At 57.7% G+C, this 110,137-nt stretch carries 118 protein-coding genes and 2 pseudogenes (2 of these 120 only partly in view); 70 read left to right on the top strand and 50 right to left on the bottom strand.

Features of this window, described 5'->3' with window-relative positions; translation table 11 throughout:
- A protein-coding gene (locus ACR3EP_RS07690; RefSeq protein ID WP_254429489.1) for an MATE family efflux transporter crosses the window boundary here: on the top strand, positions 1–561 show its end. The gene continues 792 nt to the left of window position 1, outside the view; only the last 561 of its 1,353 coding nucleotides appear in the window; the start codon falls outside the window, past its left edge; it ends in the stop codon at positions 559–561.
- An 8-nt stretch (positions 562–569) separates the two neighbouring features.
- Here the strand turns inward: ACR3EP_RS07690 and ACR3EP_RS07685 are convergent, their stop codons facing one another.
- Together ACR3EP_RS07685 and ACR3EP_RS07680 are read right to left on the bottom strand one after the other, a co-directional pair.
- Positions 570–971: a hypothetical protein gene (locus ACR3EP_RS07685; protein ID WP_170549590.1), complete on the bottom strand. Its 402-nt coding sequence runs from the start codon at positions 969–971 to the stop codon at positions 570–572.
- Positions 972–985: 14 nt separating this feature from the next.
- Positions 986–2,188 (bottom strand): pyridoxal phosphate-dependent aminotransferase, encoded by a 1,203-nt coding sequence (locus tag ACR3EP_RS07680; protein ID WP_480637127.1) that lies wholly within the window; start codon positions 2,186–2,188, stop codon positions 986–988.
- Between the two features lie 90 nt (positions 2,189–2,278).
- On the opposite strand from ACR3EP_RS07680, the gene ACR3EP_RS07675 reads away from it, so the two are divergent.
- The 3 genes from ACR3EP_RS07675 (at position 2,279) to ACR3EP_RS07665 (ending at position 3,500) form a co-directional block, all read left to right on the top strand.
- Positions 2,279–2,671 carry a helix-turn-helix domain-containing protein gene (locus ACR3EP_RS07675; protein ID WP_170359165.1) on the top strand — a complete coding sequence of 131 codons (393 nt, stop codon included), beginning with the start codon at positions 2,279–2,281 and terminating at the stop codon, positions 2,669–2,671.
- A 29-nt stretch (positions 2,672–2,700) separates the two neighbouring features.
- The gene (locus tag ACR3EP_RS07670; protein WP_170359163.1) at positions 2,701–2,925 is read left to right on the top strand and encodes a succinate dehydrogenase assembly factor 2; all 225 of its coding nucleotides are present in this window, start codon (positions 2,701–2,703) and stop codon (positions 2,923–2,925) included.
- Between the two features lie 77 nt (positions 2,926–3,002).
- Positions 3,003–3,500 (top strand): MarR family winged helix-turn-helix transcriptional regulator, encoded by a 498-nt coding sequence (locus ACR3EP_RS07665; RefSeq protein WP_480637125.1) that lies wholly within the window; start codon positions 3,003–3,005, stop codon positions 3,498–3,500.
- Here the strand turns inward: ACR3EP_RS07665 and ACR3EP_RS07660 are convergent, their stop codons facing one another.
- From ACR3EP_RS07660 to ACR3EP_RS07650, 3 genes are read right to left on the bottom strand one after another with little or no spacing between them, the layout of a single operon-like run.
- Positions 3,501–4,211, bottom strand: a complete 711-nt coding sequence (locus ACR3EP_RS07660; RefSeq protein WP_480637123.1) for a DUF1194 domain-containing protein — start codon at positions 4,209–4,211, stop codon at positions 3,501–3,503.
- Positions 4,208–4,912: a DUF1194 domain-containing protein gene (locus ACR3EP_RS07655; RefSeq protein WP_170549583.1), complete on the bottom strand. Its 705-nt coding sequence runs from the start codon at positions 4,910–4,912 to the stop codon at positions 4,208–4,210. Before ACR3EP_RS07655 ends, ACR3EP_RS07660 begins: the two co-directional genes overlap by 4 nt.
- The gene (locus ACR3EP_RS07650) at positions 4,909–5,337 is read right to left on the bottom strand and encodes a VOC family protein (protein WP_170349169.1); all 429 of its coding nucleotides are present in this window, start codon (positions 5,335–5,337) and stop codon (positions 4,909–4,911) included. Before ACR3EP_RS07650 ends, ACR3EP_RS07655 begins: the two co-directional genes overlap by 4 nt.
- A gap of 175 nt (positions 5,338–5,512) precedes the next feature.
- On the opposite strand from ACR3EP_RS07650, the gene thyX reads away from it, so the two are divergent.
- Entirely contained in the window at positions 5,513–6,424 is a 912-nt protein-coding gene (thyX, locus tag ACR3EP_RS07645; RefSeq protein ID WP_480637121.1) for an FAD-dependent thymidylate synthase, read from the top strand.
- Between the two features lie 156 nt (positions 6,425–6,580).
- Here thyX and ACR3EP_RS07640 read toward each other — a convergent pair whose 3' ends face one another.
- Positions 6,581–6,787 (bottom strand): cold-shock protein, encoded by a 207-nt coding sequence (locus tag ACR3EP_RS07640; RefSeq protein ID WP_010439113.1) that lies wholly within the window; start codon positions 6,785–6,787, stop codon positions 6,581–6,583.
- Between the two features lie 51 nt (positions 6,788–6,838).
- Between ACR3EP_RS07640 and ACR3EP_RS07635 the strand changes: the two genes are divergently transcribed.
- From ACR3EP_RS07635 to ACR3EP_RS07625, 3 genes are read left to right on the top strand one after another with little or no spacing between them, the layout of a single operon-like run.
- Positions 6,839–6,979 carry a hypothetical protein gene (locus ACR3EP_RS07635; protein ID WP_170410402.1) on the top strand — a complete coding sequence of 47 codons (141 nt, stop codon included), beginning with the start codon at positions 6,839–6,841 and terminating at the stop codon, positions 6,977–6,979.
- 23 nt (positions 6,980–7,002) lie between these two features.
- Positions 7,003–7,320, top strand: coding sequence for an ArsC/Spx/MgsR family protein (locus ACR3EP_RS07630; RefSeq protein ID WP_170410399.1), 318 nt, complete (start codon positions 7,003–7,005; stop codon positions 7,318–7,320).
- Between the two features lie 41 nt (positions 7,321–7,361).
- Positions 7,362–7,730, top strand: coding sequence for a hypothetical protein (locus ACR3EP_RS07625; protein ID WP_170349165.1), 369 nt, complete (start codon positions 7,362–7,364; stop codon positions 7,728–7,730).
- 1 nt (position 7,731) lies between these two features.
- On the opposite strand, the gene ACR3EP_RS07620 is transcribed toward ACR3EP_RS07625, so the two are convergent.
- From ACR3EP_RS07620 to thrS, 5 genes are all read right to left on the bottom strand, one after another.
- A complete protein-coding gene (locus ACR3EP_RS07620; RefSeq protein ID WP_170349164.1) occupies positions 7,732–8,259 on the bottom strand; it encodes a DoxX family protein in 528 nt (175 codons plus the stop codon).
- Positions 8,256–9,017 (bottom strand): HvfC/BufC N-terminal domain-containing protein, encoded by a 762-nt coding sequence (locus ACR3EP_RS07615; protein ID WP_170349163.1) that lies wholly within the window; start codon positions 9,015–9,017, stop codon positions 8,256–8,258. The genes ACR3EP_RS07620 and ACR3EP_RS07615 overlap by 4 nt, the downstream gene beginning before the upstream one ends.
- Positions 9,014–9,871 carry an MNIO family bufferin maturase gene (gene bufB / locus ACR3EP_RS07610; RefSeq protein WP_170349162.1) on the bottom strand — a complete coding sequence of 286 codons (858 nt, stop codon included), beginning with the start codon at positions 9,869–9,871 and terminating at the stop codon, positions 9,014–9,016. The genes ACR3EP_RS07615 and bufB overlap by 4 nt, the downstream gene beginning before the upstream one ends.
- A 70-nt stretch (positions 9,872–9,941) precedes the next feature.
- A complete protein-coding gene (locus tag ACR3EP_RS07605) occupies positions 9,942–10,244 on the bottom strand; it encodes a BufA1 family periplasmic bufferin-type metallophore (RefSeq protein WP_170349161.1) in 303 nt (100 codons plus the stop codon).
- A 222-nt stretch (positions 10,245–10,466) separates the two neighbouring features.
- Entirely contained in the window at positions 10,467–12,425 is a 1,959-nt protein-coding gene (gene thrS, locus ACR3EP_RS07600) for a threonine--tRNA ligase (protein WP_170349160.1), read from the bottom strand.
- A gap of 194 nt (positions 12,426–12,619) precedes the next feature.
- Here thrS and ACR3EP_RS07595 point away from each other — a divergent pair, with 194 nt between their 5' ends.
- The 5 genes from ACR3EP_RS07595 to ACR3EP_RS07575 all read left to right on the top strand — a co-directional run bounded on the left by ACR3EP_RS07595 (position 12,620) and on the right by ACR3EP_RS07575 (position 16,223).
- On the top strand, positions 12,620–13,369 hold the full coding sequence (locus ACR3EP_RS07595) for an alpha/beta hydrolase (RefSeq protein ID WP_480637117.1): 750 nt from the start codon (positions 12,620–12,622) through the stop codon (positions 13,367–13,369).
- Complete coding sequence (locus ACR3EP_RS07590; protein WP_480637115.1) at positions 13,369–14,361, top strand: alpha/beta hydrolase; 993 nt, start codon at positions 13,369–13,371, stop codon at positions 14,359–14,361. Before ACR3EP_RS07595 ends, ACR3EP_RS07590 begins: the two co-directional genes overlap by 1 nt.
- Complete coding sequence (locus ACR3EP_RS07585; protein WP_480637113.1) at positions 14,361–14,789, top strand: VOC family protein; 429 nt, start codon at positions 14,361–14,363, stop codon at positions 14,787–14,789. Before ACR3EP_RS07590 ends, ACR3EP_RS07585 begins: the two co-directional genes overlap by 1 nt.
- A gap of 17 nt (positions 14,790–14,806) precedes the next feature.
- The gene (locus ACR3EP_RS07580; protein WP_480639001.1) at positions 14,807–15,421 is read left to right on the top strand and encodes a hypothetical protein; all 615 of its coding nucleotides are present in this window, start codon (positions 14,807–14,809) and stop codon (positions 15,419–15,421) included.
- 85 nt (positions 15,422–15,506) lie between these two features.
- Complete coding sequence (locus ACR3EP_RS07575; RefSeq protein ID WP_170349156.1) at positions 15,507–16,223, top strand: alpha/beta fold hydrolase; 717 nt, start codon at positions 15,507–15,509, stop codon at positions 16,221–16,223.
- Here the strand turns inward: ACR3EP_RS07575 and ACR3EP_RS07570 are convergent.
- Positions 16,214–16,774 carry a DUF6151 family protein gene (locus ACR3EP_RS07570; RefSeq protein WP_480637111.1) on the bottom strand — a complete coding sequence of 187 codons (561 nt, stop codon included), beginning with the start codon at positions 16,772–16,774 and terminating at the stop codon, positions 16,214–16,216. The two genes, ACR3EP_RS07575 and ACR3EP_RS07570, sit on opposite strands and share 10 nt — an antisense overlap.
- A gap of 29 nt (positions 16,775–16,803) precedes the next feature.
- Entirely contained in the window at positions 16,804–18,075 is a 1,272-nt protein-coding gene (gene phaZ, locus ACR3EP_RS07565; protein WP_480637109.1) for a polyhydroxyalkanoate depolymerase, read from the bottom strand.
- 114 nt (positions 18,076–18,189) lie between these two features.
- On the opposite strand from phaZ, the gene ACR3EP_RS07560 reads away from it, so the two are divergent.
- From ACR3EP_RS07560 to ACR3EP_RS07545, 4 genes are all read left to right on the top strand, one after another.
- The gene (locus ACR3EP_RS07560; protein ID WP_480637107.1) at positions 18,190–19,992 is read left to right on the top strand and encodes a PHA/PHB synthase family protein; all 1,803 of its coding nucleotides are present in this window, start codon (positions 18,190–18,192) and stop codon (positions 19,990–19,992) included.
- A gap of 130 nt (positions 19,993–20,122) precedes the next feature.
- Positions 20,123–20,569 (top strand): phasin family protein, encoded by a 447-nt coding sequence (locus ACR3EP_RS07555; protein WP_170349152.1) that lies wholly within the window; start codon positions 20,123–20,125, stop codon positions 20,567–20,569.
- Between the two features lie 135 nt (positions 20,570–20,704).
- Positions 20,705–21,259 (top strand): polyhydroxyalkanoate synthesis repressor PhaR, encoded by a 555-nt coding sequence (phaR, locus tag ACR3EP_RS07550; RefSeq protein ID WP_425080402.1) that lies wholly within the window; start codon positions 20,705–20,707, stop codon positions 21,257–21,259.
- A 104-nt stretch (positions 21,260–21,363) separates the two neighbouring features.
- Complete coding sequence (locus ACR3EP_RS07545) at positions 21,364–22,029, top strand: trypsin-like serine peptidase (protein ID WP_480637104.1); 666 nt, start codon at positions 21,364–21,366, stop codon at positions 22,027–22,029.
- Positions 22,030–22,035: 6 nt separating this feature from the next.
- Here ACR3EP_RS07545 and ACR3EP_RS07540 read toward each other — a convergent pair whose 3' ends face one another.
- Positions 22,036–23,250: a DegT/DnrJ/EryC1/StrS family aminotransferase gene (locus ACR3EP_RS07540; RefSeq protein ID WP_480637103.1), complete on the bottom strand. Its 1,215-nt coding sequence runs from the start codon at positions 23,248–23,250 to the stop codon at positions 22,036–22,038.
- Between the two features lie 363 nt (positions 23,251–23,613).
- Between ACR3EP_RS07540 and ACR3EP_RS07535 the strand changes: the two are divergent.
- Positions 23,614–24,024, top strand: a pseudogene (locus ACR3EP_RS07535) (formylglycine-generating enzyme family protein); the annotation flags it as partial.
- Positions 23,984–24,424 carry a formylglycine-generating enzyme family protein gene (locus tag ACR3EP_RS07530; protein WP_480637101.1) on the top strand — a complete coding sequence of 147 codons (441 nt, stop codon included), beginning with the start codon at positions 23,984–23,986 and terminating at the stop codon, positions 24,422–24,424. The pseudogene ACR3EP_RS07535 and the gene ACR3EP_RS07530, both read left to right, overlap by 41 nt.
- A 29-nt stretch (positions 24,425–24,453) precedes the next feature.
- Here ACR3EP_RS07530 and ACR3EP_RS07525 read toward each other — a convergent pair whose 3' ends face one another.
- From ACR3EP_RS07525 to ACR3EP_RS07500, 6 genes are all read right to left on the bottom strand, one after another.
- On the bottom strand, positions 24,454–25,758 hold the full coding sequence (locus tag ACR3EP_RS07525; protein WP_480637099.1) for an NAD(P)/FAD-dependent oxidoreductase: 1,305 nt from the start codon (positions 25,756–25,758) through the stop codon (positions 24,454–24,456).
- A gap of 8 nt (positions 25,759–25,766) precedes the next feature.
- Positions 25,767–27,125 carry a glutamine synthetase family protein gene (locus ACR3EP_RS07520; protein ID WP_170349147.1) on the bottom strand — a complete coding sequence of 453 codons (1,359 nt, stop codon included), beginning with the start codon at positions 27,123–27,125 and terminating at the stop codon, positions 25,767–25,769.
- On the bottom strand, positions 27,125–27,805 hold the full coding sequence (locus tag ACR3EP_RS07515; RefSeq protein WP_480637097.1) for a type 1 glutamine amidotransferase: 681 nt from the start codon (positions 27,803–27,805) through the stop codon (positions 27,125–27,127). The genes ACR3EP_RS07520 and ACR3EP_RS07515 overlap by 1 nt, the downstream gene beginning before the upstream one ends.
- 58 nt (positions 27,806–27,863) lie before the next feature.
- Complete coding sequence (locus ACR3EP_RS07510; protein ID WP_480637095.1) at positions 27,864–29,183, bottom strand: glutamine synthetase family protein; 1,320 nt, start codon at positions 29,181–29,183, stop codon at positions 27,864–27,866.
- Between the two features lie 137 nt (positions 29,184–29,320).
- A complete protein-coding gene (locus ACR3EP_RS07505; RefSeq protein WP_480637094.1) occupies positions 29,321–31,507 on the bottom strand; it encodes a xanthine dehydrogenase family protein molybdopterin-binding subunit in 2,187 nt (728 codons plus the stop codon).
- A gap of 3 nt (positions 31,508–31,510) precedes the next feature.
- Complete coding sequence (locus ACR3EP_RS07500; RefSeq protein WP_480637092.1) at positions 31,511–31,975, bottom strand: (2Fe-2S)-binding protein; 465 nt, start codon at positions 31,973–31,975, stop codon at positions 31,511–31,513.
- Between the two features lie 139 nt (positions 31,976–32,114).
- Here ACR3EP_RS07500 and ACR3EP_RS07495 point away from each other — a divergent pair, with 139 nt between their 5' ends.
- From ACR3EP_RS07495 to ACR3EP_RS07475, 5 genes are all read left to right on the top strand, one after another.
- Positions 32,115–32,717 (top strand): TetR/AcrR family transcriptional regulator, encoded by a 603-nt coding sequence (locus ACR3EP_RS07495; protein ID WP_170349142.1) that lies wholly within the window; start codon positions 32,115–32,117, stop codon positions 32,715–32,717.
- A 154-nt stretch (positions 32,718–32,871) separates the two neighbouring features.
- Positions 32,872–33,897 (top strand): tRNA dihydrouridine(20/20a) synthase DusA, encoded by a 1,026-nt coding sequence (dusA, locus tag ACR3EP_RS07490; RefSeq protein ID WP_480637090.1) that lies wholly within the window; start codon positions 32,872–32,874, stop codon positions 33,895–33,897.
- Between the two features lie 39 nt (positions 33,898–33,936).
- Positions 33,937–34,761: a sulfite exporter TauE/SafE family protein gene (locus ACR3EP_RS07485; RefSeq protein WP_480637088.1), complete on the top strand. Its 825-nt coding sequence runs from the start codon at positions 33,937–33,939 to the stop codon at positions 34,759–34,761.
- Positions 34,758–35,540, top strand: a complete 783-nt coding sequence (locus tag ACR3EP_RS07480) for a hypothetical protein (RefSeq protein ID WP_170359120.1) — start codon at positions 34,758–34,760, stop codon at positions 35,538–35,540. Before ACR3EP_RS07485 ends, ACR3EP_RS07480 begins: the two co-directional genes overlap by 4 nt.
- Before the next feature lie 34 nt (positions 35,541–35,574).
- Positions 35,575–36,303 (top strand): SpoIIAA family protein, encoded by a 729-nt coding sequence (locus ACR3EP_RS07475; protein WP_480637085.1) that lies wholly within the window; start codon positions 35,575–35,577, stop codon positions 36,301–36,303.
- Between the two features lie 250 nt (positions 36,304–36,553).
- Here ACR3EP_RS07475 and ACR3EP_RS07470 read toward each other — a convergent pair whose 3' ends face one another.
- Genes ACR3EP_RS07470 through ACR3EP_RS07455 form a run of 4 tightly spaced genes read right to left on the bottom strand, consistent with a single transcriptional unit; the run spans position 36,554 to position 38,684 of the window.
- Positions 36,554–36,787, bottom strand: a complete 234-nt coding sequence (locus tag ACR3EP_RS07470; protein ID WP_170359116.1) for a DUF1289 domain-containing protein — start codon at positions 36,785–36,787, stop codon at positions 36,554–36,556.
- An 18-nt stretch (positions 36,788–36,805) separates the two neighbouring features.
- A complete protein-coding gene (gene ruvX / locus ACR3EP_RS07465) occupies positions 36,806–37,270 on the bottom strand; it encodes a Holliday junction resolvase RuvX (RefSeq protein WP_170349136.1) in 465 nt (154 codons plus the stop codon).
- Positions 37,267–38,487 carry a c-type cytochrome biogenesis protein CcmI gene (gene ccmI, locus ACR3EP_RS07460; protein ID WP_480637083.1) on the bottom strand — a complete coding sequence of 407 codons (1,221 nt, stop codon included), beginning with the start codon at positions 38,485–38,487 and terminating at the stop codon, positions 37,267–37,269. Before ccmI ends, ruvX begins: the two co-directional genes overlap by 4 nt.
- 26 nt (positions 38,488–38,513) lie before the next feature.
- The gene (locus ACR3EP_RS07455) at positions 38,514–38,684 is read right to left on the bottom strand and encodes a hypothetical protein (RefSeq protein WP_170349134.1); all 171 of its coding nucleotides are present in this window, start codon (positions 38,682–38,684) and stop codon (positions 38,514–38,516) included.
- Here ACR3EP_RS07455 and ACR3EP_RS07450 point away from each other — a divergent pair.
- The 5 genes from ACR3EP_RS07450 to ACR3EP_RS07430 all read left to right on the top strand — a co-directional run bounded on the left by ACR3EP_RS07450 (position 38,683) and on the right by ACR3EP_RS07430 (position 44,583).
- Complete coding sequence (locus ACR3EP_RS07450; protein WP_170375896.1) at positions 38,683–39,927, top strand: sarcosine oxidase subunit beta family protein; 1,245 nt, start codon at positions 38,683–38,685, stop codon at positions 39,925–39,927. The two genes, ACR3EP_RS07455 and ACR3EP_RS07450, sit on opposite strands and share 2 nt — an antisense overlap.
- 76 nt (positions 39,928–40,003) lie before the next feature.
- On the top strand, positions 40,004–40,333 hold the full coding sequence (locus tag ACR3EP_RS07445) for a sarcosine oxidase subunit delta (protein ID WP_480637081.1): 330 nt from the start codon (positions 40,004–40,006) through the stop codon (positions 40,331–40,333).
- A 43-nt stretch (positions 40,334–40,376) separates the two neighbouring features.
- Entirely contained in the window at positions 40,377–43,391 is a 3,015-nt protein-coding gene (locus ACR3EP_RS07440) for a sarcosine oxidase subunit alpha family protein (RefSeq protein ID WP_480637079.1), read from the top strand.
- A complete protein-coding gene (locus tag ACR3EP_RS07435; protein WP_480637077.1) occupies positions 43,384–43,950 on the top strand; it encodes a sarcosine oxidase subunit gamma in 567 nt (188 codons plus the stop codon). The genes ACR3EP_RS07440 and ACR3EP_RS07435 overlap by 8 nt, the downstream gene beginning before the upstream one ends.
- A gap of 225 nt (positions 43,951–44,175) precedes the next feature.
- Positions 44,176–44,583 (top strand): hypothetical protein, encoded by a 408-nt coding sequence (locus tag ACR3EP_RS07430; RefSeq protein WP_480637075.1) that lies wholly within the window; start codon positions 44,176–44,178, stop codon positions 44,581–44,583.
- 68 nt (positions 44,584–44,651) lie between these two features.
- Here the strand turns inward: ACR3EP_RS07430 and ACR3EP_RS07425 are convergent, their stop codons facing one another.
- Entirely contained in the window at positions 44,652–45,041 is a 390-nt protein-coding gene (locus tag ACR3EP_RS07425) for a hypothetical protein (RefSeq protein ID WP_170375886.1), read from the bottom strand.
- A gap of 100 nt (positions 45,042–45,141) precedes the next feature.
- Entirely contained in the window at positions 45,142–45,903 is a 762-nt protein-coding gene (locus ACR3EP_RS07420) for an FkbM family methyltransferase (protein WP_170349127.1), read from the bottom strand.
- 101 nt (positions 45,904–46,004) lie between these two features.
- On the opposite strand from ACR3EP_RS07420, the gene ACR3EP_RS07415 reads away from it, so the two are divergent.
- The 3 genes from ACR3EP_RS07415 (at position 46,005) to ACR3EP_RS07405 (ending at position 48,143) form a co-directional block, all read left to right on the top strand.
- Positions 46,005–46,604, top strand: coding sequence for a superoxide dismutase (locus ACR3EP_RS07415; protein WP_480637073.1), 600 nt, complete (start codon positions 46,005–46,007; stop codon positions 46,602–46,604).
- Positions 46,605–46,607: 3 nt separating this feature from the next.
- Complete coding sequence (locus tag ACR3EP_RS07410) at positions 46,608–47,486, top strand: metallophosphoesterase (RefSeq protein ID WP_170359101.1); 879 nt, start codon at positions 46,608–46,610, stop codon at positions 47,484–47,486.
- A 207-nt stretch (positions 47,487–47,693) separates the two neighbouring features.
- A complete protein-coding gene (locus tag ACR3EP_RS07405) occupies positions 47,694–48,143 on the top strand; it encodes a host attachment family protein (protein ID WP_170349125.1) in 450 nt (149 codons plus the stop codon).
- 44 nt (positions 48,144–48,187) lie between these two features.
- Here the strand turns inward: ACR3EP_RS07405 and ACR3EP_RS07400 are convergent, their stop codons facing one another.
- Complete coding sequence (locus ACR3EP_RS07400) at positions 48,188–48,739, bottom strand: LOG family protein (protein WP_480637071.1); 552 nt, start codon at positions 48,737–48,739, stop codon at positions 48,188–48,190.
- A 126-nt stretch (positions 48,740–48,865) separates the two neighbouring features.
- On the opposite strand from ACR3EP_RS07400, the gene ACR3EP_RS07395 reads away from it, so the two are divergent.
- The 4 genes from ACR3EP_RS07395 to ACR3EP_RS07380 all read left to right on the top strand — a co-directional run bounded on the left by ACR3EP_RS07395 (position 48,866) and on the right by ACR3EP_RS07380 (position 53,043).
- Complete coding sequence (locus ACR3EP_RS07395) at positions 48,866–50,212, top strand: LysM peptidoglycan-binding domain-containing protein (protein WP_480637070.1); 1,347 nt, start codon at positions 48,866–48,868, stop codon at positions 50,210–50,212.
- 79 nt (positions 50,213–50,291) lie between these two features.
- Complete coding sequence (locus ACR3EP_RS07390) at positions 50,292–52,097, top strand: ABCB family ABC transporter ATP-binding protein/permease (protein ID WP_480639000.1); 1,806 nt, start codon at positions 50,292–50,294, stop codon at positions 52,095–52,097.
- Positions 52,098–52,161: 64 nt separating this feature from the next.
- Positions 52,162–52,566: a DUF2147 domain-containing protein gene (locus tag ACR3EP_RS07385; RefSeq protein ID WP_480637068.1), complete on the top strand. Its 405-nt coding sequence runs from the start codon at positions 52,162–52,164 to the stop codon at positions 52,564–52,566.
- A gap of 153 nt (positions 52,567–52,719) precedes the next feature.
- Positions 52,720–53,043 (top strand): hypothetical protein, encoded by a 324-nt coding sequence (locus ACR3EP_RS07380; RefSeq protein WP_170505489.1) that lies wholly within the window; start codon positions 52,720–52,722, stop codon positions 53,041–53,043.
- Between the two features lie 46 nt (positions 53,044–53,089).
- Here ACR3EP_RS07380 and ACR3EP_RS07375 read toward each other — a convergent pair whose 3' ends face one another.
- Together ACR3EP_RS07375 and ACR3EP_RS07370 are read right to left on the bottom strand one after the other, a co-directional pair.
- The gene (locus tag ACR3EP_RS07375; RefSeq protein ID WP_480637066.1) at positions 53,090–56,863 is read right to left on the bottom strand and encodes an efflux RND transporter permease subunit; all 3,774 of its coding nucleotides are present in this window, start codon (positions 56,861–56,863) and stop codon (positions 53,090–53,092) included.
- A complete protein-coding gene (locus ACR3EP_RS07370; RefSeq protein WP_480637064.1) occupies positions 56,860–58,092 on the bottom strand; it encodes an efflux RND transporter periplasmic adaptor subunit in 1,233 nt (410 codons plus the stop codon). The genes ACR3EP_RS07375 and ACR3EP_RS07370 overlap by 4 nt, the downstream gene beginning before the upstream one ends.
- Before the next feature lie 224 nt (positions 58,093–58,316).
- Here ACR3EP_RS07370 and ACR3EP_RS07365 point away from each other — a divergent pair, with 224 nt between their 5' ends.
- From ACR3EP_RS07365 to ACR3EP_RS07345, 5 genes are all read left to right on the top strand, one after another.
- A complete protein-coding gene (locus ACR3EP_RS07365) occupies positions 58,317–58,988 on the top strand; it encodes a hypothetical protein (RefSeq protein ID WP_170349117.1) in 672 nt (223 codons plus the stop codon).
- A 39-nt stretch (positions 58,989–59,027) separates the two neighbouring features.
- Complete coding sequence (locus tag ACR3EP_RS07360; RefSeq protein ID WP_480637062.1) at positions 59,028–60,350, top strand: PQQ-like beta-propeller repeat protein; 1,323 nt, start codon at positions 59,028–59,030, stop codon at positions 60,348–60,350.
- A gap of 48 nt (positions 60,351–60,398) precedes the next feature.
- On the top strand, positions 60,399–61,862 hold the full coding sequence (der, locus tag ACR3EP_RS07355) for a ribosome biogenesis GTPase Der (protein ID WP_170396259.1): 1,464 nt from the start codon (positions 60,399–60,401) through the stop codon (positions 61,860–61,862).
- A 165-nt stretch (positions 61,863–62,027) separates the two neighbouring features.
- Positions 62,028–63,014: a fatty acid desaturase gene (locus ACR3EP_RS07350; RefSeq protein WP_170375865.1), complete on the top strand. Its 987-nt coding sequence runs from the start codon at positions 62,028–62,030 to the stop codon at positions 63,012–63,014.
- A gap of 96 nt (positions 63,015–63,110) precedes the next feature.
- Entirely contained in the window at positions 63,111–63,725 is a 615-nt protein-coding gene (locus ACR3EP_RS07345; RefSeq protein WP_480637059.1) for a helix-hairpin-helix domain-containing protein, read from the top strand.
- A gap of 58 nt (positions 63,726–63,783) precedes the next feature.
- Here ACR3EP_RS07345 and serS read toward each other — a convergent pair whose 3' ends face one another.
- On the bottom strand, positions 63,784–65,076 hold the full coding sequence (gene serS / locus ACR3EP_RS07340) for a serine--tRNA ligase (protein WP_480637057.1): 1,293 nt from the start codon (positions 65,074–65,076) through the stop codon (positions 63,784–63,786).
- Positions 65,077–65,147: 71 nt separating this feature from the next.
- Positions 65,148–66,812, bottom strand: coding sequence for a mechanosensitive ion channel family protein (locus tag ACR3EP_RS07335; protein WP_425080422.1), 1,665 nt, complete (start codon positions 66,810–66,812; stop codon positions 65,148–65,150).
- 201 nt (positions 66,813–67,013) lie between these two features.
- Here ACR3EP_RS07335 and yajC point away from each other — a divergent pair, with 201 nt between their 5' ends.
- The 10 genes from yajC to ACR3EP_RS07285 all read left to right on the top strand — a co-directional run bounded on the left by yajC (position 67,014) and on the right by ACR3EP_RS07285 (position 73,924).
- Positions 67,014–67,301 carry a preprotein translocase subunit YajC gene (gene yajC, locus ACR3EP_RS07330; RefSeq protein ID WP_058280646.1) on the top strand — a complete coding sequence of 96 codons (288 nt, stop codon included), beginning with the start codon at positions 67,014–67,016 and terminating at the stop codon, positions 67,299–67,301.
- Positions 67,302–67,334: 33 nt separating this feature from the next.
- Positions 67,335–68,996 (top strand): protein translocase subunit SecD, encoded by a 1,662-nt coding sequence (gene secD, locus ACR3EP_RS07325; protein WP_425080423.1) that lies wholly within the window; start codon positions 67,335–67,337, stop codon positions 68,994–68,996.
- 1 nt (position 68,997) lies between these two features.
- A complete protein-coding gene (secF, locus tag ACR3EP_RS07320) occupies positions 68,998–69,966 on the top strand; it encodes a protein translocase subunit SecF (RefSeq protein ID WP_170349109.1) in 969 nt (322 codons plus the stop codon).
- Positions 69,947–70,705 (top strand): TSUP family transporter, encoded by a 759-nt coding sequence (locus tag ACR3EP_RS07315; protein ID WP_480637056.1) that lies wholly within the window; start codon positions 69,947–69,949, stop codon positions 70,703–70,705. The genes secF and ACR3EP_RS07315 overlap by 20 nt, the downstream gene beginning before the upstream one ends.
- A gap of 9 nt (positions 70,706–70,714) precedes the next feature.
- Entirely contained in the window at positions 70,715–71,068 is a 354-nt protein-coding gene (locus ACR3EP_RS07310; protein ID WP_170549508.1) for an Mth938-like domain-containing protein, read from the top strand.
- 66 nt (positions 71,069–71,134) lie between these two features.
- Positions 71,135–71,749, top strand: a complete 615-nt coding sequence (gene ccmA / locus ACR3EP_RS07305) for a heme ABC exporter ATP-binding protein CcmA (protein WP_480637054.1) — start codon at positions 71,135–71,137, stop codon at positions 71,747–71,749.
- A complete protein-coding gene (ccmB, locus tag ACR3EP_RS07300) occupies positions 71,746–72,402 on the top strand; it encodes a heme exporter protein CcmB (RefSeq protein ID WP_170349106.1) in 657 nt (218 codons plus the stop codon). Before ccmA ends, ccmB begins: the two co-directional genes overlap by 4 nt.
- A gap of 61 nt (positions 72,403–72,463) precedes the next feature.
- Positions 72,464–73,237, top strand: a complete 774-nt coding sequence (locus tag ACR3EP_RS07295; protein WP_170359058.1) for a heme ABC transporter permease — start codon at positions 72,464–72,466, stop codon at positions 73,235–73,237.
- Entirely contained in the window at positions 73,234–73,392 is a 159-nt protein-coding gene (gene ccmD / locus ACR3EP_RS07290; RefSeq protein ID WP_170349104.1) for a heme exporter protein CcmD, read from the top strand. Before ACR3EP_RS07295 ends, ccmD begins: the two co-directional genes overlap by 4 nt.
- Complete coding sequence (locus tag ACR3EP_RS07285; protein WP_170349103.1) at positions 73,385–73,924, top strand: DsbE family thiol:disulfide interchange protein; 540 nt, start codon at positions 73,385–73,387, stop codon at positions 73,922–73,924. Before ccmD ends, ACR3EP_RS07285 begins: the two co-directional genes overlap by 8 nt.
- 76 nt (positions 73,925–74,000) lie before the next feature.
- Here ACR3EP_RS07285 and acnA read toward each other — a convergent pair whose 3' ends face one another.
- On the bottom strand, positions 74,001–76,691 hold the full coding sequence (acnA, locus tag ACR3EP_RS07280; RefSeq protein WP_480637052.1) for an aconitate hydratase AcnA: 2,691 nt from the start codon (positions 76,689–76,691) through the stop codon (positions 74,001–74,003).
- A 219-nt stretch (positions 76,692–76,910) separates the two neighbouring features.
- Here acnA and ACR3EP_RS07275 point away from each other — a divergent pair, with 219 nt between their 5' ends.
- On the top strand, positions 76,911–77,612 hold the full coding sequence (locus ACR3EP_RS07275; RefSeq protein ID WP_480637051.1) for a DUF1223 domain-containing protein: 702 nt from the start codon (positions 76,911–76,913) through the stop codon (positions 77,610–77,612).
- Here the strand turns inward: ACR3EP_RS07275 and ACR3EP_RS07270 are convergent, their stop codons facing one another.
- The 4 genes from ACR3EP_RS07270 to purB form a co-directional block, all read right to left on the bottom strand.
- The gene (locus ACR3EP_RS07270) at positions 77,613–78,536 is read right to left on the bottom strand and encodes a lysophospholipid acyltransferase family protein (protein ID WP_170349100.1); all 924 of its coding nucleotides are present in this window, start codon (positions 78,534–78,536) and stop codon (positions 77,613–77,615) included.
- Between the two features lie 97 nt (positions 78,537–78,633).
- Positions 78,634–79,725 carry a flagellar motor switch protein FliG gene (locus ACR3EP_RS07265; RefSeq protein WP_480637049.1) on the bottom strand — a complete coding sequence of 364 codons (1,092 nt, stop codon included), beginning with the start codon at positions 79,723–79,725 and terminating at the stop codon, positions 78,634–78,636.
- Between the two features lie 68 nt (positions 79,726–79,793).
- Positions 79,794–80,336 carry a tetratricopeptide repeat protein gene (locus ACR3EP_RS07260; RefSeq protein ID WP_170410300.1) on the bottom strand — a complete coding sequence of 181 codons (543 nt, stop codon included), beginning with the start codon at positions 80,334–80,336 and terminating at the stop codon, positions 79,794–79,796.
- Positions 80,337–80,715: 379 nt separating this feature from the next.
- Positions 80,716–82,020 (bottom strand): adenylosuccinate lyase, encoded by a 1,305-nt coding sequence (gene purB, locus ACR3EP_RS07255; protein WP_170349097.1) that lies wholly within the window; start codon positions 82,018–82,020, stop codon positions 80,716–80,718.
- Positions 82,021–82,108: 88 nt separating this feature from the next.
- On the opposite strand from purB, the gene ACR3EP_RS07250 reads away from it, so the two are divergent.
- The 4 genes from ACR3EP_RS07250 (at position 82,109) to ACR3EP_RS07235 (ending at position 84,224) form a co-directional block, all read left to right on the top strand.
- A complete protein-coding gene (locus ACR3EP_RS07250; protein WP_480637047.1) occupies positions 82,109–82,441 on the top strand; it encodes a hypothetical protein in 333 nt (110 codons plus the stop codon).
- Positions 82,438–82,860, top strand: a complete 423-nt coding sequence (locus ACR3EP_RS07245; RefSeq protein ID WP_425080433.1) for a DUF6314 family protein — start codon at positions 82,438–82,440, stop codon at positions 82,858–82,860. The genes ACR3EP_RS07250 and ACR3EP_RS07245 overlap by 4 nt, the downstream gene beginning before the upstream one ends.
- A 76-nt stretch (positions 82,861–82,936) precedes the next feature.
- A complete protein-coding gene (locus ACR3EP_RS07240) occupies positions 82,937–83,524 on the top strand; it encodes a biotin transporter BioY (protein WP_170359042.1) in 588 nt (195 codons plus the stop codon).
- Positions 83,525–83,663: 139 nt separating this feature from the next.
- A complete protein-coding gene (locus ACR3EP_RS07235) occupies positions 83,664–84,224 on the top strand; it encodes a hypothetical protein (RefSeq protein ID WP_170359040.1) in 561 nt (186 codons plus the stop codon).
- A gap of 361 nt (positions 84,225–84,585) precedes the next feature.
- Here ACR3EP_RS07235 and ACR3EP_RS07230 read toward each other — a convergent pair whose 3' ends face one another.
- Positions 84,586–85,800, bottom strand: a complete 1,215-nt coding sequence (locus ACR3EP_RS07230; protein ID WP_170359036.1) for a bifunctional alpha/beta hydrolase/OsmC family protein — start codon at positions 85,798–85,800, stop codon at positions 84,586–84,588.
- A 235-nt stretch (positions 85,801–86,035) separates the two neighbouring features.
- Here ACR3EP_RS07230 and ACR3EP_RS07225 point away from each other — a divergent pair, with 235 nt between their 5' ends.
- A complete protein-coding gene (locus ACR3EP_RS07225) occupies positions 86,036–86,227 on the top strand; it encodes a hypothetical protein (RefSeq protein WP_170505504.1) in 192 nt (63 codons plus the stop codon).
- Between the two features lie 4 nt (positions 86,228–86,231).
- Here ACR3EP_RS07225 and dddP read toward each other — a convergent pair whose 3' ends face one another.
- Positions 86,232–87,575 (bottom strand): dimethylsulfonioproprionate lyase DddP, encoded by a 1,344-nt coding sequence (dddP, locus tag ACR3EP_RS07220; RefSeq protein WP_480637044.1) that lies wholly within the window; start codon positions 87,573–87,575, stop codon positions 86,232–86,234.
- A 122-nt stretch (positions 87,576–87,697) separates the two neighbouring features.
- On the opposite strand from dddP, the gene ACR3EP_RS07215 reads away from it, so the two are divergent.
- Positions 87,698–88,438, top strand: a complete 741-nt coding sequence (locus ACR3EP_RS07215) for a heme-dependent oxidative N-demethylase family protein (RefSeq protein ID WP_480637042.1) — start codon at positions 87,698–87,700, stop codon at positions 88,436–88,438.
- Between the two features lie 36 nt (positions 88,439–88,474).
- On the opposite strand, the gene ACR3EP_RS07210 is transcribed toward ACR3EP_RS07215, so the two are convergent.
- The 5 genes from ACR3EP_RS07210 to ACR3EP_RS07190 form a co-directional block, all read right to left on the bottom strand.
- Positions 88,475–89,386, bottom strand: a complete 912-nt coding sequence (locus tag ACR3EP_RS07210; RefSeq protein WP_480637040.1) for a hypothetical protein — start codon at positions 89,384–89,386, stop codon at positions 88,475–88,477.
- A gap of 199 nt (positions 89,387–89,585) precedes the next feature.
- On the bottom strand, positions 89,586–90,380 hold the full coding sequence (locus ACR3EP_RS07205) for a lytic murein transglycosylase (RefSeq protein ID WP_170349087.1): 795 nt from the start codon (positions 90,378–90,380) through the stop codon (positions 89,586–89,588).
- 54 nt (positions 90,381–90,434) lie between these two features.
- Positions 90,435–90,713, bottom strand: a complete 279-nt coding sequence (locus ACR3EP_RS07200; RefSeq protein ID WP_170349086.1) for a hypothetical protein — start codon at positions 90,711–90,713, stop codon at positions 90,435–90,437.
- 139 nt (positions 90,714–90,852) lie between these two features.
- Positions 90,853–92,259, bottom strand: a complete 1,407-nt coding sequence (glnA, locus tag ACR3EP_RS07195) for a type I glutamate--ammonia ligase (RefSeq protein ID WP_170359023.1) — start codon at positions 92,257–92,259, stop codon at positions 90,853–90,855.
- Between the two features lie 27 nt (positions 92,260–92,286).
- Positions 92,287–92,625 carry a P-II family nitrogen regulator gene (locus ACR3EP_RS07190; protein ID WP_058280621.1) on the bottom strand — a complete coding sequence of 113 codons (339 nt, stop codon included), beginning with the start codon at positions 92,623–92,625 and terminating at the stop codon, positions 92,287–92,289.
- Positions 92,626–92,794: 169 nt separating this feature from the next.
- Between ACR3EP_RS07190 and ACR3EP_RS07185 the strand changes: the two are divergent.
- The 3 genes and pseudogenes from ACR3EP_RS07185 (at position 92,795) to tig (ending at position 97,339) form a co-directional block, all read left to right on the top strand.
- A pseudogene (locus tag ACR3EP_RS07185) lies at positions 92,795–94,395 on the top strand (NAD(P)H-hydrate dehydratase).
- A gap of 303 nt (positions 94,396–94,698) precedes the next feature.
- Complete coding sequence (locus ACR3EP_RS07180; RefSeq protein WP_480637038.1) at positions 94,699–95,823, top strand: porin; 1,125 nt, start codon at positions 94,699–94,701, stop codon at positions 95,821–95,823.
- A 184-nt stretch (positions 95,824–96,007) separates the two neighbouring features.
- On the top strand, positions 96,008–97,339 hold the full coding sequence (gene tig, locus ACR3EP_RS07175; protein ID WP_170349082.1) for a trigger factor: 1,332 nt from the start codon (positions 96,008–96,010) through the stop codon (positions 97,337–97,339).
- A 97-nt stretch (positions 97,340–97,436) separates the two neighbouring features.
- Here the strand turns inward: tig and ACR3EP_RS07170 are convergent, their stop codons facing one another.
- From ACR3EP_RS07170 to rpsF, 6 genes are all read right to left on the bottom strand, one after another.
- The gene (locus ACR3EP_RS07170) at positions 97,437–98,285 is read right to left on the bottom strand and encodes an acyl-homoserine-lactone synthase (protein ID WP_170349081.1); all 849 of its coding nucleotides are present in this window, start codon (positions 98,283–98,285) and stop codon (positions 97,437–97,439) included.
- 96 nt (positions 98,286–98,381) lie between these two features.
- The gene (locus ACR3EP_RS07165; RefSeq protein WP_170349080.1) at positions 98,382–99,083 is read right to left on the bottom strand and encodes a helix-turn-helix transcriptional regulator; all 702 of its coding nucleotides are present in this window, start codon (positions 99,081–99,083) and stop codon (positions 98,382–98,384) included.
- 239 nt (positions 99,084–99,322) lie between these two features.
- Entirely contained in the window at positions 99,323–99,763 is a 441-nt protein-coding gene (locus ACR3EP_RS07160; RefSeq protein ID WP_170349429.1) for a lytic transglycosylase domain-containing protein, read from the bottom strand.
- 190 nt (positions 99,764–99,953) lie between these two features.
- A complete protein-coding gene (rplI, locus tag ACR3EP_RS07155; RefSeq protein WP_170349079.1) occupies positions 99,954–100,574 on the bottom strand; it encodes a 50S ribosomal protein L9 in 621 nt (206 codons plus the stop codon).
- Positions 100,575–100,586: 12 nt separating this feature from the next.
- Entirely contained in the window at positions 100,587–100,814 is a 228-nt protein-coding gene (gene rpsR, locus ACR3EP_RS07150) for a 30S ribosomal protein S18 (protein ID WP_005982441.1), read from the bottom strand.
- 27 nt (positions 100,815–100,841) lie between these two features.
- The gene (gene rpsF, locus ACR3EP_RS07145) at positions 100,842–101,195 is read right to left on the bottom strand and encodes a 30S ribosomal protein S6 (RefSeq protein WP_170349078.1); all 354 of its coding nucleotides are present in this window, start codon (positions 101,193–101,195) and stop codon (positions 100,842–100,844) included.
- A gap of 305 nt (positions 101,196–101,500) precedes the next feature.
- Here rpsF and ACR3EP_RS07140 point away from each other — a divergent pair, with 305 nt between their 5' ends.
- Both ACR3EP_RS07140 and ACR3EP_RS07135 read left to right on the top strand, forming a co-directional pair.
- On the top strand, positions 101,501–102,010 hold the full coding sequence (locus ACR3EP_RS07140) for a hypothetical protein (RefSeq protein WP_480637035.1): 510 nt from the start codon (positions 101,501–101,503) through the stop codon (positions 102,008–102,010).
- 126 nt (positions 102,011–102,136) lie between these two features.
- Positions 102,137–102,709: a YceI family protein gene (locus ACR3EP_RS07135; RefSeq protein ID WP_170349076.1), complete on the top strand. Its 573-nt coding sequence runs from the start codon at positions 102,137–102,139 to the stop codon at positions 102,707–102,709.
- A gap of 54 nt (positions 102,710–102,763) precedes the next feature.
- Here ACR3EP_RS07135 and ACR3EP_RS07130 read toward each other — a convergent pair whose 3' ends face one another.
- On the bottom strand, positions 102,764–103,990 hold the full coding sequence (locus tag ACR3EP_RS07130; RefSeq protein WP_480637034.1) for a cytochrome b/b6 domain-containing protein: 1,227 nt from the start codon (positions 103,988–103,990) through the stop codon (positions 102,764–102,766).
- A 170-nt stretch (positions 103,991–104,160) separates the two neighbouring features.
- On the opposite strand from ACR3EP_RS07130, the gene fabD reads away from it, so the two are divergent.
- From fabD to mltG, 7 genes are all read left to right on the top strand, one after another.
- Complete coding sequence (gene fabD / locus ACR3EP_RS07125; protein ID WP_480637032.1) at positions 104,161–105,099, top strand: ACP S-malonyltransferase; 939 nt, start codon at positions 104,161–104,163, stop codon at positions 105,097–105,099.
- 40 nt (positions 105,100–105,139) lie between these two features.
- A complete protein-coding gene (gene fabG, locus ACR3EP_RS07120; RefSeq protein ID WP_170549462.1) occupies positions 105,140–105,877 on the top strand; it encodes a 3-oxoacyl-[acyl-carrier-protein] reductase in 738 nt (245 codons plus the stop codon).
- Between the two features lie 209 nt (positions 105,878–106,086).
- Positions 106,087–106,320, top strand: coding sequence for an acyl carrier protein (locus ACR3EP_RS07115; protein ID WP_008756330.1), 234 nt, complete (start codon positions 106,087–106,089; stop codon positions 106,318–106,320).
- A gap of 138 nt (positions 106,321–106,458) precedes the next feature.
- The gene (locus ACR3EP_RS07110) at positions 106,459–106,998 is read left to right on the top strand and encodes a GNAT family N-acetyltransferase (protein WP_170375817.1); all 540 of its coding nucleotides are present in this window, start codon (positions 106,459–106,461) and stop codon (positions 106,996–106,998) included.
- 119 nt (positions 106,999–107,117) lie between these two features.
- The gene (locus ACR3EP_RS07105) at positions 107,118–107,861 is read left to right on the top strand and encodes a 1-(5-phosphoribosyl)-5-[(5-phosphoribosylamino)methylideneamino]imidazole-4-carboxamide isomerase (RefSeq protein ID WP_170349071.1); all 744 of its coding nucleotides are present in this window, start codon (positions 107,118–107,120) and stop codon (positions 107,859–107,861) included.
- A gap of 204 nt (positions 107,862–108,065) precedes the next feature.
- Positions 108,066–109,331, top strand: coding sequence for a beta-ketoacyl-ACP synthase II (fabF, locus tag ACR3EP_RS07100; protein ID WP_170349070.1), 1,266 nt, complete (start codon positions 108,066–108,068; stop codon positions 109,329–109,331).
- A protein-coding gene (mltG, locus tag ACR3EP_RS07095) for an endolytic transglycosylase MltG (RefSeq protein WP_480637029.1) crosses the window boundary here: on the top strand, positions 109,332–110,137 show its 5' portion. The gene runs 355 nt beyond the window's last position; 806 of the gene's 1,161 nt are visible here — the first part of the coding sequence; it begins with the start codon at positions 109,332–109,334; the stop codon falls past the right edge of the window.

Genomic DNA, 110,137 nt, shown 5'->3' with positions numbered 1-110,137 from the left:
GTGCCGCTGGCGGCGCATGGGATTGCGCTGAATCTGGCCTCGGCCACGTTCATGGTGCATCTGGGGTTGTCTAACGCGGCCACGATCCGTGCGGGGAACGCCCTTGGGCGCAAGGATCGACCACATCTGGAAAAAGGTGCGAAGGCGGTGACCGTGATGTCTCTGCTGGTGTCTGTTCTGACGATTATCTTGTTTGTGACCTGCGCCGAGCCGCTGATTTCTGTGTTTGTCGAACCCGACGATCCGCAGCGCCCGCAAATCCTGGCCATCGGAACGGGCCTGCTGGCCATGGCCGCTTTGTTCCAGTTGGTCGACGGGGCACAGGTGATTGCACTGGGCCTGTTGCGCGGATTGCAAGATGCCAAGGTGCCGATGGTAATGGCCGGGCTCAGCTATTGGGTGATTGGGATTCCGGCGTCGTACTACTTTGGCTTTATACAGGGGATGGAGGGTATCGGCATCTGGCTGGGCCTTGTGCTGGGGCTTGCCTGTGCGGCTGTCCTGCTGATGGCCCGTTTCTGGATGCGCTCGGTTCAGACCGTAGGGGTGCCTGCGGAATAGCCGCGCCTTCAGCCTTTGCTTAGCCGATCCGCTTTTTTGCGCACCAGTACGGAGCGTAAGTCGTGCATCGCCAGCAACAACCGGTCGGTGACATCCTCAAGCTGTTCGTCCGACGCCTTGGATTGTGCCCATTGCGTGGTCAGATTCAGATAGTCGACCGCGCGGTGAATGTCGTCGATATCCCGTTGCGCCAGCAGGGCTTTGCGCGCGTCCATCCAACGTACGATTTCCGCCTGATCCGCCGCTGTCAGGGTGCGCTGGCCCTGTGGCTTGACCTCTCCATTGCGGATGTTGATGACCGCGATCTGATCCATCTCGATCCGCCGTTGACGGTTTTCGGTATCGATCCGAAAAACCGCTGCGCCATTCTCGCGGACACGAAAGTAGTATTCAGGCAGTTCTGCGGTCATCAGGAGCCTCCGGATCAGGTCAGGGACGCGCAAAAGCGCTGGATGCGGGTGCAGGCCTCGGTCAGCGCCTCGTCCGAGGTCGCATAGCTGACCCGGAAATTCGGTGACAGGCCAAAGGCCGCGCCAAATACAACGGCCACGTCGGCCTCTTCCAGCAGAGCGGTGGCGAAGGCCTCATCCGAGTCAATTCTGGTGCCGGCCGGAGTGGACTTGCCGATCAGTCCTGCGATCGACGGGTAGACATAGAACGCGCCCTCGGGCGTGGGGCAGGTGATACCGTCGATCAGGTTCAGCATGTCAACCACCAGATTGCGGCGACGTTTGAACGTCTCGTTGTTCGGGGCCAGGAACGCTTGCGTTCCGTTCAGCGCCTCGACCGCCGCCCATTGGCTGACCGAGCATGGGTTCGAGGTCGACTGTGATTGAATCTTGCGCATGGCGGCGATGATCTCGACCGGTCCCGCCGCATAGCCAATGCGCCAGCCGGTCATAGCATAGGCTTTCGATACGCCGTTGCAGGTCAAGGTACGGTCATAGAGGCCCGGTTCGATCTCGGCCGGAGTGCAGAATTCGAACCCGTCATAGGCCAGATGCTCGTACATGTCGTCGGACATGATCCACACATGCGGGTGGCGCATCAGTACATCTGTCAGGGCCTTCAATTCCAAACGGCTATAGCCCGCCCCCGTAGGGTTTGACGGCGAGTTGAAGATGAACCACTTGGTCTTGGGCGTGATCGCCGCCTCAAGCTGTTCGGGGGTCAGTTTGAAGCTGTTTTCCAGCGTCGTCTCGACCACGACTGGCGTACCTCCGGCCAGCAGAACCATGTCCGGGTAGCTGACCCAATATGGCGCGGGGATAACAACCTCGTCCCCGTCGTTCATTGTCGCCATCAACGCGTTATACAACGTCTGCTTGCCGCCAGTCCCGACCGAGATCTGTGCGGGCGTGTAATCCAGCCCGTGATCACGCTTCATCTTGGCGCAGGCGGCCTGCTTCAGTTCGGGGATGCCGTCGGGCGCGGTGTATTTGGTCTTGCCGGCGGCAATGGCTGCAACAGCCGCGTCCTTGATGTTCTGGGGGGTGTCGAAGTCAGGTTCACCCGCGCTCAGGCCGATCACATCACGCCCCGCCGCCTTCAACTCGGCTGCTTTGGCGGTCATCGCGATGGTTGGTGATGGTTTTACGCGTGACAGTGTCGCAGACAGGAAAGTCATGATGGCCTCAGTTTGTATGTTCAACCTGTCTGTCATAGGGTGCGCCCGAATGACGATCAAGCGATATGAGGCCGAGACATGGAGACCCTGATGACCGACGAAAATGACTGGTATAGCCCAGAGGCAGCGACATTCGGGGACCGGCTGGCAGGCGCGCGCGAGGCTGCTGGTATGACCCAGACCCAACTGGCGCGTCGGCTGGGTGTCAAAAAAGCGACTATTGTGGCCTGGGAAAACGATCTGTCCGAACCGCGTGCCAACCGATTGTCGATGATGGCGGGTATGATCAACGTTTCGATCATGTGGTTGCTGACCGGCGAAGGCGAAGGTATGGACGCCCCCGTCGAAGACGGCGAGGCCAATATCGAACTGGCGGATGCGGTGGCCGAGCTACGCGCAATCCGGGGCGAGATGCGCGCCAGTGCCGAACGGGCCGCGCGGCTTGAGAAGAAGCTGCGCTTGATGTCGGAGCAGGGAAAGTGACCGAAACACGGGAAGTCAGGATCAAACGCATGAAAATGCGGTCCATGCGACGCGGGATCAAAGAGATGGATTTGATCCTTTCGGCCTATGCCGAACGTAATCTCGACGCGATGGATACAGCGGGTCTGGATCAGTTCGACGCGCTGCTACACGAAAATGATCAGGATCTGTATCAGTGGGTCACCGGGCAGGCCCAGCCGCCCGAGGGGTTTGTCCATCTGGTTTCGGATATCGCGCAGACCTTTCAAAAATAAAGAAAATCCAGCTTAACCGATTCTTGGGGATTTCGATTCATGCTGCCTGAAACAGCGCGACTGAATCGGAGGATCGGATGAGTATGGAAATGCAGGTCTCCGCGCCGGAAACCAAGGGTTTCATTACCAGCTATCTTGAAGCGCTCGCTTTGGTCGAGCGGCTGCACCGTCTGCTACTGGACGTTATCAAGGATGAGTTCGAGCGGGTGGGCGTGTTGGAAATCAACGCCGTTCAGGCCCTGCTTCTGTTCAATATCGGCGATCATGAGGTGACGGCGGGTGAGTTGAAAAGCCGTGGCTATTATCAGGGCAGCAACGTCAGTTACAACCTCAAGAAGTTGGTCGAAATGGGCTATATGCACCACCAAAGGTGTGAGATCGACAGACGCTCGGTCCGGGTTCGGTTAACGCCACGAGGACGCGAGATTCGGGATATCGTGACCGAGCTGTTCTCGCGCCATGCCGAGGGGCTGCAAACCCGTGGTGTGCTTGGACTGGAGGGGATAGACGACATCACAACCTCTCTGCGCCGGGTGGAACGGTATTGGACGGACCAGATCCGGTATATCTACTGATCAGGGGCGCGCATCGGACAGGATCAGCCCTTCAAGCTCTCGGATCAGCTTTCGGGTCATGGCGTCCTCATAAGCGTCAAACCCCAGGGCAACCTCGACAAAGGCATCTGGCCCCAGGATGATCCAGGCGGTGTAATAGGCAGACAGCTCTCCAACCTGCACATAGCGTTTGTCGCCGTGGCTGGGATCATCCGCGCCGATGACCAGGCCGTTGATGGTGATGCCCGAAGCTTCAAGCGCGCTTTTGGCTTCCCGCGGGTGAGTGCCCAGATTGTGTTTGCCGTCGCCGGACAGATCGAGTGTTCGTTTCCAGCAACTTGTTTGGTTGGACAGCAGGTCAGCCCCAAACAGCATCGCTGAGCCAACAGCCGTACCTTGCGGGGCGGCACTGCGCTTGGTTCGGTTCAGTAAAAAGGCGATCCGGTCAAGATCGTTGCCCGAACGTATGGCGATCCAGTCTTGCAACAGACGTTGATGGCCCGGCTCGCTCCACTCGAAAATCGCCAACCGCACAGGGGCAGCAGGGTTTGACAGCAATAGCTGCACCACTTCAGGACGCTGCAAAGCGGCTGCCACACCGTCAAGTTGCAGTCGGTATTCGTGACTGTCCACCGAACCAGAAACATCCAGCCCCAGCGCCAGAGCTTGTCGGCACTCTGCCGTGGCCGAACCAGCGATCAAACTAATGACAAATGCCAATAGCCGCGTCATCTGGGCGAGAAGTCCTGCAGCACGCCGATTTGCAAGCTTGTCAGTTCACGTTCCAGCTTCCGCCGCATGGCGCGTTCGAAATCCTCGAACCCCTGTGCGACTTCTAGAAATGCGCCAGGCCCGTACAGAACATTGTTTTCGAAGTAGGGAATCAGATGAACTTCGCCCTCGAAATCGGCAGCATTGATAACCAGCCCGTTGACCACAATGCCCTCGAACGGAAAGTGGCGATAAGCGGATGCAGGTTGGAAACCGTCATTATTTGCGCCGTCCCCAGACAGGTCGATGGTCTGAAACAAACATGGTGGTGCTTGCTGCATCAGGGTCGCACCAAAAGCCAAAGCTTGCCCCATGGCAGTGGCCGAGTCACCGTCAGATCGGACTGAACGCTGTATGGTCTCTGCCGCCGTTAGCAAATCAGCTTGCGTGTTGATCATCGTCCAGTTCAGGATCATGCGCTGGGTCGAGCGGCTGCCCCACTCATACACAGCCAATGCCACGGGCAAAGGAGAGGAAAAGAACGCCTCGGTCACCTCAGGGGCGATCAGGGCAGCGGCCAGGCCCTGCCGCTGCAGGGTATCCTCGGTTGCATCCACCGAGCTTGAGATATCCATAGCCAACGCCAGGGCCAGGCGACAGGTTTCGGCCCGAAGCGGGCTGGCCAGTCCGGCCAGTCCCAGTGCTGTCAGCCAGCGGATCACCAGTGTCCGGTGCTTTCCATGCTGACCCAGGGTTCGGCGGCTTCCAGCGCGTCACCGTTCTGTAGCAACTCGACCGAGATATTGTCGGGCGACCGTACAAACGCCATACGGCCGTCGCGGGGCGGGCGGTTGATCACCACACCATTGTCCTGCAAGTGCTGGCAGACCTCGTAAATATTGTCGACGCCATAGGCCAAATGCCCGAAATGCCGACTGTCGCTGGGCAGCGCATCGTCACCATCCCAATTGTGGGTCAGCTCAATTGGGCGATCCTCTTGCCCCGGGGGCGCCATGAAGATCAGCGAAAACCGCCCCGCCTCGCTGTCATAGCGGCGGGTTTCCTTCAGGCCCAGCAACTCAAAAAACGCCATCGACTTTTCCAGATCCTTCACGCGGATCATGGTGTGAAGATATCTCAGCCCCATTTTGGCTTCCTTTCCGTTCAGGTGATGGGCTGCAGCTTAGCGCGCGGAAAATGCGTGTCGAGGGGCAGGGCGGACACAATTTTGAAAATGCGCCGCTGGGTGTACATGTCGCGGTTCCGGTCGGGGAATTGCCGATATATAGTGGTGGGCGACTCATTGCTGGAAAGGAACTTTTATGCCGCTGTCCTCTGACCAACTGGCCGAGATCGAAGCGCAACGGGCGCAATCGCATCCAACACGCCGCGTTGTGGCTGCGGGTATGGAAGATCACCTTTATACCGCTCATCAGGTGCTGGACCACGGCTTTGTGCGCGTGATCGACTATATGGGTGACGACGCGGCGATCTGTCAGGCGGCGCGGGTGTCTTATGGCAAAGGCACAAAATCGGTGCAGAACGATGAGGGTCTGATCCGCTATCTGATGCGTCACTGGCATTCGACCCCGTTCGAGATGTGCGAGATCAAGCTGCACGTCAAGCTACCTGTCTTTGTCGCCCGGCAGTGGATTCGTCACCGCACGGCAAATGTGAACGAGTATTCCGCGCGCTATTCGATTCTGGACCGCGAGTTCTATATCCCCGCACCCGATCACGTTGCCGCGCAGTCCGAGGTAAACAACCAAGGCCGGGGTGATGCGCTGCAAGGGGAAGAGGCCGCGCGAGTTCTGGATATCCTCAAGGCCGATAGCGCCCGATGCTATGACAACTATGAATCGATGATCAACCAAGACGGCCAACAGGGTCTGGCGCGTGAACTGGCGCGGATGAACCTGCCCGCGAATATCTATACGCAGTGGTATTGGAAGGTTGATCTGCACAACCTGTTCCACTTCTTGCGCCTGCGTGCCGACCAGCATGCGCAGTACGAGATCCGGGTCTATGCGGATACCATGTGCAAGATCGTCGCCGACTGGGTGCCCTTCGCCTACAAAGCGTTCGAGGATTACCGGCTGGGTGCGGTGAACCTTTCGGCTCAGATGGTCGACAGCCTGCGCCGGATGCTGGCCGGGGAAAATGTCACGCAGGAAAACTCGGGCATGACCGCTCGGGAATGGCGCGAGTTCGAAGCGGTCATTCGCAAAAGCTGATCTCGCGTATTGCGCATTATTGTGACGGAAAAAGCTAATACTCTCGCGCCTAAGCCGACCCGGCGCGAGGGTAAGGTTTCTAACCTTTGAATATTGGTCAACGGCCGGAAATTGGCCGTTGGCCTGTTTTGATCACCCGCAGCATGCGGGACTGTTTTACAGTGGCTTTAAATCAGATGCCATTTGTCGGCCGTCGCGTCCGTCTTCCAACTCATACGAGACTTTCTGATTGTCAGCGAGCCCGGTCAGACCGGACCGTTCAACGGCCGAGATATGAACAAATACGTCCTTGCCGCCCTCATCAGGGGCAATAAACCCGTAGCCTTTCGTGGTATTAAACCATTTCACGGTGCCAGTTGGCATTTCCCGTGTCTCCTTCTACTTACGCGTTGTCCCACATAATTGGTGGGGGCAGTGATTGACGTCGCCGCAATTGATTACCGTATCGCCGTAACGATACAGCGCGAATTGCGAGTTTCGTCTTTTTCAACATTGCATGGTGAAGTAAAAAATCAAGAATTTCTGAAACGTGCAGGCAAATTTGCTGAAAATTGAACCAGATACAGGAGACACCCGAAATGCGCCTTTATGGTCTGAAAAACTGTGACACGTGCCGCAAGGCTTTGAAATCACTTCCAGATACTGAGTTTGTCGACGTTCGGACCGATGGCGTACCCAAAGCGATGCTGACGCAGGCGCTGGATCGCTTCGGCGAGGCTTTGCTCAATACCCGTTCGACAACCTGGCGTGGATTAGACGATGCACAACGCGCGCGGCCTCCGCTGGAACTGCTGACAGATCACCCGACCCTGATGAAGCGCCCCCTGATCGAGCAAGACGGAACCCTGTATCTGGGATGGACGGCGGAAACGAAGGCAGGGCTTGGCGTTGCGTGACCTGATGACTATCTGAATTGACGCAAGTTAGAGGATTTTGAATGCGTAACGCTGCTATGATTTTGGGTGTCATCGCCGGTTTGATCGGGATGATCGTGGGCTTTTTCGGCTATGGCTATGTCGAACTGATTGATCGGTTTGGTGAGATCGACGGGCTGGCCGAGCAGGTGGACAACGCGCAACTCATACAGTTCGCGTCGATCATTGCGCCGCTATTGGCGATTGCTGGCGGTGCAATGGCCCATGCACGGGCCCTGATCGGAGGGGTCTTGTTGCTGATCTCAGCGGCCGGGATGTATTACGCCTTTGGTTTTAACGTGTTCACTATGTTCCCGGTGGCATTTGCGGGTGTTGCGGGCCTCCTTGGACTGGCCGCGGGTAAACCGGACGAGCCCAAGGCGCATTTCTAGATCACTTGATGTGCAGGATGCGATCAACGGACAGCGGCCCTGCGCCGTTGATCACGATCACTGCCAGCAGAAAGGACCAGAGTGTCCGATCATCCAGCAGGCTTACGGCGTTGGTGAAGTAGCTGCCCAATTCCGTGCCGTGGCCCGTGACATCTACGATCGTCTGAACCCAGACAAATGCCAGCATACCCAATGCTGCGAACCGCGACAGAAGGCCGATCACGATCAGCGTAGGTAGAAGAAACTCAGCCCAGGTCCCCGCAACAGCAATGGCCCAATGCATGATCCCCAATTGCGAGCTGTCATAGCTGACGGCTTCCATGGCTTTGGGGAAAATCTGCACATAGGCACCGTCGGACGGGAACAGGAACCCAAAGAATCCGCTACCCAGTTTGGTGGTCGCCGAATTCCAATAATACACCAGCAATGTTGCCGCAAAGACCAGCCTGGCCAAGGTCGGTGTCAACCAGCCAGAGGTCATCTCTAACCGTCCCAGGGTGTTGTTGTGCAATGAGATCAGGGCAGTCATGTTGCCAGCCTTTCGATAGTCACAGAGGTTATTGCGCCGCCTTGTAAAAGCAGCGCCAGAGTGGCCCCAAGGTCAAATTCGGGGAAATGGTTTACAGTATCTTCAAACGCGCCACCAATGGTTTGCCCGGCCTGAAGGCCCGCAATCCAGTGCGCGCCGCCTTCGGGCAGCAGATGTGGAACCGGGTCATACTCGGCCCGGGTGATCAGAACGTCTTGGGCGGTGGGATCGGGTTTGGGGGCGTCGACTTCGGTGTTGAAACGCCAGATCGAATAAATCGGCCAGTCCGAGTGCAGAACCCGCATCGACGGGGCAAATCCCAGCTGTGCCCGCATGATGTCTTCGGGCGGAACAGCCAGTGCGTCCGCCGGGGCTGGTTCGCTGTCAGCGGCGTGGTAGGAACGGCGCAAGGCAAGCTCCAATTGCGCCACGTCAGGCAGGTATCCAATATGCGAGAGCTGCTCCATTCCGGCAAGAAATTCGGGGAATTCTTCGCCGTAAAACATCATCAACGGCGATGAGGGGGGATGTTTGCGCAGGAAAATACCCGACAGCCCATCCATGTTCTGAGCCCCCAGCAATTTGGTGATGACCGGAAATGCCTGATGCATCGCTTCGGTCAGCGACACCGCCACGTTGTTGCGATACACACTGAACCGCCGCCCGGCAGGTTGTGCGACCGCGTCCAGCAGTCCTTTGGGGATGGCGGCTGACGGGTTCATCAGCGCGGCGTGAAAACTCTCTTGCGAAACGCTCATGCCGGGACGCGGTCCAAGGCCGCCTGCGCACGGTCTGCTTCGGCCCGCAGCACGGGCCATTCTGGAACGTCCGTGTCCCATTCGACCAACACGGGTTTGGGACCAGATCGCTCTAGAACGTAGTCCAGCAGCGCCCAAACCGGATCAACGACTTCGCGCCCATGGCTGTCAATCAGCAGGGGGCGACCATGGTCGTCCTCATCCTCATCATGCCCGCCTAGATGGATTTCCCCCACCTTCTCAAGAGGGTAGGCATCGATATAGCCCTGCGGAGAGAATTCCAGATTGGTGGCTGAGACAAAGACGTTGTTCACATCCAGCAGCAGGCCGCACCCAGTGCGACGTGCAACTTCGCGCAGAAAATCGGGCTCGGACCAGGTGCTTTCTTCGAACGCCAGATAGCTGGACGGATTCTCCAACAACATTTGGCGACCGACGGTTTCCTGTACCTGGTCGATATGCTCGCAAATGCGTGCAAGCGAGGCATTGGTATAGGGCAGAGGCAGTAGGTCGTTCAGAAAATGGCTGTCATGGGTCGACCATGCCAGATGTTCCGAGAAACTGGCCGGTTTCAGCCAGCCAACCAGGTGTTTCAATCGTGCCAGATGGTCGGCATCCAATGGGCCTTCGCTGCCGATGGACAGGCCAACCCCATGGACCGAGATCGGAAACTTTTCCGAGAGATGGCGCAATTGCGCCAGCGGACGACCACCGTCACCCATGTAGTTCTCGGCGTGAATTTCCAGCCAGGCAACTGGCTGTGCGTGTTCAAGGATCTGTGCGAAATGCTGCGGCTTGTATCCGACGCCGGGTGCCAGAGGCAGGCGGTTCGAACGGAGTGTGTCATCCAACATTTGGCAGCTCCTTGTTCTAGAAGTAAGGGGCGGGCGAAGTCGCCCGCCCCCTGACTAGCTTAGGCCAGACTTATGCCGGCAGATCGCGGTCCTGAGCTTCCAGCGAGCCTTTGCGCGGTGTGCCGTCAGCCTCGGCCGGCAGTTCGATATCGGCGCAGGTACCTGCATCGACCAGAGTCCAGGCATTGCCCTGATAGTCTACGGTCGAGGTGCCCGCGCAGGTTGTGCCAGGGCCCGCGGCGCAGTCGTTCTGACCGGCCAGCGAAATGCCATAGCATTTCTCTTTGGCTTGTGCGGTGGCAGTTGTGGCTGCGCCCGAAACGGCGGCTGCGACTGCGGTTGCGATAACCAGTGATTTTGCGGTGTTCGACATCTCGGTAATCCCTTTTGATGACTGCGTATGTCTGCTTGTGACAATGACAAAGGTAGTGGCTTGCGGCCCAGAGTTGAATTCACGAGCCCGTGTCTCACAAGCCCGTCAGGGCGCACAACGCCCCCTTGTAAGTTAATATACTGTTTTTGAATAAGAAAAGAGGAAATATTTCAATTCGGCCCCAAAAGCGGGGCCGAATTCATGGCAATTCCATGCCGAATGTTACAACAGATCCGGCGGTGTCGCGGCCTGTGAAAGCTCATTTGTTACAGCTTCAAGCGATTGAACCTGCGTTTGTTTTTCGCCTAGCCGGCGAACGCTGACGGTGCGTTCGTCAACTTCGCGATGACCGACGGCCAGAATGACCGGAACCTTGCCGACCGAATGTTCGCGAACCTTGTAGTTGATCTTTTCGTTGCGGATGTCTGCCTCGGCGCGGACACCGGCGGCCTTGAGCGTCTCAACCACTTCGGCCACATAATCATCGGCTTCTGACGTGATCGAGGCGACGACGACCTGACGCGGGGCCAGCCAGAACGGCAGCTTGCCTGCGTGTTCTTCGATAAGAATGCCGATGAAGCGTTCGAACGAGCCCAGCGTAGCCCTGTGCAGCATGAACGGGCGGTGCTTGGCGCCGTCGGCACCGATAAAGCTGGCATCCAGCCGCTCGGGCAGGTTGGGGTCCACCTGCAGGGTCCCGCATTGCCATGTCCTGCCGATCGCGTCGGTCAGAGTGAACTCCAGCTTGGGTCCATAAAACGCGCCTTCGCCTTCTAGCAGCTCGTACTCATATCCGGCGGCCTTGCAGGCATCGCCCAGCGCCTTTTCGACCAGATCCCAGCTTTCATCCGACCCGATCCGTTTTTCCGGACGAGTAGACAGTTTGATCGTCCAGTCATGGAAGCCCAGATCGGCATAGACCTTAGACAGAAAGGCAATGAACTTGGCGGTCTCGGATTCGATCTGATCCTCGGCACAGAAGATGTGACCATCATCCTGTGTGAATCCACGCACGCGCATGATTCCGTGCAGCGCGCCCGAAGGTTCATAACGGGCACAAGACCCGAATTCAGCCATCCGCAAGGGCAGATCACGATAGGATTTCAGGCCCTGATTGAACACCTGCACGTGACAGGGGCAGTTCATCGGTTTCAGCGCGTTGATTGCCTTTTCGCGGGCATGTTCCTCGTCGACTTCGACGATGAACATGTTTTCCTGATACTTGTCCCAGTGGCCCGAGGCCTCCCACAGTTTGCGGTCGACAACCTGAGGGGTGTTCACCTCGACATATCCATCGCGCTCCTGCATCCGGCGCATATAGTCCTGCAGGGTGGTGTAGATTTTCCAGCCGTTCGGATGCCAGAAGATTTGGCCGGGGGCCTCTTCCTGCATGTGGAACAGGTTCATCTCGCGGCCCAGCTTGCGGTGGTCGCGCTTGGCGGCCTCTTCCAGCATGTGTAGGTGAGCTTTCAGCTTTTCCTTGCCGGTGAAGGCCACGCCATAGATACGCTGCAGCATCGCGCGGTCGCTGTCACCGCGCCAATAGGCTCCGGCGATGGACATCAGCTTGAACGCATCGCCTGGAACCTGACCGGTATGCTGCAGATGCGGGCCGCGGCACAGGTCCTGCCAGTCGCCATGCCAATACATGCGCAGTGGCTCGTCGCCCGGAATGGCGTCGATCAGTTCGACCTTATAGGGCTCGTCATTGGCGGTGTAGAAATCGATCGCACGCTGACGGTCCCAGACTTCGGTGGTCACGGGGTCGCGCTTGTTGATGATTTCCTTCATCTTTTTTTCGATCAGGCCAAGGTCTTCGGGCGTGAAAGGTTCCGCCCGATCAAAGTCATAATACCAGCCATTTTCGATGACGGGGCCGATGGTGACCTTGGTATCGGGCCAGATTTCCTGCACCGCGCGAGCCATGATGTGCGCCAGGTCGTGGCGGATCAGTTCATTAGCCTGAACCTCATCCTTCATGGTGTGAATGGCGATATCGGAATCGGATTCGATGGGCCATTGCAGGTCCCAGTGCTGGCCATTCACCGTGGCCGAGATGGCCTTTTTCGCCAGCGAGGTCGAGATATCGGCAGCCACCTGCGCGGGCGTTACGCCTGCGTCATAAGAACGTGCATTGCCATCGGGAAAGGTGAGTGAGACGGATTTTGCATCCAGGGCCATATCGGCTCTCCTCGTCGGTTTGGCGCCCACTGAACGCCCGGTTGCGGGTTATGTGTGTGCGGCTCATGTGGCAGGTGCAGCAAAACCTGTCAAGTGTCGATGGAAGCAGGACTGACGCTGCGAGACTGCGAAAATCGGGAATTGCGACCACTGGTCTGCCGTGCATGATGTGATGCAAATGGAAAGAGGGTTTCATGGCAGCTACGGAATTTCTGATCACCGCAAAAGACCGGCGGTTGGCCTATCACAAAAGTGAGGGCCATGGCCCGACCATCGTTTTTCTGGGCGGGCTCAAATCTGACATGGAAGGCACCAAAGCGGTGCATCTGGAAGACTGGGCACAGGCGCGCGGGCAGGCGTTTTTGCGGTTCGACTATTCCGGTCATGGTGAAAGTTCCGAGAAATTCACCGATGGCTGTATCGGCGATTGGCACGAAGATACGATTGAGGCTGTGGCAGCCTTGACCGAAGGGCCGTTAATCGTTGTCGGATCATCCATGGGCGGGTGGCAGGCGCTGTTGCTTGCCAGAACGATACCCGAACGGATCGCTGGTATGGTGACCATTGCCGCCGCGCCTGATTTCACTGAGGACGGCTATTGGGCGTCGTTCAGCGCCGAACAAAAGGCTGCGCTAGATAGTGTTGGGCATGTGGAACTGCCCTCGGATTATATGGAACCCTACATCATCACCAAGCGGATGATCGAAGACGGGCGTCAACGGTTGGTGCTGCGCGACGCGCTAGACCTGCCTTTCCCGGTGCGCTTTCTGCAGGGCACGGCGGATACGGCGGTGTCCACCGAAACGGCTGTGCGGTTGCTGGAACACGCCAGTGGGCCAGATATGCGTTTATTGCTGGTCAAAGACGCAGATCACCGGTTCTCGGACGGCCCCTGTCTGGGGTTGATCGAAAATGCGGTGCTTGAGGTGATGGAGGCCAACTGATGCAGCGCTTTGGGTGGTTTCTTGGGCGTCTGCTGCTGGCACTGATTGTTGTCGGTGGCCTGATCTATTGGTTCGGGCCGCGTGAACAGGTCGACCTGCATCCCCGCTTTGATCCGCGCAAATTCGGCGAAGGGGTTCAGGTCTACTTTGAAAGCACAGAATCCGCCTATGACGACATCGTGCCCGGAGTGGAAAAGCGCGTGGTCTGGCAGGACGGGTTCAAAGAACAACGCACGCCTGTTTCGGTTCTCTATGTGCATGGCTTTTCGGCCTCGTCCGAGGAAATCCGTCCGGTGCCGGATAAGGTGGCCGACGCGCTGGGGGCCAATCTGGTCTATACGCGCCTGAAGGGACATGGTCGCGATGGCCCGGCAATGGCCGGAGGGACGGCTACGGGCTGGATGCAGGATATGGCCGAGGGGTTGGCCGCGGCGCGGGCCGTTGGCGACAAGGTTGTTGTCATCTCAACCTCGACCGGCGGAACGCTGGCCGCAGCAGCAGCGTTAGATGAAGAACTGAGCCAAGACGTGGCGGCTTTGGTCTTTGTGTCTCCGAATTTCGGGGTGAACACACCGGGCGCGTGGATTCCCGGCTTGCCCTGGGCGCGGAAGTGGCTGCCCTTGGTGATGGGGGAGGAACGGAATGTCTCTGGCCCGGACCCGGAGGTAAACACCTATTGGACCTCGGTTTACCCGTGGGAGGCTGTGGTGCCGATGACCCTGTTGGTCGAGGCTGTCTATGCCTTGGACTTCTCGAGCGCGCAGATTCCGGCGCTGTTCTGGTTTTCGGATGACGATCAAGTCGTGCGTCCTGACCTGACGCATAAAGTGGCCGAAAGATGGGGTGGACCGAAGACGGTCAATCTGGCGACAATGGGGTCAGGGGATGATCCGGCGTCGCATGTGATCGCGGGTCGGCTGATGTCCCCGGGGCAGACGGACGCGACTGTTGCAGGTATTCTGGACTGGCTGAGTGAGCAGGGGACCGAATAGTGGACCAGCGAGTGAGCTTGATCACAGTTGGGGTGGATGACCCCGAGCTTGCCGCCGGGTTCTATGAGGACATGGGTTGGAAACGGGTCAGCAGCCCCGACGGGGTAATTGCCTTTGACCTTATCGGCCAGACTTTAGGTTTGTACCCGTTGTCTGCATTGGCTGAAGAGATCGGAGTTGACGTTGACACTCTGGGCCATGGTGCGCTGACGCTCAGCTACAATTGCCGGTCAAAGGACGAGGTTGCGCAGGTGTTGGACAAGGCCGGAGAAGCCGGAGCCGAGATATTGAAACCGGCATCTGATGTTTTCTGGGGCGGGCATCATGGGTATTTCCGCGCCCCCGATGGGACGATCTGGGAAGTGGCCTTCAATCCTTTCTCTGCGCTTGCACCGGACGGTGCCTTTTGCTGGAACGGGTATGGTTAATGCGCAAGCCGGGCAGCATGTGGAGCCTTGAAACGCTTGGGCGTGTACGTCTGTCCCGGCATTTCTTCATGCGGGAATTCCTGTATTCTGAGATTGGAAATTTCCATGAAAAGCAAAACCTTCCAGACAATCCTGACCTTGCCATCGAAACGGGGCGCGCCTTTTGCCAGACCCTGCTGGACCCGCTTGAGGAAACCTTTGGACGTATCGCGGTCCGGTCCGGGTATCGGTCACCCTCTTTGAATCAATTCGGGAATGAGAACCGGTTGAACTGCGCCCGCAACGACAACCCGTTGGAATGCCATATCTGGGATCGGGGCGAAGGGGATGCTCGGATCGCCGGGGCGTCAATCGTCATCCCTTGGTTCGCCGATCAATACGATACGGGACGTGATTGGCGTGATTTGGCGTGGTGGATGCACGATCATCTGGACTATTCCGAAATCTGGTTCTTTCCCAAGCTCTGCGCCTTTAATCTGGTGTGGAGGCCACACCCCCATCGCCGGATCGACAGCTATATTGCACCGCGCGGGTGTTTGCTGCGCCCCGGGGCTGAGCCGGGCGAAGACCTGAAAACCCGACGCAACCGATATGCAGATTTCCCGCCTTTCCGGGACATCAAATATCCCTGAAGTTTAACTTGCCCGAACCTGCAAAACCCCTCATCCTGAGTGCAAAGAGCATTGCTTATAAAGTTGAAGTGTTGCGAGGCCCCGCGTGATCGAGCCGCTGGTTTTACTGCCTGAAATGATGTGCGACGCACGGTTGTTTGAACCCCAGATCAACAGCTTGTCGCGGCAGCGCGCGGTTACGGTTGCACCGATTTCACTGGGCGAACGTATCGAAGAGATTGCGTCGTCCCTTCTGGACCAACTGCCGCGACGATTTGCGCTGGCTGGGTCGGGTATGGGGGGCGTGGTTGCGCTGGAGTTGGTTCGGCGCGCGCCGGATCGGGTGTCGCGTCTTTGCCTGATGGCGACGGATGCGCAGGCCGATACACCTCAGACCGCGGCGGCGCGCGAAGAGTTGTTGGTCGCCACGAAAATGGGTCGGCTGGAAGAGGTGATGCGTCGGATAATCAGCTCGAACACGTTGGCACCGGGACCGCGGCGCATACCCATTCTGAACGATTTGGTCGCAATGGCGCTGGATCTGGGGCCCGAGGTGTTCGAACGTCAGATTCGCGCTTTGCAACGGCGTCCCGATCAGCAAGGTGAGCTGCGGCGCATCAAGGTGCCAACACTGGTTCTGTCCGGCGCGCATGACATCCTTACACCGCTGCGCAAACATACCTTTATGTCCGAACTGATACCGGGTGCCGATTTGAAAGTTATTGACGAGGCCGGACACCTGCCGACGCTCGAAGCGCCCGATTTCGTGAATGACGCGCTGACACAATGGCTAAGCGCACCCGCTCGCGCAGCTTACGTGTAGAATTTCGCGCGCTCAGTCTTGCTGAGTATCGTCGGTGCGACCACAGGTTTGCCGTCGCCTAGGTCAAAAAACGGCGTGTTTCTCCAGCTTCCGGACAGCCACGATTTGCTGAGGCGCGTCAGCATCCCAACCACTGCATAGCGCAGTTTTTCATGCGATTGCTTGCCGTTCGGCTGCGGAACAAAGCCACGGGTTGTGATCGGACCAAGGCCGCTTGGATCGGAGATGCGCTTGACGTCGAACCCCGCAAAAGGAAACTTCGCGGTCCGCGCGGTAGTCGCCAGCGGCGCATTGCAGCAACTGGAATACCACCGCAACATCCCTTTGGGGCTTAGCTGCATCAGCGCAAGTTTTTTCGAGCCCCCTTCGAAGCAGATCTCCTCTGGGCTCATCTGTAGGATGTTGACAGGGCCGGGGGCTGGATCGGGTTGACCGAAGTACAGCTGTGCTGCGCGGCAGTCGCGGCAAAAGCAACCGACATGGGTGCCCGAATGCACTCCTTCAGCGGTGATATGCCCGTGCAAAGTACCGCATTCGCAGGAGAAGGGCATTGGGTGGGCTGCTCTCCTGTGCATTTTTGTCAGGCGATCTTGTTCTTATTGGCGGCCCGGCGTTGTGGTTTGCGGGCGTTGGCGGTCATGAAGTCGATCACCAGTGGCCGGATATTGTCACGCCAGCTGCGTCCGGCGAAAATGCCATAGTGCCCGGCTGCTGGTTCAACATGACTGGCCTTCTTCGATGCGGGCAAACCGGTGCAAAGGTCCAACGCAGCGATACACTGGCCGGGGGCCGAGATATCGTCATTTGCGCCTTCAACCGTCTTGACCGCAACATTGGTGATTTTGCCGATGTCCACCTTGTGGCCCGCGACGACGAATTCGTTCCGGGCAATTTCGCGGTTCTTGAACACACGCTCAACCGTCGACAGATAGAATTCGGCGGTCATGTCCATAACGGCCAGATATTCATCGTAGAAACGGTTATGCGCATCATGGTCCGAAGCTTCGTCTTGCATAACGCGCTGAATCTGCTCGGAGAACGCTTTGGAATGACGCTCTGCGTTCATCGACATAAAGGACGCCAGCTGCAACAGGCCGGGGTAGACCATGCGGCCAACGCCTTTGTACTTGAAGCCGACACGCTGGATCATGGTCTCTTCCAGCTGCCCCATGGTGACGCGGCGGCCAAAATCGGTCACATCGGTCGGGGTGGCATCGGGGTCTACCGGTCCACCTATCAGGGTCAGCGTGCTGGGTTGCGCTTTGGGCTCAACCTCGGCCAGATAGGCCGTGGCGGCCAGAGTCAGCGGTGCAGGTTGACAAATCGCCACCACATGAGTGTTGGGACCAAGTTCTTTCATGAAATCGACAAGATAGAGTGTATAGTCCTCTACATCGAACTTGCCTTCGGAAACAGGAATGTCGCGCGCGTTATGCCAATCAGTGATATAGACTTCGCAATTCACCAGCAGGCTTTTCACCGTCGAGCGCAACAACGTCGCATAATGCCCGGACATCGGCGCCACCAGCAACACCTTGAGGGGCTGTTCCTCGCGCCCATTGACCCGGAAATGCACCAGGTCACCAAAGGGACGTTCGACAACGGTCGTGATATCGACCAGATGGTCTTTGCCATCCTCGCATGTAAAAGTGCGGATGCCCCAGTCCGGTTTGACGATCATCCGTTGGAAAGTACGTTCGGTGACATCACCCCAGGCAGCCATCATACTAATTGCGGGGTTGGGAATCATGGAAAACGCGGGGTAGGATGCGATTGCGCTGGCAGTTGCGCCCATCCATTGGTTGGTGTTGCGCATCGTTTCCATCAGGTCGTATGTCATCATGTAGCGCATGGAAAAAGGGGCCTCCTAGATGTCAGCCAATAAGATTGGACCATTCGCCGCTTTGCCCCCCGACACCCACGACGTTATTCTGCGTAGCAGCGAGGTTAGGGGGGAATTGTTAAAATGACAACAAGTGAAGATCAGATGCCAGAACTGACCGAAGAAAACGTTGAACGCCTTAAAGAAAATATGGAAAAGGTCGAGGCGCTTTCGAAGCGGCTGATCGAAGTCATGTCGGCCAAAAAGCCTCATACCCCCGCTTTGGATGGCCCGAATCAAGAGCTTTTCGCACGAGCAGCAACAGCTTATTGGGCCGAAGCTTGGCAAAATCCGGCAAAACTGCTGGAACAACAGATAGAATACTGGGGCAAGTCGGTTCTGAACTTCGCCGAAGCCCAAAAAGCAATGACCACGGGCGAGGCTGACGATGACCAGCCCAAACCCCAGGACAAGCGTTTTTCCAACCCCTTATGGGAAACCAACCCCTATTTCCGTCTGATCCGGCAGCAATACCAGACCAACGCAGAAGCCATCGCGCAGGCCGTGGCCTCGGTTGAGGATCTGGATGCCAAGGACAAACGCCGCCTCAAATACTTCTCGCAGCAGATTGTCGACATGATGTCCCCCACGAATTTCCTGGCGACCAATCCAGACGCTCTGCAAAAGGCGGTTGAGACCGAAGGGCAGTCATTGATCAAAGGGCTGGAAAACCTTGTCTCGGATCTTGAGGCCAATGACGGCGAGCTGGTTGTCAAACTGGCCGATGAAAGCGCGTTTGAGGTCGGCGGCAATCTGGCGACCACTCCGGGCGATGTGGTCTATCGCAATCGTATGATGGAACTGATCCAGTACAAACCCGCGACTGAAACTGTGTATGAAACACCGATCGTGCTGTTCCCGCCCTGGATCAACAAGTTCTATATCCTTGACCTTAAGGCCCAGAACAGCCTGATCAAATGGATCACTGAAAAAGGCTATACACTGTTTGTGGTCAGTTGGATCAATCCTGATGAAAGCTATGCGGATGTTGGGATGGAAGATTATATCGAAGATGGCTTTCTGACCGCGATCGAAGAAACTAAGAAAATCTGCAAGGTCAAGCAGGTGAACGCGATTGGCTATTGCATTGCTGGTACTACTCTAAGTTTGACCCTGGCGTTGCAGAAGCAGCGCGGCGACAAGTCGATCAAATCGGCCACCATGTTTACTGCGCTGACGGATTTTTCCGAACAGGGCGAGTTTACGCCATTTCTGCAGAACGACTTCATTGACGGGGTTGAGGCAGAGGTAAACAAAGAAGGCATTCTGCGCTCATGGATCATGGGGCGCACCATGTCCTTTCTGCGCTCGCGCGATCTGGTCTACGGTCCAGCCATCCGCAGCTATATGCTGGGCGAGATGCCGCCAGCCTTTGACTTGCTGTACTGGAATGGGGACGGGGCCAACCTGCCTGCCAAGATGACGGTGCAATACCTGCGCGGGCTATGCCAGCGCAATGAGTTCGCCGAAGGCGGTTTCGAACTTCTCGGGCACAAGCTGCATGTCAGTGACGTGGACGTGCCGTTGATGGCGATCACCTGTCAGACGGATCACATTGCTGCTTGGAAAGACTGCTATCGTGGTGTGCAAAAGATGGGGTCACGTTCCAAGACTTTTGTCGTCTCGGAATCCGGTCACATCGCAGGCATCATCAACCCGCCCAGCAAGAAGAAATACGGCCACTACACCAACCCCGATCTGAAGGTGGCCGCGGACACATGGATGAAAGAGGCCGACTTCCACGAAGGTTCGTGGTGGCCCCTGTGGGAGGCCTGGTTGAAGAAGCGATCCGGCAAGCAGGTTCCTGCCCGCGATACCGGCGATTCGGATCACCCACGGCTTGCACCAGCACCCGGGACCTATGTGGTGGCCGATCCAAACAACTGATTTCATTTTGAAACTTAAGAATTTCTGCAATGCAGCAAAAAAAACTTGCAATGCTGCATTGCAGCAATCATATTGTCCTCAAGCTGATGAAAGCCGGGGTGGGCCCGGTTCGGCAAAAAGGATTAGGACAATGGCAAAGACTCAAGACTTTACCGCGACCCTGAAAGACATGATGGGTGCATTCCCCGTTGACACCACCGCTCTGGAAGGTGCCTTCAAATCGACCGCTTCGCTGAACGAAAAGCTGTCGGGTGTTGCTCTGGAAGCAGCAGAAAAGTCGGCTGAAATCTCGAACAAATGGACCAAAGACACACTGTCCAAGCTGACCGAGATGTCGAAAGCAAAGGCCGAGCCTGCTGAATACGCAAAAGCCGCAACCGACTTCGCAAGCGCGTCGGCTGAAGTTGCTGCTGAAAACATGGCTGCTTTCGCTGAAATCGCGAAAAAACTGCAGACCGAAACCGTCGAGCTGCTGATGGCCGCTGGTAAAGACGCTGCTGAAGAAGCAACCGTTGCTGTTCAGAAAGCCACCAACGACGTGACTGCCGCTGCCAAAAAAGCTGCAGCCACCAAGTAAAATTTGGGCGCGAGGCGCACCCACTCCTCCCATTTGGTGCAATCGCGCAGGGCAGGTCTTAGGACCTGCCCTTTCTTTTTGTTCTGCGGTCGCATAATCTCTGCTGCAACGCATCATCCTTGGGGAGGGCAAACGGTGCCAGAACAAGAAAAACCGCTGTTGATCAAGCGCTATGCAAGCCGCAGGCTGTATAACACCGAGACCAGCGACTATGTTACGCTCGAAGATATCGCGACCTTCATCCGCGATGGGCGTGAAGTGCAGATCATTGACCTGAAATCCGGCGACGATCTGACCCGGCAATATCTACTGCAAATCATCGCCGAACACGAAAGCCGGGGTGAAAATGTGCTGCCGGTCAACGTGCTGAACGATCTGGTGCGCAGCTACATGATTCCAGGCGGCGGGATGATGCCGCAATTCCTGCAAAGTTCGTTTGAGATGCTGCGCGAAAGCCAAAGCAAGATGATGGAGAATATGAATGCCATGAACCCGATGTCGCAGATACCGGGTTTCGAAGCCATGCAGGCGCAGCAACAGGCATTTCTCAAGGCGATGACCGGAGGGCTGTCAGGCAATTGGTCAGGCCCTGAAGATGGTGAAGATGCCAATCCGGAAGCGAAAGAAGATCTGGATGACATCAAAAAGCAGCTGGCTGAGTTGCAGAAAAAGCTCTCCAAGTTGAACTGACGTCTGTTGTGTTGCGCTGGCTGGTCCTGAGTGTTGCGGTGCTTTGGGCCCACCCGGTGTCATCACAGGGCGTTTTTTCAGAAGGCTGGTCTGCGGTTTGCACGATGGGCACCCAATCCGAAGAAGGGTGCGATGCCATTCGTGCGCGCGAAATCCTGGATGCCGATCAGCCCCCATGGCGTGCCATTGGGCGCCTCAATTTCGCCAGCAGGGATCGGCGGTCACATTGTACTGGTGTATTGGTGTCTGACCGGCTGGTCCTGACTGCTGCGCATTGCCTGTACAGTTCCCCACGCAAACGCTGGATACCGCCCTCTAGCATCCGGTTTGCCGCTGGCTATCAACGCGGAGAGGCCGCGGCCGTTGCGGGCATCGATGGGTATAAGATGCATCCCGAACAAGGCGCTGACGGGGCGTTCGACGACCGTACCGAATTGGACTGGGCGGTTCTGGAATTGACCGAGCCTATTGGTCAAACGGTTGGTTATCTGCCGTTGGCATCTGCGTTGACGCCTTCGTCGTTTGTTGCGGGGTATCCCGGTCTTCGGCCTCATGTCCTCAGCCGGACTTTGACCTGTGCGCCGCGTCCCCTTGAGGGTGGAATGGTCTTGTCGCTGTGCCCGGTCATGATGGGAGATTCCGGTGCGCCGCTTTTAGTGTATACGCCGACCGGCCCCCAAGTCGCGGCGATCCTGTCGCGTGTGGGTGTAACCCCCGAGGGGATTACAGCCCTGTTTCTGTCGACCGAGGTGTTTGACCTCGATCCGTAAGCCTTATCAAGTTCCGTAGACGGGAACCGGACCGGTCACCTCGCCGACCGAAGCCAGTAGAATATCGGCGATCACGTCCAGTTCTTCCTTGGTCAGCCGTACAGGCAGACGGACGTCGCACGCTTTCATCAGCATGTCCCGTGTCTGCGGCAAGTCGAACTTTTCGGGCAGGAATTGCCAGTTCCAGAAGGCGCGGGCGTTGTCTTCGCTCAGGCCGAAAACCTGAACTTTGACACCGCGTGCCTCTGAAGCCGCCGCAAAGGCGCGGATTTCGGCCTCATTCATTTCGACCAGATTGAACTGGATCGAATCCGGTGCCCGGCGTTCGGGTGTCAGGGGGGCAGGGACGTCGATATGGGACGAGGTGTTCAGCCGTTCGGCCACGTAGTCGTGGTTAGACAGGCCATCCCGCACACGCCGCGCCAGTTCGGGGATTTGGGGGCGGATCACGGCGGCGCTCAGGTTGCTCATCCGCAGATTATACAGCGGCAACTGGTTCTGCCAGCGGGCAAAGGCTTGCTCCAACTCGGGCGAGTTGTCGCCATGCGGGGTTTTGTGCTTCTTCCAGTTGTGCTCATAAGCGCCCGACATGATCACGGCCTGGGCCACCAGGTCGGCATCGTCGGTGATCAGGATGCCGCCTTCCCCCGCGTTGATCATCTTGTAGGACTGGAATGAAAAGCACCCCACCTTGCCGATGGTGCCAATGTTCTGCCCATGCCAGGTTGTGCCCAGCGAATGAGCCGCATCCTCGATCACCGGGATGTCGCGTTCGTTGCACAGTGCCATGATGGCATCCATGTCGGACGTGTGGCCGCGCATATGGCTGATGATTACGGCCTGTACGCCGTCCAGCTTGGTGGCGAAATCTTCCATGTCGATGCGATAATTCTCGCCGACCTCACACAGCACCGGAATGCAATCCGCATGCACGACAGACGAGGGCACGGCAGCAAAGGTAAAGCCGGGGATCAGAACCCGTGCATCCCGAGGCAAGCCCAACGCTTTGAGAGACAGGAACAATGCGGCCGAGCACGATGACACGGCCAACGCGTATTTTGTTCCCAGCAAAGCGGCAAATTCCGCCTCGAGCAGAGCCACCGGCGCATCCTGTGGCGCGGTATAGCGAAACAGGTCTCCCGACTGCATCAGGGCGTCGATGGCTTCTTTTGCGGCTTCGGGGATGGGTTCGGCGTCATGAACGTTTGGAGGAAGCGTCATATTTGATTTTCCCAAATTCTAACTTTGGGAAAGATAAAGCTAAATGGGGGGCAATAAAACCCCTCAATCGCCATGTTGGCGAAATTTCACCAATCCGTCACAATCAAAGGGTCACTGGTTGGCTTGCAATACGCCCAGGTAATTGTTTTGAGCTTGCAACTTTGAGAAAGTAAGGTGCCAATTACCCAACTTTTGCGTTGCTCTAGGTTGCAAGGTGGGATCACTATTTTGATTATCGGACGGTTCATATTTCTCTTGGCGCTACTAACGTACGCGCCAGTGGCAAATGCTCAGTTTGTTCTGTCAGACGGCGTGGAAGTGGCTCCGCTTGAGATATTTCAGGAATGCTATGTTTGCCCTGAAATGATTGCCTTGCCTTTGGGTGAATTTCTGATGGGTGGCCCTCCGGGTGAATCGAAACTGCATTATAATTTCGATAAAGAGGGCAACTGGATACGTACCACCCCAGAATTGTCCTACAGCTCGATTCACGAAGGGCCGGTTCACAAGGTCACGATAGACTTGCCCGTGGCGATGGGCCGAAACGAAATCACCTACGATCAATGGATGGCTTGCGTGGATGATGGTGGTTGCGGAGGGTATGAGCCGGAGGACTTTATTCGGTTACCCAAATCGCAGCGCGCAAAGGTCATTGGAAACCATCCAGTTATCATGATTTCTTATCTGGACGCTGTTTCCTACACCGATTGGCTAAACAGTAAAGTGGGGAAGGATGTCTATCGCTTACCGACAGAGGCTGAATGGGAATACGCCGCGCGCGCCGGGACGCAGACCCTTTGCACAAGGCGAGGAAGTCACAACCGATCAGGTGAACTTTCTGGGAAGCGCAACAGAGATCATGCTGGGGGAAGAGCGCCCAGACCTCGTGTCCCGCGGAGTCCCAGTACCGGTGGATTTGCTGGACGCGGCCAATGCCTGGGGCCTGCGCCATATGTCCGGCAATGTTGTGGAAGTAACGATGTCCTGCAGGACGGATCAATATGCCGGTTGGGAGACGTCCAGCCTTTACCTGGAAAAGGCACTTGAACCCAATTGTGAAAGACGCGTCACACGGGGTGGTGCGTACTATGCCGCAATGGACGCCTCACGTGTCGCTGGACGAGGAGTGGTTTGGAAAGCTCTCGGACAGCCGGGGCAGGGTTCCGTGTCCTGAGAGAATTTAAGTAATCAGGTTTGCCTGGATCACACCCCTAACCGATCCCGCAGCGCAAACCACGTCATTGCCAGAACCAGCAACGGGCTGCGCAGGGCGGAGCCACCGGGAAAGGGCAGGGCGGGGACGCGGGCCATGGTGTCAAAGCCTTCGGCTTGTCCCTGTATGGCCAGTGCCATCAATTGACCAGCATGGGTAGCGGTACCCACTCCGTGGCCTGAATAGCCCGAGGCCGACAGGATATTCGGCGCAACCCGCGTCAGGTAGGGCATGCGGCGCATGGTGATGGCCAGCGTGCCACCCCAAGCATAGTCGATCTTCACATCATGCAGATGCGGAAAGATCTCCGTCATAGGTTTGCGCACCTTGGCGGCTATGTCGGCGGGGAAACGGTAGCCGTAGCTTTCTCCGCCACCAAACAACAGACGACCATCCGCGCTGAGGCGGAAGTAATTAACCACGAATTTCGTGTCGGCGACCGCAACGTCCTGCGTCAGGACGCGGGCGGCGTCGGCCCCCAATGGCTCGGTCGCCGCAATGAAGTTATTGATCGGCATGACCCTTGAGGCCACCTTGCGATTCAGATCGCCAAGGTAGCCGTTGCAGGCCAGAACAACGTGGTCGGCTCTGACCGTTCCGTTCGCCGTCTGCACCTTGGCGGGTTGGCCTTCGTCGATACCGGTGACCTCAGTGCCCTCAAAGATACGCACCCCGGCCATTACCGCGGCCTGCGCCAGACCCAAGGCAAAGTTCAACGGATGCAGATGTGCCGCACCCATGTCCAGATACCCGCCTCTGTAAGAGGGCGATGGGCACAGCGCGTGGCCGGCGGTTTCATCCAACAATTCGATCTGATCGTAACTGTAACGGCCGGATAGATGTGCGGCATGTTCGTGCAGGTCTTGCTGCTCGCCTGCGCTGAGGCCCAGAACGGCAACGCCCGGTTTCAGGTCGCAGTCGATCTGGTGCTTAGCGATCAGCGATTTGACCAGATCTTTTGCGTCCTCTGCCAGATCCCATAGCTTGGCCGCATCATCGTTTCCAACCAACCGCTCGAGGTCTTCCTGGTCCATGCGCTGGGCGCTTCCCAACTGGCCACCGTTGCGACCGGACGCGCCGAACCCCACACGGTGCGCCTCAAGTAGCACCACGTTGAGCCCGGCTTCGGCCAAATGCAGCGCGGCGGACAGGCCGGTGTAGCCTGCACCGACGACACAGACATCGGCTGTCTCGTCTTTGCAGAGTGCCGGAAACCGATCCACCGGGTTGGCCGTCGCCGCATACCAACTGGCCGGATACTCGGCCTTGCGGTCGTTGGAATAGAGCAGGTTCATCGCGCACCTCAGACGTTCAGCAGCAGATGCTCACGCTCCCACGGAGAGATCACCTGCAGGAATTCCTCGTATTCTGCGCGTTTGACGATGCTGTAGACGCGGGCGAATTCTGGGCCAAGGACCTCATGCAGGGCGTCGGCCTCATCAAACAGGTCAAGCGCGCTGCCCATAACCTGCGGGATATCGCCTTCGCCTTCATAGGCGTCGCCATAGAATTGACGGCGGGGACGTTCCTGTTGAGTCAGCCCCAGATAGCCACAGGCCAGCGACAGCGCGATGCCCAGATAAGGGTTGCAGTCCATCCCGGCGATACGGTTTTCGACCCGCCGCGCCTCAGGCCCGGACAGGGGCACGCGGATACCGGTGGTGCGATTATCACGCGCCCATTCCAGATTGATCGGTGCGGCGTGGTCTTTCACGTAGCGACGGTAGGAGTTCACGTAAGGCGCCATCACGGCCAGCCCGGCGGGCAGGTGGTTCTGCAGCCCGGCAATGAAGTTATAGAACGCATCTGTCTCACCGCCCTGTGGACCAGAGAATATGTTTTGCCCGGTCTCAGTATCGATGATCGAGTGGTGGATATGCATGGCCGAGCCCGGCTCATCCTCGATCGGCTTGGCCATGAAGGTGGCAAAGCAATCGTGACGCAAAGCGGCCTCGCGGATCAGGCGTTTGAAGTAGAACACCTCATCCGCCAGCTTGACCGGATCGCCATGGCGTAGATTGATTTCCAGCTGACCCGCGCCGCCTTCTTGCGTGATGCCGTCGATCTCGAACCCTTGGTGTTCGGCGAAATCGTAGATGTCGTCGATCACTGGGCCGAACTCGTCCACTGCCGTCATTGAATAGGCCTGACGAGCCGCCGCCGGACGCCCCGAACGCCCCATCATCGGCTTGATCCCCTGCGCCGGATCGACATTGCGGGCGACCAGAAAGAACTCCATTTCAGGCGCGACAATCGGCTTCCAACCCTTGTCGTGATACATCTGCACCACCCGTTTCAGCACGTTGCGAGGACTGAAGGGGATCGGCTCTCCATCCCGGTCATAGGCGTCGTGGATCACTTGCAGTGTCCAGTCGCCCGTCCAGGGCGCGGCCGAGGCGGTCGAAAAGTCAGGCTTGAGGATCATGTCCCGTTCGATAAACCCATCCTCGCCGGCGGCCTCACCCCAATCACCTGTGATGGTCTGGTAGAAAACGCTGTCGGGCAGATGGAAATAAGCCTGCTTTGCAAATTTCGAGGCGGGCACAGCCTTACCACGGGCGATACCGGGTAAGTCCGAGATGATGCATTCAACCTCATCCAGCCGTTGGCCGTCGATATAAGTTCGGGCTGCCTGTGGCAGTTGATCTTTCCAGTCGGCCATCAGGCCCTCTCTTTCTTCAGAAACTCGGCCATCAACTGCCCGATCTTCGGATTGTCGTTCTGGGTGGGCAGGCGGTTGGCTGCCGCCTCCATCAGTGCATCGGGCACAACGCCTTTTCCGCGCGTGTTCATGAGGCCCTGAATGAAAGCATCGCCGTATTCCGGATGCGCCTGCACCGTCCAGACGTTGTCGCCATAGGCCACCATCGCGTTACGGCAGAAAGTGTTTGTGCCCAACACGCGCGCGTCTTCGGGCAATTCAATCACCTGATCCTGATGCCAGGCGTTCAGCGTTATGGTCTGGCCGTCATATTCATAGTCCGTGCGTCCAACGGCCCAGCCGCCTTGGAATTTCTCGACTTTCCCGCCAAGCGCCTGCGCAATGATCTGGTGGCCGAAACAGACGCCGATCAAGGGGCGTCCGCTTTGGCGAATGGCGCGGATCAGATCTTCAAGAGGCGGTATCCACGGGTGGTTCTCATACGCGCCGTGGCGCGAGCCAGTGATGACCCAGCCATCGGCCTGAAGCTCATCTTTTGGGAACTGCCCGTCCACGACAGCGAAGGTTTCATAGGTAAAGCCATTGCCGTCCAGAAGCGCGCGAAACATCGCGTCATATTCGTCGAACTGGTCCTGCAATACGTCAGGAGGGTGGCCGGTCAGTAGGATGCCGATTTTCATGGGTCACCAAATTTGATCAAATTTATTCTAGCCCACCGGGTTTACGCGGGCAAGAGGGTCATACCGCTTCCAGATAGCTTAGCCAGTGTTCTTCCGCCGGGCGGTCGGCAAAGCGGCGCATTTCCTGCCGCTTGGTCATGGCAAAAAAGCGGATCAGATCGGCGGGGAAGATGCGCGCTACGTTCGGGTCGGTTTCGAACGCGGTAATGGCTGCACCCCAATCTGCCGCCAGTTGCGGCAAGCCATCGATCTCATATGCATTGCCCGAGATTGGGGCGGGGGGTTCGGTCTCGTCCTCGATCCCGTTCAGCGCGGCACCCAGCACGGCCGCCAGCATCAGATAAGGGTTGATGTCGCCGCCCGCGACGCGATGTTCGATCCGCCGTGCGGCAGAGGCACCGCCGGGAATGCGAAGGGCGGCGGTGCGGTTTTCATAGGCCCAACTGGCACCGGTCGGGGCGTGCGCGCCGGGTATAAGGCGCGTGTAGGAATTGCCGTGGGGCGCAAATATCAGCGTACAGCCCGGCATCGCCGACAGACATCCGGCAACGGCCCAGCGCAGCAGATCAGTCCCCTCAGGCCCACCATTGTCGAATACGTTCCGGCCTTTCTCGTCAACGACCGAAAAATGCACGTGCATCCCGTTGCCTGCGTCATCGGCGTACGGTTTCGACATGAATGTGGCCGTAAACCCATGTTTGCGGGCAAGGCCACGCGTCAAGGTCTTGAAAAGCCACGTATCATCGGCGCAGCGCATGGCGTCCTGGTGGTTCAGGTTGATCTCGAACTGGCCAATGCCGCTTTCGGATATCGCTGTCTGGGCTGGTATGCCCATGGCTGCGCATCCGTCGTAGAGATCGGTGAAAAACGCGTCGAACGCGTCCATCTCGGCCATGGACAAAACTGCCTCATCCGCCAGCCGCCGATCTGTGACCGGGTTGATTGGAGGCTGCGGCTGGGGGCCGGATGCGTCCAGCAGAGTGAACTCCAGTTCGGTCGCTGCGATGACAGACCAACCGCGCTGGGCATAGCGTCCCAGCACAGCGGCCAGCGCGTGCCGGGGATCCCCAGCAAAGGGCACACCTGCGTCATCATGCAAACACATCGGGACCAGCGCGGTGTCTGCTTCCAGCCAAGGCATCGGCACCGGTCCGCGGTCCGTCGGCAGCAGCATTCCATCGGCGTCACCGGATTCAAAGACCAGCGGGCTGCCGTCGATATCCGCGCCCCATAGATCCACGTTCAACGCGGAAAAGGGCATCCGCACCGCGCCTTTAGTCAGCTTGTCGGCATATGAGGGCGGCACTCGCTTGCCGCGCATCTGACCGTTTAGGTCACATGCAGCAACGCGAAAACTGTGCAGGGCGCTCAGGTCCATCGGGGTCTCCATCCTTCGAGTTACCCGAGATGTAATGGGTTAAACGCGCCTTGTCACTAAATTTGATCAAATTATTGCCGCAGTGGTTTTGCAGCAAGTTGCTCCGCGCCAGAGGGGGACGGCGCGGAGCAGGGGCTTTAAACGAAGCTGACGCCGTTTTCAGCCATTGGCAGTTCGGCTACATGCGTGCCTGACAATGCGTTGATTGCATTGGCCAACGCCGGGGCCGAGGGTGGGGTGCCTGGTTCGCCAACACCTGTGGGTGCCTCGGCTGATGGAACGATATGTACGTCAATCGCGGCGATGTCGCCAATCCGCAGCGGCTCATAATCCGGGAAGTTGAATTGATCCACAGTGCCATCTGTCAGCGTGATCTGATCCCGCATGACATGCCCGATGCCGTAACCGATGCCGCCTTCCATCTGCGCGCGCACCACATCGGGGTTCACCGCAATGCCACAATCGACTGCACAAGTGACCTTTTCGATCTTGATGCCGTTTTCCGGATCGCCCGATACCTCGACAACCTGAGCGGCATAGGAACCAAAGGACTTGTGAACTGCGATACCCTGCGCGCGACCTGCAGGCGCGTTGCCCCAGTTGCCTTTTTCAGCCGCCAGTTTCAGAACCGTAGCTTTGCGTGCCTGATCCGGGTTGCTGGCGTCGGCAAGGTGCGACAGTCGGAACTTCACCGGATCGCGCCCTGCAGCCTCGGCAACTGCATCCATCATCGTCTCCATGACATAGCCGGTGTGGGTGTGGCCCACAGAGCGCCACCACAGTACAGTCGTTGCCTTCGGCGTGTCGGTCAGCCCAAGCGCCATTCCGGGGATGGCATAAGGACTGTCGGCGATACCTTCGATCGAGCTGTGATCGATCCCGTCATGCACCAGAACGGATTCAAACGGAGTGCCCTTGATGACCGATTGGCCAGCTACCTGATGTTGCCAGCCAACGATGTCGCCATTGGCATTCAGGCCCACACGGACCTTGTGACCAAAGGCAGGGCGGTAATAGCCGCTGCGGATGTCATCCTCACGCGTCCAGACTAGCTTAACCGGGCGCGAGCGGTCGGTGACCACAAAGGCCAGCGCTGCCTCGACTTGGTAATCCGCATCTGGTGTCGCGCGACGCCCGAACGACCCGCCTGCCAGCATCGTCTTGATGTGAATCTTTTCGGGCGGCAGTTGGAAGATTTGCTGATACGCCATGTGCGGGCCGGTCGGCATTTGCGCACCGTCATGCAAGACGATGTCGCCCTCGGCGGTTTGTTCGATGGTGCAGTTCAGAGGCTCCATCGGAGCATGCGCCAGCAGCGGGAAGTAAAAGGTCTTTTCGATGACCTTGTCTGCCCCGTCGATTGCAGCTGCGACTGCTGCGAAGTCCGCCTTGTTCACGTTATAAGTTGGTTCGGCATCCAGTGCGGCCATGATCTCGGCCTTGATCTGATCCGAATGGCGGGTTTCCGCGCCCGACATATCCCAATCAACCTCAAGCGCGTCACGCGCCTGGATCGCGGCCCAGGTGTTTTCGGCGTAAACCGCGACCCCTGCCTGATTGGGCAGAACGGCGGCTGAGATATAGCCTTTGACTTCTTTCGACGCGCTGTCGTCAAAGCCGTTGGCGATACCGCCTTTTGACTCAGGGCGCTTGATCATGGCGACCATCTGGTTTGGCAGGTGAACGTCCATGGCATACATGGCCTGACCGTTGCCTTTGATGGCGGAATCCTTGCGGCGCACGGATTCGTTGCCGATCAGACGGAATTCCGATGGGTCTTTCAGGCGCGGCTCGGCGGGCGCGTCTAGCTGAGAGGCCGCAGCCACAAACTCGGCAATCGGGGCGGATTGGTCGCCCGCTTTGACGATGCCTTCGTCGATGGTGATACCCGCGGCATCCACGCCCCAGCTTTGGGCGGCGGCGGCGATCAGCATTTCGCGCGCGGCGGCACCAGCCTGACGATATTGCATCCACGAATTCGCCATCGCGGTCGACCCGCCGGTGCCCTGAAAGGGGCCGAACAGAAGGTTGTTGTAAACCTGCGCGTTAGATGGCGCGAATTCGTAGTCGATCTGATCCATGCGAAGACCGATTTCTTCGGCGATCAACGTCGGCAGGCCGGTTGCGGGCCCCTGACCTTTTTCAAAGTGTTTAACGATGGCCGTCACTGTGCCATTCGCATCAATCTTGACGAAGGGGTTGAATTGCGCAGTCTCGGATGAGGTCGCAGCCAGCACGCCATCGGCACGCGCACCAACCAGCAGAACAGCACCGGCAGCGGCGGCCCCTTTCAGAAACCCGCGGCGAGAGGTGTTGATGGTCATAGATCAGGCCTCCAGAATTTCGGACGCGCGCTGAATGCCGGCGCGAATGCGTTGATAGGTGGCGCAGCGGCAGGCATTGCCGTGCATGTAATCGTCAATCTCTTCGACGGATGGGGTGGGATTTTCGGACAACAGCCCAACGGCCGACATCACCTGACCCGATTGGCAATAGCCGCACTGAACGACGTCCAACTCAACCCAGGCCTGCTGAATGGCGACGCCGATCTTGTCATTGCCGACGGCCTCGATTGTGGTGATCTCGGCATCTTCGACGTCTTCGATATAGGTCTGGCACGAGCGTACGGGCTCGCCATTCAGGTGTACGGTGCAGGCACCGCACGAGGCGACGCCGCAGCCGAATTTGGTTCCAGTTAGTTTTAATTCATCCCGGATTACCCACAGCAAGGGCGTGCCGGGTTCGGCGTCAACCGTGTGGGTTTCGCCATTCAGTTTCAATGTCAGTGCCATGAGGGGACCTTCCGTGTTGGGCTGGTTACCTGAGTCGGTAAACTGGCGCGTTTACTAGTGGTACAGAATTTCACTCTTGTAAACTCTTGCGTTTACCTAGGATTTGACCGCCCCCTGTCAATAGGTCTATAGCTCTGACATGACCGAATGCAGCGCACCGAATGCGACCAAATACGCGCAGATCATCGAAGCTGCTGTGGCCGAGTTCCAGGACAAGGGCTTTGCCGCAGCCAGCATGGATCGCATCTCGGCGCAGGCCGAGGTGTCTAAGCGTACGCTGTATAAGTATTTCGAAAGCAAGGAAAACCTGTTTCGCTCGATTGTGATCGAGCTGTCCAGCCGCTTTGCCGAAGTGGTCGAAATCCGGTACAAAAAAGGCCGTGATATTCGCGAACAACTGACCGAACTGGCCTGGGCCGAAGGGCGCATCCTGATGATGCCGGATGTGATGGCGATGTCCCGGATGGTGATCAGCGAAACCTTGCGCAGCCCGGCCCTTGCTGCCGAGGCGACAGGCAAACTAGACAAAACTGCCGCCTTCATCGGCATGATGCGGGATGCAGCCGAGGACGGGCAATTGCGGATCGACGATCCGGAACAAGCGGGGCGCGAATTCATCGGCCTGATCAAAGCGCGCGCATTTTGGCCCCTTTTGTTCACCGGGTCTGTGCTGAGCGAGGCCGAAATGGCCGAAACCATCGAAAACAGCGTCGAAATGATGATCAGCCGTTATGCGGTGTAAGGGTCAAAACCCGTCACATATCATCCGCCCTGGCTGAGATTCGTCACGAAACTGACAATTTGGCATTCCGAGTGGCACTCGATCCCGAAATAGTGCTACAGGGCTGTTCTGAAATGATCCCCTGAGGAACAAGGCCAAGACGGGCGCGGAAAGTATGTCGAATTTAGCAGAAAACACAGCCCTGAAAGGGGGTGGACTTAGGCGCGCGGCCCGTCTGTCCGTTGCCCCCATGATGGACTGGACGGATCGGCACTGTCGCTATCTGCACCGGCTGCTCAGTGGGCAGGCGTTGCTTTACACGGAAATGGTGACGGCCCCAGCGCTGGTGCGCGGTGGGGCGATGCATTTGCTGAGATACAGCCCTCAGGAACACCCCGTAGCGCTGCAACTGGGCGGGTCCGACCCAAAGGAATTGGCGCAGGCAGCGCGGCTTGGGACCGAGGCGGGTTATGATGAGGTCAACCTGAACTGCGGCTGCCCTTCGGATCGGGTGCAGTCCGGCACGTTTGGGGCGGTTTTGATGAAGGACCCGGGCCGGGTTGCCGAATGCGTATCTGCTATGCGTGAGGTTGTGGATGTTGACGTGACGGTCAAATGCCGGATCGGCGTGGATGAACAAAACCCCGAAGAGGTTCTGCCAACATTTCTGGACCAAATCCGCGCGGCCGGTTGCGAACGGGTGACAATCCACGCGCGTAAGGCTTGGTTGCAGGGTCTCAGCCCCAAGGAAAACCGCGATATTCCGCCTTTGGATTATGATCTGGTTCACCGGATGAAGGCGGCATTTCCCGATCTGCATATCTCGATCAATGGGGGTATTACCTCTCTGGATCAAGCGCGAACGCATCTTGAGGCAGGGCTGGACGGCGTCATGATCGGGCGCGCGGCCTATCATCAGCCGACCGACATTTTGGCGGAAGCCGACCCGCTGATCTACGGCACCGGGCAGGCCGCTGATCCTGTCGAAGTTGTGCAGGAAATGGTTTCCTATGTTGAGGCTCACCTTGTCGAAGGGGGCCGGTTGCACCAGATCACTCGTCATATGCTGGGCTTGTTTGCCGGTCGCCCCGGTGCGCGGGCCTGGCGGCGGGCCTTGTCCGAAGGCGCGGTGCATGAGGGCGCGGGCCCCGAGGTAATGTTGCAGGCACTGGAGCACGTGGCGCCTCTGGTCGAGGTTTGAGCGGATCAAGATACGGCCATAGGCCGTTATGGGGGGAAGATGCCCGAGACGATGTTGCTGGCCCAGATGCTGGGCCTTTTGCTTGTAATCGGGGCGCTGGCCGGTGTGCTGGCCGGATTGCTGGGCGTTGGCGGGGGCATCGTGCTGGTTCCGGCCTTTTTCTATGCGTTTCAGACGCTTGGCTATGGCGGCCCGCAGTTGATGCAGCTGTGTCTGGCGACCTCTCTGGCGACGATCATCGTGACCTCTGTACGATCGGTGCTGTCGCACAACAAGAAAGGCGCAGTGGACTGGGATATCCTGCGCGGCTGGGGGCCTGGGATTGCGGTCGGGGCGATCATCGGCGTTCTGGTGGCCTCGGCGCTGCGGACCGAGGTTCTGCAGATTTTGTTTGGCGTGCTGGGGATGGTCATCGGGGCCTATCTTGGGCTAGGCAAATCTGAATGGCGGTTGGGTGACGCCATGCCCAAAGGGATCAAACGTGCCGTACTGTCGCCCCCCGTGGGCTTTCTTTCGGTGTTGATGGGGATCGGAGGCGGCAGTTTCGGCGTGCCACTGATGAGCCTTTACAACACGCCCATTCACCGCGCCGTGGCAACTGCTGCCGGTTTTGGCGTGATCATCGCGGTGCCTTCGGTTCTGGGCTTTCTGTTTCTGGACGTTCCGCCGGAACACCGCCCGCCTCTGACCATCGGGGCGGTCAATCTGGTCGCATTTGGTATCGTTGTCGCCATGACGACAATCACCGCACCGTTGGGGGTAAAGCTGGCTCATGCGATGAACCCCAAACCCCTCAGACGCGTGTTTGCGGTGTTCCTGACGCTGGTCGCCCTGAACATGCTGCGTAAGGCACTGGGGTTATGAGCGATTTTCACGAAAATGGCTGGATCAGGTTCCCCTTCGATCCGGTGCTGGCCGAGTGGGTAGGGCACGCGCTGCCCGCTGCCCGTGCATCTGTCACTGACCCAGCCCATGCCCAATGGCTGGATTGTGAGGGGACATGGTTTATTGGCGTCGACGCGTTGGACAATGACCCGCGGGGCAGGGTTGGGCAATCGGGGGTGTTGTCCGGCCAGGCCATGGATTTCATCACCGATCAGTACGGAGAACTGCCGCTACACAAGGGGCAGGTCTCGGTCATCTACCCCGGCTATCCACGCCCGCGACAGGGCGAAAGCGCCAGCGCCGGGCAGTATCGGTTGAAGCGGGACGCGGCACATGTGGACGGGTTGCGGCCCGCGGGACCGGATCGGCGGCGGCGCGTGGATGAGCCGCATGCGTGGATATTGGGCATTCCTCTGAACGATGCCAGTATTGATGCCGCCCCCATGGTGCTGTGGGAAGGCAGTCATAAAATCCTGCGCGCCGCGTTCAAACACGCGCTGGACGGGCACCCACGCAATAGTCTGCATCAGGTGGATATAACCGAGGCATATCAGGCTGCGCGCCGCGAAGTTTTCGACACTTGTCCACGCATCGAATTGCCCGCCAAACCCGGTGAGGCCTACCTGTTGCACCGTCATTGCCTGCATGGGGTGGCCCCATGGGGCGCCAATGCCTCGGCCGGGGCGGATGGACGCATGATCGCCTATTTCCGCCCCGAGTGCGCCGGGGGAGTAGCCGAATGGATCGAATCCGCCTAACCTCCTGCCATTATTCGGATTTGGAGGTTTTTTGATGATTACGGTCCACAGGAATTCGGACGGAGCATTGCTGGAAGTCGAACTGTCCGGCGAGGTGACCAGTACTGATTACAGCGAGGTTCTGGTGCCCGCTATCGAGGCCGCATTGACCGAACATGACAACGTGCGTCTGCTGGCCGTCGTTCAGCCGGAATTCAAGGGTTACGATCTGAATGCCGCTTGGGCCGATACAAAGCTGGGGCTGAGCCACTGGCGCGGATTTGATCGCATTGGCGTGGCGGCGGATCAGGGTTGGGTAAAGACCAGTATCCGCCTGGCTGCCCCGATCATGCCATGCCCGGTGCAAGTCTTTGCCCTTTCCGATCTAGAAGCCGCCAGACGCTGGATGCGCGAATCTTTGGGGTCGATTCACGTGGTTGATCTGGGTGGGCCGTGCATTCAGATCAGCCTCTTGGGAAAGCTGGACCCCGACGAATTCAGCCGGGCGGAACGGGACCTCGATAACCTGTTGCAAGCCAAGGAGGGGTTCCGGTTGTTGATCGACTTGCGGGAATTTGACGGCTGGCAGGGTCTGTCAGCGCTGGCATCGCATTTCAAACTGGTTCGGAATCATGCCGGGATGCTGGATCGCGCGGCCATCGTTGGGGACAAAACGTGGCAACATATGGCGCAACGGGCGGCCAGTCATGTTCTGGGCACGAGAACTCAGTTCTTTGCATCTGAGGATATCGAAAATGCCAAATCCTGGCTGGCTGCCGGGTAGGCCAAGACTAAACCTGACGCTTACGTCAGGTCATGCTAGGTCAGGCTTTGTTTTTCTTGATTGAATGGTCAAAAAACGATTAGCAATGTCTTGTTCTTCCGCGTAACCACTTCGGAGGAACCTGAAAACTGAAGCGCGTCGCTGTGGGTTGCCACTCACTCACCACAAGTGTTCGAACTTGATCCCCCTCGAAGTTCAGACCAACCTGCAGCGGCGCAGATTCAGTCCATGTCCTCGATCTGGATAGAATTTAAGACTTTTTCAGGCGTGCGGCACGACCACCCCGGCGTTTGGTCAGCTGGGGTTTGCGTGAGGGCAGGTTTTCCATGATCTCAGCACGCTCGTTGCTGTCCATTTTAGACCAGCGCGAGATTTCGTCGATCGTGCGGTAGCAACCGGTACAGATACGTTCGGTCGGGTGAACGACGCAGATCTGGATACAGGGGCTTTCGACCTCGTTCCTTTTCCAAACCATGTTCGTCATTGCCGTATCCCGTTGCAACTAAAGAAAGCGCAGCCTGTCCAGCGCCCCTTGCAGAATATAGCCAGCGGCGACGTGATCGATAACCTGTCCGCGACGTTTTCGTGTCGTATCCGCCTCAAGCAGTGCCTTTTCGGCCGCAACCGTGCTGAGCCGTTCGTCCCAGAACCCGATGGAAACTTCGGTCAGCCGCGACAGGTTTCGGGCAAAGGCGCGGGTGGATTGGCAGCGGGGGCCTTCGGTTCCGTCCATGTTTTTCGGCAGACCCAGAATGACACCGCCAATCTCGCGGTCAGCGATCAGTTCAAGCAATCGCGCAGAATCCAGGGTGAATTTTTTGCGCCGCACGGTCTCCAACGGGCTGGCCACACCGCGCATCCGGTCCGAGACGGCGACCCCGATGGTTTTTTCGCCCAGATCCAGACCCATCAGCGCAGTCATCGGCGGCAGGGCGGCAGCAAATTCTTCGAATGCATCGTGAATCATTGTGCAATTCCGGCCTGCAAAGCGGCGGCGTCGATCAGTTCGATGGCATCGGCATTTCCGGCAAAGACTTCCATAGCCTCGTTTTTGATGTCGATGGCCCGCTGACCTTCGCCCAACACGCCAAGGGCTGCAATCAGACGCGCCCATTCCTCGGGTGAACCGCCCTCAGAGGCCAGACGTTCAGACAGTTGGTTGACCATGCCCTTGATCATTTCTTGCCGTTCTTCCGGTGTCAGTTCGGCTGCGGCGTCGACGTCACCCTGACTGGGGCCGGGGGCAGCAGGTATTTCAGGCGCGTTGAATACTCCGGCGCGGAAAGCCAGCTCGTCCAATTGGGCCCGAATGGCATCGGCCCATGGCGCGCCGGCAGGGGCATCGCGGAGGGCATCGACCCAGACCCGGTATCCAACGTCGGGGCGTCCGATCTGCACCATCATCTGCCCTAGATAGTATTGCGCCGGCCCATGGCGCGGGTCGCGTTTCAGCGCCTGCCTCAATGCCTCTTCGGCCTCGGGCGAGACATAGCCGCCCACGGACAGGATCATCATCTCGGCCAGATGTGAAAAGGCATCGGCGGGGATATCGTCGCCAGACAGCTCGATCACACGTTGCTGGGCTGCGTAAGCGGCGGGAAAATTGCCTGCATTCGCCTCGTGTTGAGCCAGCAGGATATGGCCCTGCAGATCATCGGGGCGTGCTGCAACAGTCTCGCGCAACTGATTCAGAAGATCGGCATAACTCTCATCCAGCTGCGGCAATTGTGCGGGCGGGGCGGCTGCTTCGGCTTCGGCCTGGCTGGGGCGTTCGGCACGCAGAGTTTCGGCTTGCTCCAGCCGCAGCGACAAGGGTTGATCCGGCAGCCCTGCGGCACCCATCTGGCGATACATCCAGATCGCACCGCCCACGACGACAAGCGCGATGACAGCAAAGGCGGTAACGCTTGCCCAGCGAGGAGGTCCGGCGCGATCAACCCCAGCCTGCATCTGCGCGTCGGCGGCCAGAATGCGGCGTGAGATTTCCGTGCGGACCCGGTCTGCGTCGGCCTCGCCGATAACGCCACGGGCCAGATCCTTGTCCACGCCCGCCAGCTGCTCGCGATAGACACGCAGATCATATGCCGCCGCAGGCTCACGTGTTTTGCGGCTGCGGAGCAGGGAAAAGCCCAGGAACAGGGCAATCAGCAGTGCGGTTAGAATGGTGACGACCAGGAACGACATGGTTTCTCCGATATGGCTGCCCTGACTTAGACCTCTCGGCGGGGCGACAAAAGGGACAAATGGCCGCGAGAGGACGTCATGTCGCAATAAAAGGGCGGATGTCGCAATAGTTCGATATTGTGGCGCTGTGCGGCAGGGGTAAAGTGTTCGCGCACGGCATATCTGCGCCAATCACCGAACCGGATGGATTCGCTCATGAAACACTACTCAGCCTTTGCTGTGGCGCGGGAGGCCCTGCGCTATCACACCGGATGGGAGCGCGCGTGGCGCTCGCCCGAACCGAAAAAGCGGTACGACGTGATAATCGTCGGCGCAGGGGGGCATGGTCTGGCGACCGCCTATTATCTTGGCAAGAATTACGGCATCCAGAACGTCGCCGTGATCGAAAAAGGCTGGCTGGGCGGTGGCAACACCGGGCGCAACACGACCATCATCCGGTCGAATTACCTGCAGGATCCGTCGGCGGCGATCTATGAAAAGGCGCGTGGTCTGTACGAGGACCTGAGCCAGGACCTGAACTATAACATCATGTTCAGCCCCCGCGGTGTGATGATGCTGGCGCAGACACAGCACGAAATCCGCGGTTATCAGCGCACCGCCCATGCCAATGCGCTGCAGGGCGTTCAGACGGAGTGGATTGAGCCCGAACGTGTCAAACAGCTGGTTCCGATCATCAATATCGACGGTCCGCGCTATCCGGTTCTGGGGGCTCTGTGGCAGGAACGCGGCGGCACAGCGCGGCACGATGCTGTGGCGTGGGGCTATGCCCGCGCGTGTTCGGCCATGGGCATGGACATCATCCAGCAATGCGAAGTCACAGGTGTGCGTTCTCAGGACGGCCGTGTCGTTGGCGTAGATACCACCAAAGGCGCGATTGACTGCGAAAAGCTGGGCATCGTGGTCGCAGGCCATTCAGGTCAGCTGGCCGAGATGGCAGGCTTCCGTCTTCCGCTTGAGGCGATCGCCCTGCAAGCGCTGGTATCTGAACCGATCAAGCCTTGCATGGACGTGGTCGTGATGGCCAACACCGTGCACGGTTACATGTCTCAGTCCGACAAGGGTGAGATGGTGATTGGTGGCGGTACTGATGCCTATAACAACTTCACTCAGCGCGGGTCCTTCCACCATATCGAGGAAACCGTCCGCGCGTTGGTCGAGACCTTCCCGATGATTTCGCGTCTGAAGATGCTACGCCAGTGGGGTGGTATCGTGGACATGACCGGTGACCGCTCGCCCATCCTGTCGAAGACGCCGCTACAAGGCTGCTTCATCAACGGTGGTTGGGGCACAGGTGGCTTCAAGGCAATCCCGGGATCCGGCTGGGGGATGGCGCAGTTGATGGCCACCGGCCATTCGCCGCTGACCGAAGCGTTCTCGTTGGATCGTTTCAAAGAGGGCCGCTTCATCGACGAAAGCGTTGCCGCCGGAGTGGCGCACTAAGGGCGCGGCTCGAGGTTGCCCACAAACAGAATTCAGGTCGGCCATTGTGCCGACCGACCGCCAAAAGGATGAACACATGCTGATCCTGAATTGCCCGTATTGCGGCATCGACGCCGAAGAAACCGAACTGGCCGCTGGTGGCGAGGCGCATCTGAAGCGTTTCGGTCCGGGCTCGTCGGATGACGAGTTCCACGACTACCTGTTCATGCGCGAAAACCCCAAAGGCGTCCATTTGGAACGCTGGCGCCACGCAAATGGCTGTGGCAAGTGGTTCCACGCCGCGCGCTGTACCCAGACGCTTGAGGTGTTTGGCACGTATTCCGCACAGGTCACCGAACCTCCGAAAGAGATTAAGGATGCCATCTCGGCCAAGCGCCCCGGCTGGACTTGGAGAGAGTTCGAATGACCCGCGTCACCACCCGTAATTCCGCCTGCGAAAGGTCCGCAACATGAGCACCCGTCTCGCAAAACAAGGCCGGCTGATTGACCGGTCGAAACAGGTCACCTTTACCTTCAACGGCACCTCGATGCAGGGTTACGAGGGCGATACGCTCGCCTCGGCCCTGCTGGCCAATGATCAGATGATGATGGGCCGGTCGTTCAAGTATCACCGCCCGCGCGGCGTTGTCGCCAGCGGCGCGGAAGAGCCGAACGCACTGGTCGGTCTGGGGCAGGGCAACCGGTTCGAGCCGAACCAGCGCGCCACCACGACCGAGTTGTTCAACGGTCTGACCGCGATTTCACAGAACCACTGGCCGAACCTTGAATTCGACATCGGGGCGGTGAACACGCATCTGTCTCGCTTTCTGCCGGCTGGCTTCTACTACAAGATGTTCATCCACCCCAAGCCGTTCTGGAAACACGTTTATGAGCCGTTCATCCGCCAGTCGGCCGGTTTGGGCAAAGCGCCCGACAAAGACAACCGTGACGCGGACACCTATGAGCATTTTTATGCCTTCACCGATGTTCTGGTAATCGGCGGCGGTGTGGCCGGTCTGCAGGCCGCAAAGGCGGCAGCTGCGTCCGGCGCCAAGGTGATGCTGATCGAACAGACAGCCCATTGGGGAGGGCGCGCTCCGGTCGATGGTGGCACCGTTGATGGCGCACCTGTGGATAAGTTCGTGGATCAATTGGTTTCCGAACTGGAAACAATGGACAACGTTACCATGCGATTGCGCTGCATGGGCGCGGGTGTCTATGACCACGGATATGTGCTGGGATATGAGCGTCTGACTGACCATACTCCGGGCATTCAGGGCCCACGCCACCGCCTGTGGCGCATCCGTGCCAAGCAGGTTGTGACCGCAACCGGTGCAATTGAACGTCCGCTGTCTTTCGCGGGCAACGATGTCCCGGGTGTGATGCTCGCTTCGGCCATGCGCGACTATGTGGTGAACTGGGGTGTCACCCCGGGCGAGCGCGTGATCGTTGCCACCAACAATGACGATGGGTATCGCACCGCGATCATCCTGAAACAGGCCGGAGTGGACGTCCTGCGCGTGATAGATGCACGCGCCGCTGCGGGCCCGATGGCCGAAGAGGCGCGTCAGCTCGGTATCCGGGTTGACCCCGGAAAAGCCGTCGCCAAAGTCAAAGGTGGCAAGCGCGTCAAAAAGGTCGCGATCTGCAATCAGGAAGGTATCGGTGGCGCTCGCGAAGAAGTTGAGTGCGATGCCGTTGCCATGTCGGGTGGCTGGTCTCCGGTCGTTCATTTGTGGTCGCATTGCGGTGGCAAACTGATCTGGGACGACGCGAACGCCCATTTCCGTCCTGACCCCGAACGTCCACCGCTGGGCGCGAACGGCGAGGGCTTTGTCGTAGCTGCCGGTTCCGCCAACGGCCCGCTGGCGCTGGGCGATGTTCTGGGTGACGCACAAACCGCAGGTGAGGCCGCAGCCAATGGCGCGGGTTTCAAACCCAAGACATCCGACGCGCCGAAGGGTGAAACCACGGCCGAGGCCGCGATGGAGCCGGTCTGGCTGATGCCCGCCAATGCCGAGGTTCAACTGCGCATGAAGTCCTGGCTGGATTTCCAGAACGACGTCAAAGTGTCCGACGTCCAACTGGCGGCGCGTGAAGGCTATGAAAGCGTTGAACACACCAAGCGCTACACGACGCTGGGTATGGCGACGGATCAGGGTAAGTTGAGCAATATCAACGGTCTGGCGATCCTAGCTGATGCGTTGGACTCCGAGATTCCGAAAGTCGGTACCACCACATTCCGTCCACCGTATACTCCGATTTCGATGGGGTCGATTGGCGGCGAAGCGCGGGGCGACGTGTTCCAACCGATCCGTCAAACCCCGATGCACGACTGGCACGACAAAAACGGTGCCGATTGGGAGCCGGTCGGCCACTGGCGCCGGACCTATGCTTATGTCCGCCCCGGTGAATCCGTACATGACGCGGTGAATCGCGAGGTCAAGAACACGCGCGAAAACCTCGGCCTGCTGGACGCATCGACGCTGGGCAAGCTGATCGTCAAAGGCCCGGACGCAGGCAAGTTCCTGGACATGATGTACACTAACATGATGTCCACGCTGAAGGTCGGCAAATGCCGCTATGGCCTGATGTGCTCGGAAAACGGCTTTCTGATCGACGACGGCGTTGTTGCCCGCATCGATGAGGACACATGGCTGTGCCACACAACCACCGGCGGAGCGGAACGTATCCACGGCCATATGGAAGAATGGCTGCAGACCGAATGGTGGGACTGGAAAGTTTATGTCGCCAACGTGACGGAGCAATACGCTCAGGTGGCCGTTGTCGGCCCCAACGCCCGCAAGGTATTGGAGAAGCTGGGCGGCATGGATGTGTCCAAAGAGGCGCTGCCGTTCATGGAGTGGCGCGATGGCAAGATCGGCGACTTCGACTGCCGTGCCTATCGCATCTCGTTCTCGGGCGAGCTGTCCTATGAGATCGCCGTTCCTGCGTCTCAGGGGCAGGCGTTCTGGGATGCTCTGGTCGTGGCAGGACAGGAGTTCGGAGTGATGCCTTATGGCACCGAATGTCTGCACATCCTGCGGGCCGAGAAGGGCTTTATCATGATCGGGGATGAGACCGACGGCACCGTGATCCCGCAGGATCTGGGGCTGCATTGGGCCCTGTCCAAGAAGAAAGAGGACTACCTCGGCAAACGCGCCCATTCGCGCACCCATATGGCCGATCCGGACCGCTGGAAACTGGTGGGGCTTGAGACTGTGGATGGTTCCGTTATTCCTGACGGTGCTTACGCAGTAGGCGACGGCGTCAACGCCAACGGCCAGCGTAATATGATCGGTCGCGTTACCTCGACCTATTACTCGGCCAATCTGGGCAAAGGCATCGCCATGGGCCTGATCAAGCACGGACCCGACCGGATGGGTGAGATCGTCGAGTTCCCGGGTACCGACGGCAAAACCTATAAAGCCAAGATCGTGGACCCGATCTTCTATGACAAAGACGGGGAGAAGCAGAATGTCTGAACCCATCAGCGCACTGAATCACGCCGGCTATGACGGTATTGTCAAAGTCGAGGAATGTGGCCTGCAGGGTATGATCACCCTGCGGGGCGACCTGTCCGATAAGTTGCTGGTCAAAGCGGTCAAGGATGCCACAGGCCAGAAAGTACCCGGCCAGCGTGAATCTCTGGTCAATGGTGACACCGGCGTTTGCTGGATGTCCACGGACGAATTGCTGGTGCTAGTGCCGTATGCCGAAGTGGAGGCCAAGTTGGCCGCAATGGCAAACGCGCTCAGCGGCACACACGCGTTGGCGGTCAATGTCTCGGACGCGCGGGCCGTATTCCGCATCTCGGGCGCCAGCGCGCGCGAGGTGGTTGGCAAATTGGCCCCGGTCGATCTGTCGGTCGAGGCGTTCCAACCTGGCCAAATCCGCCGCTCGCGCTTGGCGCAAGTGGCAGGGGCGTTCTGGATGGACGACGCCGAGACCTTCCGTGTTGTCTGTTTCCGGTCGGCCGCGGATTACGTGTTCAAACTGCTCAAGGTTGCGGCGCAGCCAGGCAGTGAGGTTGGATTTTATTGACCTCATAAACCCCGCAGAAAAGTTACAAATAACAGCCGCCTTTCCCCAAAAAGGCGGCTGTTTTCTTTTTCATCTTGCGCAACAATTCGATGCCCTTTTATGAGAGAGGTGCAAAGGCAGTCTCCCCTTAAGATTGTATTGAGTTTTAAGTGGGATAAGGCTGCAAGCTATAGTGTTATTGGTAAAACTTGAAAGCGTAAGAAGATGAAGAAAGCGATAGCCGCCTTGGCTTTGACCTTGGCTGCAACCACAGCGAAAGCTGAAGTCGTCACCTATGACTGCAACTTGCACCGGATGGAAGAAGGATGGATCGCCGAGCGTGTGATCCTGAGTGTTGATGCGGAAAACAAGCGTGCGCGGGCTTATGACGCCTACATTCATCACTATGATGACAAGCAGCCCAAAGATGTGAAATTCAAAACAACCCGCACGGGCGAATTCAGGCTCATGTGGAAAATGAAGATCCCCGCCAGAAATAGCGGGCTTGTGTATGTAAGTTATACAGCCACACTGAACCCGGAAAAACAGCGTCTGGACATGATCGCAAGATTTCCTCAAGCCAATGTGCTTAACCGGCCATCGGGTTTCGGAGAGTGTTCAATAAACACGATCGAGTCGCTTTACGCTTCCTGAGTTCTGCAAGCTCGCTGGTTTTGTATACTCGAAAAAAGAAAATCCCCGGGAATTCCGGGGATTTTTTTTTAACTTTCAACGCTGCAAGTGCCAAGACCGTAAGGCTTGTTAGAGGCGTTTGTACTGACGAAAGACATACGAACTTTGAGGCTGTTATCAGCGGGATTTAGGTTTGCCTGATACTTGACACGCAAATTACCACCGGCAGAAGCGCGTCGTGTTTCGGTCCAGACCATCCGAACACCCTTGTTGCCACGGCTTTTGTATTTAGTGTCGATCCATTCAGGTCTGCTCGCTACCTTTGCCCAGCCGTCTTCGGCGTCCACTTGAAAGGCATAGCTCCGCGCGATCCAGCCGTGGCTGTCCTGTTTGGTCATTTTGCAATTGTAGGTAACTGTTTCCGCCATGGCGCCGTGTGCAAAAAATGCGGCCAAAGCAACAATGCTGAGATATTTCATATTTTCCCGATTTCCTTGTATCCGGGTACAGGAAATTTCAAAAACGGGCAGAAAGAACAAGAAGTTCCAGGCAGTTATTCAGAACGTTTTTGGGATACTGTCAATTGCGCAACAACAGTGTTTTGTATTGCGCAAGAGCGTTCGGATTCAATAGTTGTTCCGCTGTAATTGGTTGGGAGTTTTCGTCAGCGACCGCGGAATAGAAACCCAAAAGATCCAACAGGTTTTTCGTCTTCTCCAATCGATTATCCGTTGCCAACAGCGGGGCGTGCAGTGATAGCAGCAGGGCGGGGCGCTGTTTCTTCAACCAGGCAATCAGAGTGGGCAGTACGAAATATTCGGCCCCTTCGATATCCATTTTGACCAGAGATACGCCGGACAGGTCATTTGCGGCCTCAAACTGATCCCATGCAATTGTCAGGGCGTCGCTGCCATGCTTGCCGTCATGCAATAAGGAACTGGTAGAATCGCCCGGCTCGCCGCGTACCGAGGCCATGCGGGCCACGCCGAACTGGTTGGACAGCGCCACCCCAAAGGCCGACACGTTGTGGATGTCGTTCAGGTCCAGATTCCACGCCAGATACCTAAATGCAGTCGGATCGGGCTCAAAACACCACACGTGCCGGGCGCGGCGGGCACCGTAAAGCACGGTGGGGCCGATCCAGGCGCCGATATCCAGATAGTCGCTGTCGGACGAGAGATATTCGTCGAGAATGGCGAAAGTTTCGGGCTCCCACGCACCGGCTGAGGCTTTGCGCCAGAATTTCGAATGATAGGGGTCCAGATGAAACGGCTCGCCATTCAGGCTGCCTGCATAGTACCCGCGGGCGCGGTAAAACATCTTGCGCGCCTGTGTCAGCATCGCGGACCTCCGGGTTTTATTGTCACGGGCCTTGACCTATGGCGACTGTCAAAGCATTTAACCTTGGGAACCGCAACTTACATTTATAACAGGGGGCCGACATGGCTTTTGAACTTCCTGATCTTCCTTATGCACATGACGCGCTGGCAGCCAAGGGAATGTCCGCAGAAACGCTGGAATATCACCACGATCTGCACCACAAGGCATATGTCGACAACGGCAACAAGCTGATCGCCGGAACCGAGTGGGACGGCAAATCGCTGGAAGAGATCATCGTTGGCACCTACGACGCAAACACAGTCGCGCAGAACGGCATCTTCAACAACATCAGCCAACTGTGGAACCACAACCAGTTCTGGGAAATGATGGGCCCCGGAGGCAACGCCATGCCGGGTGAGTTGGAAAAAGCCCTGACCGAGAGCTTTGGCTCGGTTGACGAATTCAAGTCGCAGTTCAGCGCTGCTGGTGCTGGTCAGTTCGGTTCGGGCTGGGCGTGGCTGGTCAAGAACTCGGACGGTTCGCTGGCTGTAACCAAGACCGAAAACGGCGTGAACCCGCTGTGCTTTGGTCAGACAGCGCTGCTGGGTTGTGACGTCTGGGAGCACTCGTATTACATCGATTTCCGCAACAAACGCCCGGCTTACCTGTCGAACTTCCTCGACAATCTGGTGAACTGGGAAAACGTTGCATCGCGGATGTAATCCTTGAACCGCAGAAGGTTCATAAAGGGCCTGCTGGCGACCACGCTGGCAGGCCTGTTTGTTGCAGCCTATGGGTTTTTTATCGAGCCCTCGCTGCGATTGCGCGTGCGCAAGTGGCGCGTGCGGCGCAAGGATTGGACAGCGCAGCCGCTACGGATCGCGGTTTTGTCCGATCTGCACGTTGGTGAGCCTTATGTCGGCCTTGATCGTGTCCGGCAGGTAGTGCGGCGTACCAATGCACTGGCCCCCGATCTGATCTTGCTGTTGGGGGATTATGCGGGCCACTACGACGGCATCACCGCTAAAGTCGAAGCTGAAGATCTGGCTCCGGTTCTTGGACAGCTTGAGGCGCGCAGCGGAGTTTATGCTGTTCTCGGAAACCACGACTGGTGGGATGATGAGGATGCCCAACGGCGTGGCGGTGGGCCGAACAAATTCGCCACCGCGTTTCAGGGGCAGGGCATCAAAGTGCTGTCCAACGAGGCAATGCGCCTGGACGATTTGGGCATCTGGCTGGCTGGGCTTGAGGATCAGCTTGCCTTCAGACGCAATGGCAAGCTTGTGGGTCTGGATGATCTGCCGGGAACCATGGCGCAAGTGACCGACGACGCGCCCGTGGTAATGATGGCGCATGAGCCTGATATCTTTCCCGACATCCCGGAAAATGTAGCGCTGACTTTGTCCGGCCACACGCATGGTGGGCAGGTGCGGCTGTTTGGTTGGTCGCCGGTGGTGCCGTCCAAGTACGGAAATCGTTATGCCTATGGGCATGTACACGAAGACGGACGCGATTTGGTCGTGTCTGGTGGGATCGGGTGTTCGATCCTGCCCGTTCGTTTTGGTGTAACGCCCGAAATCACGGTGATCGAACTGTCAGCCTGACAGGAGAAAACCCGCCTATGAACAAAGTTTCATACTGAGACGGGTTTGCACGCAACCTCGCAGTGCCTACCTTGGGTGTGGCGGAGGGAGAGAACCGCTAACCATATGAAAATGTACAGGCAACGCGCCGGAAACCTATGGTTGCGTCGGGGTAAACCTATGCCTGTTAATTGAGGGATGGCCGTAGAAACATGACAGGAGATCACGATGGTCGCACTTGAACAGGGAACCTGGGTTGTTATTGCCGATGGGGAAAAGGCGTTGTTCGTCGAGAACATCACCGATGCCGAAGACCCCAATCTGGTGGTTGTTTCGGTGGAAGAACAGGATGGGGTTAGCCGACCCACCGACCGAGCCGGGCGGCGCTTTGATACCGGGCCGAACCAGAAATCGTCGGTTGAAGAGCCAAACTGGAAGACCCACGCCAAATCCCTTTTCGTGCAGGATGTTGCCAATCTTCTAAACCGTAAGGGATTGAAAGGGGCCTTCAATCGGTTGGTTCTGGTTGCCAGCCCGCATGTGCTGGGCCTGTTGCGCCGTCGCCTGCACAGCGAGGTACTTGCCAAGGTCGTGGCCGAGGTGGACAAGACCCTGACCAACCACCCAATGCACAAGGTCGAAAAGCTTCTGACCAGCCGCCTGAACCCGGCAGTTTAGCCGATTTATTCCCCGGTGGGTGGTCTCAGCCGTCCGTCTACCGGTCAGGTCAGGAACCCGCGCAGTGTCGACATCGCCGAGGCCGGATCATCAACCCAAGTGATGTAATCCGCCAACGACTCATCCGCGAACCCCTGACCGATGACGCGCTGCACCAGCTCGTGCAGCGCGTCCCAGTAACCATCCACGTTCATGACCAGAATGGGTTTGTCATGCAGGCCCAGCTGCCGCCATGTCAGCGCCTCGAACAGCTCATCCAGCGACCCCGGGCCGCCCGGAAGCACGACCACAGCATCTGCATTCATGATCATGACCTTTTTGCGCTCGTGCATCGTTTCGGTGACCACAAAGCGGGTCAGGTCGGTTTTGCCGACCTCGCGTTTCAGCAGGTGAACGGGGATCACTCCGAATGTGTCGCCGCCAGCGGATTGCGCAGCACGGGCAACTTCGCCCATCAGGCCGACATCCCCGGCGCCATAGACCAAACGCCAGCCTTCTTGTGCCAGCATCGTTCCGAAGGCCCTTGCGGCTTCGGAATAGGCGGAATTTGCGCCAATGCGTGACCCGCAATACACACAAACAGATTTCTGAGACATCGTGAACGCTCTCCGGGGTTGTGCCTGGGCTTTTGACCCCTGATAGCGGGATTGATAGATTGGCTCAACCGCCGCGCAGAATGTGTTGAAGGCACGGCACTTGCGCTGCGGAGTGAAAGGAAAAGAATGAACGCCGAGTCGGGAAGCGGAAGCTCTGGCACCTTCACCTGGGGGGTGATCGCCGGTATCGCAGTTTTAATCGGAGCGGGTGGATTGTACTGGTCCGGTATGGTCGGGGGGGACTCGGAAGAACCGGCACCAGAGGTCGAAGTCGCAGTTCAAACCCAGGAGGACAGCGCTGAGCCCGCTGAGCAACCTGCCGAAAGTTCCACACCACCTGCCGCAGAAGATGAGCAAAGCGTCGAGGCTGCGACCCCACCTGCTGCCGAAGAGGCGGTGCCTGAAACATCGGCTGAGGAAGAGACAGCCCAAGCTGAGCCGCCTGTGAAACCGCTGTTGGATCAAATTTTTGTTGAATCGGACGGCAATACGGTTCTGTCAGGTTCTGCCGAACCGGGTTCCGAGGTCAACGTGCTGCTGGACGGAGAAGCGGTGCATAGTTTCACGGTCGATCCTAGCGGTCAGTTTGCCGAATTCGTTTCGATTCCATTCGCCGATACAGCGCGCGGTTTGACGTTGGAGACGCAGGGCGATCAACCGGTGCGCTCGGACGACTACGTGATTGCTGCACTGCCCAAACCTGAAGCTGCGGATGACGCTGTTTCTGTCGCGGATACGGCTGAGGATGCAACGCAAGAACCCGAAGTGGCGCAGGCAACGGAAACGGATCAGGCGGCGTCGACCGACACGGTTGTCACTGACACGCCCTCTTCCGACACGGCTGAAACTGGCGCGCCGTCGACCGAAGATCAAACGGAACAGGTTGCCGAGGCTCCGGCTGAGGACACGCCGGACCAACAGGTCGCTATCCTGCGGTCTGGGGAGGACGGGGTTGAACTGGTGCAAGGTCCAACAAGCCAACCGCAGGAACCGGAACAGATCGCACTCGACACCATTGGGTATTCCGATGCTGGCGAGGTTGAACTGACAGGCCGGGTACCGGATGGATCGGCTGTGCGCCTTTATTTGGACAACCGGCTGGTCGATGATCTGTCCCCGGCCAATGACGGCAAATGGCGCAGCGAGCTGAACGGGGTCGAACCCGGCGTCTACACCCTGCGCGCTGACGAGATTGCACCGGATGGTACCGTCGTTAGCCGTATTGAAACGCCATTCAAACGTGAGGCCACCGAAGTGCTGCGCGCCGCCGAGGCGACGGATAGCCCCGAGACAGCAGAGGATGCCCCGCCGATCCGGTCGGTCACTGTGCAGAAGGGTGACACGCTCTGGGCCATTTCCCGCGAACGGTTTGGCGACGGTGTTCTTTTTGTGAAGCTGTTCGAGGCCAACCGGGCTGCTATTCGTGACCCGGACCTGATCTATCCCGGGCAGATCTTCACGATCCCCGAATAAGCTTTAGCCTCTGGCCCCTGCGGGGGCGGGGGGCTATCTCTGACCGCAGACCAGGAACGTGATGAGACGATCAGCCCCGATGCATTCAGACGATACGCCAGAAACGAACGAGCGCCGCTCAGGTTGGCGCACGATCCGCAAGGTATCACCATACCTCTGGCCCGAGGACGAACCTTGGGTCAAACGCCGTGTTGTGTTGGCAATGGGAATGTTGGTTCTGGCCAAGCTAATCGCGGTGTACACGCCAATTTTGTACAAGGGCGCGGTCGACGGTCTAGCCGGTGAGGGCGTGCCGCCCCTGGCACTGGGTGCGGTAGGATTAACCGTAGCCTACGGTGTTGCACGGATGATGACCGTGGGATTTCAGCAGTTGCGCGATGCGGCTTTTGCCCCGGTCGGGCAGCGGGCCTTGCGGGCGCTGGCGCTGGAAACCTTCCGGCACATTCACCAATTGTCGATGCGCTATCACGTGACGCGCCGAACCGGCGGTCTCAGCCGGATTATCGAGCGCGGCGTGAAGGGCGTGGAATTCCTGTTGCGGTTCCTGTTGTTTTCCATCGGACCGCTGATCCTGGAATTGCTGCTGGTCGCGATCATTCTGATGTGGCTGTTCGATGTGTGGTATCTGGTCGTCGTGGCGGTGACCATTGCGCTTTATATCTGGTTCACCTTCGCAGTCACCGAGTGGCGCGTGAAGTTGCGGCGCGAGATGAACGATCAGGATACCGAGGCCAACCAGCGCGCCATAGATAGTCTACTGAACTTTGAAACCGTCAAATATTTCAACGCTGAACAGCGCGAAGCTGAACGCTATGATGTCTCGATGAAAGCCTATGCTGGCGCGGCGCTGAAAACGGCTTATTCGCTGGCCTTCCTGAATTTCGGGCAGTCTTTTTTGATCACCTGCGGACTGATCGGTGTGATGGTTCTGGCCGCCATCGGTGTGCAGAATGGTACGCTGACCGTGGGTGATTTTGTCATGGTCAACGCCTACATGATCCAGATCACCGTGCCGTTGAACTTTTTGGGCACGGTGTATCGTGAAATCCGTCAATCGCTGGTCGATATGGGGCAGATGTTTGATCTGCTGGAACAACCTACCGAGGTAACAGACAAGCCCTGCGCGCCGAACCTTGCGATCAAGGGCGGTGAGGTGACGCTGGACAACGTACGGTTTGGTTATGATGCGGATCGTGAAATCCTCAAAGGCATCTCACTGACCGTTCCGGCGGGGCAGACCGTGGCTATTGTCGGGGCTACCGGTTCGGGTAAATCCACCATCGGGCGGCTGCTGTTCCGGTTCTATGATGTGACTGGCGGAGCGCTGAGGATCGACGGGCAGGATGTGCGCGACGTGACCCTGAACAGTCTGCATGCCGCCATCGGTGTGGTGCCACAGGATACGGTGCTGTTCAACGACACGATCCGCTACAACATCGCCTATGGCCGCGATGGCGCCACTCAGGAAGAGGTCGAAGCCGCAGCCAAGGCAGCCCAGATTCACGAATTCATTGTAACGCTGCCCGAAGGGTATGACACCAAGGTTGGTGAGCGTGGGCTGAAACTGTCCGGCGGTGAAAAACAGCGTGTCGGCATTGCGCGCACGCTGTTGAAGAATCCCCCGATCCTGTTGCTGGACGAGGCGACCTCGGCACTGGATACAGACACCGAGCAGGACATCAAGGATGCATTGGCGCGGGCCGGAGAGGGGCGTACGGTTCTGACCATCGCGCATCGTCTTAGCACCATCGCCGAGGCCGACCGTATCGTTGTTTTGGAGCAAGGCGAGATATTGGAGCAGGGCACCCATGATGAGCTTCTGCAACGCGAAGGTCGTTATGCGCAACTGTGGAGCCGTCAGCAATCGGATGCGCAGGCTGCCTGAACCGAAACCGGCCTCCGACTGGACTATGTGATATACTGAATGGGTTTTTGGAGGAGTTGGTTTGATGCGCAGATTGAAAAGAACCTCTGTTGTTCCGGTCTTTATTGCCGTGCTGATGCCAGTGATGGCGGCGGCTGATCCCATTGTCGGTGTCTGGAAAACCGAACCGGATCGCAAGAACCTGATTTCGCATATCCAGATATCTGCCTGCGGAGACAAGTTCTGTGGTCAGATTCAATCGGCCTATGACAAATCTGGGAAAGAGGTGCAGACCCCCAATATCGGCAAAAAACTATTCTGGGATGTGGCCAGCGAAGGGGGCGGCAAATATGGCGGCGGTGATTTCTGGATTCCCATGGTCAATGTGGATGTGGTGCCGCAAATGACGCTGAGCGGAGACACTCTGACCGTGCGCGGATGCGAGCATGTTGTGTGCGGGCACCAGAAATGGACACGTCTGTCCAAGTGACCCGCTCCTTCTGACAAGATTTTTTTGCAACTAAGTCTTGCGCTACGACCAGCGCTCTGACTGTGGGTGATTGCCGATTGACCGATGATATTGCTCCGTTATGACGGGCAGTACCAACCGAGTGGTGTTGGGCAATAAATCAGGGAAACACTAATGAAGAAGTTCTTTGCTGCGCCGATCGTTCTGGCGTCGCTTTTCGCGTCGACCGCCTTCGCCGAGGATCTGGTATTTTTGCTGGGTAATGAAAGCAGCGTCGATCTGGTCGAATTCAATGTCTCGGCAAGTGCGTCCAATGAATGGGAAGCAAACTTGCTGCAAGGCGATTACATCGCGCCGGGATACGAAGCAGACGTGTTGATTGCTGACGGTCTGACCACCTGCGTCTATGATATTCGCGGCGCGTTTTCCGATGGTTCTAGCGCCGAAGATTACGGCGTAGACCTGTGCGATCTGGGTGAATACGTCTTTACTGACTAAGCCTGTCTGAAACGAAAAATGGCGAACCGTTGGGCTCGCCATTCTTTTATTCTGCCGCTTTTAGGGGTGATCCCGGCGGAAGTTCGGGCGCCTGGGCATCTTTGGACGCAGGGGGCGTTTCGTCGCCCCAGACCACCTCGGTCGCTTGTGCCTGACGGACGGCTTTGCCAATCGCCATATCCTGCGCCAATTGGCTGGATCGACCGGATGTCGCGCGCGCCAGTGCCCGGCCCAGCCATATCGTGTAGGTCGAAACCCAAACGCGCAACGCCAACAGTGAAGGCGTCACGATCAGCGTCAGAACCGTCGCAATGCCCAATCCGAAGACCACCGCCGTTGCCAGCTGCTTCCACCACAACGCGGTGGGGCTGTTGATCGAATAACCACCATTGATGAAGTCCAGCGACAGGCCGAACATCATGGGTGTCAGACCAGCCATCGTGGTCAATGTGGTCAGCAGAACCGGACGGATACGCGCCTCAGCCGTGCGGATGATGGCTTCGATCCGGGGCATGTAGCGGCTATATTCCTGATAGGTGTCGATCAGAACGATGTTGTTGTTCACCACGATCCCTGCCAGCGCCACGATGCCCGTGCCGGTCATGATGATCGAGAACGGTTGCCCCATAACGATCATTCCGATCAGAACCCCGGTGGTCGACAGAACAACCGCCAGCAGCACCAGTACCGAGTTGTAGAACGAGTTGAACTGCGCCAGCAGGATCACGAACATCAGGCCCAAAGCACCTAGGAAAGCGCTTTGCAGGAAGGCCCCGGATTCCTCTTGATCCTCCTGATCGCCGGTCCACTCCCAGGCAATCGCGTTCGAGAAGGGGCTGGTGTTCAGCCATTCCGTCAGCACTGCGATCCGTTCATTCGGGTTGACCAGCGCGAACCGCGCCCCTTCTTCCGCAATAGCTGTGCGCAGGTCCTCGACGGTTTCGGCACCGGTTAGTTGGAACAGCTCAAATACCGTGCCATCGGAGCTGGTGATGGTTGTCCCGTTGGCGTCCGCGCCTTCTTCGACCGCACGCACAACGGCCAGTCTCTGTTCGGTTCCGTCAGGGCCGTCAACTACCACCTTGGACAGGCCCGGCTCGACATCTGCTTTGACGTCATAGTAACGCTGCTGGTCGATCCGGTTGATCTCGGCCAGCTTGGCCACCGGTTGGCGGGTGACAAAGTTGGACAGCGGCACTAGCCCGTCAGGGGTGCGGACCTTGAGCGAATCCAATGTGGACAAAACTCGGTCCTGTTCAGGCAGGCGCACGCGAATCTCGACTTCTTCATCGGTGTTGTCCGGACGCATCTCGCCGAGAAGAATGCCACGGGTGACCAACTGTACCATTGCGCCAACCGTGGCGACATCAGCCCCGAAACGTCCGGCCTTGGCGACGTCCACGTCGATCTGCCAGTCGATGCCGGGCAGGGGCATGGTGTCTTCGATCTTGATCAGACCGGGCGTTTCGTCAAACACAGCCCGCGCGGCTTCGGTCGCTGTGGTCAATTCCTCCCAACCGTCGCCTTTGATACGCAGATGCACAGGTTTAGCTGAGGCCGGACCCTGTTCCAGCGGCAGGATTTCCACGATGAAACCAGGCAGTTTGGCAAGTTCTGCATTCAACTCGTCTAGAACGAAATCACCGTCGTACTCCGGGGCGATGATTTCGCGATCGAACAGACCGAAAAACGCGGGTTCTGTCAGCGTTGGGCGGTCCTCCCACGGAGTGATTTCGAACTGCACACGACCGACGGTATCCGCCGGAGCTTCGGCACCGCCGTTGTTCTGGTTCAGGCCGCCTTCACCGGCAAAAGCGAACACGTTGGTTACGGCTGGGTGTGCGCCTATTACCTCTTCGGCGGCCAACACCATCGCGTCTTTTTCCTGCAATGACAGGTTGCCCCGTGCGCGGACATAGGCCGTGGCCTGTTCCGGTTCGGTTTCGACAAAGAACTCAACGCCGCGGTTGTTTTCTCCGTAGTACGACATCACCTGCCAGACGCAAAAACCGACTGCCATGATTGATACGAGCGGCATGACCGGGTTGCCGACCAGGAACTTTATCAGATAACCGAACACAGAGTGTTCACGCGCTGTGTGGACGCGTTCTTCCTTTTGCCGCTCGATTTTGGCGGCGCTCAGGGTCACCGACCCTGCAAAGCCACCGAAGACGAACAGCAAGGCACCCGACAGCACGCCCCCGGGCAGCAGATAGTCAGGGTTCAGCATCTGCATCGCGCCCAAGAAGATCATGTACAGCGATGGGGGGACCATAATTGCGCGAACCCACCACGGGGCCACACTGCGCAGCCAATTCGAAGTTCGATCGAACGTGCGGCTCATTCGTCCGGATACGCCGCCGACGACCGGCAGGTAGATCAGCGCCACGATCAGCGAAGAGGACAGAACGAAGATCAACGTGATCGGCAGCATCTTCATGAATTCGCCGGGCACGCCGGGCCAGAACAGCATCGGCAGGAAGGCACACAGTGTCGTCGCGGTCGAGGACACAATGGGCCAGAACATCCGCTGCGCCGCCTCGACATAGGCGTGCATCGGGCCGATGCCTTCTTTGATGCGCTTATCGGCGTATTCAACCACAACAATGGCACCGTCGACCAGCATCCCCACCGCAAGGATCAGCCCGAACATCACCATGTTCGAGATGGTGACGCCCATGACCGCAAGAAAAGCAAAGCTCAGCAGAAACGAGGTTGGGATTGCAAACCCGACCAACAGCGCAGCGCGCGTACCCAGCGAGGCCAGAACGACGATCATCACCAGCGCGATCGCGGTTAGGACCGAACCTTCAAGCTGACGCACCATCGAATCGACAATGCGGCTTTGGTCGTTCGAGGTGCCAACATCTACGGCGGCCTGCAATTCGGCGGGCCATTTCTCTTGTGCTGCTGCAAGAGTCGCTTTGACGTCGTCCACAGTGTCGATCAGGTTGTAGCCTTTGCGTTTGACAACCTGCAGGGCCACCGTGGACTGGTTGTCAAACCGCGCGGTGCCTTCGCGGTCTTCGAAAGTATAGTTGATCTGCGCCAGCTCACCCATCGTCACGACGCGGTCGCCATTGACCTTGACGGGCAGGCTGTAGACATCTTCTGCGGTTTTGAATGAAGACGGGATTTTGACCGAGAAAGTGCCTTGTGCTGAATCCACCTCACCAGCAGCGATCAGCTGGTTGTTGTTTTGGACAACTGTGATCAATTCGTCGGCCGAGACGTTGTAAGCCTCTAGCCGGAGCGGATCGATAATCACCTCGAGCAATTCGTCTCGGTTGCCCGCAATCCCGGCTTCCAGAACGGAATCCAGCGATTCAAGATCGTCCTGCAAGTCTTTGGCAATACGCGCCATTGTTCGCTCGGGGACTGCGCCAGTTAGGTTGACGATGACGATAGGGAATTCCGAAAAGTTAATCTCGAAAAGCGAATACTGCTCAGCCCCTTCAGGGAAATCGGCCTGAGCGCTGTTCATCGCGTCGCGCACATCCGCCATGATCGCGGTCTTATCCCAGCCGAATTCGAACTCCAGCGCGATACCGGCATAGCCTTCGGCAGCAGTGGCGGTCATTTCCTTGAGACCGTCCAGATCCGCCAGTTCAGTCTCCATCGGCTTGATCAGAAGGTTCTCAGAATCCTCGGCGGAAATGCCGGGAAATTGGACCGAGACGAAAAGCGCCGGGATTTCGATATCCGGTTCACCCTCTTTGGGCAGGCTGACATATGCAAACCCGCCGACAATCAGCGAGATCGCGATGAAGGCCAACACCATACGGGCCCTGTGGGCGGCCCAAGCAACCAATCCTGTCATTGTGCAGCTTCCTGGTAGGTTGGTTCGACCTTAACGCCTTGCGTCACGAATTCCTGGCCGATCACAATGACATCAGAGGTTTCCGGTAGCCCATCAACCCAGACGCCTTTTGCGGTGTCGCGCAATAGCAGAATCGGCATGAATTCCACGATCTGGTCAGCGCCGACCGTGCGCACACCGATCTGCCCTTCGTTGTTCAAGGTCAGGGCGGATTGCGGCAGCAGATGGGCCTTTGCCCCGTCGGCGGCAATACGGATATTGGCCGTCTGACCATCGCGAATGGCCAGTTCCGGGTTTGGAACGGTGATTTCAACTTCGAAGGTGCGGGTCGTTTCATCCGCCGACCTGCTCAGAAAAGTCACGCGGCCTTTGACCTCAAGACCCGTGATCAGGCGAGCCGATGCTTCCGAACCGACGATGATCTTGTTTACATCCGTTTCGGGCACGAACCCCACCAGCTTGATCGGGTCCAATTGAATCACGGTCGCACACAGCGATCCGGGCTGCATCAGGCTGCCCAGTTCGGCGGTATCGCTTTCCAGCAGGCCCTTGAATGGGGCTTCGATGGTCTGACGGTCAATCTCGCGCTGGGCGGCTTTAACCTCGGCAGTGGCGGCTTCGATCCCGGCGCGAGTGGCCTCCAATCCGGCCTCGGCGGTTTTGACGCCCGCTTCGGCAGAGCGCATCGCGGCTTCGCTGGAAATCCGTCGCGTTTCCGACCCGAACCCGGTTTCCGACAGTTTCTGTGCGGCCGTCAGGTTGATTTGCGCCTCAGCAACCAGGGCATGCGCCTCTTCCAGGCGAGCTTCGGCCTCGGGGATGCGGCTTTCGGCTTCAAGTTTGGCGGCCATAGCCTCGGCCAGGCTGGCGGGGCGGGTGCCTGGGTCAAGCTCGCACAGCAGGTCGCCCGCTTCGACGAACGCACCCTTGCGCTTGGGTTCCGAAATCACGGTCGACGTTGTTTCGGCCAGAACTTCGACCTGGCGATTGGCTCTGGTCTGGCCGCGCAACAACACGGCGCTGTCAATTTCCCGTGCGGAAGAGCGCAAGACGACCACACCGATTGCATTCTGCGCCGTCTGGGGATCGGATACAGATTCTACTTCGGATGACGTATCTGTTTCAGAGTCGCCGCGACCGGCAAATGCAAACAATGCGTCGCGTTCAAAGACCAAAAGGAATAACGCGGCAATCACCAGAATCGCATTCACGAATGAAATCAATCGCATACGGGGCCTCTCTAAAAATTCTTTGCCGATTGTCCTTCGGCGTGCATGTTTAAAAGTGGGGGCAGGCACGCGCGTTTTCTACACTAAACTGAATAGTTCGGTTCACTTTTTTTCGCAAGGGCAGCGTGACGCCGCGAAAATGTGCGAATTCCGGCCCTTGGCTTGGCAAGGTCGCCGGGGTATGACATGGCGCCATAGAAAATGTGACAGCCCAGGGAGCAGGGATGAGCGACGTCGACAGTTTTATTGATGAGGTGACCGAAGAGGTTCGCCGTGATCGCCTGTATCTGCTGCTGCGTCGTTGGGGCTGGATCGGCGTTCTGGCCGTGGTTCTCATCGTTGGCGGGGCCGCATTTAACGAGGTTCGCAAGGCCCGTACCACCGGTCAGGCTGAAAAGCTGGGTGACGAGATTCTCAGCGCGCTCGCGCAGAATGACTCGGCCGAACGTGCAAGCAGCCTGGCCAGCATTGATGCGGTAACACCCGGCGGTGATGCGGTTCTGAACATGTTGCTGTCTTCGTCGCAGGTTGAGGCCGGGTCGCGGCAAGAGGCTGTGGACAGCCTGAACGCCATCGCTGTTCAGGGTGATCTGCCGGAAATTTATCGTGCGATTGCTACATTCAAGGCGCTGCTGCTGCAAAGTGACACTTTGCCCGTGGCGGATCGCCGTCAGCAGTTCGAGGCGCTGTCTGCGCCGGGCGCACCGCTGCGCTTGTTGGCCGAAGAACAACTGGCACTGATTGATGTCGCCGAGGGGAATGCGGACGCAGCAATCGAGCGTCTACAGGCGATGCGGCAGGACGCCGAGATTGGCGTGGACCTTCAGCAACGCGCCGCGCAATTGATTGTCGCGCTTGGCGGCGAACCGGAACCACTGGTGGCCCAGCAGGGCTGAACCGGCGGCAATTAGAATGACAGGCGAGTTCGGAGTATCATGGTGACAAGTCTTTTCTCCCGCATTGGATTGACGGCTGCGGCCCTATCGCTGAGTGTTCTTGCCGCATGTGAGGAACCCGAAGTCATCCTGCCAGGTGCCCGTGAAGACATTCGGCCCACCTCTGACAACGTGACTTTGGTAACCCAGGGTTCGAAACCGATCAGCCTGCCTGCGCAAAAAGCCAACGCCAATTGGTCGCAAAGCGCCGGTACGCCCGCATTTCGCACCGGCAACGCGGCACTGCGCGCGACGCCTCAGCGTGTGTGGTCGACCTCGATCGGGGATGGGGATTCGCGCAAGCGTCGCATCACCGCAGAACCTATTGTGGCCGGTGGCCTGATTTATACGCTGGATGCAGGCGCGACCGTTTCCGCGGTTACACCGCAGGGACAGGTGGCCTGGAGCAAGAGTCTTATCCCGGCCAATGATGGCGACGCGGACGCGACCGGCGGCGGATTGGCCTATGCCAATGGTGTGCTTTACGTGTCGTCCGGGTTTGGGCGTCTGACGGCGTTGGATGCGAAAACTGGGGCGATCAAATGGCAAAAACGCCTGAATGCCCCAGGAAACGGCGCACCTTTGGTCAATGATGGTTTGTTGTATCTGGTAGCAGGTGATGAAACCGGCTGGGCCGTGAACACCAAGGACGGCCGCATCGCGTGGCAAGTTCAGGGTACGCCAAGCGTGGGCAATGTTCTGGGGGCTCCGGCCCCTGTGATTGCACAGGAGTTTGCCGTCTTTGCCTTTGGTTCGGGCGATATTTCCGCGTCTTTCCGCAAGGGGGGGATCGGGCGCTGGAACGCTTCGGTCGCGGGTGGGCGCCGGGGACGTGCGGCCGCACAGATCGTGGATGTGACCGGCGGACCAATGGTGGTGGGCGATACGATCTATATCGGCAATCACTCGGGCCGCACCGTGGCGTTTAACGCCACGTCGGGTGAGCGGATCTGGACAGCGGATGAGGGGGCTGTGGATACGGCCTGGCCTGCCGGTGACAGCCTGTTTTTGATCAGTGACCGCAGTCAGTTGGTCCGGTTGAACAGGGCAGATGGTTCGATCATCTGGGCGCAGGATTTGCCCGGTTTTGTCAAGGACAAGCCCAAACGCCGTGGTCCAATCGTTGCACACTATGGCCCGATCCTGGCCGGTGGGCGCATCATTGTCGCGTCGAATGACGGTTTCCTGCGGTTCTTTAACCCGGTCGACGGCACGCTGGTCAACAGCGTCGAGGTTCCCGGCGGCGCCACCACGGCCCCGGTAGTGGCCGGGCAGACGTTGTATGTCGTTTCGACCAAAGGTGATCTACACGCTTTCCGTTGATCGCAAGATGCGCTAAAGGGCGCGTCTGAGTCTTGAAAGTTGAGTATCATGTCGCTGACCCTCGCCATCGTGGGGCGCCCGAATGTGGGCAAATCCACTCTGTTCAACCGCCTTGTGGGCAAACGCTTGGCCCTGGTCGACGACCAGCCCGGCGTGACGCGCGACCTGCGCGAGGGCGAAGGGCGTCTGGGCGATCTGCGCTTTACCGTAATCGACACAGCGGGTCTTGAGGACGCGACCGATGACAGCCTGCAGGGACGGATGCGTCGCCTGACCGAGCGCGCGGTGGATATGGCCGATGTCTGCCTGTTTATGATCGACGCGCGGGTGGGGTTAACCCCAACGGACGAGATGTTCGCCGAGATCCTGCGCAAACGCTCGAAACATGTGATCCTTGCCGCCAACAAGGCCGAAGGAAGTGCGGCGGATGCGGGTGTGCTTGAGGCGTATAATCTGGGTCTGGGTGAGCCCGTGCGCTTGTCGGGCGAACATGGCGAGGGGATGACAGACCTTTATGCGCAACTCATGCCGCTGGCAGATGCCGCGGCTGAGAAGGCCGAGGATGATGCCCCGCAAACCGATATCGAACTGGACGAAGACGGCGAGGGCGAGGCGCCGCTGATCACAGCCGCCAAGCCGCTGCAGGTTGCGGTAGTCGGGCGGCCAAATGCCGGAAAGTCCACACTGATCAACAAGATCATCGGCGAAGACCGCCTGTTGACCGGCCCCGAGGCTGGTATCACCCGCGATGCGATCAGCCTGCGGATTGACTGGGCCGATCCCGATGGCGACAGCACCCCGATGCGGATTTTCGACACGGCGGGCATGCGCAAGAAGGCTAAGGTGCAGGAAAAGCTGGAAAAGCTTTCTGTGTCCGACGGTCTGCGCGCCGTAAAATTTGCCGAGGTCGTGGTGGTGTTGTTGGACGCAGCCATTCCGTTTGAACAGCAGGACCTGCGCATCGCTGATTTGGCCGAGCGCGAAGGCCGCGCCGTCGTTGTCGCCGTTAACAAATGGGATATCGAAGAGAACAAGCAGGAAAAGCTGCGCGATCTGAAAGAGTCCTTTGATCGTCTGTTGCCGCAATTGCGTGGCGCACCGCTGATCACCGTATCTGCCAAGACTGGTCGGGGGCTGGAACGTCTGCGCGCTGCCATCCTGCGTGCGCATGACGTTTGGAACCGTCGTGTACCCACAGCAGCACTGAACCGCTGGCTGACGGCCATGCTGGAGCAGCACCCGCCGCCAGCGCCGCAGGGCCGCCGGATCAAGCTGCGCTATATGACTCAGGCCAAGACCCGTCCCCCTGGGTTTGTGGTGATGTGTTCACATCCCGACAAGATGCCAGACAGCTACACCCGCTATTTGGTGAATGGCCTGCGCGAGGATTTCGATATGCCCGGGTCGCCTATCCGCCTGACATTGCGTGGGCAGGGTGACAAAAATCCCTATAAGGGGCGACGCAAGAAAAACGCGGGCGCTCTGGCCAAACATCTCAAAGGTCGCGCGTAACTGCGCCAATTTTCAGCACTTTCGGCTGAAAGGCGTGACAGTCCCGCTGCCGCAGGCTAGCATTCGCCTGTGTGCATCTGTTTTTTGTGCGCGCTGCTTGATTACAAGCAAAACGCAAATAGTTTCGTGGTGATATTAATTGGGCCAAACGTGGGGACAGGCTGAATGAATTTGCGGGAATATACGCGACAATATGCGGTACAGGACAATCGGCTGGCCGCGCTAAGCTATTTTGGGACCTTCGCCGTTTATTTCGCGTCGCTGACGCTGGCAATTATCTATGTCGACCGCTGGTACATCATGATCCCTGCCGGGATCGTCTTTGCCTTTTCAGCTGTGCGTCTTTACGTTTTGCAACATGATTGCGGCCACCATTCCCTGTTTGAGACCCGCGAACAGAATGAATGGGCCGGGCACGGTTTGTCGCCCTTCACCTTTGCGCCATTCGAAGTGATGAAGCAGAACCACAACCTGCACCATTCGGGGATCGGTAATTTGGAACACCGCGAAACGGGTGAGATTCACACGATGACCCTGCGGGAATGGAACGCTGCAGACTGGAAAAAGCGTTTGTTCTACCGGCTTTACCGCAACCCGTTCATTCTGGTTCCGGTTGGTGCGCTTTTCACCTATTTCATTCGCTACCGCTGGCCCAAAAACACGGTACGGTTTGGTGTGACCGGAGTTCTGCTGCACAATCTGTCGATCGTGATCTTCCTGGGGTTGCTTTATCTGATCGCGGGCACGACCGGTATTCTGGTCTGGCTGGTGTTCTCGTTGCTGGGGGGCATGCTGGGTGTATTCCTGGTCTACCTGCAACATAATTTCGAAGATACGTATTGGGACCGCCGCCCGGACCTTGATCCGCAACTGGCTGCCCTTCAGGGGTCTTCTGCATTGGATTTCGGCTGGTGGTTCGACAATGCTGTTGCCTGCATCACACTGCACGACATCCACCATTTCAACGCCCGTATTCCCTCCTATCGACTGCGGGCGTGCCACTATAACTTGCCGCCTGAATTCACCCCGCGTCGGATCAAGTTCCCCGAGGCGGTGGCGGCGCTGAATTTGAAACTCTGGGACGAAGATGCCAAGCGTCTCGTGCCATTCCCCAAAGAGGATAGAACCGGCACTCTGGCTCATGGCAGTTGACGCAATGACGTCGCCGAAAATGCTTGCCGATTAGCAGGCATCTGTGTCCAGTGTGCATTCAATTGAAAATGTAGGGAGAGAAAGGAAGGCTTAGTTATGACCGCAGTGACCGACGTTAAGGGTGTAGGCAAGGCGCTTGGACAGGCGCTGATCGCCAATGGGTACAAAACCGCTGAAGCCCTTGCCAAAGCCAGCCCTGCCGACTTGGTCAAGGTTCCCCGAATTGGTGCCTCTAGCGCGCCTCTGCTAATCGCCGCGGCGAAAGAGGCGATTGCAACCCAGCCCGCAGCGAAAGCGGCTGCGGCAAAACCTGCAGCCAAAAAGCCAACTGCGGCCAAGACAGCCAGACGCGCGCCCGCGCGCAAACCTGTGACGCGCAGGCCCGCCGCCCGGAAAACCGTTGCAGCCGCCGCCGCCGAGAAACGTGCCGAAGAGGCCGCGCGCAAAGCTGCCGAGGAAAAAGCCGCCGCAGAAGCCAAGGCGCGCAAGAAGGCCAAAGCCAAGGCCAAGGCTGAAAAGGCCGCCAAAAAGCTGCAAGAGATGGAAGCCGCGATCTCAAAGGCCAAGGACAAGGTGAAGGCCAAGGCCAAGAAGGACAAAAAGTCTAAGAAGGACGGTAAGAAAAAAGATCAGTCCAAGAAGGGCGGTAAGAAAAAAGACCAGCCCAAGAAAGACAAAAAGAAGACGGGTAAGAAAAAGACGAAGAAGTAATCCTCCTTCGCCTTACGTTCTGCAAGACCGGCACTACGCAATGCGGGTGCCGGTTTTTTTATGCCAGTGTGCCGTCCAGCTGCAGTGTTCGTTTACCGCCCAGGTATGGCGCCAGCACTTCGGGCAGGGTCACGGTGCCATCCGCGTTCTGTCCATTTTCCAGAACCGCAATCAGGCAGCGGCCGACCGCCAGCCCTGAACCGTTCAGGGTGTGGACATACTCCGGTTTGCCGCCACCTTCGGGGCGGAAACGTGCGTTCATGCGGCGGGCTTGGAAAGCTCCGGTTGTCGAGACCGAGCTGATCTCACGGTACGTGTCCTGCCCGGGCAGCCAAGCCTCGATATCAAAGGTGCGGCGCGCGCCAAAACCCATGTCGCCCGTACACAGAACGACGGTGCGGTAGGGGATGCCCATCTGCTCCAACAGGTCCTCGGCACAGCGCAGCATGCGTTTCTGTTCCTCATCCGACTTGTCGGGATGTGTGATCGAGACCATTTCGACCTTTTCAAACTGGTGCTGGCGTAGCATGCCTGCGGTGTCCTTGCCCGCGCTGCCCGCCTCGGACCGGAAACAGGCCGTGTGGGCGGTCATGCGGATGGGCAGGGCGGCTTCGTCCAGAATGTCACCGGCCACTGAATAGGTCAGCGTCACTTCGGATGTGGGGATCAGCCACCAGCCATTGGTGGTCTGATAGCTGTCATCGCCGAATTTCGGCAGTTTATCAGTGCCGTACATCGCCTCATCGCGGACCAGAACCGGAGTCTGCATCTCGGTCAGACCGTTCTTGTCGATATGGGTGTCCAGCATGAATTGGGCCAACGCACGGTGGATACGCGCGACACCCTTCGACAGGTTTACAAAACGGCTGCCGCTGGTCTTGGCGGCGGTTTCAAAGTCCATCGCAGCGGCAACGGCGGGAATGTCGAAGTGTTCTTTCGGAGCAAAATCGAGTTCGCGCGGGGTGCCCCAACGGTTCACCTCGACATTGTCGTTCTCATCCACACCTTGCGGCACATCCTCGGCGGGCAGGTTGGCGATGCGTGCCAGTTGGTCGGTTAGCAGCGCGTCCAGATCCTTGGCCTCGTTCTGCATGCGGGCGATTTCGGTCTTTTTCTCAGACACCAATGCGCGCAGACGCTGGAATTCATCCTCGTCCCCGCGCGCTTTGGCGGCACCGACCTCCTTGCTGGCCTTGTTCTGCTCCGCCTGAGCGGTTTCGGCGGCCAGAATCTTGGCCCGGCGGCTTTCATCCAGCCGCAGCACATCTGACGACACCGGCGCATCCCCACGGCGCGCCAGCGCGGCGTCGAAGGCGTCAGGGTTTTCGCGAATGGCGCGGATGTCGTGCATGGTTCAGATCCTTAATGCGTGAATCACTAGGATCGCTTATGCACTATCTGAAAGGCAGGGTGTAGCACCGGTTACGACTTATCGGTGTCCTCGTGTGTTTCATGCGCCAGATGCCCGTCCCATTCTTCGGCGGGTATCTTCGGTTCGGGCGGATCGGCCATGTAAGACGGTGTCATGATCTGCACGTTGTTTTCGTTGAACACTGCCACGATGTTGCGGTGCAGATCCGAGCGGATTTTGGGGATGATACTGCCCCGCGTCGTATAGCCATTGATCTGATAATTTATCGCGTAGTCGGCCAGTGCAGTCCACAACACGAACGGCTCGGGCTTGGTTTTGATCCCCTTGGTGCGCTTGGCGGCTTCGATCAGCATAGCCTCGACCTTCTCAGGTGGCTCCTCGTATCCGATGCCGACTGTGGTGTGCAGTAAAAGCCCACTACCATCTGTTTTCTTTGAAAAATTCACGACATCCGAATTCATCAATTGCGCATTGGGGATCGATATCAGCTCATTCTTGATGGATTTCAGGTGGGTTTCCATTAGCTTGATCTGCACCACATCGCCAATGTGGTCCCCGATCTGAATACGGTCCCCGATCGAGGTTGAGCGGCGGTAGATAACGAATAATCCAGCCAGCATGTTGGACACGACCGAATTCGCCCCCAGCGATAGCATAGCGCCAACCAATATGGTCAGGCCCTGAAACGCGGCCGAGTCCGACCCCGGAATGTAAGGAACGGCGAAAACCAGCGCGATGAGGATGACGACGACGCGGGCGATATTGAAGGTCGGGTTGACCCAATGCTTCTCGAAATCGCCCATATCGAACGACCCGGCCTCAACGGCATCAAAGAACACGCGCATGCCCTTGATGATGTACATCGTGACCCAGGTGATCAGGGCCAGCATGATCATGTTGGGGATGTAAGAGAGAATGCCTTTGAAGATCAGCAGAACCGGTTCGGTCAGGTAGGTCAGTAGCAATTGCGCAAAATAGCGGGTTTCGGCAAAGGCGAGCAGAACAAAGGACAGGTAGTAGTAGAAGCCCAGGAAGAAGATAATGAGCAGAACGAAATTCAGACCATACCTGACCAGTGCGGCAATCGCCTCGGCCTGAACACTTTTGGCAGTGGCGGTTTCCACATCCCGCAAGTGGCGTTTGACAAATTTTAGCGTGCGCCGCCTGATCCTGCGATGCATCCACAGGATCGCAACGATAAAAACGGCAAACCCAAGGGTCCACGCGGCGGCTTCGATCGCGCCGGATACGCGGGCCTGTTCCGTGCGATTAGCCCGATAGGCAAGGATGGCTTCTTCGATGGCCTGACCGTGTAGGAAGCTGAGAACATCCAGCTCCATCTGGTCCAGATCAGCATCTGCCACGGTCACAATGGACACGATCACACCATCCGCGCGAATTCGGATGCCAAGCTCGGTCTCTTCGAATGAAATGTCGACCGAGGGGTCTTCTGAGGCCTCGGCAACCTCGATGATCTTGTTCTGGACACTTTCCGCCCGTTCCGGCGCGGGCAGGGCGCTAGAGCCGCGCAGGAAGAACAGCATATCGCCGTCCACGATGACGGGGGCTTTGAAACTGTCTGTTTCCTCGGCCTCTGGTTCAACGATATCGGCGGGCGTTTCCTGTGCCCCAAGCGGTGCTGCAAGACACAAAATCAAGGCCAGCAATGACAGCAAAAGCGTCAACGATTGGAATGGCTTGTAACGAGCTGTCATTGTCCCTCCTCAGGTTTGACTATAGCTGAGTTCAGGCCTCTGGCTAGGACATATCTGCAACGCTTTGACGCGAGTTCATGCGTTGGGATCAGGTTCAGGTGGGTCACAGCACCGCCTTTGCTTGCAAAGGCGCATCTCAGGGCATAGGTTCCCGCCAAATTTGCGGAACCGTGCCGCAATCCAAAGCAAAAGGAATATCCCATGGAAGGTGGCGCATTCGCCCAGTTTCTCCCGCTGATCCTGATCTTCGCGATCATGTATTTCCTGCTGATCCGTCCGCAGCAGAAGAAGATGAAGCAACATCAGGCCATGGTCGAGGCCGTGCGCCGGGGTGATCAAGTTGTCACCCAGGGCGGTCTGATCGGCAAGGTGTCGAAAGTCAAGGAAGGCGAGAACGAAGTCGAGGTTGAACTGGCCGAAAACGTCAAGGTTCGTGTGGTCAAGTCGACTATTGCGCAGGTTCTGAACAAGACCGAACCGGCGAAGTAACTTCGCGCGACAATTCCTTGAAAAGGCAGGGTAATGCTGCAAATTAATACCTGGAAGCGGGTTCTGATCTGGTCGGTCTGTGTGATCGGTCTGCTGATGGCCCTGCCGAATGCGTTTTACACGCGCGTCGAGCAATCCAACGATGCCAAGGCCGCAATTGAACTTGGCATCGACACCCCCGAGATGCAGGCACAGGCGGCGCAATGGCCCAACTGGTTGCCATCGTCACTGGTCAATCTGGGTCTTGATCTGCGTGGCGGTGCGCATCTGCTGGCCGAAGTGAAGGTCGAAGATGTTTACGAATCCCGGATGGAGGCGATGTGGCCGGAAATCCGTGACGCGCTACGCGATGAACGCGCGACTGTTGGTACGATCCGACGGCAGGATTCGGCACCGGATGAGATTCGCGTTCGCATCAGCCAGCCCGAGGGCATGTCCCGCGCGCTGGAGGTTGTACGCGGTCTGGCCCGTCAGGTGCAGACGCTGACCGGAGTGGGGGCTACCGATATCGAAGCCCGCGCCGATGGTGACACCATCGTCGTGCAGTTGTCTGAGGCCGAAAAGCTGGCCTCGGACGATCGAACCGTGCGGCAGGCTCTGGAAATCATCCGCCGCCGGATTGACGAGGTCGGTACGCGAGAGCCCACAATTCAGCGTCAGGGTGCAGACCGTATCCTGATTCAGGTGCCGGGCATTGGCAGTGCAGGTGAACTGAAAGAGATCATCGGCACCACCGCTCAACTGACTTTCAACTCGGTCGTCAGTCGCGGCACCGACCCGGACGCTGTTCCGGGGATAGGGCAAGAGGTCGTCCCGTCCATTGACGAAGATGGCGTTTATTACATCATCGAATCCGCCCCGGTTGTGACGGGTGAGGAACTGGTCGACGCGCAGCCCTCGTTCGACCAGAACGGTCGCCCGGCAGTCAGTTTCCGGTTCAACACATCCGGCGCACGCAAGTTTGGCGACTACACGCTGGAAAACATCGGCGCGCCCTTTGCGATTGTATTGGATGACGAGGTGATCTCGGCCCCGGTGATCCAAAGCCATATTCCGGGCGGGTCGGGTATCATCACCGGTAACTTCACCGTTGAAGAAAGCACCAATCTGGCGGTCCTGTTGCGAGCGGGTGCGTTGCCTGCGGGGCTGGAGTTCCTTGAAGAACGCACCATCGGTCCCGAGCTGGGGCAAGACAGCATCGATGCCGGTAAAGTGGCAACCATCGTAGCCTTTGTCGCGGTGCTGACCTTCATGGCGCTTAGCTATGGTTTGTTTGGCGTGTTTGCCAACATTGCGCTGATCATCAACGTCGGGCTGCTGTTCGGCCTGCTGTCGCTGATCGGGGCCACGCTGACCCTGCCGGGTATTGCGGGGATTGTCCTGACGGTCGGTATGGCGGTGGACGCCAACGTGCTGATTTTTGAGCGTATCCGCGAAGAACTGAAATCCGCCAGAGGCCCGGCGCGTGCCATTGAGCTGGGTTATGAAAAAGCCCTGTCGGCTATTCTGGACGCAAACGTTACCACTTTCATCACCGCCGTGATTCTGTTTGCCATGGGCAGCGGGCCGGTGCGCGGGTTCGCGATTACGCTGGGCCTGGGTATTCTGACTTCGGTCTTTACCGCGATCTTCGTGACGCGTTTGATGATCGTGATGTGGTTCGAACGCCGTCGTCCGAAAATGATCGAGGTTTGACATGAGACTGAAACTCGTACCCCAGAACACCTCGTTCGATTTCTTCAGCCGCTGGAAGGTCTGGCTGGGTATCTCGGCCCTGATGATGGTCGTGGCGTTTACGTCTTTCATGCTGCAGGGGCTGAACTTCGGTATCGATTTCCGTGGCGGGACCACGATCCGGACCCAATCCGCACAAGAAATCGACGTCGGTGCCTATCGCGACGCGATCTCTCCGCTGGAGCTGGGCGACGTGAGCATCACCGAGATTTTCGACCCAACCTTTGGGCCGGATGAAAACGTCGCCATGATCCGCATTCAGGCGCAAGCCGATGCCGAGGCCGTCTCGGCCGCGACGGTTACCGCCGTGGAAGAGGCGCTGAAGGTGGCAGCGCCGGATATAGAATTTGTGTCCGTCGAATCCGTCGGCCCAAAGGTCTCCGGTGAGTTGATCCAGACTGCCGTGATCGCGGTGGTTTTGGCGATTGGCGCCGTGCTGGTCTACATCTGGCTGCGCTTCGAATGGCAATTCGCTTTGGGAGCAGTTGCCGCGTTGGTCCATGACGTGATTCTGACCATCGGTATTTTCTCGGAACTACAGATCCGGTTCGATCTGGCCATTATCGCGGCGCTTCTGACCATCGTGGGTTATTCGCTGAACGACACTGTGGTCGTGTTCGACCGCGTGCGTGAGAACCTGCGGAAGTACAAGAAGAAAGATCTCAAAGAGGTTCTGAACATCTCGATCAACGAAACGCTCAGCCGGACGGTGATGACCTCAGTGACCACGCTACTGGCGCTGATTTCGCTTTACGTGTTGGGTGGGGATGTGATCCGAGGTTTCGTCTTTGCGATGATCTGGGGTGTGATCGTGGGAACCTATTCTTCGGTCTTTGTGGCTTCGACCATCTTGCTGTGGCTGGGGGTCAAACGCGACTGGTCCAAGCCGTCCAATACGGCGGGCAATCAGTTTGCCAACATCGACGCCTGATATATTCGGCCAGTCCCCAATGGGGCTGGCCGTTATCATTTTAGCGGCTTTCCTCGGCGGCGTTGTACGCGGGTTTTCCGGATTCGGCACCGCACTGATTTTCCTTCCTCTTTCCACACCATTCCTTGGTCCATTCGGAGCCATCATCGGCCTGACTATAATGGACATCTTCGGCCCATTGCCGAACCTGCGTCGCGCTTGGCATGTTGTGCATCGCAAGGATCTGTTGCGGCTGTTGGTGGGCTGTGCGCTGTTGCTTCCTGTGGGGTTATGGGTGCTGACCAAAGTTGAACCCGAGGTTTTCCGCTATGCCGTCAGTCTGCTGGCGCTGTTTATGCTGGCCGTGCTGATCCTTGGCATGCGGTATCACGGCCATGTTGGCCGGGGGATGGTTGCGGGAATTGGCGCAGCGGCCGGGTTTCTGGGCGGCGTGGCGGGCTTGCCCGGCCCGGCGGTAATCCTGTTTTACATGTCGCGCCCCATACCGGTCGAAGTGATCCGCGCCACGATTTTATTGTTCTTGTTCGGGTTCGATTTCCTCCTCCTTGGGTTCCTGACCGGGATGGAGCGGATCACTTGGGCGGCGGCGGCATTAGGCCTTGCATTGGCCGTGCCCAATTTGCTGGGCAACTGGCTGGGCGGTTGGTTGTTCCGGCCCGCGTATGAAAAGCTGTATCGCGCTGCGGCTTACCTGGCGATTGCGGTTGCGGCCTTGTCGGGCCTACCGCTTTGGGGCTAGAACACGGCCATGCGCCTGAATGAGATTTCCTATACCAACGCAGTCCCGGTTGACGGGTACGGCCCGGGCTTTTTCCGGATCGGTGGGCAGGTTTATGAGGGAGCCGTTCTGACAGGCCCCGCCGGAACCACGACCTGGGACGGGTATGAGGACAACGCGCCGCTGCTGGAACTTGCCGACACCGTGGACGTTTTGTTCATTGGCACCGGGGCTGAACTGAATCACATTCCTGCTGATCTGCGCACGGCCCTGGAAAATGCCGGGATCGGAGTTGAGATCATGAACTCTCCGGCTGCGTGCCGCACGTATAACGTGCTGTTGTCCGAAGGGCGGCGCGTTGCGCTGGCCTTATTGCCGGTCTGATCTGTCGGCAGGGCCTGCGTCAAATCTCACCTTTTGCGCCTGACGGCAATGAGATAAGCGGGACCCATGACATTGACTGTGACCGATCTGGCCATCGCCCGTGGCGGCGTTCCTGTGCTTGAAGGGCTGAGCTTTGCTCTGCCGCCGGGCAAGGCGTTGATTCTGCGCGGGCCGAACGGGATCGGTAAGACGACCTTGCTGCGCACACTGGCCGGGTTGCAGCCGCCGCTGGCGGGGCGGATTGACGGGGCTGAGGATCAGATCGCATATGCCTCGCATTCCGACGGGTTGAAGCCGACATTGACGGTGGTTGAGAATCTGACCTTCTGGGCCTCGGTCTTTGGCACTTATGAAATTCAGCCCGCGCTAGTCGCCTTTGCGCTGAACGAATTGTCTGATCGCCATGCTGGCAACCTGTCGGCCGGGCAAAAACGGCGGTTGGGTCTGGCGCGCATGCTGGTCACGGGGCGGCCAATCTGGATGCTGGATGAGCCCACCGTATCACTGGACCGTAATGCAGTGCAGATGTTCGCTGATGCCGTTCGCGCGCATCTGAGGCAGGGCGGTTCGGCCCTGATCGCCACTCATATCGACCTTGGCCTAGACGGAGAAGTTCTGGATGTCGGCCGCAACAAGGCGAAACCCAAACCCATAGAAGATTTCGACGGAGGCTTCCTGTGATCGCCCTGTTGCTGCGTGACCTGAAACTGGCCTTCCGCGCGGGCGGGGGGTTTGGTCTCGGTCTGGCGTTTTTTCTGATCGTGACCGTTTTGGTGCCGTTTTCAGTAGGGCCGCAATCCTCGCTGCTGTCGACCATCGCGCCGGGTGTTCTTTGGCTGGGCGCGCTGCTGGCCTGTCTGTTGTCGCTGGACCGCCTGCTTGCACTGGATTGGGAGGACGGCTCGCTTGACCTATTGGCCACCGCGCCGCTGCCGTTGGAAGCGGTAGTGACCATCAAGGCGCTGGCCCATTGGCTAACCACTGGCCTGCCACTTGTTCTGGCCGCTCCGTTTTTGGGCGTGTTGCTGAACCTGCCGGTGCCGGGGTTTTTCTGGCTGGTCGTATCGCTGTTGATCGGCACTCCGGCAATGAGTGTCATCGGCACTTTTGGCGCGGCCCTGACCGTGGGCCTGAAACGTGGAGGATTGCTGCTATCCCTGCTGGTCCTGCCGCTGTACGTGCCGACCCTGATCTTTGGGGCCGAAGTCGCGCGCCGTGGGGCGACGGGGATGGAAACCCAGACCCCGCTGTTGATGCTAGCGGGGATCACCGCCGCGACAATCGCCCTATTGCCCTTTGCCAGCGCAGCGGTGCTGCGCATTAACCTTCGCTGACGTGGTCAAACTTTGACTGATGTCAATTGAGAACGAACCCGACTCGGACTAGATAAGGCCCATGTCTATCGCAGCCAAAGCCAACGCCCTCTGGGAATACGCCAATCCGCGCAAGTTCCTTGCCACCAGTGAACGGGTGATGCCGTTTTTCTGGGCATCATCGCTTGCCTGCATCGTGGTAGGGCTGGTGTGGGGGTTCTTCTTCACACCGGATGACTACAAGCAGGGATCGACGGTCAAGATTATCTATCTGCATGTGCCTGCTGCGCTGATGGCGATCAATTGCTGGCTGATGATGCTGGCGACCTCGCTGGTGTGGCTTGTGCGGCGCCACCATGTCAGCGCGCTGGCGGCGCGTGCAGCGGCTCCTGTGGGTATTGTGATGACCCTGATCGCGCTGGCGACCGGGGCGATCTGGGGGCAGCCAATGTGGGGCACCTGGTGGGCCTGGGATCCGCGCCTGACCTCGTTCCTGATCCTGTTCCTGTTCTATCTGGGCTATGTCGCACTGTGGGAAGCTATCGAAGACCCTGATACGGCGGCCGATCTGACCTCGGTCCTGTGTCTGGTAGGGTCTGTCTTTGCGCTGCTCAGCCGCTATGCCGTGAATTTTTGGAATCAGGGGCTGCATCAGGGCGCATCCGTGATGCGGGCCGCCGCCGTGACCGGGGCGGATACCGAAGAGAAGGTCAGCAATATCTATTTCTACCCACTTTTGCTGTGCATCATCGGGTTTGTACTGCTGTTCATTGCTCTTGTTTTGTACCGCACGGGCACGGAAATTCGCGCGCGCCGGGTCAAGGCGCTGTTGGCGCGGGAAAGGGTAAGCGGATGATCCCTGATCTCGGAAAATATGCGGATACGGTTCTCTGGTCCTATGCGGCCTCGATCGGATTGCTGGCGCTGCTGATTGTGTTCAGCATCGTACGTGGCCGCAAGGTCCGGGCCGAGATGGAAAAGGTCGAACAAAGGATGACGCGCAATGGCTAAAATCTCACCCCTGATGATTGCGCCACCGCTGATCTTCGGTGCCTTCGCCGTACTGGCGGGCATCGGCATGTTCCGCGATGATCCCAACGCGCTGCCCTCCGCCCGTGAAGGCCAACCCGCGCCGCCGGTGGTGCTGACGGAATTCGCGGGCAAGACAGGGTTTGATGATGCCACGCTGCGGGACGGAGAAGTCAAGCTGGTCAACTATTGGGCCAGCTGGTGCGCGCCGTGCCGGGTTGAACATCCCAACCTGCAGGCCCTGTCAGATGAGGGCATCCCCGTTTACGGCATCAATTACAAGGATCAACTGGCCAACGCCGAAGCCTTCCTGACCGAACTGGGCGATCCCTATGCCGGGATCGGACGGGACGAGCAGGGGCGTATGGGGTTGGACTGGGGCGTTTATGGCGTGCCCGAGACCTATGTGATCGATGGTGAGGGCACGATCATCCTGCGCTTTGCCGGGCCGATAACTCAGCGCGTGATCGAAAGCACGATCCGTCCGGCGTTGGAAAAAGCGGCAGGCAACTAAAGCCGCGATGGTTTAACCAAATGAGAAATGAAAAAAGGCGCCCAATCGGACGCCCTTAATTTTATAGCGTGCAGGTTTAACCAGCTTTCGCCAAGTTCCGCAGCACATATTGAAGCACACCGCCGTTTTCGACGTATTCGATCTCGGGCGCGGTATCTATGCGGCACTTGAGGGTGATGGTCTTTGTGGTGCCGTCGCCATAGGTGATAGTGCAGGGCACCTCTTGCAATGGTTCAACCTTATCCAGACCATCAATCGAGACCGTCTCATCCCCCTTTAGCCCTAGAGATTTCCGGGTGTCGCCGCCGGTAAATTCGAAGGGGATCACGCCCATGCCAACTAGGTTAGAACGGTGGATGCGCTCAAAGCTTTCGGCGATCACGGCCTTGATGCCCAGCAACGCGGTACCCTTTGCCGCCCAATCGCGTGAGGACCCGGCGCCGTATTGCTGCCCCCCAAACACCACAAGCGGAACGCCCTGTTCCTGATAGGCCATCGACGCGTCGTAGATCGAGGTCTGCTGACCGTCCGGACCTTTGGTATAACCGCCCTCGACGCCATCCAGCATCTCGTTCTTGATGCGGATATTGGCGAACGTGCCGCGCATCATGACCTCGTGATTGCCCCGGCGCGAACCATACGAGTTGAACTCGCGCGGCTGGACCTGACGCTCTGTCAGGTACTTACCCGCAGGCGAGGTTGCCGCAAAAGACCCCGCAGGTGAGATGTGGTCGGTGGTGACCATGTCGCCCAGAATGGCCAGAACCTTGGCGCCGTCGATGTTCGAGATGGTGCCCGGTTCGGGGCTCATACCCTGAAAATATGGCGGGTTCTGGATGTAGGTCGAGGTAGGCGGCCAGTCATAGGTTTCCTGTTGCGGAACTTCGACCGCCTGCCATTTGTCGTCGCCTTTGAACACGTCGGCATATTTTGACTGAAATGCCTCGCGGGTGACGGTTTCCTGCACCAGATCGGCGATTTCCTTCTGGTCGGGCCAGATATCTTTCATGAACACATCATTGCCGTCCTTGTCCTGACCGATCGGTTCCGATGTCAGGTCGATATCCATGGTGCCCGCCAGCGCATAGACCACCACCAGCGGAGGGGAAGCCAGATAGTTGGCGCGCACATCCGGCGAAATCCGACCCTCGAAGTTGCGGTTGCCAGACAAAACCGAGGTAGCGACCAGATCGCCCTCGGCAATCGCTTCGCTGATTTCCTTCTGGATCGGACCCGAGTTGCCGATGCAGGTGGTGCAGCCATAGCCCACAAGGTTGAACCCGATGGCGTCCAGATGCTGTTGCAGCCCTGCAGACTCAAGATATTCGGTCACAACCTGCGATCCGGGGGCCAGCGAGGTCTTGACCCAAGGCTGACGGTTCAAACCCAGCTCATGCGCCTTTTTCGCCACCAGACCGGCCCCGATCATCACATAGGGGTTCGATGTGTTGGTGCATGAGGTGATCGAGGCGATAACCACCTTGCCCGAATCCATGGAGTAGTCTTCGCCTTTGACGGCGACTTCCTTGGCCATCGGGCGTTTGAAGGTCTCAGCCATTTCCTTGGTGAAAGCGGCTTTGGCGCCAGTCAGCGCGACATAGTCCTGTGGACGTTTCGGACCCGATATGGCTGGAACGATAGTGCCCATGTTGAGCGACAGGGTGTCCGTGTAGATCGGGGCGTAATTTTCATCCCGCCACAGGCCGTTCTCTTTGGCGTAAGCCTCAACCAGCGCAAGGCGATCCTCGTCGCGTCCGGTATTGCGCATATAGCGCAGGGTTTCGCCATCAATCGGGAAGAAACCGCAGGTCGCGCCGTATTCCGGTGCCATGTTGGCAATGGTCGCGCGGTCAGCCAATGGCAGGCGATCCAGACCGCTGCCGTAGAATTCAACGAATTTGCCAACCACGCCTTTTTCGCGCAGCATCTCGACCACTTTCAGAACCAGATCGGTGCCGGTAGTGCCCTCGACCATCGCGCCGGTCAGCTCAAAGCCAACAACCTCGGGGATCAGCATCGAAATCGGCTGGCCCAGCATCGCGGCCTCGGCCTCGATCCCGCCAACGCCCCAGCCCAGAACGGCCATGCCGTTGACCATGGTGGTGTGGCTGTCGGTGCCGACCAGAGTATCGGGATAGGCAACTTCTTCTCCGTTCTGGTCTTTGTCGCTCCAGACGGTTTGGGCCAGATATTCAAGGTTTACCTGATGGCAGATGCCGGTGCCGGGTGGCACAACGCGGAAATTGTCAAACGCCGACTGCCCCCATTTCAGAAACTGATAGCGTTCCATGTTTCGTTCATATTCGCGATCCACGTTCATCTGGAACGCGCGCGGATTGCCAAACGCATCAATCATGACTGAGTGGTCGATGACCAGATCCACCGGGTTCAACGGATTGATCTTTTGCGCGTCACCACCCAGCGCCTTGATCCCGTCACGCATTGCGGCCAAATCGACGACGGCCGGGACGCCCGTGAAGTCCTGCATCAATACGCGGGCAGGGCGATAGGCAATCTCGCGCGGGTTTTTACCACCATTTGCGCCCCATTCGGCAAAGGCTTTGATGTCATCAACCGAGACAGAAAACCCGTCATCCTCAAACCGCAGGATGTTTTCCAACACCACTTTCAGTGCCGCAGGAAGTCTGGAAAAATCACCTAGACCGGCCTCTTGCGCGGCGCGAATCGAGTAATAAGCAATGGACTTGCCGTTCACGCTCAGGCTGCGGCGTGTCTTAGCGCTATCCTTTCCAACGGTAATGGGCATTGTTGGCCTCCCTTTCAAAATATTGGGTTTGGGGATTTGCTGATTGTTTTCTGGAGCATCATTGCCGTGCATTCAAGGCTTAGATACCTTGACTTCTAAGTTGTATGCTAAAGTATACAATTCAAGGGCGATTGTTTTTAAATCTCAAGAAACCTTGATTGGCGGTTGAGCGTCGATCCGTTTAAACCGGATAAGCACCCCAAAAGCCCGAGATTTCATATGTTCAGAATTGCTCCTGTCACTGTGTTTGTTTCCCTGTTTCTGGCCACCTCAGCCGTGGCCGAGAATGACCCGGTTGTGGTCGAACTGTTCACATCACAAGGGTGTTCGTCCTGCCCGCCAGCCGACGAGTTGATGCATGATCTGGCACAACGTGACGATGTGATCGGACTGGCCCTGCATGTGGATTATTGGGACTATATTGGTTGGAAGGACGAATATGCCGATCCCAATCACACCCTGCGTCAGCGCGCCTATGCGCGTCAGGGCGGGCGGTCGATGATCTACACGCCGCAGATGGTTATCAACGGTCAGCAGGATGTGGTCGGTGCAAAGTCGCAGGAGTTGGAGTATCTGATCGATGCCCATCTCAAAGCTGCGCCCGAGGCCGAAGTGGTGGCGACCCGTTCGGGCAACGATGTCACGGTCGATGTTACGCCGGTCGAACTGCCAGAGGGTGAGCTTTTTGACGTGCGCGTGGTGCAGTATGCGCCGATGCGCCATGCCTCGATCCGCCGAGGAGAGCTGGCAGGGCATGAGTTGGACTATGCAAATGTTGTAGATACCTGGCAGGTCGCCGGGCAGTGGGACGGGGTGGCGCCGCAGAAGTTTTCGGCGGTGTTGACCTCGGACCTGCCAGCGGTCGTACTTGTGCAGAAGGTTGGGCATGGCCCAATCGTTGCCGCCACCAAGGTCAAGTGATCAGGGCATATCCTCGGGCTGAACGCCAAGTCCGTTCCAGGCTTTCCAGCGTCGGTGAATCCAGAACCATTGTCCCATGTGCTGCCTTACCATAGCCTCAAGATCATCATTGGTGAACTGGGTCATGGTCTTGGCGTCAGTATGCGGAACCGGGTCATGCAGGACGATTTCGAAATCAATGCCATTAGGCTGGCGGATTGCATAGCACGGGATCAGTTCGGCTTTGTATTTCATCGCCAATTCGGCGTTCAAGACGGATGTCACGGCCGGTTTGCCAAAAAACGTCAGTTCTTCCCCGCCGTGGGCGTGCAGGTCTGAGACGATGGCAATGATGCCGCCACTCTTGAGGGAGCGCACCATCTCAACCATGCCGCGGCGGCCCTGTTCGAACATGGGCGCGCCGGTTTTGTAAAACGCGTCGACATACATGTCGTTGAAATAGGGGTTTGCCATGCGACGATAGAGGCATCCGATGGGCTGTCCACTGCGGGTTTGCAGGGCGATCCGCGCTGCCAGGTAGTGACCGAAATGCGCGGTTATCATCATGACGGGTCGCCCTTCGGCCACGGCGGCGTCAAAGGCGGCAATGCCGGGGCCGGACACCTTGGCGCTGGCCTGCCGTTCCGTGAAGCCTTCTGGCGAAAAGTGCTCCATGATGGCGCGACCTGCATTGTCGGGTACAGCGCGACAGATGCGATTTACCTCGGCGTCCGACAGGTCGGGGCGGGTGAGCTTCAGGTTGCTGCGCACGCGCTTGGTGAACCCGACCAAAGGGGCAAGCCCGCGTACGATGGCCCCCATCGTTGCGATACGCCGTTCATACGGCAACAGCCGCATTGCTCCGATTACACCTTTCAGAAACAGGCCGGTAACATAATACTTTCGAAGCGCCCCGCGGCTTAGTTCCGACTTTTCGACGGGCATAATCTGGTCTCACCGGCTGTTGCATTTTGCCGGGTCAGACATACAAGGCACATTCCGCGACCACAAGCATTCCTATGGCTTAAGTCGTGGTGCTTGCCTATTCCTCATTGTCTTCTTCGATCAGGGCGATCGTTCCTTCGTCAACCAGGGCACGAATGGCGCCAACAATCTGTGTCATGGCCTCTTCAGCCTCAGATTGTTTAACTTTGCCGCGTTCGCCGATTTCTTCACGCAGGTTGTCGACCATTCGCGATGACATGTTGGACAAAAGGAATTCGGTTGTATCTTGGTCATCCTCAGCAGTGGCCCCGGCCAACGCGGTGACCAGATCGGCCTGATCCACCCTGCGGAGAACCGCCGAGACGTCGCGTGACAGGATACGGGCTGGGATATGCGCAAAGGTAAAGATCGAACGGCGCACGACGCTGGCGAAATCCGAATCCTCTTCGTCTAGCGCGGTTAGTAACCCGTCGCGGGTGGAGGCCGCCGACTGGTTCAGAATTGCGCCCACACGCGCCCCGGGACCATCCGCAAAGGCCTGCGACGGCCTTTGGTCCAGCTGAGCCGCCAGCGACCAGCCGATGCGTTCCACGGCCTCGGGTGTGACATTGGCGGTTTTCGAAACCGCATAGGTGATCTGACGGGCAACAGGACCGGGCAGATTCCCCAAAAGCTGCGCGGCCTTTGCGGTTTCCAGTTTCGATAGCATCACGGCGGCGATCTCGGTGCTTTCTGCTTGTGCCATGGCAGCCAGGTCTTCGGTTGGTACCTCGCGCAGCCGTTGCCAGGGATCACCAATCTGGCGCACTCCGGCCACCTTACGCAGCCGCGCGGCTGTAGCTGGGGCAATCTTACCATCCACCGCGTCCAAAGCACCGGCCAGACCGTGCGGGAAAGACAGGCCGACGCTGTCCAGCGCCTGTGCAAACTCCTGCGCCACTGCGTCCAATGTCACACGATCCACCAGCCCCATCTCACCCAGCTGATGGGTCAGTTTTTCCTGCAAATCGTCGGGTAGATCCTCTAGCGGGATATCCGCGCCTTCATTCAGCAGCAGCCGCACGACCACGGCGGCCTTCTGTCGGTTGCTGAGCGCGCGAGGAATGACGCGAGGCGCTTCACTGTCCGCCTGATCTGTCACCGGAGCCGCCCCCGGTGCCACCTGTATCAAAGTGTTTGTATCCTGCATCTGCCTGCGGTGCCATAGTTGCGTTCCACAGGCAAATTACGGAGAGTCGGGTAAAGAAAGGCTGAAGCTTAGTAGTTATAGGTCAGCCCGGTGCGGATTGCCTCGCGCAGCGACGCCTCGGCCCAGGTGCCTTCACCACCGCGCGCCTTGATCTCGCGCCATTGTGCAATTGCCAAATCGGTTTTCCCTTCGGCCACAAAGCCCTGACCCATATAGCTGCGTGCTAGGATATTGTCGGGGTTGGTTTCGATGGCGTTGGAATAAAAGACGTTAGCCAGTTCAAGCTCACCCATTTTGCGATAGGTAAAGCCCCAGTAGGTCAGCACACGATCATCGTCTTGATCCATAATGCGTAGAATATTCTGAGCGTTTTCTAACTGGCCGTCATATGCCAATTCCCGCACGGCTTCATACAGCTCATCTTGGGTGAAGTTGGTCTTGTCCGGCTTGACACAGCGCCCGGCATCCTTGTCGTAAACGCGGCCAAACAGGCATTTCTTGGTTGTGTTCGTTGGCTTGGGTGCGGCGCCGCTTCCACCGCCCGCAGCGTATGCCGCCGGTGCAAACACAAAGGCCTGAAGGGCAATAGCTGAAACTAATACAAGACGCATTTTCCTACTCCGTTCTCTGGGCTGCTCTGATCAAGCATAGTGCGATCTGATAAAAAGCTAACAATCGCGGCCTCGCTTTTATTCACAAGTAGGAAATAAAATTCTCAGCTGTTTACGATTTTCGCGCATGTTTGGGTTTCGGAATCCCAATATGTCCCGTCTGCGCAGGACTGGGTTTGCTTGGAATGGCCAGTACAGGCCAAAGCGACCGAAGCTGAAAACGTAAGGGCCAAGGCGCAGAGAATGGTGCGTATCATGCTATTTCTCCCGTTCGGGCATATAGGCGCACCATAGCTGATTTTGACCCGTCTGGCAAAAGAGCAGGGCCCGGATCGCGTTGTGCGAACCGGGCCCTTTGAACTGACTGAACGGTCAGGTTTTATTCGCCAAACACGCGGGCGAAGATCGTGTCGACGTGTTTGGTGTGGTAACCGAGGTCGAACTTCTCTTCGATTTCTTCAGGGCTCAGCGCTGCGGTGACATCGGCGTCGGCAAGCAGTTCTTCTTTGAAGTCGGTGCGATGTTCCCACACTTTCAACGCGTTGCGCTGAACCATGGCATAAGCATCTTCGCGGCTGACCCCTGCTTGCGTCAGCGCCAGCAGAACCCGCTGGCTCATCACCAGACCGGGGAACTTGTTCATGTTCTCCAGCATGTTCTCGGGGAAGATTAGCATCTTGTCGACCACGCCGGTTAGGCGGGTCAGCGCAAAATCCAGCGTGATTGTCGCATCCGGGCCGATCATGCGTTCGACCGACGAATGCGAGATATCGCGTTCATGCCAGAGCGCCACGTTTTCCATCGCCGGGATCACCGCTGCGCGCACCATGCGCGCCAGACCGGTCAGGTTCTCGGTCAGGACCGGGTTTTTCTTGTGCGGCATGGCCGAGGAGCCTTTTTGGCCCATCGAGAAGAACTCGGCACCCTCCAACACCTCGGTCCGCTGCATGTGACGGATTTCGATGGCGATGTTTTCGATGCTGCTGGCGATGACGCCAAGGGTCGCAAAGAAGGCCGCGTGGCGGTCACGCGGGATGACCTGCGTGCTGATCGGTTCAGGCACCAGACCTAGCTGATCGCAGACATGCTCTTCAACGCGGGGATCGATATTGGCGAAAGTGCCGACCGCACCACTGATCGCACCGGTGGCGATTTCCGCACGGGCGTCGCGCATGCGTGACAGGTTGCGGTCCATCTCAGCATAGAATCGGGCAAAGGTCAGACCCATTGTGGTGGGTTCCGCATGGATGCCGTGGCTGCGACCGATGCGGACGGTGTTCTTGTGTTCGATCGCGCGGCGTTTCAGGGCGGCCAGCAGGCTTTCGAGGTCAGCAATCAGCAGGTCCGCGGCGCGGGTAAGCTGTACGTTCAGGCAGGTGTCAAGTACATCCGAAGAGGTCATGCCCTGATGGACAAAGCGTGCCTCTTCACTGCCGACATGCTCGGCCAGATGGGTCAAAAAGGCGATAACGTCGTGCTTGGTGACGGCCTCGATCTCATCAATGCGGGCCACGTCGAATTCCACGTCCTTGGCCTTCCACACCGCCTCGGCGTTTTCGCGCGGGATGACGCCCAGATCGGCCATGGCGTCGCAGGCGTGAGCCTCGATCTCGAACCAGATGCGGAACTTGGTCTCGGGCGACCAGATGGCAACCATATCGGGGCGGGAATAACGTGGAATCATTGGCGGTGAGACCTTTTTGTGTTTGGGATAGAGCGTTGGCGCGGGGTTTAAACCCAGCCGCACAAGGGAACAAGGCACGAGTGCAAGTATGAGACGGTTTGCCCTGATTTTGGCCGTTTGGCCCGGTTTTTTGGCCGCGGAAGAGTTCCGGGCACTGACCGGAGACGAGATTCTGGATGCCCTGACCGGCCAGAAGCTCGATTACGGGGACGGCGTCTGGCAGACATTCGATGAAACGATGCTGACGCAGTATTACTCGGGTGGTCCAAGCGCGGGCCGTTGGGCGGTGCGCGAGGATCGGTATTGCTCGGTCTGGCCGCCCTCTGATTTGTGGGCCTGTTTTGACGTTCAGAAAAAGGGTGACGTGATCCGGTTCGTCGATGACAGCGGAGGCACCACCGACGGGACCTATGCCGAATGACCCAGCCGCGCAGCCTATCCGAGTTCGAAGGGAGCTGGAGTCTGAGCCGAACCATAAACGACGCGCGGGCAGGGCAGTTCGTGCAAGCCGAAGGTCACGCGGTTCTGCGCCCGGCTGAAAATGGGTTAATCTATGATGAAGAGGTCACGCTGCGCATTCCGGGTCAGGCCGAGATGACAGGCACCCGGCGCTACCTGTGGCGGGATGCAGGCGAAGGGATTGCGGTTCATTTCGAAGACGGACGGTTTTTTCATACATTGAAGCTGGAGCATTCGCAGTCTAGGGATCATCATGATTGTCCGCCAGACAGCTATGATGCGGTCTATGATTTCTCAGCCTGGCCGATTTGGTCGGTCCACTGGACGGTGAACGGACCGCGAAAAGCCTATGAAATGAAAACCGAATACCGCCCTCGATAGCGCAATCATCTTGAAGTCTCGATGTGAAATGGGCCATCCTGTGCCCCAATTTCCATCCGAACGTGGAGAAACGAAAATGACTACAAATGTTCTGGCCGAAGCAATCGGTCCGCGCGAGGGCACAGCGCTGCGCGTGAAACAGGTGGCCTTGGTCGCGGTGGGTATCGTTACGCTGGCGATTGCCGCAAAGATTAAGGTTCCGATGTGGCCGGTACCGATCACCATGGGTACCTTTGCCGTTCTGACCATCGGTACCGCCTATGGTGCGCGTCTGGGTCTGATCACCATGCTGGGTTATCTGTTGATCGGCGCGCTGGGTTTTGACGTCTTCGCCGGGTCCTCGGCCGAGAAATTTGGGCTGACTTACATGATGGGCGGCACTGGCGGCTATCTGGTCGGCTACCTGATGGCTACCGTACTGCTGGGCGCGTTGGCCGCGCGCGGTTGGGATCGCTCGGTCGGGAAACTGGCGCTGGCGCTGGTGCTGGCAAATGTACTGATCTATGTGCCTGGCCTGCTTTGGCTGGGTCAGCTCTATGGTTGGGATAAGCCGATCCTGGAATGGGGTCTGACGCCCTTCCTGATGGGGGATGTGATCAAACTGGCGCTGGCCGCTCTGCTGATCCCCGGCCTGTGGAAACTGGTTGGCGACGCCCGCAACTGATTTCCGAATAACTTTGTGAAAGACACCGCGCCCAAAGCAATCCGGGCGCGGTTTTTTGTGGCCTATTCCAAGAGATGCTGGACAAAACCGGCCACCGCAGTCCAAGCTGCATTCAACGAAAACATCAGGTTATTTAGAAATGAGAATTTTTACTGGCTCGACTCTGGCCGCCTGTGCCGCCCTGTGGTTAGGGGCCGTGGCACCGGCGTCTGCGGATACTCCTGTCACATATACCGAAGCAGGGCGCGCCCTGTTTGGCTTTTCCGTGCCCGATTATTGGGTCGTGCGAACGGGCGGTCCGCGTGAGATTGAGGATACGGAACTGGGTGATCTTCGCGCTGTCGCACGTGTCATGGCCATACGGCCTTTGACCGATGACAACGTCTGGATGGGGTTCGTTTCACCTGCTGGCGTAAAGTCAATTAAGGATGGACTGCAATATCTTGAAGATATTGATAAGTTTCTTGTTGAAGATCCCGAAGTTACCAACACGTCCGACACACGAATTGGCGGTTTACCGGCGCGAGTGATCCGGGGGACCGGTACCCGCGACGGGCGTGGCATCAACTTTACTGCCTCGGTCATTGACCTGCCAAACAGTCGCGTGGCCGTTGTTGTCGCGATCCTGCGCAATGGCGCTGATCCGGCTTATGTTGACGACCTGAATGCCGTATTCGCGTCGTTTCGGGCCTCGCAGTAAGGAGATGTGCTGATGATCACAAAACGTATCAAACGTAAAATCCTTGCGCTGGGGCTTGGGGCTGCAAGTTTTACGCTCTCTGCATGTGATGGTGTTTCAGTTGGTGTCGGCTATGGATACGGTTACGACCCGTTTTATGACTCGATGCTGTGGAATGACTACTATCGACGCGATGTTGACGTAGATATTGACGTCGACCGGCCTCCGCGGCCGAATCCGCCTGCTGGCAAACCTCCGGCAAGACCAAAGCCGCCGGTTGCAAAACCACCTGCGCGACCGCGTCCACCAGTGGCGCGACCACCCGCAGCCAGACCGCCGATCCATCGCCCGGCGCCACGACCGCGCAGATAGTTTCAGAGGGTCAGGTCAGAAGTTCCGTAGTGATATGGGCTGACCCTTCCAACGTTCTGTGTACAGGGCATTTATCTGCAATCTCCAGCAGCCGGGTACGCTGTTCCTGATCCAGCGGTCCTTCCAGGCGGATTTTGCGGCGGAACACGTCGATCTTGCCGTCTCCGGCAAGACCGGCATCCTGACCATGTACTTTGTTGTGGCAGACATCGACCGAGATACCCGTCAGTGGCCACCGCTTGCGCCGCGCATACATGCGGATCGTCATCGACGTACACGCCCCCAGGCCCGAGGAAACAAAGCCATAAGGCGACATGCCCCGATCCGTACCGCCATAGGATTCAGGCTCATCCGCAACCGCGTGATGCCGGGGGCCGGATTGGATATCCTGCAAATACCCGGAGGGATCAACTTCGGTCACGCGCACCACGCCCTCGGGCGCGCCCGGCGGTGGTGCCGGTGGGCAGAGTGTGACGTATCGCTTGACCCATGCCGCGATCACATCCGCCGCGTATTCCGCATCCGAGGCCCGCGTGATCAGGTGATCGGCATCGTCCAACGTAACAAAGCTTTTGGGATGTTTGGCAGCAAGAAAGATGGTGCTGGCATTGTCGATGCTGACGGTTTCATCCCGGGGGGCGTGCAGGACCAGCAGGGCAGCTTTCAGATCGCCAATGGCAGGAGTCAGAGCCGTTTCTGAAATGTCGTCGACAAAAGCCTTGCCGATGCGGAACGGGCGACCGCCCAGCATGACCTCGGCTGATCCCTCCTGTTCGATCTGAGGCAGTGCAGCCTCAAAATGGTGCGAGACATGTCCGGGATCGGCTGGCGCGCCCAGCGTGACCACTGCCTTGACGCTTGGGATACCAGCGCGCGCGCGTAGAACGGCAGCCCCACCCAGTGAGTGACCGATCAGCAAGGCGGGAGCCATGTTTCGCCCCGCCAGATAGTGGGCGGCAGCAATCAGGTCTTCTACATTCGAGGTAAAGGTGGTGTTCGCGAACTCTCCGCCCGAATGGCCCAGACCGGTGAAGTCAAAACGCAATACAGCAATGCCCATAGCCGCCAGACGCGCAGCAATACGGCGGGCGGCGGGAATATCTTTGGAACAGGTAAAACAATGCGCAAACAACGCGGTCGCAAGTACCGGTCCATCCGGCAAATCAAGGCGCGCAGCCAGCTGGTTGCCGTCGTGACCGGCAAAAGTGATGCGTTCGGTGGGCATGACAATTCCTTACCTATCGGGATGGCCCCAATAGTGTGTGCTTCGGTCTGGGCACTCAACCCCATTGTAAGAAGCGTCACGGGAAGGTGAGGGGAATACAGATATTTGGGTCGGACTCTTGCGAGAATTTTAGGTTCAATATTTGTGATGTTTGATCACTCAAATATTCGTTTTAATTATTTTGCTCTGATGTCCATCTTGCAGGTGTCACACACAGTCAGCCAAGGAGGCTAACATGGCACACACTGCATCCGCCCCGCGCGGCGTTGTTATTCGACCTGATCTTTTGATCATCATTGCCCTGACCGGAATTTTGGGGTTCTCAGTCGGGCAAAATTGGCCACAGGCAGGGTCGGCTACAATCGAAGCCGCCATCCCATCCGAGGATTGGCACGGGAACGTTCGGCGCTCAACCTGGCCGGACTGAACTTTTACTCAAGCCCCATAAGCTGAGGGTCGAACGGGTATGTGCTGAGGTTTTCATACCCGTCCTCGGTGATCAGCACCTGATCTTCCAGCTTGATCGAAAAATCGCCCCCAACCTCGCCACAGGCGGCTTCGACACACAACACCATGCCGGGCTCAAGCGGATAGTCGTATGAGCCCGCAACCGCCTTGTCCGGATAGGCAACCAGAGGCCATTCATCACACAGACCCACGCCATGCATCAGGCAGCCGTATTTTTGCGCCTGAAACTTGTCGTCCAGCTTGTGTGCATTGGCGGTCAGTTCCGGAATCATCACGCCGGGTTTCAGCATTTCCATATTGGTCATGATATGTTCATGCGCGTGCTGCATGGCATAGATCATGTCGGGGCGAGGTTTTTCATCCCCGATCCACCACGTGCGTGAGATGTCGATGCAGATGCCGTACGAGCCGATCAGATCGGTATCAAAGGCAATGATTTCATTCTTTTGCGTGATCCGTGGACCACATTCCTGAAACCAAGGGTTTGTACGCTGCCCCGAGGCCAGCAAGCGGGTTTCAATCCATTCACCTCCGCGCCGGATGTTTTCGGCGTGCAGAACGGCCCAGATATCGTCTTCCGAGGTCTTGCCATCCCCTACATTCGCCCGCGCGAACTTCTCCATCTCGGCCACCGCGGTTTCACAGGCGTGATTGGCACAGCGCATGGCCAGAATTTCATCGGGTCCTTTCACGGCGCGGGTCTTTTCGGTGACCTCTTCACCCTCCATGATTTCAAACCCTTGCGCCTCAAGCGCGCGTAGGCCGTGCAACATGATCTTGTCGACGGCCAGACGTTTGTTGCCATCGCCATGTTCGTCGATCAGCAGCCGTACCTCGTTCGAGAACACGTCGGCCTGAACATCCACCTTGTCACCACGGTCAAAATAAAACAGGTCCGCTCCCGAGCGTTGTTCACGTACCAGAGGATTGAATTTCGACAGGAAGGGAGAGTTTTTATAGTCCCAGATCACCATGTAGCCATCGGCACACAGCAGCACGGCGCGGAACGGGTTATGGGTGTTCCACAACTGCATATTGGTGCTGTCCGTTGCATAACGGATGTTAAGCGGATCGAACATCAGCAGCCCACCATAGCCACGATCGACGATGGCCTTCGTCAGGCGCTTCCACCGGTATTCCCGCATCCGCGCCAGATCGGGCAGGGCAAGCCCGGCGGCTTCCCATTCGGCAAAGGCCAGTTGCGTCGGCCCGATCTCAATCCGATCATTCTCGTTCGGGGTGCCGTCGCCAAGCGTAGCGCCCTTTGCCGGGTCAATCTTGCGGCTGTCGCGATAGTGCTGGTTCATAGTGGGTCTCCCTGCCTGCGGTCGAGCGTGGAGAATCATTTCCCCCACGTCTTGAAGGTTTGCGACCGGGCATCCGTCGCTTTTTGACCGACAATCCAGTAAACTGGTGTTAGGTCAAAGGCATGACGATCCTCCAGACCTCAATTCCTTATGATCCGCTTGCCCCACGTCCTTTGCCCGGTATCCAACCGGGCAGCATGGATGATTGGCTGCATTGTGATGAAGTGTTTGCCGCGCAGATGCAGCGGCGCACGACGTTGTTGACCGAAAGACGGGCAGAAGTTCTGGCGCTGGACCCAAGTGCCGAACCTGCGGCGCAGGAGCTGTTGAACCTTGTCCTAAAGCACGCTTACCCTGGGTGTTTGGACCGGGTCATACGCCCGGACGGGCAGGGTGTTGAAATCGACCGCTCCAACCCCATGGATATGCTGTGTCGTCTGGTGCAGGAAGATTTCTGCATCCTTCAAAAGCACGGGGATGAACACGTTCTGACCGGTGCCATCCTGTGTTTTCCCGCCAGTTGGCGTTTGTCTGAAAAATTCATGCGCCCCTTGATCGACATTCATGGGCCCGTCGCCAGCTATGATGCCGATATGGCCCACCGCGTGCAGCGCCTGTTTGATGGAATACAACCTGAACGTCCGCTTTGGCGCTTCAATGCCTTGTGGTACGAGGACGCGGAACTGCACCAACCCCGCAGTGCCAGCGCACCGCGAGATGTCCAAGAACCTGGGGTCGCACAGTATCTGCGCAGCGAACGACAGACGCTATTGCGTCTGCCTGAAACGAAGGCCGTGGTCTTTTCAATCCATACTTATGTGCTTGAGGCAAAGCACCTGCGCAAAGCGGAAAACCCCGCCTAAGTGGCGGGGCTTCCAAGGAGGGTCTTCGGTTTAGTGCTACATGCCAAACGCGTTTGCGACACCGGCAATTGCCCCGCTTGTGCTGAGAGCGGAGATTGCTACGGAGTAGGCAAGTACCTGAGTATTAAGGCGAAAATCTTCACCTTTGATCAGGTTCACTGCGGCCAGAGAGACCGCGATCGGAACTGACACGCTTGCCACGGCCCCGGTCAATCCCCAACTGGACAGTCGCAGGATATCGCTGGGCTTATCGTGGTCGAGGGGGGGCGTATCTTCGTCCCGATCAGTAGGTTGCTCGATAGGTTCTGTCCGGAAAGCGATGCTGAGCAACTGCTCATCCGACAGCTGGATCGGCCGGGCTGCTGGTTTCAGCGCCTCTTTTTGTGGCTCATCCAGGTCTTCTTCAGTAATGGCCAGCCCCGCGAACGGGCCTGTCACTGCCTCGAAAATCTGTTGTCTGTTGCGTGGTTTGGAAGGCGTCAGCGTGTTGAACGCGCTCATGAACTGTTCCACGGTCAGAACTGTGTTGGGCGACAGCCATTCGACGCGCTGCGTCGCGCAGATATCAACCATCCGATACAGGATGACCACCAACATAAGCTCTGAGATTTCTCTGTCATCCAGCAGCGCTGATACCGGAGAGATTGTAATTGCCAAACGGCTCTGCGGAAGGGTCACGATCGGCCGATGGGCGGTCTTTAACCCGGCTGCACGGTCCAACCGCTCAAAACGGTCTTCTGCTCCGGTCGTCTGAGTTTCCAAAGTCAGGCGCACCAGATACTGGCTGGATACGATGCTGGCTTCGGTTGTGCTTAGCATGGTCTTACGCTCGACCAGATGGCCATAGTCTTCCAATGTCGTGGCGACGATGGCACCGAACCGCTCGATCGCGCCGTCGGTCTCACCGTCGAATTGAAGACCACCATGATAGCTGTGCTTCGTAGTCACTGCGCTGTCCCTTGTCGCATCCTGTCTTACCAAACAGTTTAACAAGCGATATGGGGCAGAATTTGGCAGAAATGGAAAAAAATCCAAAATTGGCAGGATTGATTACTCTATGGAAACCTAGACATTTTGGGGGCCACTTAATGTCTGTGGCAACAATGTGGCCGGATTGGGGTGTGCAGGCGCAGATTTGTGGCAGGTCTCAGCCGTCGATTCGGGCTGCCATAATCGCAATGGATTGCTGATAGACCGTGGCAGCGTTCCATTGCTGAATTACAGCGAAGTTGGGTTGCCCCGGCTGGTAGCCACGCCCCGGTTTCCACCCCTTTTGGCGTAGAAAATTGGCGGTTGAGGCAAGCGCGTCTGTCATATTGTAGAAATCGACCTGGCCGTCACCGGTTGCATCGACCCCATAGGTCAACGCATTGCCCGGCAGGAATTGAGTGTGCCCCAATTCGCCATGTTTGGCCCCTTGGGTTGCTGTCGTAATACTGCCTTGATCGACCAATTTTAACGCACCGATAGCATGTGGAATAAAGAAGTCAGAACGGCGACAATCATAGGCCAGTGTTGTGATCGCGGAAACAACCTGACTGTCCCCCATGAAATTTCCGAAACCCGTTTCCATTCCGTGAATGGCGATAAGCACTCCGCTCGGGACGCCGTATTGGCGCTCCAGCGCGGCATAGAACTGCGGGTTGCGGGCCTTGCGCTTGCGTCCTTGTGACACGATCGCGTCGGCGCCGCGTACCCGCATGAATTTGTCCAACGAGTATTTAAAGCTTTTTTGATTGCGGTCTGCCGCGATTGTACGGGTGGCGTATTGGCTTTGCGCCAGCGCCTGCAATCCCTTCTTTTTGACTCCCGCGCGTTTAGCCTGTTTGGCAAAGTCCTTCTTCCAGACCTCAAACCCGCTGCTGGTATTGCCGCAAGGGGCGCTGGCCGCAATTGTGGGCAGAGCCAGCGTAAGGGTCAGTAAAATTGCAAATCGCTTCATGAAAAGAATCCCTAAATAAGCTAATTCCAACCGACCCCGCAATCCGAGTGGCACTTATAATGCACGCTGCAGATCCTCGGCCGTCAGGACGGGCTGAATTTCGATATTGGCGTTCAATGCGGCAAAAAGGGGCTCGTTGATCTTCGGCATGCGGGCCTGATCGCTTTCCTCGAAAATGACAATGCCCATGCGTTTTCCGTGTTCCAGCGCAAAATAGGCGGCCTCGGCATTGACGTCTTTCACAAGCGCTTCGATGGCTTTTCCCAGCGATCCGTCCCGTTCTGCTTGATTGCCTTTTTCAACCGGTATTGTGAATTTCAACATCAACCGCATCGCGCCCTCCCAAAATCCTCTGATCAATACTTTGGGACGAGGCTCGGACGTTCGTGCGTGTCAGTCAAGATGTGTTGTCCTGAACGGCAAAAGGGCGCCCGGTAGGACGCCCTCAGCTTTTCTTAAGTTCAACCGCCGCTTAGCAGCTGTAGTACATGCCGTACTCAACCGGGTGCGGAGTATGCTCGTAGGTTTCGACCTCTTCCATCTTAAGTGCGATGTAGCCGTCGATCTGGTCTTTGGTGAACACGTCGCCTTGCAGCAGGAAGTCGTGATCCGATGCCAGAGCTTCCAGAGCTTCACGCAGGCTGCCGCAAACGGTCGGGATATCGGCCAGTTCCTCGGCGGGCAGATCGTACAGGTTCTTGTCCATGGCTTCACCCGGATCGATCTTGTTCTTGATGCCGTCCAGACCGGCCATCAGCAGTGCGGCAAACGCCAAATAAGGGTTCGCAGCCGGATCGGGGAAGCGGGCCTCGACGCGCTTGGCTTTCGGGCTTTCGGTCCACGGAATACGGACACAACCCGAACGGTTACGGGCCGAGTAGGCGCGCAGAACAGGAGCTTCGAAACCTGGGATCAGGCGCTTGTAGCTGTTGGTCGACGGGTTGGTGAAGGCGTTCAGGGTCTTGGCGTGCTTCAGAACACCACCGATGAACCACAGGGCTTCGTCCGACAGATCAGCATACTTGTCGCCAGCGAAGAGCGGCTTGCCGTCTTTCCAAATCGACATGTTGACGTGCATACCGGTGCCGTTATCGCCTGCGATCGGCTTCGGCATGAAGGTCGCCGACTTGCCGTAGGCGTGGGCAACGTTATGGATGATGTACTTGTATTTCTGAAGCTCGTCAGCCTGTTTAGTCAGGCTGTCAAAGATCAGACCCAGCTCGTGCTGGCACGAGGCAACCTCGTGGTGGTGCTTGTCGACCTTCATGCCCAGACGTTTCATGGTCGACAGCATTTCCGAACGCAGGTCCTGTGCTTCGTCAATCGGGTTGACGGGGAAGTAGCCCCCCTTGACGCCCGGACGATGGCCCATGTTGCCCATCTCGTACTCGGTATCGGTGTTCCACGATGCGTCGGTTGCATCAACTTCGTAGGATACTTTGTTGATAGTGTTCGAGAAACGAACATCGTCGAACAGGAAGAACTCGGCTTCGGGGCCCATATAGGCCACATCACCGATACCCGATGCCTTCAGGTATGCTTCGGCTTTCTGAGCGGTGCCGCGCGGGTCACGCTCATAAGCTTCGCCAGTGTCGGGCTCGACAACCGAGCAGTGCACGCAGATGGTCTTTTCGGCGTAGAACGGATCGACATACGCGCTATCGGTGTCGACCATAAGCTTCATGTCCGATGCTTCGATCGACTTCCAGCCCGCGATGGACGAACCGTCGAACATAAAGCCTTCTTCCAGGAAATCCTCGTCAACCTGGTCGGCCATCAGGGTCACGTGCTGCAACTTGCCGCGCGGGTCGGTAAAGCGAACATCGACGTATTCGGCGCCTTCGTCCTTGATCAGCTGAAGAACTGCGTCCTTGCTCATACTCTTATTCCTCTATTGGGTGTTCGATTACAGGGCTTCCGAACCGGTCTCGCCGGTACGGATGCGAATGGCTTGTTCAACGGGCGAGACAAAGATCTTGCCGTCGCCGATCTTGTCGGTTTTCGCGGCGGACACGATGGCCTCGATGGCGGCGTCAACCTGGTCATCGTCCAGAACGACCTCGATCTTCACCTTGGGCAGAAAGTCGACCACGTATTCAGCGCCGCGATAGAGCTCGGTGTGACCTTTCTGTCGACCGAACCCTTTGACTTCGATCACGCTGAGGCCCTGGACACCTACGTCCTGCAGCGCCTCTTTCACTTCGTCCAGTTTGAACGGTTTGATGATCGCTTCGATCTTCTTCATCCCGGGCTCCTATAACTCTTGTCAGAAAGGCACTGATCACGTCTAAGATCGGTCGGCAATCTGATTGCGAAAATGGCCGGGCCCTTGTGGTGAGAAATTAAGCGGTGGGTGAAATTTTGATCGACTTGCACAAAAAGTAATCAGAATTGAATCGTCAGGGGAATTTGAGATGACGGAATTGCTGACAGCTTCACAGATGCGGGCCATCGAACAGGCCGCGATTGAGTCTGGCGAGGTGACCGGGCTGGAGTTGATGGAGCGGGCCGGGCGCGGCGTTGTTGAGGCGATTTTCGAGGAGTGGCCAGAGCTGTCGAAGACCTCGGGGTGGGCTGTGGTTTTGTGCGGGCCGGGGAATAATGGTGGAGATGGGTTTGTCGTTGCCCGGCTGCTGAAAGAGTGGGGTTGGGAGGTCGAGGTCTTTCTCTATGGCGATCCGCAGAAATTGCCGCCGGATGCTCGTAAAAACTATGAACGCTGGGCTGACATAGGAGGCGTCGAACCACTTGATGGACAGTTGGAGCCTTCGACGCTCAAGGCCAACGTGATTGTTGATGCCCTATTTGGCACGGGGCTTACCCGCCCCATATCGGATCTTGGTCTCCTTATGCTTGACCTGCATGACGGTCAGGGGCTTGGTGCAGCTATGGAGGTGGCGCAAAGACCCGACTGGTGTCCGGTGATTGTGTCAGTTGACCTGCCAAGTGGTTTGTGCAGCGACAGTGGTCGTGCTTGAGGACACCGGATTTCGTAGGACTACCTGCTAAATTAGAGGCAATGTCATGCGCTGGCGATCTTACCGTCTCCTTTCACAGTAAAAAGCTGGGTCACACGCTGGCTGATGGGCCTGAATTGTGCGGACGTGTTGTCGTTAAGGGGATCGGGCTGAAAGTGTCCAAGAAGGATGGGTGTGTATCTGAGGTGCACGCCGGCTCTGGTCGGAGAGGAGGTAAAGAGAGTACATCGCACAAATACTCCCACGGCCACGCTCTTATCCTTTCGGGTGGCGCAGGTAAAACCGGTGCTGCTCGATTGGCGGCGCGCGGGGCTCTGCGGATTGGGGCAGGGCTTGTGACGTTGGCGGTGCCTCCGGCGGCTCAGATGGAGGTCGCTGTGCAGGTCACAGCCATCATGTTGCAGAGGGTCGAGGGAGCGGATGGCCTGACACAAGTGCTGCAGGACGAGCGGCTCAACGCATTGTGCCTTGGCCCCGGGTTGGGGCTGGAACGTGCGCGGGATTTGGTGCCAGCGGCTCTGAACGCCAAGCGCGCGACTGTACTGGATGCGGATGCATTGACGGCTTTTGCGGATGATCCCGCAGCCTTGTCCGCGCAATTGCATGAAAACTGCATTTTGACACCACATGGTGGTGAGTTTGCGCGGTTGTTTCCGGATATTGCCGAAAAGCTGTCAGCCCCTGCAACCAAAGGCCCGGCCTATTCCAAGGTGGATGCAACACGCGAGGCCGCCAAGCGGGCAGGGTGCGTGATCTTGTTCAAAGGGCCGGACACAGTGATCGCGGCGCCGAACGGACAGTGTTCGGTCAATGCAGCAGTCTACGACCGTGCGGCCCCTTGGTTGGCTACGGCCGGGTCCGGCGATGTTCTGGCTGGTTTTATCACCGGGCTGCTCGCGCGTGGGTTTGCCCCGATGCAGGCCGCTGAAACAGCGGCTTGGTTGCATGTGGAATGCGCGCGTGCGTTTGGCCCGGGGCTTATCGCTGAAGACTTGCCCGAGTTGCTTCCTGAAGTTTTCAAACAATTTAATATATGATTTTTAGGCGAGATTTGGCCGATCCACCCGATCTTCGGCAGCATTTGGCCGACGGGTTTGCGGTGTCATCAAATCGAGTGTTTGCCAGACGCATAGCCGGGCGTCAGAATTCGCTTGGAGGGGGTCTCCGGCTGCGGTCTTCCTGCAGATAATGCGTTGATTAAAATAGGAATTATTTCTGACTTTCCTGCTCTGAGTGGCGGACATGCAATACTTTGAAAGTATCACAAGAGGCCTCTGGAGCCATGGCAGCATGCACGCGATTGATGAGCAACGAAAGCCGGAATTTTCAAGGTGAATGAAATGACCCAGAAACTAAAACTGTCCTCAATAGCTGCGATGTTGGTTGCGACAACGGCAATTCCCGCGGCAGCGGAACTGAAATACAACAACAACAGTGGCGGTTACGTTCTGTTGTACGGACAGCTCGATCCGGTGATCGTCTCGGTCGATGATGGCGAGGAAACGGAAACGCGCTTGCTGGACAATGACCTGTCCAACAGCCGCGTCGGCCTGCGGCTGATGCAGCCCTATGGCAGCAATGAATTCATGTTCCGTTTCGAAACCGGACTGGGTCTGCCGAGTACGGGAACGGCCAACCAGAACGGAACCAACAATGACGGGTGGTCACGGGAAGACATCCGACATGTCGATTTCTCGTTAAAAGGGGGATACGGCAAGTTCTCGGCCGGGCAGGGGAGCATGGCGTCGGACGGTGCGGCCGAGGTTGACCTGTCTTATGTTGGAACGGCTTTGTATTCCTTTACGAACGACGAAAACGGCGCGTTCTTCTATCGCGGAACCGACGGCGTTCTTAGCGGCATCACGGTCGGTGACTCGGCAAGCAACTTTGATGGCGCTCGCCGTGGCCGGATCCGTTACGACACCCCCGACTTCAACGGTTTCTCAGCGGCAATTGCCTATGGTCAGAACATTCTGTCCAGCAGCGACGATGATGACTACTACGACATCGCGGTTTCTTACGGCAATACTTTCACAAATGGCGTGGAGTTTGCCGCAAGCGTGGCCTATGCGGTGCGGGATTTCGACAATAGCTCGGGTGAACGCAAAGACACGATCGGGTCCGCTTCGGTTTTGCTGCCCAGCGGTTTCAGCTTTACGGCGGCCTTGGGTACGCGTGACGACACTGCCACCGGTGCCAGCGACCCGGACTATTGGTACACCAAACTGGCCTATGAAGGGGACTGGTTGTCCTGGGGGAAAACCGGTGTCGGGATCGACTATTTCGATGGTTCGGATTTCGAAAACGACGGGTCCAGCACAAAATCCTGGGGTGTCGCCGTCGTTCAGCGGATCGACAGCATCAACACTGATGCGTACCTGAAATATCGCAACCATGACTTCGACGACACGGTCGACTTTGACAAGAACGAAGCTTGGGTTCTGGGGGCGCTCTGGAAGTTCTGATCCCGACCTTCTTAGGAATAGGCGCCCCGGGTCAGTCCGGGGCGTTTTTTTTGTTCAAATCGGCGGCAAAACAAGGCTGATCCGGGCTTTGCCCCCTTGCACGCAGGCGGCTGGGCAAATAGAAGGCGTCAAATTTGCCCGGCGCGCCGTTTTGCGCGCCCCGAATCCTATGGGGACTACCATAATGCAGGTTACCGAGACGCTGAACGAAGGTCTGAAACGCGGCTACAACATCGTTGTGACCGCAGCCGAGCTGGACGACAAGGTCAACGAAAAACTGACCGAAGCACAGCCCGAAGTCGAGATGAAGGGCTTCCGCAAAGGCAAGGTGCCGATGGCCCTGCTGAAAAAACAGTTTGGTCAGCGCCTGCTGGGCGAAGCGATGCAGGAAAGCATCGATGGCGCCATGAGCAAGCATTTTGAAGACAGCGGTGAGCGTCCGGCGCTGCAGCCTGACGTCAAGATGACCAACGAAGATTGGAAAGAAGGCGACGACGTTCACGTCGAGATGTCTTATGAGGCGCTGCCGGAAATCCCCGAAGTTGATCTGAAATCGGTCGAGTTGGAAAAGCTGATTGTGAAAGCAGACGATGAGGCCGTCGAAGAAGCGCTGAAAAGCCTGGCAGAAACCGCGCAGGACTTCAAAGCGCGCCGCAAGGGGTCCAAAGCCAAAGACGGCGATCAGGTTGTGATCGACTTTGTTGGCAAAGTGGACGGCGAAGAATTCGAAGGTGGTTCGGCCGAAGACTACCCGCTGGTTCTGGGCTCGAACAGCTTTATCCCCGGCTTTGAAGAGCAGCTGGTCGGTGTGAAGGCCGAAGAAGAAAAAGACGTGAACGTCAGCTTCCCAGAAGAGTACGGCGCCGAAAACCTGGCCGGTAAGGACGCTGTTTTCACCTGCACGGTGAAAGAAGTGAAAGAGCCGGTTGCTGCCGAGATTAACGACGAGCTGGCCACCAAGTTCGGTGCCGAAGATCTGGCTGGTCTGAAAGCTCAGATCGCTGAGCGTCTGGAGGCAGAGTATTCCGGTGCGTCGCGTGCGGTCATGAAGCGCGCGCTGTTGGACGCGCTGGACAAGATCGTTTCCTTCGACCTGCCGCCGTCGTTGGTTGAAGCCGAAGCCAAGCAGATCGCTCACCAGCTGTGGCACGAGGAGAACCCGGAAGTGGAAGGCCACGACCACGCCGAGATCGAGCCCACCGACGAGCACAACAAACTGGCCGAGCGCCGCGTGCGTCTGGGCCTGCTGCTGGCCGAGCTGGGTCAGAAGGCCGAGGTTGAAGTCACCGATGCCGAGATGACGCAGGCGATCATGAACCAGGCGCGTCAGTACCCGGGTCAGGAACGTCAGTTCTTTGAGTTCGTGCAGCAGAACGCTCAGATGCAGCAGCAGTTGCGCGCGCCGATCTTCGAAGACAAAGTCATCGACTACATCGTTGAACTAGCTCAGGTTGCCGACAAAGAAGTCAGCAAAGACGACCTGCAGAAAGCCGTAGAGGCACTGGAAGAGGAGTAATCCTCTTCCGCCCCCTGCCCACGGGGCTAAAAAAACGGAGCCGTCTGACAATCAGACGGCTCCGGTGGGTGGCTTTTGATCTTATGAGGTGAGGGGGTCAGGCCTCATGAGCAAAAGCACGGGGGGTACTCAGCAGAGCAGTCTTTTGCTCTGGCGTGAAACGATCTGACAGCGCTTCGATCAGTTTAAGCACGTCTTTGACTTCGTCTTTCGATTTTGCTGAATGCATCTGTTCGACGAAGTATTTCTCAAGCTCGGTCAGCGGTTGGTGATCGACATTAGCGGGTTTTTCAGCCTTGCCGAGCGCGAACAGACTCAACGCCTGTTCTTCGGTCAGGAAGACGTCATGTTCGATTCCCGCATAGTCCCGAATGCCCGAAATTCGTTCATCCGAGCAATCCATCAACGCCGCCATCGCAACCACTTTGCCCATTGGTTTTGCACTACCGAGGTAGTCATACGGGGCATTGCCCGACCGTTGCAGAACACGGTTCATGATCGGATCAATTACGGCGATCGAGTCCAGTACGCCGGCGGTTTTGGCGTATTCGAACGAGCCGATCATGACCTCACTGGTCACATAGGACACTGAATTTTTGCCGCGCCCTTGGCCCAGTCGTTTGGTGTCGACACAGAACCGGGTCGCTTCCCAGACCTGTGAACTGCGCAAGGGCGGTTCACCGTCCAGAATAGAATTGAAGACATCCGCAAGCATGTGTGGACCTGTGGTCTGCAACAGGCGCATACACCCAACGACTTCCCCCTCGTCGTTGATGCTGACCACGTGTGCAGGATTCAGGTCGTCGAACATATCGCGTTCACGGCCGTCTACTATGTTGACCTCCCAGCCCAAACGATCGCCGAACACGCGGGCTCGTAGTTTGAACATTTCGTCCAGGACATCACTAAACATATGCTGGTTGATACCATCAATTACGATGATCATTTCCATCCCCCTACAGTCTGGTTACCGTGACTCGAGAGTTAACCATGTCGCGGGCGGAAACTATTGGGGGTTTCCCGTATTTTTTCGATTTTTTGCTTATCCTGGGGCGATTAAGCCCAAACCTATCGCCCGGCCAATGGCCTGAGGCGTGGTTAACGCGCCCAGTTTTTCGCGGCCAGAGCGCATGTGAACCTCGACGGTTCGGTGGGAAATCGACAAAATATCACCAATATCTTGCTGCGATTTACCCTCAGCGACCCATTGAAGGATCTCTTTTTCGCGTGTCGAAAGGGCGGGCAGGTACAATGCTTTGGCCAGAACCCCGGACTGCATAACCGTATCATGCGCATGCACAGCGGCCATTTGCAGGTCGCCCATAACTTCTCTTTTGAGCGACTCCCATTCAGCATCTGAACAATCGCGGGTCACGCTTAGTATTCCGCATTCGCCGTAAGGGCCGCGGACAGGAACGGTTAAACCACGCGGGGTAATGCCGAAGTCATGTGCATCGCGGAAAACGGCATTAAATTTTTCGTCGTGATTGAAACGGCCCCAATCGACCGGTGCAATGCTGAGAACCGACTGGTAAATTGTTGGATCAAAATGGTGGTATCCATGGCTGCCGTAATGGATTTTCCATTCGTCAGGGTAATTCGCATACCCCTGAACGTCACCTTTCACAGGATTTAAAGTGGCATAAGACGCATAGTCAAAGCCGAGTTCCTCGCAGACCGAGTTGATTATGTCTGCGGTCGACTTTTCCTGTTGGTCGAGCGCGGCCAAGTCTATGAGTTTCACCTGTCCAACCTTTTACATAGCGCTTTCCACCCCCCGAAAGCGCACAGTCTGTCCGTATTCAAGCCTACGTTGCGTCAACCGAGGTATTAAGCGCAAGGGAATTGTTAATATCGCACAGGCATAATGCGTACTTAGAGCAACAGAACTGTGTGAATCTGGGGTATTTGGGTGGAATTCCGCCGATTCTGACGCGAATTGGCATCGGATGTTTACGTTCTTTGTACAAGTTGAGCGGGAATTCATTCGGGTACAAGCCCAGTTTCAACCAGCATTCCGCGGGCTTTGGCTTCGGGCCAATACCCTTTAGCGTACAGGAAGATTGCCCTTTGCTGATCGCCATCCGAAAGCAACCAGGCGCCGCGCAGATACTTTCCGGCAAATTCCAGATTGGCATCGGCGTCCAGCAGCCCCTGTGCATTTCCGCTGTAGCCCATAGAGCGTGCCGTCGCAGGAAGGATTTGCAACAGTCCGTAATAAGGCCGGTTCACAGCCCACGGGCGATGAGTGCTTTCCCGGATCGCCAGCTTGTGCACAAGCTCGCGGGGGACTTCGTAGTGATCCGCCCACTTATTGATCGAGGCCCGTAACTCAGGCGTTTCGTTGGGGTAGAGAGGGGGATCGAATGCGTCTTGCGACACCGTCTCCGGCCCTCCGCAAGCAGCGAAGGGGATCATCAGCATCATGGCCAGAGCGCTGCGGCGCAGGTAAGCGGTCATCTGTGTACTCCGAATTTCAGGGCGCGATGATAGGAAACGAGTGCCCATCTGCAAGCGTAGGCTTGAGATGTGGCCGAAATTTGCCCGTTTTGCGTGTGCATGAAAAAAGGCCGCACAAATCGGTGCGGCCTTTTCGAAATTCGATTGAACCAGATCAGGCTTTGGCTTCGTCTTCTTCAGCCGGAGCTTCTTCGGCAACCAGCTCTTCATCTTCCGAAGCAGCGGAACCGATATCGTCGAACAGTTCGGCGATTTCGAATTCAGCAGCGGCTTCTTCTTCAGCAGCCAGCTCCTGGATCGATTTGCCCGACGCCTGCAGTTCGGCTTCTTCTTCCGAACGGGCGACGTTCATCTTGATTTCAACTTCGACCTCAGGATGCAGTTTGACTGCGAGCGAGTGCAGACCCAGTTCCTTGATCGGTGCGATCAGGGCAATCTGTTTCTTGTCGACGGTGAAACCAGCCTCGGTTGCTGCGTCTGCGGCGTCACGCGGGGTGACCGAACCGTACAGAGCGCCGGCATCCGATGCTGAGCGAATCACGATGAACTGCTGACCGTCCAGCTTTTCAGCCAGTGCTTCAGCTTCTTTTTTGGTTTCCAGGTTGCGGGCCTCAAGCTGCGCTTTCTGAGCTTCGAACGAGGCGACGTTTGCCTCGGACGCGCTCAGCGCTTTGCCTTGGGGCAGCAGGAAGTTGCGGGCATAGCCGGGCTTTACGTCAACGACGTCGCCCATCTGACCCAGTTTCGCAACGCGTTCCAGAAGGATAACTTGCATGTCAGTCTCTCCTTACTTCACGGCGTAGGGCAGCAGGGCGAGGAAGCGGGCGCGCTTGATAGCACGGGCCAGTTCACGCTGCTTTTTCGCCGAAACGGCGGTGATGCGGGAAGGTACGATCTTGCCACGCTCAGAGATGTAGCGCTGCAGCAGACGGGTGTCTTTATAGTCGATCTTCGGCGCGTTGTCGCCCGAGAACGGGCAGACCTTGCGGCGGCGGAAAAATGGTTTTGCGGCCATGGTTTATGTCCTTTCGTCAGGCGTTGATCAACGGCGCTCGCGGCGGCCTTCGCGCTCGTCGCGCTTCTGCATTTGGACCGAAGGGCCCTCGGCATGCTCGTCGACCTTGATGGTCAGAACGCGCATAACATCATCATGCAGGCGCATCAGGCGCTCCATTTCCTGAACGGCGCCAGCGGGGGCGTCGGTCTTCAGGAAGGAATAGTGACCCTTGCGGTTTTTGTTGATCTTGTAGGCCATTGTCTTAACGCCCCAGTACTCGCTTTCGACGACGTTACCGCCGTTGTCCGCCAGAACGGTGCCGAAATGTTCGACAAGGCTTTCTGCCTGCGCGTTGGACAGGTCCTGACGCGCGATCATTACATGCTCATACAGCGGCATGTGTACTCCTGTTTCTATCAAGGCGCATTTCATAGGCGGGGCCATTTTGTCCTTCGCGACCCTGCCACGAGAGGCTGCGCGATTCATAAGATTTGCGAAGGATGGCCTCATATACACGTTTGAGCGTGAGGGGCAAGCCCCGCCACAGACGCCTTGGCGGTGTCGTGCTATTAACATCCAATTAACATTGCGCTGCCCAATTCCTGACGCTTTTCGGCTCAAAGTTGTTTTTCATACCGGGGACTATCCGGAATTACCGGACCCAGAACGGCAACCTGAAAAACAGGGTGAGAGAGATGACCGCGATGAATACGAATGCATTCGAAGAGTCCGCAACCTCAGCGAACTATGAGAAATCTGTACCAGTTCTGATCGCCTTCGCACCGAACTGGAAGGTTCGGATGGTACTGGCCCGCGTCCTGGGCGCCTTTCTGATCGTGATGGCGTTTTCCATGTGGTTGGTGGCCGGTTCCGCAATGGCCGCCGAAGTCTGGCCGATCAAGCTGGCTGCGTCACTTATGTTTCTGCTGGTCGGGGTTAGCCTGCTGACGATTCAGCTGCTGGATGCCCGCCCGGACGCTTATTTCGATCCGATCCGCCGCGAGGTTCGGGTTCTGCAAAAGAACGAAAACGGCCGCCCGCAGACCGTTCTGCGCCGCAGCTATGACACCTTGGGTGGTGCCCGCTTTGCCGACGATCAGGTCGAATTGTACGATGTCGATGGCAGCCTGCTGATGAAACTGCCGCTGCAATCGGCGGATGTCAGCCGAGCGCTCAAGGGGCAACTCAGTGGAAGCGTAACAATCTTCGCGTGAAATTTATTCTGTTCATCTAGGAACAGAAACTGTTAGAGAATAATACTTGTGTGCTGCCCTTGGGCAGCACATTTTTGTTATCGAGCAACCCATTCGGGTTGCATCCATAATTTTTCGGAGATTGTTATGAAATCCACCCTTCTTGCTGCTGCACTGGCCGTTTCGGCAACTTCGGCGTTTGCCAGCGCCGAGAAATACGTTTTGGACCCCAGCCACAGCCAGGTCGTCTTCAGCTATAACCACCTGGGTTATTCCACCACGACCGGCATGTTTTCGGGCTTCGAAGGCGAGATCATGTTTGACCAAGAAGACCCTGCGGCATCCAGCGTTTCTGTTTCGATGCCCGTGATTGAAATGATCACCGGTTGGAAGCCACGCGAAGATCACTTCATGACCGAAGATTTCTTTGGCGCCGCCGAAGGTGACCTGGTCACCTTTACTTCGACTGGTATCGAAGTCACCGGTGAAAACACGGCCAACATCACCGGCGATCTGACCATGAACGGCGTGACCAAGTCGGTCGTTCTGGATGCCAAGTTGAACCAAGTGTCCGAACACCCAATGGCGAAAAAGCCGTGGGCGGGTTTTGACGCGACCACCACGCTGGTACGCAGCGATTTCGATCTGGGACAGTTTGCGCCTTTTGTCGGTGACGAAGTCGAAGTCCGGATCTCGGTAGAAGCAGTAAAGGCTGAATAAGTCGCACGCGATCTTCTGAACAAAACCGCCGAGGCACGTCGCCTCGGCGGTTTTTTATTCGGCTCGTTGCGCGATCAGTTCCACAGAAACTGCAACCACAAAGGCCAGCGAGTCCTCGCCGGGCATGGACTTGCCAACATCAAAATCCAGCCGGTTCAATTCCAACACCCCGGACATCGCGGCGGTGTTGTCCTGAAGATCAAGCGTGAAAGGCAGCACCACATCCCTAGTTTTGTCGCGGATGGTCAGCGGACCGCGGGCCTCGTACCCGGTGTCGGTCTTGTAGAGGTCGGCCTTGAACTGGGCGGTCGGGAATTGGGTGCTGTCAAAGAAATCGGCCCCCATGGCCTGATCCGCAACCGTTCCAAGGCTCAGCGAAGGGATCGCGATTGTGACGTCAACTGTACCGGCTAGGCCCGGCTCAGATGGGTCTTCAAAGGCAATTGCTGCGGTCCAATCGGCGAATGTGCCGGTCACCGGGCTGCCCAGTTGGGTGATGGTAATGGACAGTGTGCCTTCTTGCACCTGCCAGTCCGATTGCACCTCGGACAGTTCTGCGGTGTCGGTTGCGGCGGCGGAGTGATCCGAGAATACGCCCGTGGACCAACCACCCAACAGGACCGCACCCCAAATAGCCAGCGCAGCGACAGCGGGTAGGGCAGAGTGATGTTGGTCAGGGGGCTGAGGCGCGTCTGAACGGCCGGGCAGCATCCGGCGCAAAGTACTGTCCTTGTCGACCACGTGGTGCTTTAGGGCACCTGCAATGTGCAGGATCAGTGATCCAGCGAGAACCAGAATGAACAGCCAGTGCAGGCCAGCCGTAACCTCTGCGACATAAGGCGACTTGGGAATGAAGGGCAGATTTTGCCCAAAGGGCCACAGGATCGGGGCGAAACCTTCCGCTGCGGCATGGTGCAGCCAGCCAGTCAGGGGAACCAGAACCAGCGAGGCATAGAGCGTCCAGTGTACGACCTCGGCGGCGAAGGCTTCGGGTTTGTTGTCTACGTTCAACAGGCCGGGCTTGGTCTGGGTCATCGCCCATAAGATGCGGGCCAGCGCGACAAAAAAGACGGTGACCCCGACTGTTTTATGGAGCGAGAACAACTGAACCGCCCGAACAAGGTCCTCTTCGGTGGTGGGGATGGACGGATCATAGATTGCGTGGGCCAGATTGTTGGCGAACCATCCCAGCGGCAGGGCGGTAAAGATCAGCAAGGCGGTCAACCAGTGAAAGGTCTTGGCCACACTGCCATAGCTGGAAAAGGTGTTGGTCGAGGGCATCAGTTGCTCCGTACTGGGGTGGCTGCGTTCAACCTAAAGCCATGGGATCAGGACGCAATAGCGAGCCACGCACAGCAAAAGTGCCAGATTGCAGAGGTCAGGCAGTGCTTGTGCCGCGCCCGCGCACGGTTTACACCCCGCCGCAACCTAACGTCATCCAAGAGGTCGCAATGACACGCGCATTCGTTTTTCCGGGGCAGGGTGCCCAAACTATCGGGATGGGCAAGGCTCTGGCCGAGGCTTATCCGGCTGCTCAGGCTGTGTTCGACGAGGTCGACGAGGCGCTGGGTGAAAAGCTGAGTAGCCTGATCTGGGAAGGTGATATAGCGGATCTGACGCTAACGCAGAATGCGCAGCCTGCGCTTATGGCGACGTCAATGGCGGTGATGCGCGCGCTGGATGCCGAAGGTGTTTCGGTTACTGACGCAGCATTTGTAGCCGGTCACTCGCTGGGTGAGTATTCCGCGCTGGCCGCTGCTGGAGCTTTGTCGGTTGCCGATACTGCCCGCCTGCTGCGCACCCGAGGTCAGGCCATGCAAAGCGCCGTGCCGGTAGGCGAAGGCGCAATGGCTGCCATTTTGGGCTTGGATTTGGACGCCGTCCGCGTCGTAGCCGAGGAAGCCGCGCAGGGTGAAGTCTGTCAGGCCGCAAATGACAATGATCCGACACAAGTCGTGGTTTCAGGCTCCAAAGCCGCCGTAGAGCGTGCTGCCGAGATCGCTAAGGAAAAAGGTGCCAAGCGCGCAGTGATGTTGCCGGTTAGCGCGCCGTTCCATTGCGCTCTGATGCAGCCTGCCGCAGACGTAATGGCAGAGGCGCTGTCAGAGGTTGAAATCAAGGCACCTGCTGTGCCGCTGGTGGCCAATGTGCGGGCCGAGGCGGTCTCGGACCCTAGCCTGATCCGTCAATTGCTGGTCGAGCAGATCACGGGTTCGGTTCGGTGGCGTGAAAGCGTGCAATACATGGCGGCGCAAGGCGTGACCGAGACATGGGAGATTGGCGCAGGTAAAGCGCTGTCAGGTATGGTCCGCAAGATTGATCGGACCATTGCGGGCAAGGCCGTCAGTACGCCGGAAGACGTGCAAAAGGTCATTCAGGCTGAATCGTAAGTTGAAAACGTCGCAACGGACGCACCAAGAGGGAAACCGAATGTTTGATTTGACAGGTAAGAACGCGCTGATTACCGGCGCTTCGGGTGGTATCGGGGGCGATATCGCACGCGCACTGCATGGCGCGGGTGCCACTGTGGGGTTGTCTGGTACGCGGGTCGAACCGCTGCAGGCGCTGGCGGATGAGCTGGGTGAGCGCGCGCATGTATTGCCTTGCAACCTGAGCGACCCCGAAGCAGTTGCAGCGCTGCCGAAGCAGGCCGCCGACGCGATGGGATCCGTTGACGTTCTGGTAAACAACGCGGGCATCACGCGGGACAATCTGTTCATGCGTATGTCAGACGAAGAATGGCAAAGCGTAATTGACGTGAACCTGACTGCCACAGCAAAGCTGTGCAAAGGCGTATTGCGCGGCATGATGAAGGCGCGTTGGGGTCGGATCATCAACATCTCGTCCGTGGTCGGCGCGACCGGCAATCCGGGTCAGGTCAATTATGCCGCGTCCAAGGCCGGTATGGTCGGTATGACCAAGTCGCTGGCCTATGAGGTCGCAAGCCGCGGAATCACGGCAAACGCAGTGGCCCCGGGGTTCATCACAACTGCGATGACGGATAAGCTGACCGACGATCAGAAATCGGGAATTCTGGGGCAGGTTCCAGCTGGTCGTATGGGCGAGCCGTCAGAAATTGCTGCGGCAGTTCTGTACCTTGCAAGCCCTGAAGCGGGATATATCACAGGAACGACCTTGCATGTGAACGGCGGTATGGCCATGTTGTGAGCGCACACCGGGGCAGGCGCGAAAGCGTTTGCGTCGGGCGTTGTCTGTGCTATAGGCGGCGCATGTATGCGGGGGTCGGCCAGTGGGTCGGCCTTCTACTTTCCCGGCAATCGGGAAACCAAACCGCCCGGACCGGGCAAAATCAAGCCAGCCTGAGCGGGCAAGGGCAGAACCGGGCGCTACGCCCTGAAATGGAATGAGGAATAGACATGAGCGACGTCGCAGATCGCGTTAAAAAGATCGTTGTTGAGCACCTGGGTGTTGAAGAAGACAAAGTGGCAGAAAACGCTTCCTTCATCGACGATCTGGGCGCAGACAGCCTGGACACTGTTGAGCTGGTCATGGCCTTTGAAGAAGAGTTCGGCATCGAAATCCCCGATGATGCAGCCGAGACCATCCAGACCTTTGGCGACGCCGTCAAATTCATCTCTGAAGCGTCCTAAGCGTTTCAAATCCTTAAAAGCGGCGCTTCCGGGCAACGGAGGCGCCGTTTTTTATGCCCGAAACAAATTCACTCTTGCTTGACGCTTTTCCGGAAAGCACTGTCTGAACAGAGGCAATTTTTTCCGAGCGGGCAGGGCATGATACGATCCACCCCGACGATAAACACGGCACGCTTGATGCTTTGCGCCATGCGTCCCGAAGATTTTAACCGGTTCGCCGAGATCTGGCGTAACCCGTGCATCGTGCGGCATATCGGTGGCAAACCAAGGTCGCGTGGTGAGGCGTGGGATTCATTCCTGCGCAATGCCGGGCACTGGCAGATGGCCGGGTTCGGGCATTGGGCGGTTTTGCAGCAATCGAATCGCCAGATGATCGGTCAGGCTGGTTTTTTCTACGGCAACCGCTCGATGGGTGAAGATTTCGACAGTTACCCCGAAGCCGGATGGATTTTGGTACCCGAAGCGCAGGGGCAGGGTTTGGGCATAGAAGCGGCCCAAGCGGCGCATGATTGGTTCGACCGCATCATGCCTGGACCCTTGGTTGCAATGGTAAATTCGGCCAATAGCGTCTCGCAGAAACTGGCTGAGAAGCTGGGATATGTGCCGATGCGCGAAGATAAGTACAACGGGTCTGAGGTTGTATTGCTGCGCCGGAATGGCCCTCCGAAACGCCATTAGTTACCAATCGCGGCAATGCCGCAAAATGTCCTCAGTTTGCCGAAACTGGTAAAATCCGGGATCGGTCCGGTGTGTATGGTACACTGGATTGACATGCGATTGAGCGAAGGAGCGGGCTCATGAGGATTTACCCTACTATGGAACTGCAGAACGGCCGGTGCGTGACGCTGGACAAGGGCCGTCTGGACAATGCCATGATCTGGCACGTGGACCCGGTTGAAACAGCGCGCAGCTGGTCGGCCGCCGGGGCCGAATGGATGCAGCTGACGGATTTCGACGCGATCGAAGGCCGTGATACCAATGCCGAGCTGGTCGAGGAAATCATCCGCTCGGCTGAAATGCCGGTGCAATTGGCCGGTGGGATGCGCGCGCGCGAACATGTCGAACATTGGATCGACAAAGGGGCAGGGCGGGTCGTCATCGGTACCTTGGCTGCGCGCGACCCGATCTTGGTAAAGGAACTGGCCAAGTTTTACCCGGATCAGATCGTTCTGGCGGTTGATGTCTGGCAGGGCTTTGTCATGACCGAAGGTTGGCGCAGTCAAAGCGCCTTTACCCCCGAAGCCTTTATCGAAGCGTTCGCGGACACCCCGTTCGCGGGTATTGTGGTGACGGATATCGACAGTGACATGGAAGATGTCGAAGCGCAGTTGGGGCTGATTTCGGGTCTTGCGGAAAAGTCCCGTACCCCCGTTATCGCCAGCGGTGTGGTGCGCACGGCGGACGATATCTCGCGCTTGGCCTATATCCACAACATCTCGGGCGCGATTGTCGGGCGGGCGCTGTTCCGCAAATCGTTGAGCCTGGAAGATGCGCTGGAAGTTGCCAAAACCGCGCACGAGCCCGTGGCGCAGTTCCAGTAAAAGACAAGTCACCCGGAAATCGCCTTTTGCCCCGCGCGGGCAGAAGGCGGTTTTTCATTTCTGAACCCTTCCAACGGTGACAGGCGGATTTTCTTTCGGTTTTGGCGGGATGATGCCGGAAGGGATTGCGCCGTGGCTCTTGCCCCCGGCCCCCACGCCGGGGTATGAGCGGTTCTCAAATAGGAAGCAGGCAAGAGGCATTTCATGCGCAGAGTCGTTGTAACCGGTCTGGGATTGGTCACTCCGTTGGCCAGTGGGGTCGAGGAAAGCTGGTCACGGCTGCTGGACGGAGAATCCGGCGCGGGCCCGATCACGCAGTTCGATGCTGAGGCGAGCGGGGTCACCACGACCTATGCCTGCGAAGTGCCCCGTGGCGATGGTACGAACGGGACGTTCAATCCCGACGATTGGATGCCACCGAAAGAGCAGCGCAAGATCGAGGACTTTATCCTGTATTCCATCGCTGCGGCTGATATGGCCTGCCAGGATGCGAATTGGCTGCCTGAGAACGAAGAAGATCGCCTGCGCACTGGGGTCCTGATCGGCTCGGGTATCGGTGGGCTGGGTTCTATCGCGAACACGGCCAATCTGATCCGTGACAAGGGTCCGCGCCGCGTGTCGCCCTTCTTTATCCCTGGCGCGCTGATTAACTTGGCCTCGGGTCAGGTCTCGATCCGTCATGGGTTCAAAGGGCCGAACCATTCGGTTGTTACCGCCTGTTCGACCGGCGCACATGCCATTGGCGATGCCAGCCGTATCATCCGTGCCGGTGACGCGGATGTCATGGTTGCAGGTGGCGGCGAGGGTTGCATCTGTGAGATTGGCATTGCGGGCTTTAACGCGTGCAAGGCGCTGTCGACCAAGTATGCCGACGACCCTAAGAAAGCCAGCCGCCCTTATGACGTCGACCGCGACGGGTTCGTAATGGGTGAAGGCGCAGGCATTGTCGTGCTGGAAGAATACGAACATGCCAAGGCGCGCGGTGCGAAGATTTACGCCGAGGTTCTGGGCTATGGCATGTCCGGTGACGCCTATCACATCACCGCACCGTCCGAGGACGGCGACGGGGCAGAGCGTTCCATGAAAGCCGCCCTGCGCAGTGCCGGGCTAGAGCCAAAGGATCTGGATTATATCAACGCGCATGGGACTTCGACCATGGCGGATACGATCGAGCTGGGCGCGGTGGAGCGTCTGTTGGGCGACCATGCGGGCAACGCAACCATGTCTTCGACCAAATCGGCCACGGGTCACTTGCTGGGTGCGGCTGGCGCGATCGAGGCGATCTTCTCGATCCTGGCGATCCGCGATCAGGTGGCTCCGCCGACGATCAACCTGGACAACCCGGCGGTTGAGACACCGATTGACCTGGCGCCGAATGCCAAACGCGAGCGTGAGATCAACGTGGCCTTGTCGAATTCGTTCGGGTTTGGCGGCACCAATGCCAGCGTGATCTTCGGAAAGGCCAGCTAAATGTGGCGGGCTTTGGCATCAAACGCGCTGACCATCCTGGTGGTCGGCCTGTTTTTGATCGGCGGTGTGATCCTCTGGGGGCAATCGCAGTACAAGGCCGAAGGCCCGCTGGAAATCGCCATGTGCCTACAGGTGAAAAGCGGCTCGAACATGACACGCGTCAGCCAGCAGCTTGCAGATGAGGGTGCCATCAGCAGCGCCATGATCTTCCGGATGGGTGCGGACTACACTGACAAGGCGCAGCAGCTGAAAGCGGGCAGTTTTCTGGTTCGCGAAGGTGCATCGATGGCGCAGATCATCGACGATATCACCAGCAGCGGTGCCAGCACCTGTGGATCCGAGATTGAATATCGCGTTGGTGTCACACGGGTACAGACCCGCGTGCGAGAGCTGAACCCGGCCACCTTGGAGTTTGTCGAAATTGCGAGTTTCGAGGCTGGTGAAGAGGAAGCCCCTGTTGAATACGTTGAAAAACGTCAGGACTCCGATACGCGGTATCGTGTTTCGGTGGCTGAGGGCGTGACCTCTTGGCAGGTGGTCGAGGCGCTTAAGGGCATTGACGCCCTGACCGGTGAGGTGTCCGAAATTCCGGCCGAGGGCATGTTGGCGCCCGACAGCTATGAGCTGGCCCCAGGTGATGACCGGGCTGCTGTGTTACAGGATATGCAGGCGAAGCAACAGTTGCGGATCAACGCGGTTTGGGAAAGCCGGCAGAACGATTTGCCGATTAGCAGCCCAGAGGAGATGTTGATCCTTGCCTCAATTATCGAGAAAGAGACGGGTGTTCCACATGAGCGCGGCCAAGT

The sequence above is a fragment of the Ruegeria sp. BB10 genome, assembly GCF_056535725.1.
This window is presented reverse-complemented; position numbering and strand designations above follow the sequence as displayed.

What these genes read in the sequence shown, in the direction of transcription:
- ACR3EP_RS07370 (WP_480637064.1), bottom strand. Translation starts at nt 58,092, where the DNA reads ATGCGATTGATTTCATTCGTGAATGCGATTCTGGTGATTGCCGCGTTA.
- thyX (WP_480637121.1), top strand. Translation starts at nt 5,513, where the DNA reads ATGCCGCTGTCCTCTGACCAACTGGCCGAGATCGAAGCGCAACGGGCG.
- ACR3EP_RS07515 (WP_480637097.1), bottom strand. Translation starts at nt 27,805, where the DNA reads ATGAAAATCGGCATCCTACTGACCGGCCACCCTCCTGACGTATTGCAG.
- rpsF (WP_170349078.1), bottom strand. Translation starts at nt 101,195, where the DNA reads ATGCCGCTGTATGAGCATGTAATGATCGCGCGTCAGGACCTGTCCAAC.
- ACR3EP_RS07400 (WP_480637071.1), bottom strand. Translation starts at nt 48,739, where the DNA reads ATGTCTCAGAAATCTGTTTGTGTGTATTGCGGGTCACGCATTGGCGCA.
- ACR3EP_RS07495 (WP_170349142.1), top strand. Translation starts at nt 32,115, where the DNA reads ATGACCGAATGCAGCGCACCGAATGCGACCAAATACGCGCAGATCATC.
- ACR3EP_RS07285 (WP_170349103.1), top strand. Translation starts at nt 73,385, where the DNA reads ATGGCTAAAATCTCACCCCTGATGATTGCGCCACCGCTGATCTTCGGT.
- ACR3EP_RS07530 (WP_480637101.1), top strand. Translation starts at nt 23,984, where the DNA reads ATGTCTATCGCTTACCGACAGAGGCTGAATGGGAATACGCCGCGCGCG.
- ACR3EP_RS07265 (WP_480637049.1), bottom strand. Translation starts at nt 79,725, where the DNA reads ATGCAGGATACAAACACTTTGATACAGGTGGCACCGGGGGCGGCTCCG.
- ACR3EP_RS07245 (WP_425080433.1), top strand. Translation starts at nt 82,438, where the DNA reads ATGACCCAGCCGCGCAGCCTATCCGAGTTCGAAGGGAGCTGGAGTCTG.
- glnA (WP_170359023.1), bottom strand. Translation starts at nt 92,259, where the DNA reads ATGAGCAAGGACGCAGTTCTTCAGCTGATCAAGGACGAAGGCGCCGAA.
- ACR3EP_RS07540 (WP_480637103.1), bottom strand. Translation starts at nt 23,250, where the DNA reads ATGACGCTTCCTCCAAACGTTCATGACGCCGAACCCATCCCCGAAGCC.
- ccmD (WP_170349104.1), top strand. Translation starts at nt 73,234, where the DNA reads ATGATCCCTGATCTCGGAAAATATGCGGATACGGTTCTCTGGTCCTAT.
- ACR3EP_RS07555 (WP_170349152.1), top strand. Translation starts at nt 20,123, where the DNA reads ATGGCAAAGACTCAAGACTTTACCGCGACCCTGAAAGACATGATGGGT.
- ACR3EP_RS07365 (WP_170349117.1), top strand. Translation starts at nt 58,317, where the DNA reads ATGAGCGACGTCGACAGTTTTATTGATGAGGTGACCGAAGAGGTTCGC.
- ruvX (WP_170349136.1), bottom strand. Translation starts at nt 37,270, where the DNA reads ATGATTCACGATGCATTCGAAGAATTTGCTGCCGCCCTGCCGCCGATG.
- ACR3EP_RS07480 (WP_170359120.1), top strand. Translation starts at nt 34,758, where the DNA reads ATGAGCGATTTTCACGAAAATGGCTGGATCAGGTTCCCCTTCGATCCG.
- ACR3EP_RS07225 (WP_170505504.1), top strand. Translation starts at nt 86,036, where the DNA reads ATGGCACACACTGCATCCGCCCCGCGCGGCGTTGTTATTCGACCTGAT.
- ACR3EP_RS07385 (WP_480637068.1), top strand. Translation starts at nt 52,162, where the DNA reads ATGCGCAGATTGAAAAGAACCTCTGTTGTTCCGGTCTTTATTGCCGTG.
- ACR3EP_RS07560 (WP_480637107.1), top strand. Translation starts at nt 18,190, where the DNA reads ATGACAACAAGTGAAGATCAGATGCCAGAACTGACCGAAGAAAACGTT.
- ACR3EP_RS07130 (WP_480637034.1), bottom strand. Translation starts at nt 103,990, where the DNA reads ATGCCCTCGACCAACACCTTTTCCAGCTATGGCAGTGTGGCCAAGACC.
- phaZ (WP_480637109.1), bottom strand. Translation starts at nt 18,075, where the DNA reads ATGCGCTACATGATGACATACGACCTGATGGAAACGATGCGCAACACC.
- secF (WP_170349109.1), top strand. Translation starts at nt 68,998, where the DNA reads ATGAGACTGAAACTCGTACCCCAGAACACCTCGTTCGATTTCTTCAGC.
- fabG (WP_170549462.1), top strand. Translation starts at nt 105,140, where the DNA reads ATGTTTGATTTGACAGGTAAGAACGCGCTGATTACCGGCGCTTCGGGT.
- ACR3EP_RS07170 (WP_170349081.1), bottom strand. Translation starts at nt 98,285, where the DNA reads ATGATCATCGTAATTGATGGTATCAACCAGCATATGTTTAGTGATGTC.
- ACR3EP_RS07620 (WP_170349164.1), bottom strand. Translation starts at nt 8,259, where the DNA reads ATGACTGCCCTGATCTCATTGCACAACAACACCCTGGGACGGTTAGAG.
- ACR3EP_RS07310 (WP_170549508.1), top strand. Translation starts at nt 70,715, where the DNA reads ATGCGCCTGAATGAGATTTCCTATACCAACGCAGTCCCGGTTGACGGG.
- bufB (WP_170349162.1), bottom strand. Translation starts at nt 9,871, where the DNA reads ATGTTGGATGACACACTCCGTTCGAACCGCCTGCCTCTGGCACCCGGC.
- ACR3EP_RS07450 (WP_170375896.1), top strand. Translation starts at nt 38,683, where the DNA reads ATGAAACACTACTCAGCCTTTGCTGTGGCGCGGGAGGCCCTGCGCTAT.
- ACR3EP_RS07485 (WP_480637088.1), top strand. Translation starts at nt 33,937, where the DNA reads ATGCCCGAGACGATGTTGCTGGCCCAGATGCTGGGCCTTTTGCTTGTA.
- ACR3EP_RS07405 (WP_170349125.1), top strand. Translation starts at nt 47,694, where the DNA reads ATGGTCGCACTTGAACAGGGAACCTGGGTTGTTATTGCCGATGGGGAA.
- ACR3EP_RS07470 (WP_170359116.1), bottom strand. Translation starts at nt 36,787, where the DNA reads ATGACGAACATGGTTTGGAAAAGGAACGAGGTCGAAAGCCCCTGTATC.
- ACR3EP_RS07680 (WP_480637127.1), bottom strand. Translation starts at nt 2,188, where the DNA reads ATGACTTTCCTGTCTGCGACACTGTCACGCGTAAAACCATCACCAACC.
- ACR3EP_RS07500 (WP_480637092.1), bottom strand. Translation starts at nt 31,975, where the DNA reads ATGGCACTGACATTGAAACTGAATGGCGAAACCCACACGGTTGACGCC.
- acnA (WP_480637052.1), bottom strand. Translation starts at nt 76,691, where the DNA reads ATGCCCATTACCGTTGGAAAGGATAGCGCTAAGACACGCCGCAGCCTG.
- ACR3EP_RS07205 (WP_170349087.1), bottom strand. Translation starts at nt 90,380, where the DNA reads ATGAAGCGATTTGCAATTTTACTGACCCTTACGCTGGCTCTGCCCACA.
- ACR3EP_RS07605 (WP_170349161.1), bottom strand. Translation starts at nt 10,244, where the DNA reads ATGTCGAACACCGCAAAATCACTGGTTATCGCAACCGCAGTCGCAGCC.
- yajC (WP_058280646.1), top strand. Translation starts at nt 67,014, where the DNA reads ATGGAAGGTGGCGCATTCGCCCAGTTTCTCCCGCTGATCCTGATCTTC.
- ACR3EP_RS07525 (WP_480637099.1), bottom strand. Translation starts at nt 25,758, where the DNA reads ATGAACCTGCTCTATTCCAACGACCGCAAGGCCGAGTATCCGGCCAGT.
- rpsR (WP_005982441.1), bottom strand. Translation starts at nt 100,814, where the DNA reads ATGGCCGCAAAACCATTTTTCCGCCGCCGCAAGGTCTGCCCGTTCTCG.
- ACR3EP_RS07180 (WP_480637038.1), top strand. Translation starts at nt 94,699, where the DNA reads ATGACCCAGAAACTAAAACTGTCCTCAATAGCTGCGATGTTGGTTGCG.
- ACR3EP_RS07135 (WP_170349076.1), top strand. Translation starts at nt 102,137, where the DNA reads ATGAAATCCACCCTTCTTGCTGCTGCACTGGCCGTTTCGGCAACTTCG.
- ACR3EP_RS07660 (WP_480637123.1), bottom strand. Translation starts at nt 4,211, where the DNA reads ATGACGCGGCTATTGGCATTTGTCATTAGTTTGATCGCTGGTTCGGCC.
- ACR3EP_RS07380 (WP_170505489.1), top strand. Translation starts at nt 52,720, where the DNA reads ATGAAGAAGTTCTTTGCTGCGCCGATCGTTCTGGCGTCGCTTTTCGCG.
- ACR3EP_RS07190 (WP_058280621.1), bottom strand. Translation starts at nt 92,625, where the DNA reads ATGAAGAAGATCGAAGCGATCATCAAACCGTTCAAACTGGACGAAGTG.
- ACR3EP_RS07510 (WP_480637095.1), bottom strand. Translation starts at nt 29,183, where the DNA reads ATGGACCTGAGCGCCCTGCACAGTTTTCGCGTTGCTGCATGTGACCTA.
- ACR3EP_RS07435 (WP_480637077.1), top strand. Translation starts at nt 43,384, where the DNA reads ATGTCTGAACCCATCAGCGCACTGAATCACGCCGGCTATGACGGTATT.
- dddP (WP_480637044.1), bottom strand. Translation starts at nt 87,575, where the DNA reads ATGAACCAGCACTATCGCGACAGCCGCAAGATTGACCCGGCAAAGGGC.
- serS (WP_480637057.1), bottom strand. Translation starts at nt 65,076, where the DNA reads ATGCACGACATCCGCGCCATTCGCGAAAACCCTGACGCCTTCGACGCC.
- ACR3EP_RS07345 (WP_480637059.1), top strand. Translation starts at nt 63,111, where the DNA reads ATGACCGCAGTGACCGACGTTAAGGGTGTAGGCAAGGCGCTTGGACAG.
- ACR3EP_RS07230 (WP_170359036.1), bottom strand. Translation starts at nt 85,800, where the DNA reads ATGCCCACCGAACGCATCACTTTTGCCGGTCACGACGGCAACCAGCTG.
- ACR3EP_RS07105 (WP_170349071.1), top strand. Translation starts at nt 107,118, where the DNA reads ATGAGGATTTACCCTACTATGGAACTGCAGAACGGCCGGTGCGTGACG.
- ACR3EP_RS07160 (WP_170349429.1), bottom strand. Translation starts at nt 99,763, where the DNA reads ATGCTGATGATCCCCTTCGCTGCTTGCGGAGGGCCGGAGACGGTGTCG.
- ACR3EP_RS07475 (WP_480637085.1), top strand. Translation starts at nt 35,575, where the DNA reads ATGATTACGGTCCACAGGAATTCGGACGGAGCATTGCTGGAAGTCGAA.
- ACR3EP_RS07630 (WP_170410399.1), top strand. Translation starts at nt 7,003, where the DNA reads ATGCGCCTTTATGGTCTGAAAAACTGTGACACGTGCCGCAAGGCTTTG.
- ACR3EP_RS07140 (WP_480637035.1), top strand. Translation starts at nt 101,501, where the DNA reads ATGAATACGAATGCATTCGAAGAGTCCGCAACCTCAGCGAACTATGAG.
- ACR3EP_RS07670 (WP_170359163.1), top strand. Translation starts at nt 2,701, where the DNA reads ATGAAAATGCGGTCCATGCGACGCGGGATCAAAGAGATGGATTTGATC.
- ACR3EP_RS07615 (WP_170349163.1), bottom strand. Translation starts at nt 9,017, where the DNA reads ATGAGCGTTTCGCAAGAGAGTTTTCACGCCGCGCTGATGAACCCGTCA.
- ACR3EP_RS07685 (WP_170549590.1), bottom strand. Translation starts at nt 971, where the DNA reads ATGACCGCAGAACTGCCTGAATACTACTTTCGTGTCCGCGAGAATGGC.
- ACR3EP_RS07395 (WP_480637070.1), top strand. Translation starts at nt 48,866, where the DNA reads ATGAACGCCGAGTCGGGAAGCGGAAGCTCTGGCACCTTCACCTGGGGG.
- ACR3EP_RS07675 (WP_170359165.1), top strand. Translation starts at nt 2,279, where the DNA reads ATGACCGACGAAAATGACTGGTATAGCCCAGAGGCAGCGACATTCGGG.
- ACR3EP_RS07580 (WP_480639001.1), top strand. Translation starts at nt 14,807, where the DNA reads ATGTGGAGCCTTGAAACGCTTGGGCGTGTACGTCTGTCCCGGCATTTC.
- ACR3EP_RS07335 (WP_425080422.1), bottom strand. Translation starts at nt 66,812, where the DNA reads ATGACAGCTCGTTACAAGCCATTCCAATCGTTGACGCTTTTGCTGTCA.
- ACR3EP_RS07570 (WP_480637111.1), bottom strand. Translation starts at nt 16,774, where the DNA reads ATGCCCTTCTCCTGCGAATGCGGTACTTTGCACGGGCATATCACCGCT.
- dusA (WP_480637090.1), top strand. Translation starts at nt 32,872, where the DNA reads ATGTCGAATTTAGCAGAAAACACAGCCCTGAAAGGGGGTGGACTTAGG.
- ACR3EP_RS07545 (WP_480637104.1), top strand. Translation starts at nt 21,364, where the DNA reads ATGGGCACCCAATCCGAAGAAGGGTGCGATGCCATTCGTGCGCGCGAA.
- ACR3EP_RS07360 (WP_480637062.1), top strand. Translation starts at nt 59,028, where the DNA reads ATGGTGACAAGTCTTTTCTCCCGCATTGGATTGACGGCTGCGGCCCTA.
- rplI (WP_170349079.1), bottom strand. Translation starts at nt 100,574, where the DNA reads ATGCAAGTTATCCTTCTGGAACGCGTTGCGAAACTGGGTCAGATGGGC.
- ACR3EP_RS07665 (WP_480637125.1), top strand. Translation starts at nt 3,003, where the DNA reads ATGAGTATGGAAATGCAGGTCTCCGCGCCGGAAACCAAGGGTTTCATT.
- ACR3EP_RS07455 (WP_170349134.1), bottom strand. Translation starts at nt 38,684, where the DNA reads ATGAGCGAATCCATCCGGTTCGGTGATTGGCGCAGATATGCCGTGCGC.
- ACR3EP_RS07590 (WP_480637115.1), top strand. Translation starts at nt 13,369, where the DNA reads ATGCAGCGCTTTGGGTGGTTTCTTGGGCGTCTGCTGCTGGCACTGATT.
- ACR3EP_RS07420 (WP_170349127.1), bottom strand. Translation starts at nt 45,903, where the DNA reads ATGCTGACACAGGCGCGCAAGATGTTTTACCGCGCCCGCGGGTACTAT.
- ACR3EP_RS07235 (WP_170359040.1), top strand. Translation starts at nt 83,664, where the DNA reads ATGAGAATTTTTACTGGCTCGACTCTGGCCGCCTGTGCCGCCCTGTGG.
- ACR3EP_RS07275 (WP_480637051.1), top strand. Translation starts at nt 76,911, where the DNA reads ATGTTCAGAATTGCTCCTGTCACTGTGTTTGTTTCCCTGTTTCTGGCC.
- ACR3EP_RS07240 (WP_170359042.1), top strand. Translation starts at nt 82,937, where the DNA reads ATGACTACAAATGTTCTGGCCGAAGCAATCGGTCCGCGCGAGGGCACA.
- ACR3EP_RS07440 (WP_480637079.1), top strand. Translation starts at nt 40,377, where the DNA reads ATGAGCACCCGTCTCGCAAAACAAGGCCGGCTGATTGACCGGTCGAAA.
- ACR3EP_RS07350 (WP_170375865.1), top strand. Translation starts at nt 62,028, where the DNA reads ATGAATTTGCGGGAATATACGCGACAATATGCGGTACAGGACAATCGG.
- thrS (WP_170349160.1), bottom strand. Translation starts at nt 12,425, where the DNA reads ATGGCCCTGGATGCAAAATCCGTCTCACTCACCTTTCCCGATGGCAAT.
- ACR3EP_RS07390 (WP_480639000.1), top strand. Translation starts at nt 50,292, where the DNA reads ATGCATTCAGACGATACGCCAGAAACGAACGAGCGCCGCTCAGGTTGG.
- ACR3EP_RS07295 (WP_170359058.1), top strand. Translation starts at nt 72,464, where the DNA reads ATGTCTATCGCAGCCAAAGCCAACGCCCTCTGGGAATACGCCAATCCG.
- ACR3EP_RS07415 (WP_480637073.1), top strand. Translation starts at nt 46,005, where the DNA reads ATGGCTTTTGAACTTCCTGATCTTCCTTATGCACATGACGCGCTGGCA.
- fabF (WP_170349070.1), top strand. Translation starts at nt 108,066, where the DNA reads ATGCGCAGAGTCGTTGTAACCGGTCTGGGATTGGTCACTCCGTTGGCC.
- ACR3EP_RS07650 (WP_170349169.1), bottom strand. Translation starts at nt 5,337, where the DNA reads ATGGGGCTGAGATATCTTCACACCATGATCCGCGTGAAGGATCTGGAA.
- ACR3EP_RS07520 (WP_170349147.1), bottom strand. Translation starts at nt 27,125, where the DNA reads ATGGCCGACTGGAAAGATCAACTGCCACAGGCAGCCCGAACTTATATC.
- ACR3EP_RS07115 (WP_008756330.1), top strand. Translation starts at nt 106,087, where the DNA reads ATGAGCGACGTCGCAGATCGCGTTAAAAAGATCGTTGTTGAGCACCTG.
- ACR3EP_RS07215 (WP_480637042.1), top strand. Translation starts at nt 87,698, where the DNA reads ATGACGATCCTCCAGACCTCAATTCCTTATGATCCGCTTGCCCCACGT.
- secD (WP_425080423.1), top strand. Translation starts at nt 67,335, where the DNA reads ATGCTGCAAATTAATACCTGGAAGCGGGTTCTGATCTGGTCGGTCTGT.
- ACR3EP_RS07200 (WP_170349086.1), bottom strand. Translation starts at nt 90,713, where the DNA reads ATGCGGTTGATGTTGAAATTCACAATACCGGTTGAAAAAGGCAATCAA.
- purB (WP_170349097.1), bottom strand. Translation starts at nt 82,020, where the DNA reads ATGATTCCACGTTATTCCCGCCCCGATATGGTTGCCATCTGGTCGCCC.
- fabD (WP_480637032.1), top strand. Translation starts at nt 104,161, where the DNA reads ATGACACGCGCATTCGTTTTTCCGGGGCAGGGTGCCCAAACTATCGGG.
- der (WP_170396259.1), top strand. Translation starts at nt 60,399, where the DNA reads ATGTCGCTGACCCTCGCCATCGTGGGGCGCCCGAATGTGGGCAAATCC.
- ccmA (WP_480637054.1), top strand. Translation starts at nt 71,135, where the DNA reads ATGACATTGACTGTGACCGATCTGGCCATCGCCCGTGGCGGCGTTCCT.
- ACR3EP_RS07250 (WP_480637047.1), top strand. Translation starts at nt 82,109, where the DNA reads ATGAGACGGTTTGCCCTGATTTTGGCCGTTTGGCCCGGTTTTTTGGCC.
- ACR3EP_RS07260 (WP_170410300.1), bottom strand. Translation starts at nt 80,336, where the DNA reads ATGCGTCTTGTATTAGTTTCAGCTATTGCCCTTCAGGCCTTTGTGTTT.
- ACR3EP_RS07595 (WP_480637117.1), top strand. Translation starts at nt 12,620, where the DNA reads ATGGCAGCTACGGAATTTCTGATCACCGCAAAAGACCGGCGGTTGGCC.
- ACR3EP_RS07625 (WP_170349165.1), top strand. Translation starts at nt 7,362, where the DNA reads ATGCGTAACGCTGCTATGATTTTGGGTGTCATCGCCGGTTTGATCGGG.
- tig (WP_170349082.1), top strand. Translation starts at nt 96,008, where the DNA reads ATGCAGGTTACCGAGACGCTGAACGAAGGTCTGAAACGCGGCTACAAC.
- ACR3EP_RS07640 (WP_010439113.1), bottom strand. Translation starts at nt 6,787, where the DNA reads ATGCCAACTGGCACCGTGAAATGGTTTAATACCACGAAAGGCTACGGG.
- ACR3EP_RS07425 (WP_170375886.1), bottom strand. Translation starts at nt 45,041, where the DNA reads ATGAAATATCTCAGCATTGTTGCTTTGGCCGCATTTTTTGCACACGGC.
- ccmI (WP_480637083.1), bottom strand. Translation starts at nt 38,487, where the DNA reads ATGTCGTTCCTGGTCGTCACCATTCTAACCGCACTGCTGATTGCCCTG.
- ACR3EP_RS07375 (WP_480637066.1), bottom strand. Translation starts at nt 56,863, where the DNA reads ATGACAGGATTGGTTGCTTGGGCCGCCCACAGGGCCCGTATGGTGTTG.
- ACR3EP_RS07110 (WP_170375817.1), top strand. Translation starts at nt 106,459, where the DNA reads ATGATACGATCCACCCCGACGATAAACACGGCACGCTTGATGCTTTGC.
- ACR3EP_RS07505 (WP_480637094.1), bottom strand. Translation starts at nt 31,507, where the DNA reads ATGACCATCAACACCTCTCGCCGCGGGTTTCTGAAAGGGGCCGCCGCT.
- ACR3EP_RS07445 (WP_480637081.1), top strand. Translation starts at nt 40,004, where the DNA reads ATGCTGATCCTGAATTGCCCGTATTGCGGCATCGACGCCGAAGAAACC.
- ACR3EP_RS07270 (WP_170349100.1), bottom strand. Translation starts at nt 78,536, where the DNA reads ATGCCCGTCGAAAAGTCGGAACTAAGCCGCGGGGCGCTTCGAAAGTAT.